Source organism: Chryseobacterium sp. JAH, from assembly GCF_001507335.1.
Taxonomy (GTDB): domain Bacteria; phylum Bacteroidota; class Bacteroidia; order Flavobacteriales; family Weeksellaceae; genus Chryseobacterium.
This window is the reverse complement of sequence record NZ_LMAH01000001.1, coordinates 346,030-461,372: the sequence shown is the minus strand read 5'-3', so window position 1 is coordinate 461,372 and position 115,343 is coordinate 346,030. Positions and strand designations below refer to the sequence as shown.

Below are 115,343 nucleotides of genomic sequence, written 5' to 3'. Positions count from 1 at the left end.
TTCTTCCTGCGGCATTTTGTTTCTAATTTCATCTAAAAAAGGATAGACCTCACAGAATGTTTCTTCAAAAACTCTTTGAAAAGCATATAAAGAAGGGAAAGCTTGAAGCTCAATTAATTGTGGTTCGATTTCTCCGTTTTCATTTCTGCAGACTCCAAAATCGATGGTAAAAAAGTGAGGTTGTTTGGTGTCATTAGGAACTTTGCAGTTTGCTGGAATTGCTTTTTCTAAGGTTCCTTCTGGTAAAGCCTTGATCTGATCAATGATGCTTTCACTCGCATCGATCAATTTATTTTTAAAATCATTTGTAAGAAACATCGGACTTTCAGAAAGTCTGAAGGCGGGCAGCAATCCGCTTTTGTCTTTTAGGATCTCTTTACATGCTTCATATTTTTCCTGACTAAAATCCTGATTAAACTGTTTTCGGTATTTTGCAATCATATTCTTTTTCTTTGTGATTTTAAAAAATCGAGCAGTTTGTACCCGATTTTATTTATTTTAATTTGAAAATTTTTAAAAGCTAACTGCTATCTTTTAAAAACGATCAGTCATTCTGCAGTTGCTTCAATCTGTTTCAAGACGTTTTTTTTTGCTAGTCTTAAAAAACTGGGTAAAATCTGAGCCTGTGTCAACATGATTTTATCTTCATCATCCATTCTGTCTACGGTTTCGAGATATTTTTCCATTCCGAAATTTTCAATCATCGCCTCTTTGTTTTTCTCGTCTTTCAGGTTTTCGATCATCCCGGCCGGATTGGCTTCAGGGTGAAACTGTGTTCCGAAAATTTCATCAGAAAAACGGATTGCCATTACAGCTCTTTCTAAATTGATATGCGGACGGAATTTCTCTATTGCAACGATTTTCATTCCCAATTCTTCGAAACGATCGATATTAGGTTCAATAAACTGATACGCTCTTGAATCTACTGCGTAAAATGGTTCGGGTAAATTGTTTAATAAAATTTCCTGTTCCCCGTCCTCAGTTTTATGAATAGGCATTACTCCGAAAGAATATGATTTTCTCTTGCAGATATTTCCCAGATCAAAGTGAATACTCGCCAGCTGAAATGAATGACAAATCAAAAACAAGAACTTCTTTGCTTCATTTTCTTTATTGTGCTGATAAATTTTATCTAAAAAATTTGCAAATTTATCCTCCCATTCGAATCCTTCACGGTGTGGATTACCCGGACCACCAGATGAAATGAAGATGTCAAAATCTTCTATATTCGGAATTTCATTTTTAAAACGGACATCAAAAACTTTAATACTAATGCTTTCTTCAGACTGCTGCTTGAAGGTCTCAGAGATTTCTTTGATATTTTTAAATCCCTGATTGACATGATTATTATTCATGTCGAGCAAAGCAATTCTTACATCTCTCATAACTTCATATTTTATGTAAAGTTATTAAAAATATTATGATGCAGTTTCACCGTGTGTAATGCCATATTCTGTTTCAGAGATCATATAGTCCACTACTTTCTTCAGATCTCCAGTCTCTTTATATACTGCAAGCTGTCTGTCGGCACCGGTTCCGTTCTCTACAATTTTCCAAGCGTATTCTACTTCTTTTCTGCATCCCAAGTCGTCGACAACATCATCAATGAATTCAAGTAATTCTTTCAATAAAGCAGGATAAGGAACAGATTCTTCTTTTCCAAAATCAATTAGCTGAGAATGAATTCCGTCTCTTGAAGCTCGCCATTTATTTTCATTGAGTAATAATCTCCTGTAGCTTCTGAAACTTAAATTCTGTTGATGCAGTTTATAAATCTTGGCCACTAAACTTTGCATAATAGCAGCCAAACAAACCGTTTCATCAATTCTCAGTGGCATGTCACAAATTCTGAATTCAATGGTAGGGTAGAATGGGTGAACACGCAAATCCCACCAGATTTTTTTCGCATTATCTATTGTTCCTGTTTTTACCAAAAGGTCAACATAGCTGTCGAATTCAGCTAAAGAATTGAAATAACTGGGGATTCCTGTTCTTGGAAATTTAACGAAAATTTCCTGTCTATATGATCTGAAACCAGTATTTCTGCCAATCCAAAATGGTGAATTTACGGATAGCGCGTACACATGTGGAAGAAAATAACGCATTACATTCTGAATTCTTACTCCTTCTTCGCGGTTCGGAATCCCAATGTGAACATGCAGACCGAAAATAAGATTCCCACGGGCAACGTCACCCATGTCATCCACAATTTTGTTGTAACGCTCACCGTTGGTTATCGTGTTATGTTCCCAATTGGAGAACGGATGGGTTCCGCCACCAGAAACACGAAGTCCCTGCTCGTGTGCTGTTTTGATAAGATGTCTTCTCAGATTTGTCAATTCTGCCTGAGCTTCCTGAATGTTTTGACAGATTCCGGTTTCCATCTCAATCATAGATTCGTGCATTTCATGCTTTAAGTTTTCGCTTAAAACCGCTTTGCCTCCTTCGATTATTTTTGAAACATGAGAAACTAAATCTCTGCTTTCTAAATCGATAATCTGATACTCTTCTTCAATGCCAATTGTAAACTGATGCATTTTTTTCTGTGTTTTGGTGTAACTTATTTCACTGAATCCTTCACAAAAGTTCCCCAAGAGATATTGTGTTTCCCCGGAACATATTCTTTTGCTTTTTCGATTGCCAATTTTGCAGAGTGCTCTACAATCCACGCAAAGTTTTCTTCACCTACAGAGTTTCTGTCTGCATCAGGTGCAGGATTACAAAAGTCGATAGCGTAGGGAATTCCATCTCTCACGGCAAATTCTACGGTGTTGAAATCATATCCTAGAGCTTCATTCATTTTGATGGTATAATCATGAATCACCTTTAATAATTTTTCTAAATCTTTTCCTTCTGTTTGATGGGTTGTAGCATATCTCAAGTGATGTGGATTTCTCGGTTCATAGGGCATAATATGAACATATTTTTTACCCAAACAGTATACTCTGTAATAATCCTGGAATACGATTTCTTCCTGAACCATCATCACCAGCTGCTCGGTTTCAGATAATTTATCCCAAAGATCTTCCGGGCTTTCTACTCTGTAAACACTTTTCCAACCACCACCGTCGTGAGGTTTCATGTAAGCCGGAAATCCAACATATTTGAAAATGTAATCCCAGTCATGAGGGAATTTCAAGTTTCTGAATGAAGTTTCTGAAGTGTCGGTAGGTCTTTCATATGAAGGTAATAAAACTGTATTGGGTAATGGAATCCCAAGTTTAGACATCAATGCATTATTGAAAAATTTTTCGTCAGCGCTCCACCAAAATGGGTTATTGATCACATAGGTTCCGTTCAATGCAGCATTTTTAAGATAAGCTCTGTAAAAAGGGACATCCTGAGAAATTCTGTCGATAATCACGGCATAACCATAATCTGCGCCTTGCTCCAACTTATCAATCGTTACTGCTTCAGCAACAATTTCGCCTTTTCCCAATTCATTTACTTTGTCGATAAATGCCCAAGGAAATGTGTCTTCCATACCAAATAAAATTCCTACTTTTTTTGCCATAATTTGTCTTTTTTAATGATTTACTACTGCTATTTGAATTGTTTAAATTTTTAAGAAAAGAATGTTCCGATAAAGGTTGGAAAAGCCATTCTCCAAAGCGGCCAGTCGTGATTAATCCACCTTTTTTCGTCGTACCAGAAATCGATTCCTTTTGCGCGGAGAATACCGGCCATTTCTACATTTTTGTCTTTACAAATATCTTCATCCGACGTACTCAGAACGATGTGCATATGTTTGTATCTCCACGCTTCATCATTCTTTACAAACTCTCTCGGACAGTTGAAGTAAACCAACTCATCAGAGTAGCCGTCCATAAAATTTCTAATACTAAACGCCCCGGAGAGACAGAAGAGATGAGAAACGACATCAGGAAATCTGAATGCGAAATTGGCAGCATGATACCCTCCGAAACTTGCTCCGGCAACTGCTACCCGGTGAGTGCCGTGAAGTTTTTGGATGTAAGGGATAAATTCCTGAATCAAAAACTGTACATATTTTTCGTAGTTTCTGATTCTCTGCTGTGGCGAAATACTTTCATCATAAAAGCTCCATGCGTCAATCGTCTGAATGTTGTATAGTTTCACTTTTCCCTGTTCTACAAACCAATTAATGCTGCTGTTCAGATGGAAATCGTGATTCTGGGTGTACTGCCCTTGCGATGTTGGAAACATGATTATCGGGTAACCGAAATGCCCAGTAATTTCAACTTTAAGGCTTGTACCTAGTATATGTGAGTAATAATCTGTGTGTTCTATATGTGGCATGTACTATAGATTTTTAGTTTTTTGTGTCTCAATTTTTTAAAACCGAATTATATCTTACCGAATGATTACTCAAGCTCTAAATTAATTCATTAAAAATTAATAACTTTCTGAATTTCAATTAATTTAATGATAAATAATCGTTACGCAGTGGGTTTTTCTTTTGGGGGAATGATATTGAGTAAATGAGAGTGAATTTTCTCTGCCGCACGGTCTAGTCTTTCGACAACTTTGTCAGAATCATTGGATTTATAAACAATTCCTACATGATAATCAATCGGAAGGAATTTCACGACTTCTTCGCATTCAAACTGTTCATAATCAGGCTGGATGTCTTTAATGAGAGCAATAATTAATCCTGAGTAGTAACCGGTAGGTTTAGAAACTTCATAATTTTTTCCCCTTAAAAGCGCATCTTCAATTTTCGCCCATTCACGCCAGATATTGATGTTGCTTGAGGCTTCTACCAAATCAGGAATATGCGCACCGCCAACTCGTGAAGATGTTTCAAGGAAATACCATTTTCCATCTTCTTTCCCTCGGATAAATTCAGTATGAGTCGCACCATTGAGCAGACCAAAGTTCTTTAGAACCTTAGAATTAGCATCACATAGTGCAATAAACTCTTCCGAGTATCGTCCTAGGGTTTTAGTTCTAAAAACGCCACCTTCATGAGAAACTTCCATTGGGGGAGCAAGGTATTTTGAGGCAGAAGTAAAAACAATTTCTTTGTTGAATGTCAAACTGTCAACATGGTAAACATCACCTGGCTTGAAGCTTTCTAAAAGAAATAGATGACGTTCTTCACCCAGCTTTTCTAAAGCATTCCAAAGTTCTTCTTTAGTCTGTAATTTTTTAATTCCGGATGCTGATGCTTCAGATCTCGGCTTTAGAACCCATGGTGCAGGAATTTTATCGGTAAAGCTGTTAATTTCATGATCATTAAATACGGCGGTGAATTCTGGAACATTAATTCCTGAATCTTTTGCTTTTTGGCGCATGGCCAGCTTGTCTCTGAAATAACGATGCGTCGTCTGACCCATTCCGGGAATACGGAATGTTTCACGAATCAAAGCAGCTTTTTCTACATCATAATCGTCTAAAGCAATTACGGCATCCACTTTTCGGGTTTTCATTAGATGTGAAAATCCCTGTACTAAATGATCCAGATTCCAGACAGAAGGTTTTATTTCGGGCATATAAAAAACCTCGTCAATGGCATGCCATGGCCATTTTTTTTCTTTAAGGTTTTCGGAAGTTATAAGAATTACTTTATTACCGAGTTTCTTCATCTCATCGATAAAATCATACCCCTTGTAATAGCACGAAATACATACAATTGTTTTCTCCTCCATACAATTTTTTTTAAATTTTAATGAATATTCAAAAATGAAAGCTATTTTTTATTGATATTTTAATGGTAAAAATCAATAATCAATACGTATTTGAGAAACACTAATCAATTATACAGAGAAATTTCGAAATAAACTAATTTTTAATGATAATTTTCAATTAAATCGACGAGTAATTGTACACCGTAACCCGTTGCTGCCTTATCTTTTGCATAACCTACATTTCCAAAGGCAACACCAGCAATGTCTAAGTGCGCCCAGTTTTTGTGTCCTTCGATAAATTCCTCCAAAAATTTTGCAGCTATAATACAATCGCCAATAGGTTTCATTGAAATATTTTTAAAATCAGCAACGTCAGATTTGAAGTCATCTTTCCAGATATTCCAAAGAGGCAGATTCCATAATCTCTGGTTGGTTTTATCACCTGTCTTTATCAGTAGATTTTTTAAATCCTCATTATTTGAAAACATAGCTCCGCAGGTGTCACCAAACATTCTTACTGAACTCCCTGTGAGTGTAGCCAAATCAATTAAGACATCAGTTTTGTAGTTTTTTGACATGTAGGAAAGGCCGTCTGCTAAAGTCATTCTTCCTTCCGCATCGGTGTTTAGAACTTCTATTGTTTTGCCGTTATAAGCGGTGATCACATCACTAGGTAAATAGGCATTTTCGGAAACAGTATTGTCTGTAATCGGTAAAATAGCCGTAATGTTGATAGGTAATTTCATCTGTGAAGCATAAATTAATGCTCCGATTACGGCTGTGGCGCCACCCATATCCGATTTCATGTAATGCATATTGTCAGATCCTTTGATGGAAATTCCTCCGGTGTCAAACAGTACGCATTTACCTACTAATCCAAATGTCTTTGCACTTTTCACCGTCGTTTTATATTCTAAAATAGTAAATGCTGCGTCATAAGCACTTCCTTGATTAACTGAAAGGAATGCTCCCAAACCTAATTCTTTGCATTTTTTTCTGTTAAATACAGTGTATTTTAGCTGATTTTTTTTAGCTAAATTTTTCAGGTAGGTATTAACTGCATCTGGTTTTTTTAAGTTTGCAGGCTTGTTGAGCCAATCCTGACAGGCAGTCTGTCCTTCGCAAATTGCATCAGCTCTGCTCAGGATATTGTCTAATTTTTTCTGACTTAAATTCCCAAAGTGAAATTCAAATTTCTCATTCCAGAAGGGGTGGTTTTTCTCAAACGGATAATTATACGTTCCAAGGAAAAGTCCTTTGACGAATTCTTCAAACTGTTTTTCTATAATGAAATCTGCTAAAATCAAAGTAGGAACCGCTTGGAAATTTTTCTTGTAACCTTGCGAGAATTTTGTCGCTACCTGTTGGAATTCGAAGTTCTGCAGGTCAGATTTTCCAAATCCTATAAAATAAGTTATGCTTTCCTCTTTTGCATCGATGAAAACTTCATTTTTCTTCCCTGAAAAAATGACAGATATATTTTTATTGTAATTTTTTTTGTTTTCCAGCCACGATTCTTCTGTGAACAATTCTAGGATCTGGATGTAATTTTTATTTCTTTTATTTAGTAGTTTCATAATTATTTAGTTTTCTATTGTATCCTGATGTGGAGTTACTTCCACGGGGTTTTCGGTGTTGTTATAAAATAACCATTCGATCGCTCTGGGGAATTCTTGAGACCAGTAAAATTCGTTGTGAGAACCTTGAGCGTTAATGCTGGTTTTAAATTCAAAATCAAAAAGATTTTTCTTTTCCCATCTTTTGAGATAATTTTCAAAAACCTGTATTCTTTTTACCATTTTTGAACCTTCCTGCTCACCACCGTATAGATAAATTTTAGTCTTAAATGGAACTCTGAAGCTCATCATCGGAAAGTTATTATTCGGTTCAACCCAAAGTGAAGGAGAAAAAATTAATAATTTAGAATAAACTTCAGGATACAAAAATCCGCTGTAAATGCTGATTAATGCACCAAGTGAGCTTCCCCCAATTCCAGTGTTCTCACGGTCTTTTTTTGTGCGGTAATGCTCATCCACAAATGGTTTTAAAGTGTCTGTAATAAAACGGATATATTTCTTGCCCTCAGAACCATTAGCAACATTGTCATTATCAAAAATATATTCTTTAATTCGGTCATCGCTACCGTGCTCAATGGCGATGATAATGACATCACCTCTCCCATATTCTGCAAGGATTGACAGTTTTTTGTCGATTTCCCAATTACCATATAGGCTTCCTTCATTGAATAAATTTTGGGCATCCTGAAGATAGAGGACCGGGTAGTTTTTATCTGAAACATAGTAGTCGAAAGGTAAAAGTGCCCATACCTTGCGATGTCTATCAAGCTGAGGAATATAAAATTCTTCTGAAATAATTTCAACAATCGGAAAAAATTCCGGTTTAAATGGTCCCCAATTATATCTCCATTTTTCAACTCTGAAGGAAACCTCATTATCAGATTTAAATACTTTCTTATTTGGAGTAATATTTCCATATTGGTCGAGCTCTACGTTTTCCCAGCCACCTTTTGTGAATTTAAATTCTACAACGTCGGGAAGAAACTCATTAAATATTTCTATAAAATAATTGTTGGAGTCTATTTGTGTTAGTTGATATCGAACATCCTTAGGATTCCAAATGTTAAAATTTCCGGTTATAAATATAGGCCTATCGTCGGCTTCACTTGTGTAAAGTGTAAACTTCATATTTATGTTTAAATAGTAAGAGAGTATATTAAACTCATAAAAGTAGAAAAAATCTTTTTTATATAGGTTAATTAAAATTAATAAAAAACAGTCATTAACAAAGGAAATATTTATATATTTGATAGTCATCGATACTTACAAATAAGCTGTTAAACATAAAATCTTTTTCGATTTTTTATAATTACTGCTCATGACCATTATGACGGAAATAACACTATGATGAATTCGGTAAAAACCTACACACTTTTCACAGACCATGATATTTACCTTTTCAAAGAAGGCAAACACTACAGGTTGTATGAAAAATTCGGAGCACATTCTGTTGAAAAAGATGGAGTGAAGGGGGTTTACTTTTCAGTCTGGGCTCCTAATGCCAAAAAAGTTTCCGTGATAGGTAATTTTAATAACTGGACTCACACAGATCATCTGCTTTTCCCTAGATGGGATGGTTCGGGAATTTGGGAAGGCTTTATTGCCGAGCTTACGTGGGGTACGCTCTATAAATATGCAATCGAAAGTTTAGGCAAAATCTTAGAAAAAAGCGATCCTTACGCGTTAAGCTGGGAACAGAATCTTCAGGCTGCTTCTCTTGTCTCTACAACATGGTATGAATGGGACGATAAAGAATGGCTTGCCGACCGCTGGAAAAAAAACAGTTTAGAAGCTCCGCTGTCTGTTTACGAACTGCATTTAGGATCATGGTTTAGACATGCGGAATCACCTGAAAAATTTTTAAATTACAGAGAAATTGCAGGTAAATTGGTTTCCTACATACAATATATGGGTTTTACGCATGTAGAATTGATGCCTGTCATGGAATATCCATACGATCCAAGTTGGGGGTATCAGATTACCGGATTTTTCGCGGCAACTTCGCGTTTTGGTTCGCCACAGGATTTAATGTTTTTAATCAACGAACTTCATAAAAATGATATTGGCGTAATCCTAGACTGGGTTCCTTCACATTTCCCTGGAGACGCAAATGGTCTGCATCGTTTTGACGGAAGCTATCTTTATGAGCACGAAGATCCCAGAAAAGGTTTTCATCCAGACTGGAAGTCTTATATTTTCAATTATGGAAGGAATGAGGTTAAATCTTTTCTGATTTCTAATGCTATGTTTTGGTTCGACCGTTATCATGTTGACGGTTTGCGGGTGGATGCAGTGACCTCAATGCTGCATCTCGATTATTCGAGAAATGAAGGTGAATGGGAACCTAATATTTACGGTGGAAATGTAAATCTCGAGGCAAAAGCTTTTCTCCAGGAATTTAATACGGCAGTTTACAAAGAATACGGTAACAGTATTATGACAATTGCAGAAGAAAGTTCAGATTTTCCTCTACTGACAAAACCTGTCCATGACGGTGGGGTAGGTTTCGGAATGAAATGGATGATGGGCTGGATGCATGATACATTAGATTATTTCAAAGAAGAATACGACAACAGAAAACATACACATCATAAGTTGACTTTTGCGTCGATGTATATGTATAATGAAAACTATATGATGCCTTTATCTCACGATGAAGTGGTGCACGGAAAAGCAAGTCTTATTTATAAAATGAAGGGTGATGAATGGCAGAAGTTTGCCAATCTCAGAGCGTTATTCGTGTATATGTTTACGCATCCAGGAGCAAAATTGCTTTTTATGGGAGATGAATTTGCACAGACCGGCGAATGGAATTTTAAGCAGAGCTTAGACTGGCATTTGCTCGACTTTCCTATACATAAAGGTTTGCAAAATTTGGTTAAAGATTTAAATCATTTATATAAAAGTGAAACGGCATTCTATGAAAATCAGTTCAGTCCTGATGGTTTTGAATGGGTAGAAGCTGATGACACCGATAATTCTGTTCTGATCTACTTAAGAAAAGGAAAGAAGAAAGATGATGTTATGATGGTTGTACTAAATCTGACTCCAAAAGTTTTTGATTATAAAATTGGTGTCAATGCCGGTACTCATTGGGAAGTAATTTTCAATTCTGATGACAAAAAATACAATGGAAGCGGAGTGGAATCAACCATTTTCAAAGAAGAAAAGGAAGAGTGGATGAGCCATCCAAAATCTATTTCCCTGAAACTGCCGCCGCTTGCAGGACTCGTTTTGAAAATGAAAGAAGATAAAAAGTATAAGATTCAAAGAATAAAACAACACAAAAAATAAAGATGACAATTTATCACCTTAGCACAGAATGTTATCCCGTTGCCAAAGTAGGAGGTTTGGCAGATGTTGTGGGAGCATTACCGAAGTATCAGAACAAAATAAAAGATGTCGACGCCAAAGTGGTAATGCCTTGGTACAATAAATCTTTTGTCTATGATTATGAGTTTGAAGTGGTTTTTGACGGCTTTATTCATCAGGGGCAGAATATGTTTCAGGTTCAGGTTATGAAAGAGAAAACAAATACGTTGGGCTTTGAATTGTTTATGGTGAAAATTCCAGGACTTTTAGACCGTGAAAATCCTTACGGATATCAGGATGAAAGTTTTCAGTTTTTGGCCTTTCAGCATGGTGTTCTGCATTGGCTGAATGCAATGAAGATTCGGCCGGATGTTCTGCATTGTCATGATTATCATACAGGATTAGTTCCTTTTATGGTAGAAAACTGCCCTGAGTTTAGCTTTTTAAAAGGTGTTAAGACTATTGGAACTATTCACAATGGTGAATATCAGGGATTAATGCGTTGGGATATGATTCAGTATATGCCTTCATTTGATCATCACAGATGGGGACTTCTAGACTGGAACGGCTTTATTAATCCTTTAGCGAGCATGATCAAATGTGCAAATGCTTTCACAACAGTTTCTGAAGGATATCTAGAGGAGCTTTTTGTAAGTTTCAAAGGTTTGGAAAGTTTGGTTCGTGACGAGTTCGGAAAAGCGTATGGTATTATCAACGGTATTGATGCCGATGTGTGGAATCCTGAAACAGACCCTATGCTTGATTTTAATTTCAATAAAAAAAATGTTCTCAAAATTAAAAATAAAAATAAGCAGAAGCTTTGCAAAGAGTACGGTTTGAATCCGGATTTGCCACTTTTCGCTTTTATTGGAAGGTTTGCAACTGAAAAAGGAGCTGACTTACTTCCGGAAGTTGTATGGAGAAGTATTAAGCAAACGTATGGCTCACTCAATATTATGGTATTGGGTTCAGGGAATTCTTATATTGAAGATAAATTGAGAGAATTGAACTATGTTTATGCCAATTTTGCGACAGATATTGGATATAAAGAACATTTGTCTCACAAAATCTACGCTTCGGCAGATTTTTTGTTGATGCCATCTAGGGTAGAGCCTTGCGGTCTTAATCAGATGTATGCGATGAGGTACGGAACAGTTCCTGTAGTTAGCTATACCGGCGGTTTACGAGATACAGTAAAAGATATTTCTACAGGAGGCTCGGGCTTAAATTTTACCTATCCCGGAGTTGATGATATTATTCATGCTATGGTTCGAGGACTAGCCATCTATAATCAGGAAAAAGTGATGGATGATTTGATACTTTCAAATATGAATTTTGATTTCGCATGGGAGAAATCTGCAGAAAAGTACATAGCTTTATATAAGAAATAAATTTTTGCGATTGATCAATAGTACATTTTTTTTGTCCGCTGCATATTGATCATATTAGGATGTAGTTTTGCTTAAAATAGTTATCAATCAATGAACAGCTTAATGTAGACGTAACATTAGGAAATGTCTGCAGCAAATGAATCCTTAAGATTTCGTACTGATATCAGTAAGCTTGAAGATGGATATCAGCTTCATAGAGTATTAAATAAAAATATAGAATCACATAATATACTAATAATAAGATAAACCACAGATAAATTTATGAATCCAAATGTTATTTCAATCGTTTTGGGAGGAGGTAGAGGTACAAGGCTCTTTCCATTAACTTATTCAAGATCAAAACCCGCTGTCCCGATTGCCGGAAAGTACAGATTGGTTGATATTCCTATTTCTAATTGTTTAAATTCGGGTTTAAATAAAATATTGGTTTTAACGCAGTTTAATTCGGCGTCACTTAACGCACATATTAAAAATTCTTATCACTTTGATATTTTCAGCAAAGGTTTTGTAGACATTTTAGCGGCAGAACAGAACGTGGAAAACGAAAGCTGGTTTCAAGGTACTGCTGATGCTGTACGTCAATCAATGAAGCATTTGGAAAAATATGATTATGAATATATCTTGATTCTTTCCGGAGATCAGCTTTATCAGATGGATTTTAATGCAATGCTTGATTTTCATATCGAAAATGGTGGTGATGTTACGATTGCAACAATTCCTGTGAATGCCAAAGATGCTACAGGTTTTGGAATTTTAAAGTCTGATGACGAAGGAAATATCACTTCATTTATTGAAAAACCAAGCTATGACCTTCTCAACGGTTTGCAGTCTGAAGTTTCAGATAAAAATAAAATGGAAGGCAAAGAATATCTAGCTTCGATGGGAATTTATATTTTCACAAAATCTATTTTAAAGAAAATGTTTGAAGATGGAGCAGGAGATGATTTCGGAAAAGACATTATCCCAAGTTCGATCGGTAAATACAGTACGCTGAGTTATCAATATGAAGGCTATTGGACAGACATTGGAACCATCGAGTCTTTCTACGAAGCCAACTTGGATCTTTGTCAGGATTTCCCTCAGTTTAATCTTTTTTCATCTTCTCCAATTTACACCAGAGCTAGAATGCTTCCGCCGTCAAAAATTAACGGCTCTTACGTAAGCAAAGCTGTTTTTGGTGACGGATGTATTATTTTGGCAGATAAGATTGAAAATTCAGTGATTGGAAACAGAACACGAATAGATAAAGGCAGCACTATTGTAAATTCTTACGTAATGGGTGCTGATTTTTACCAGAATACAGCAGAAATTGTAATGAATGACAGACTTGGCCATCCAAATATGGGAATAGGAAAGTACTGTTATATCGAGAAAGCAATTTTGGACAAAAACTGTTATATCGGCGACAATGTAAGAATTATCGGTGGTAAACATATGGAAGACGGAGATTACGGAACACATTCTGTTCAGGACGGTATTGTTGTAATTAAGAAAGGTGCCGTTCTTCAGCCTGGAACTCATATTGGATGATAATTAAAATACAATAGAAACTGGAGTGATCAATATATTGGTCACTTTTTTTATTTGTATTACTTTTGTGCGATGCGTTTTTTTAAAATTATAGCCGTAATTGTTATTTTTCTGGTAGGAGCTTATGCTGCTTCTATGTATTTCTTTGTAGACGAAAGTAAAAGTTTCAAAGTAGAGAAAGAAGTAGAATATCCTTTAGATAAAGTTTTTAATCAGTTTAATAATCTCCAGAATTTTACAAGATGGAATAATTTCTTTACAAGTTCAAAAACAATTACCATCGATTATTACACACCTTACGAAGGGCAGGGAAGTGCGATTAGCTATAACGATCCTAAAAGTGACGATGGTGGTGAGATGTTTATTCGTTACGAAAATCCCAATAAGACTTTGAGATACCAGCTTTTTGAAGATAAAGATGAAAATCCGACCTTGATCGACGTTAAATTTACAAAGGTTTCTGCTGAAAAGACAAAAATCACATGGTTTGTGCATACTCCCAAATTATCTGTTTTAACGAGAGCTCAGAATTTTTGGACCGAAGATAGATTTACCGACAATATCGATAAAAGTATGATAAATCTTAAAAATGTTTTGGGTAATAAAGTTTCAAAAGACAATCAGCTAGCATCGATAAAGTATGACAGTCTGATGGTTGAAAAAGAAGAAGCGAGAATGCTGTTGGGAATAAGTGTCAGTACATCAAACAAAAAAGATGCATTGTACAGAAATATTGTGATGAATTACAATAAGGTCTACAATTTTGTTACGATGGATTTAGGCAAAAAAGATGACGAATTTGGTTATCCAATTTTGATTACGGATGCCGATAATTTTAAAGACAACGAAGTTTCTTATTATTTCGGAATTCCTTTGTCTAAGAAATTTGGGGTGAATGATAATAATTTTAGTTTCAGATCGATCAATGAGACTCAAAATTATGTGATTTATTATAAAGGAAGCTATGCGGGAAGAGTGAAAGCGATTCAACAATTGATGCAGAAGGCCAAAACCGACGAAATGCGTTATGGTGACATTTATCAAACTTTTATTGAGCAGCCTTTGGAGAATCAGAATGTTAATATGAAGCTCTCGTTATCTGTTTATAAATAAATATGATACAAATCATTTCTTTATGTTTTTTTTAATAGTTTGAGGCTGCCCAAAGTCGGTTTTTTTTATTAAATTTGAAGATTAATACGACTAACAAAATTTAATAAATAGACCAACTGTAATAATGGACAGATTTTCATTCCTAAACGCAGCTCATTCTCAGTTAATTGAGGATTTATACCAACAGTACTTAAAATTCCCGGACTCTTTAGAACCATCATGGAAAGCCTTTTTTCAAGGGTTTGATTTTGCGTTAGAGAACTACAGTGACGACGACAGCATTCAGGTTGTACAAAACTCTGTAAATTCTGCACCTGCCGTACAGCAGATTTCTCAGGCCGCAGCCAATGGTGAGGTTCCTGAGCATATTAAGAAAGAATTTAAGGTAGTAAATCTTATCGAAGCTTACAGAACGAGAGGCCACTTGTTTACAAAAACTAATCCTGTCCGAGAAAGAAGACACTATACGCCAACCTTAGATATTGAAAACTTTGGTCTTTCTCAGTCTGATCTGAATACGAAATTCAACTGTGCAACAGAAACAGGGATGAAAGGTCCTGCCACTTTACAGGAATTGATCAGACATCTTGAAACCATCTACTGTGACTCAATTGGTGTAGAATATACTTACATCAATAACGTTGAGGAAAAGGACTTTATCAAGCAGTGGATTCAGGTTAATGAAAACCATCCAAGCCTTAACGCTAACGAAAAAACTGAGATTTTACTTAAATTGAATCAGGCTGTAGCGTTTGAAAATTATCTTCATACAAAATTCGTAGGTCAGAAAAGATTCTCATTAGAAGGTGGTGAAACTTTGATTCCTGCGTTAGACCAATTGATCTCAAGATCTTCTCAATTGGGAGTTGATGAGGTTGTTTTAGGGATGGCACACAGAGGAAGATTAAATGTATTAACCAATATTTTCGGGAAATCTTACAAACAGATTTTCTCAGAATTTGAAGGAAAAGAATTTGAAGAAGATGTATTCTCTGGTGACGTAAAATATCATTTAGGTTCATCTAAAAAAATAAAAACAGCGTCTGGAGAAGAAGTTTCTATTAACTTAACTCCAAACCCTTCACACTTAGAAACTGTTGCTGCTTTGGTAGAAGGCATTTGCCGTGCTAAAGTAGATGATAAATATAAAGATTATTCTAAAGTTTTGCCAATTATCATCCATGGTGATGGTGCATTAGCGGGTCAGGGCATTGCTTACGAAGTAGCTCAGATGATGACTTTGGAAGGTTACAAAACAGGTGGAACTGTACACATTGTTGTGAACAACCAGGTTTCATTTACCACAAACTATGCTGATGCAAGATCTTCTACATACTGTACAGACATTGCAAAAGTGACAGAATCTCCTGTTATGCATGTGAATGCAGATGATGCAGAAGCAGTTGTACATGCCATTCATTTTGCAGCTGATTTCAGAGCGAAGTTTGGTAAAGATGTGTATATCGATTTATTAGGATACAGAAAATATGGTCATAACGAAGGGGATGAGCCAAGATTTACACAGCCTAATTTGTATAAATTAATTTCAAAGCATCCTAATCCAAGAGAGATTTATAAAGATAAACTCTTAAAGGACAGCATTACATCAAACGACGTTATCGCAAAAATGGAAACTGAATTCAAAGCGCTTTTAGATAAAGACTTTGATGCTTCTAAGGAAATCGAGAAAAATGTGATGGATATTTTCATGGCAGATGACTGGACGAATTTCCCGATTGCAAAAAGAGGTGCCGTACAAGATGCTGTTGATACAAAATATGATTTAACAAAACTGAAAGAATTGGCAATAAAAATGTCAACACTTCCAGCTGATAAAAAATTTATCAATAAAATTACAAGACTATTTGATAACAGAATCAAAGCTATTGAGGCAAACTCTCTAGATTGGGCTCTTGGAGAATGGTTAGCGTATGCTACACTTTTGGTAGAGGGGCATAATATCAGAATCTCTGGTGAAGATGTGGAAAGAGGTACGTTCTCTCACAGACACGCTGTTGTAAAAACTGAAGATACAGAAGAAGAATATATCCCTTTAAAAGAAGTTTCAGAAAGCAGATTTGATGTTTTCAATTCTCACCTTTCAGAATACGGAGTTTTAGGATTTGATTACGGATATGCAATGGCATCTCCGAATACTTTGACTATCTGGGAAGCACAGTTCGGAGATTTCGTTAACGGAGCTCAGATTATCGTTGACCAATATTTGGCAGCAGCAGAAGAAAAATGGAAGATTCAGGATGGTTTGGTGATGTTATTGCCTCACGGTTCAGAAGGACAGGGTGCAGAGCACTCTTCAGCCCGATTAGAAAGATTCTTGACGCTTTGTGCGAACGAAAACATGGTGGTAGCAAACATTACTTCTCCTGCTAACTATTTCCACTTGTTGAGAAGACAGTTGAAGTGGGCATTCAGAAAGCCATTGATTGTAATGAGTCCGAAATCATTATTAAGACATCCAAAAGTGGTTTCTCCGCTTGAAGATTTCGCAAACAAAGGATTCCAGCCAATATTAGATGATCCTACTGCAGATGCGGCAAAGGTTGAAAAATTAGTATTGTGTTCAGGTAAATTATACTTCGAATTATTAGCTAAAAAAGAAGAATTAAACGCTGAGAATGTAGCTTTAGTGAGATTCGAGCAGTTATATCCTCTTCAGAATGACGCTATCGAGGCTGTTTTTGCAAAATACGAAAACAAAAAATCAATCGTTTGGGCTCAGGAAGAACCAGAAAATATGGGAGCTTGGTCTTATATCTTAAGAAATTTCAGAGATACAGGAATTCAGGTTGTTTCTCCGGTACCAAGTGGTGCACCGGCTCCTGGAAGTCACAAAATGTTTGAGAAAAACCAAAATGCAGTAATCAACAGAGTTTTTGACAGAGATGATGCTCCGGCTAAAAGACCTGTTACTGCTTAATTAGAATAAATATCCATTAAAAAAATAAAAAATACGATATGTCAATTTTAGAAATGAAAGTTCCTTCACCGGGAGAATCAATTACAGAAGTTGAAATTGCAACTTGGCTTGTAAAAGATGGTGATTATGTACAAAAAGATCAACCAATCGCTGAAGTAGATTCAGACAAGGCAACATTAGAATTACCTGCTGAAGAGAGTGGTGTGATTACTCTTAAGGCAGAGGAAGGAGATGTAGTACAAGTAGGTCAGGTTGTTTGTTTAATTGACAGAGATGCTGCAAAGCCTGAAGGTGCTGCTGCTCCTGCTGCTGAAGCTCCAAAACAGGAAGAAGCACCTAAAGTTGCTGAACCTGCAAAAGTGGAAGCTCCAAAACCGGCTCCTGCTGCTCCTCAATCTTATGCTACAGGTGCTCCATCTCCTGCTGCAAAGAAAATTCTTGACGAAAAAGGAATTGATGCTTCTCAGGTTTCAGGATCTGGAAGGGACGGAAGAATTTCTAAATCTGACGCTGAATTAGCAGCTGTTCCTGCAATGGGAGGAAGCTCTTTAACAGCTACAGGTGCAAGATCTACAACGACAACGAAACTTTCAGTTCTTAGAAGAAAAATCGCTCAAAGATTGGTTTCTGTAAAGAACGAAACAGCAATGTTGACGACTTTCAACGAAGTAGATATGTCTGAAATTTTCAGATTAAGAAAACAATATAAAGAAGAATTTGCTCAGAAACACGGAGTTGGACTTGGTTTCATGTCTTTCTTTACAAAAGCAGTTACAAGAGCATTACAAATGTATCCCGATGTAAATGCATCAATCGACGGAGATTTCAAAACTAACTATGATTTCTGCGATATTTCAATTGCGGTTTCAGGTCCTAAAGGATTGATGGTTCCTGTATTGAGAAATGCTGAAAACATGTCTTTCGCAAACGTGGAAGGAAACATCAAAGATTTGGCAATCAAAGTAAGAGACGGTAAAATTACAGTTGACGAAATGACTGGTGGTACTTTCACCATTACAAACGGTGGTACTTTCGGATCAATGTTATCTACGCCAATCATCAACCCACCTCAATCTGCTATCTTGGGAATGCACAATATCATCCAAAGACCGGTTGCTGTTGATGGACAGGTGGTTATTCGTCCAATGATGTATGTTGCAATGTCTTACGATCACAGAATTATCGACGGTAAAGAGTCTGTAGGATTCTTAGTGGCGGTAAAAGAAGGTATCGACAATCCGGTAGAAATTCTACTAGGGGGTGACGAGAAGAAAGGTCTTGGATTATAATAAATCAATTTTTATAACATCGCATATAATCTCGCCTTCAAAAAAGGCGAGATTTTTGTATCAAACAACAAAACGAACAAAATGTTTTCAAAAATTACTTCGAATATTAAGGTGTCTGTAACTCCTGAATATGATAGCAAAAACTCGTATCCTTCTGAAAACCGCTTTGTTTTTAAGTACAACATTGTGATTGAAAATGGATCAGATTTCCCTATCAAAATTCTCAAAAGAAAATGGCTCATCTTTGATGTAGGATTTGGTTTTACTGAAGTTGTAGGAGATGGAGTCATCGGACTTACTCCTGAGATACAGCCTAACGAACAGTTTGCTTATTTTTCAAACGTTATGCTAAGGTCAGGTGTCGGAAATATGAGTGGTCTGTATTTGGTAAGAAATGAAGAAACTCATGAAAATCTAGAGATTGATATTCCAAAATTCAATTTGCTTTCTGCCATACTTGTCAATTAAATATATTTACAAAACAATATAAATAAGATTGTTCGGCAACAAAGAACTTCGTTTATAAGCATTGATGAAACTATCGCTCAAGTTGGAATGTAATTTTTTAGATAAATCAATAGTATGATACATTATAGATTTTGATTTATAAGGTTATTTGTTGATTGCTTTGTAAGTTATTCTAGGAATCAAAATAGCATTTACAAATCACAACTTCTTAAGCTTAGTCTGAAAATAGTCATGTATCTCATCTGTGCTCGTGATAATAAGCTTCTCAAAACCTAATAATGCTATTCTTGCGCACGCTTCGGCATCATCACCAGCTCTATGGTGATTAAACTTAATCTGATGTTGTTCTGCTAGATGTTTTAAACCATATTTAGGTAGATAATTCCAAGATTTTTTCGCAACCTGAATGCTACATAGATAGTTTAAATTAGGCTTAAATATTCCATAATAATCAAGACAGCTTCTTAAAACTCCCGCATCAAAACTCGCATTGTGAGCTATCATCAGAGTTCCGTACATCATGTCTTGTACTTCGTACCAAATTTCATCAAAAGTGGGAGCATCCTTTACATCATTGGGTACAATACCGTGTACATCAATATTTCGTTGATTAAAATAAGGAAAGCTCGGCGGTTTTATCAACCATGTTTTAGTAGTGACAATTTGTGAATTTTCAACGACGCAAATTCCCAATTCACAAGCAGAATGTCTTTCGTTAGTTGCTGTTTCAAAATCTATTGCGCAGAAATCCATTTGATTTTTTATAATTGATGTGTGATTTTTTAAGTAAAGGCCACAAAAGCTTTAATTACTTTAAATGATTTTCAAAAATTGGGAAAAATAAGTTCTTTACTTTTTACCAAAATTTTTGTAGTTTTTAATTTTTCTGTCGCTTTTGTGGTGAAAATTATTTTTATTTTTTCACACTTTAAGCTTTTTTACTACCCAAAAAATGCTTAAAAATAAGCCATTCCGTTTGGTAGTACTTTTTGATTTGATTTTTCTGTCTTAATTTTAAAGTTCCCGGAACTTGGGCATAGAAACCAAAATGTCCACGTAGAACTGCCCATAGATGTGATAATCCATTTTTATAAGCAAAATAAAACGCAGCTGCTCCGTCAAGAACCATTCTGAAAAACAGAACCCAAATCACGTTTGGAAAAGGAAGGTTTTTCAACATCATTGAGAGATTATTTCTAATGTTGAGAAACGTCTTTTGTGGACTCTGTTTATTTAAAGTTCCCCCACCTACGTGATATACTTTTGATTGTCCGCTGTAGTATATTTTTCTCCCCGAATTTATTAATCTCCAACATAAATCGATTTCTTCCTGATGCGCAAAAAATCTCTCATCAAAGCCATTTTGGTCTCGGAAATCTTTAGATCTGATAAAAAGGCAGCATCCCGAAGCCCAGAAAATTTCAACCTGGTCCTCATATTGGCCTTTATCTTCTTCGACGTCATCAAAAATTCGTCCTCTACAGTATGGATATCCCAAATTATCAATCAGACCACCTGCTGCTCCGGCAAATTCGAAGTAATTTTTACGACTTTGTGATAAAATTTTAGGCTGAATGGCTGCAATTTCAGGATTTTTCTTGAATAAATTTAAAATAGGTTCAATCCAGTTTTCGGTGACTTCTACATCTGAATTTAAGAGACAGTAATATTCCGCATCAATTTTTTTCAAACCTTCATTATACCCACCTGCAAAACCGTAATTTTTGTCATTTATCACAATTTTTACAATTGGAAATTCAGTTTTTAAAAAATTGACAGAATCGTCATCAGAAAAATTATCGATGACATAGATTTCAGCATTCTCAGAATAGGTAACTACGCTCGGAAGAAATTTCTCTAACCAACTTTTACCGTTCCAGTTGAGAATGACAATGGCTAATTTTTCTGACATTGATATTTAAATTTTTTCAGAATCAAAAGTTTTGATAGAATCCTGATATTTCCATTTTCTGTGAGACCAAAGATAATTATCGGGTCTTTTTTTTATGGTGTTTTCTAATAATTGATGAAACTTTTTTACAACTTCATTGTTCACGAATTTTTCTCCTTCAGGTTCCATCCTGTGATAGTTGATTTGATAATGTCCCCGCTTTACTTTTCTCATTTCTGTGTAAATAAAAACGAGATCCATTCTTGTTGCCAATTTATCATAACCAATAAATGCAGGTGTTCTTTGATTAAGAAATTCTAACCCGTAATTAACGTGTGCAACGTGTGGTGTTTGATCAGCAACAAAAAGATAGATAGAATCTCCATCATTTTTATTTCTGAAAATATTAAGAATTACCTCATTGGCTTCCAATGCAACATTTCCAAACTTGCTTCTCACTTTCTTCATCTGGTCTTCCCAGAAATTACTGTTTACTCTTCTGTAGACAGGATGACAGTTGTTTTGTGGAACGATTGTGGCCAAAGTATTCATCCATTCCCAATTGAAAACATGACCTGCAAGAAGAATAATATTTTTCCCTTCTGCCTTTGCTTCATGAAATAAATGCTGATTAATGTGCTGCATTCTTACTTTCGTTTCCGTTTCAGACATGGTAAAAGACTTAATAGTTTCAGCTAAGTAATCTGAGAAATTTAAGTAGAATTTCTTTCTAATCTGAGCAATTTCTTCGTCAGATTTTTCAGGGAAGGAATTTTTGAGATTCTTAGTGATAATCTTCTTTCTATATCCTACAAAGTAATAATTGAGAAAGAAAATAATGTCCGAAAAAATATACAATATTCTTAGCGGCATTTTTGAAATGAGGTAAAGTATTTTTATCAGAAAATTCATAAAGTTTACAAATTTAGTAATAATAAAATTATGGTTTCATTTTTGCTGCAGTTAAGTATTATTTTTTTAATTTTATAGTATGAAAAAGATTTCACAAAATTTAGCAATACTTAGTTTTCTTACATTGGGAAGTTTTGTATTTGCACAAGATATAAAGATTACGCCGGAAGGTAAGAATTCTGATAAGAAAGCTTTAATCGTAAAAACTGATCATCAGGAACTTGAAGCAAAGAAAAAAGCGGCTGAAGAAAAAGCAAAACTTCCGAAGCCTTATGATGCAAAAGCTGATGCAGAAAAAGATATTGAAAATTTGATAGCCAAGGCTAAAAAGGAAAAGAAGAATATTATGATTCAGGCAGGTGGAAACTGGTGCATCTGGTGTTTGAGATTCAATCAGTATGTACAGACAACTCCTGAGTTGAAGAAACTGGTAGATGATAATTATCTGTATTATCATCTCAATTACTCGCCGGAAAATAAAAACGAAAAAGTTTTTTCTAAATACGGAAATCCGGGAGATCAATTCGGTTATCCGGTATTTATTGTTCTAGATCAAAACGGTAAAATGATCCACGTACAGAAAAGTGATGTTCTGGAAGAAGGAAAAGGCTACAGTCTGGAAAAAGTAAAAGAATTTTTCAATACCTGGACAACAAAATCATAACAAAAAACCGAGAATATTCTCGGTTTTTTTATTTTACAAAAGTTTCTTGATCCACTTTATTTTATTTTCAGAGTAGGGTGGATACTTCAAGTCTGGTTCGCCCCAGGTTGCACGGTCTAGAACGGCTTTCTGATGTGAAAAAGTTTCAAAACCAAATTTTCCATGGTAGCTTCCCATTCCCGAGTTTCCTACTCCGCCAAAGGGAAGATTGTCGTTTCCTAAATGCATGACCACATCGTTAATGCAGCCACCTCCGAACGATAATTTCTGAATAAAAAGATTTTTTTCTTCATCATTATTCGTAAAGATGTATGCAGAGAGCGGCTTTTCCATTTCTAAAACTGAATTTAAAACCTGATGAAAATTAATAAAAGAAATTACGGGAAGTAAGGGACCGAAAATTTCTTCTTGCATCACATCATCTTCCCAGTTGATATTGTGTAATATTGTTGGTTCAATATGAAGATTTTGTTCATTAAAATTTCCTCCAAAATATACCTTGTGAGAATTTACTAATTGAGTAATCCTTTCAAAGTTTTTCTTATTGATAATTCTTGTGTATTGCTCGGAGTTTGACTCATATTTAAATTCTGTGATATATTTCCTCAGCATTTCTAAAAATTGTTCTTTCACAGATTCTTCAACTAAAACGTAATCTGGTGCCACACAGGTTTGCCCGGCATTTAAAAACTTCCCCCAAATAATTCTTTTGGCCGCAACCTCTATATTAGCATCTTTAGTAACGATTACAGGCGATTTTCCACCTAATTCTAATGTTACCGGAGTCAAATGTTCTGCTGCGGCTTTATAGACGATTTTTCCGACCTTCGTACTTCCGGTAAAGAATATTTTATCGAATTTTAATTTTAAAATTTCAGTTGTTTCATCAATTCCGCCTTCAAAAACGTGAATATATTCCGGTGGAAAATTCTCATTGATGATTTTCGCCATAGCTCTCATCGTATGCTCAGCAATTTCACTGGGTTTTAAGATACAACAGTTTCCGGCGGCAATAGAAGCAATTAGAGGTGATAAAGAAAGCTGGTAAGGGTAATTCCAGGCTCCGATAACCAAGGTGCAGCCAAGTGGCTCTGGATGAATTTTACTGGTCGCAATTTGATTGGCTAAATTGGTAGTGACTTTTTTTGGTTTCGAGAGAGAGTTTAAATTTTTCAGATAATAATCAATATCTTTTAAAACAAATGAAATCTCGGTAACATATGTTTCAAATTTAGATTTCCCAAAATCTTTATCAATTGCTTCGTACAGCAGATTTTCATTCTGAGTTATTAGATCTCTCAGCTTTTCGAGATACATCTTTCTGAATTTTACATTCTTCGTTTTTTGAGTGTTGAAAAATTCCCTTTGGGTGTGGAGTGTATCTTGGTAATTCATTCTTTATATATTGAAAGTCAATTACGGTAAAAAATATGCCAAAGTATACCCATAAAAAAACCACTCCTTGCGAAGTGGTTATATATTTGAGAAAATCTCTTTAGAATCTTAAGCTTCTTCAGCTGGAGTTTCTTCTACTTTTGCAGCTTTAGGAGCAGCAGGTTTAGGAGCTTCTACCGGAGCATCAGATACTACATCAAACTCGAAGTTGTACTCTACATTTCTGTGAAGTCTTACAACTGCAGTTACTTTACCAGTTCTCTTGATCGTGTTTCCTGGGATTTTGATGTATTTTTTCTCAACTTGTACACCAGCTTTAGCCAATGCTGCAGAAAGATCTGCATTGTTGATAGATCCGAATAATTTGTCACCAGAACCTACTTTTGCAGGAATAGTAACAGAAGTTTTCTTCAATTGATCAACTACCGCGTTTGCAGCAGCGATTAATTTAGCCTCTTCTTCTTTTCTAGCTTCCAACGTAGCTTCCAAAGTCGCTTTGTTTTTAGGTGTAGCTAAAAGAGCGATTCCTTGAGGTAACAAGAAGTTTCTTGCGTAACCTGGTTTTACATTTACTGTATCGAATTCAAGACCTAAATTTTCTACGTCTTTTTTAAGGATAATTTCCATTGTTGTTGTCCGTTTTTTAGTTTTAGAGAAAAGAACAAAGAAAAAAGAAAAAAGACTGTTGTCTTAAAAATTATTTCTTTTCTTCAATCTAAAAATCGTTAGAATTAATTATTTATTCAGCAACTTAAAAAAAGAGAAAAAGATCAAGATCTTTTCTCTTTTCTCTTGTTTCTTTTTGTCTTATTTTAATAAGTCAGCTACGTAAGGCATCATTGCAAGGTGTCTTGCTCTTTTGATAGCCGAAGAAACTTTTCTTTGGTATTTTAGAGAAGTACCAGTGTATCTTCTTGGTAAGATTTTACCTTGTTCGTTAACGAACTGTAATAAGAAATCAGCGTCTTTGTAATCAACGTGCTTGATTCCGAATTTTTTGAATCTACAGTACTTTTTATCAGTTTTTGTATTGATATCAAGTGGAGTAAGGAATTTTACTTCAGATTCACCTCCAGCAGAGGCTTGTTTAGCCATATCATCTATTGCCATGTCTTTGTCTTTTTAAATTTGGGTTAGTAATATTAAGCTCTTGAAGCTTTAAGTTTAGTTCTTCTAGTTACAGCATACTCTACAGCGTGCTTGTCTAGTTTTGTAGTTAAGTAACGAATTACTCTTTCGTCACGTTTGAATGCCAATTCTAAGTCAGCAACTACAGTTCCTTCACCTTTAAACTCGATTAAAGTGTAGAATCCGTTCTTTTTTAATTGAATCGGATAAGCTAATTTCTTCAATCCCCAATTTTCTTTAGTGACAATCTCACAGTTCTTTTCTTTTAAAAGATCTACATACTTGTTCACTGCTTCCTCCACCTGAGCTTCAGATAGAACGGGAGTTAAAATGAAAACAGTTTCGTAATTGTTCATAATGTTAAATGAATTTGTTAATTATTTCGAGGTGCAAAAATATGAATTATATTTGTAATACACAATAAATCAGATATTATATGGTGAAAATAATTTGATGATTTACAAAAATTCTTGCTGGGGTAGAAAAATTTAGACTGTTTCATTTTCTTTGCTTCTGATTTCTGCAAGAAAATTCACCTTCAAAACATCGTACAGAGAATGTCTGCTCACTAAAATAGAAGCAATGGAAGAGACCATTCCTGCCAACATTAAATGAAAAATCAGCGAATGTCTGTCTGTCATTTCCAAAACAATAATAGCAGATGTAAATGGTGCTCTCGTGATACCTGTAAGAAAAGCAACCATTCCGGCAAGAATCACAACGTTGGTCTCATTTGGCGTTAAATGAATGGCGCCTGAAATCACAGAACCGATACTTGCGCCCGCTGTTAAAGCCGGAGCAAAAATTCCACCAGCACCGCCGGACGTAAAGGATAATGCTGGCCCCAACATTCTTAGAATAGGAACATACCAGTCTTCATGTTTGTCCTGAGTGAAAAGTACCCTTTCCATGATTTCTTTTCCTGAACCTAAAATTTCGCGACTTATAAAAAAAGAGATACAAGCGATTAGTAAAGCACAACCCACGAGAAATAAAACGTTGGCTTTATCGGTTTTTAATTTTCTCTTTTTCCAGTCATTCATTTTAAGCATGGTTACAGAAAGCTGACTTGCTAAAATTCCTGCCACACCACCAACAAGAATAATCGGAAACATGACCATTAATGAAACATCATTGGTTTTTGGATATCCTAAATATAAATATGAACCTGCTAAAGTCTGTGCCGTTAAACCCGCAATAATCACAGCCGTAAACAGGGCTGTTTTAAAGTAGTTGATATGTGTTTTTGATAGTTCCTCTACTGCAAAAACAATGCCGCCGAGAGGTGTATTAAAAGCAGCTGCCAATCCTGCTGCTGCACCTGTCATGATCATGTTTTTCTTTGAAATTTTTGGCCACCATTGTGGTAAGTATTCATTCACTTTTCTGAAAACTGATCCTGCAATCTGAATCGTTGGACCTTCACGACCTACAGCACCACCTCCGATAACCAAAACAACGGATGAGATAATTTTAAAAACAATGATTTTTAAACTTAAAAGACTTCTTATTTTCTTGTGTTCTTTTGGATTGGCTAATTCAACGGCTGCCATCACTTGCGGAATTCCACTGCCCTTTGCGTATGGTGCAAATTCTTTGACCAGCCACCAGGAAAGGACAAAGCCGACTGGAGCGATAAAAAAAATCATCCAGTCGTGCCAGTTGAGGATAAAATGAAGGAGATTTTCTCCCCAAGCAAATATTTTGGCATACATTACCGCAAAAAAACCGGTAATCACCGACCCTATCCAAAAGGGAATTGCCTGAAGCAGGTTATACTTCAGTTGTTCGTTTCGGATGTTATCGAAAGATGTTTTAAGACCTTGGCGGAAGTAGATGAAAATTCTACGCATGCATCAAATCTAAATTATTTTTTACGAATATGAAAATTTTTAATCAAATTTAGATGTGTGAATTTTGAAATTCGTAATGACTGTGCGGTAGAGATCGCTTTAATTTAATCTACACCTCTCACGTATTATATTGGACTTAGATTATTCTGCTATTGTTTAAAACAAAGAATTTCAAATTCAAAAAAAAGCCTCCGAAAAAAAAATCGAAGGCTATATTAAATTGAAGGTAATTATTCATTACCAATTCATTACTTATATCTCAGTGTTCAAATCCCAGTTTTGAAGGTAATCGTGAACATGTTTTAGCATCATTCCACCTAGAGAACCGTCTACTACTCTGTGATCGTAAGAGTGAGACATAAACATCAACTGACGGATTGCGATAACATCACCATCTTTCGTTTCAAGAACTGCAGGTTTTTTAACAATAGCTCCGATGGCCATAATCGCCACCTGAGGCTGAGGAATAATAGGTGTTCCCATTAGATTTCCAAAGCTTCCTACGTTAGAAATGGTGTATGTCGCACCCTGAGTATCTTCAGGTCTTAATTTTTTATTTCTTGCTCTGTACGCTAAATCGTTGATGGCTTTTGCTAAACCTGACAATGACAGCTGATCTGCATTTTTGATGACAGGAACAATAAGATTTCCGTCTGGCAAAGCAGTTGCCATACCGATATTGATATTTTTCTTCTTAATGATATTATCACCATTAATAGAAACATTGATCATTGGGAAATCCTGGATTGCCTTTACAATTGCTTTTACAAAAATCGGCATGAACGTCAGTTTTTCACCTTCACGTTTTTCGAACATATCTTTGTTCTTTGCTCTCCATTTTACAACGTTAGTTACGTCGGTTTCGATGAAAGAAGTGACGTGTGGAGCAATGTGTTTTGCCTTAACCATGTTTTCAGCGATGATTTTTCTCATTCTGTCCATTGGAATGATCTCGTCACCCGCAGCTACAGAAATTGTAGATGCCGGAGCTGAAGTTACTGCTGGTGGAGTAGACACTGTCTGCGTAGGAGCAGTTTGTTGTTGAACTGCCTGTTGAGGCTGGTTTCCTCTGTTGGAAACGTGTGATAGTATATCTTCTTTGGTGATTCTTCCTTCCAAACCACTTCCTTTGATGGTTTTTAGTTCAGATTCAGAAATGTTTTCCTGTTGAGCAATAGATTTTACAAGTGGAGAAAGGTAAAGATCTCCTGAAAATTCTACATGAGAAGTAGCGGTTGGATTTAAAGGCTCTTCAATTGCTTTAATTGTTTCTGCATCAGGAGTTGGGGTTTCAGTTTTTACTTCTTCTGAAGCTGTACTTCCGCCTTCTCCTTCAATTTCTAAAATAGCGATGGCTTCACCTACTTTTGCAACTTCGTCTTTTTGTTTTAAAATCTTTATGATTTTCCCCGAAACTGGTGTCGGAACATCCGAATCTACCTTGTCTGTTGCAATTTCAACTACCGAATCATCTTCTTTTACCTGATCACCTTCATTGAATAACCAAGTGATCACCGTAGCTTCCATCACGCCTTCACCCATAGAAGGAAGCAATAATTTGTATTCTGCCATTTTCTAATTTTAGATTTTGACAAATATATAAAAAAAATCGGTTTTTTTATGAAATAGATAATTTTAGAAAAATTCGATGTAAATATTTTCACCAACATTTAATCCGAAAAGAGTTTTGGCACCGTTCTTTTTACTGCCTTTGTAAATAGTTAATTCGAGCTGTTGGCTATCGTTAAAAATGGCTGCTGATTGCCCATGGTATTCAGTTTCTCTGTCCCAATCGGTGACCACCTCAGTATGACTTGAGTAGATTTTTGATAAACTTAAATTTCTGAACTTTATAGTGAATTTTTCGAAACCTTTCGCTAATGTTTCAAAGAATTCCTTACTGATATTTGATATTATGTTTCCGAAATTATCAATGTACATTACTTCGCCGATAATCATCTTTTCTGTCTCATTATAAACCGGTTTGGGGAATAAAAGCTGTTTAACATCTTCGATTTTTCTTCCGATAACTTCGGGAAGTCCACCGTTGGCCAGATGTACTGCAACAGGAACGAAAACATCCGTCGAGGTGAAATTAACAACATCATCAAATCTGTTGTTGAGTGTGATTTCATATATCGCTTCAGGCTTAATATCAAAAAAAATCAAACTCAGTAAGCCGTTGTCTGCTGCTAAAAAGTATGATCCGTCAGCTTTGTATAAAATATTTCTTCTAGATTTATGAAAAAAACTATCAACAGCGATAATATGAATGGTTTTTTTTGGGAAATATCTGTAGGCATTTCTTACGATGTAAGAGGTCTGAATCAGGTTATACGCCTGGATATCATGACTGATATCAACACTATTGACTTTAGGATTTAAAGACAGAATTTTTCCTTTCATAGCCGAAACTCTGTAATCTAAACGTCCGAAATCTGAGGTGAGGGTAATGATTGACATGGATAAATCTGATAGAACTGCAAATTTATCTAAAATAAAAGGAAAGAAATAATTAATGTGGATAAGAATTTGATTTAAATCTGAAAAAAAACTTTTAAATTTAAAAATCTAAACAATAAAAAAATTTGCATGTTCGAATTAACGTACGATCTAGAAGATATTGATGCAAAAAACTTTTACGGAGTTAATAACCAATATTTCAATTTAATAAAATCCAGCTTTCCAACACTTAAAATCACGGGCAGAGATCATCATATTTTCGCGATGGGAAATCAGGAAGCCCTTGATATATTTAAACAAAAACTTGATGATATTGTCAGTTTTATTTCAAAAAACAATTCTATAAGTCTCAAAGACATTGAAAATTTTCTTAATCTCAAAGATGAAAATGAAAAACATTTGGTTTTTGATCAGGATATCATTGTAAAAGGGGTTAACGGAAAAATTATCAAAGCGAAAACCACCAATTTAAAACGGCTTGTAAAAGAAACCGAGAAAAAAGATATGGTTTTTGCGATCGGACCTGCAGGAACAGGTAAGACGTATACGAGTGTAGCCTTGGCAGCAAGAGCTTTAAGAGATAAAGAGGTGAAAAGAATTGTACTGACAAGACCTGCCGTAGAAGCAGGGGAGAGTTTAGGATTTTTACCGGGAGATTTGAAGGAGAAACTTGATCCTTATTTACAGCCTTTATATGATGCACTCCGCGATATGATTCCTCATGAGAAATTAGAAGGTTTTATAGAGAAGAAAGTTATTGAAGTTGCTCCTTTGGCTTTTATGAGAGGTAGAACGCTTGATGATGCATTTGTCATTTTGGATGAAGCTCAGAATACTACCCATGCACAAATGAAAATGTTTCTGACAAGAATGGGTATGAATGCCAAATTTATTATAACAGGAGATCCTACACAGATTGACTTACCTCCAAAACAGCATTCAGGTTTAAAGGAGGCGATGAGGATTTTGAAGGATGTAAAAGAAATTGGTTTTGTGTACTTAACGGAGGAAGATGTGGTACGTCATCCAGTGGTGAAAAAAATTATCTTGGCCTACAACGAAGAAGATAAAAAAATGAGGTAATAATAGAATCAGTAAGTTTTTTCAGAAAAGTTTGAAAATATTTTGTGAATCCATAAAAATTGATATATTTGGAATCATAAAATTTGTTAAAAATATAAACTATGAAAAAATTATTATTGGTTGCTTCTGTTGTTTTGATGGGAGTTGCTGTAAAAGCTCAAGAAACAAGATTTGGTGTTAAAGCTGGGTATTCTCTAACCATGTTAAAGGTAGATGGAGATCAGGATGATTTAGAAGAAAGAACAACAGATCCTTCACATACTTTTTATGTTGGTGGGCTTGTAGAGCACAAATTTAGCGATACATTTGGTATACAGGGAGAATTATTGTATTCACCTTTAGGAGGAAAAGAGGATTACAATGTCAGTGAGGGACAGCTTTATTTTAGAGAAAAATCGAAAGTTACATTTGGAACTCTATTAATTCCGGTTTCAGCAAAATATTTTATCACAGAAAATTTATCAGTAGCCCTTGGTGCGAGTTTCGGAGTTATACTTTCTGCAAAACAAAAAACTGTTATTGATGCAGGGATTGGAATTCCAGGTTTAGAACTTGAAGGAGATGATGAAGTGGATATTAAAGATGATGTTAATACTTTAAATATTGCACCGTTTTTAGGTGCTGAATTCATGTTGGAAAATGGGTTGTTTTTTGATGCGAGGTATAATTATGGTATTTCAGACTTATCTAAAAGTGAAGGGAAAATTACGAATAGTTTCTTACAGGTTGGTGTAGGATTTAAATTTGGAGGAAACTAGATTCAAAATGAATTAGATACAATTAGCAGGACAATTTTGTTCTGCTTTTTTTTGTGATGTGGTACCTTGCGGCACTTTTTTTGCTGTAAGGTGAGTCATTAAGTGAATAACAAATTTTAATTAAGTAAAATGAAAAAACTATTATTACTAGGTGCATTTGCGGTATTCGGAGGAGCTGCTCATGCACAGGAAGGTTTTAAATTGGGAGGACACGTGGGTGCTCCGCTAGGAAATGCTGCAGATGCAGCTAGTGTTACCATTGGAATTGATGCAGCTTACATGTGGAATATTACTAAAGGTTTAGATATTGGTGCTACTACAGGGTATTCTCATTTTTTCGGGAAAGATCGAGTTGATGATTTTGGTTTTGTACCCGTTGCTGCTTCAGGAAAATATAAATTTGATAAACTTCCTCTTTTTGTAGCATTAGATTTAGGGGCAGCCATTTCTACGAGAGATTATATAAACAGTGGTTTGTATATTGCACCAAAAGTAGGTTTTCAGATGAGGAATGCAGAATTGTATTTGGGATTCCAAAGTATCAGCAGCAAATATAGAAATCGTGATTATTACTGGAATGGTAATGACCGATTTAATTTCGGTGCAGTCAACTTCGGGGTTAATTTCTATTTAAAATAAAATATCAAAAAACAAAACTATACTAAGCTTCAATTGAACAATTGAAGCTTTTTATTTGAATTCATTGAAAAAAAAATGGCTAATTCTATTTATTGTGTACTTTATGTAAAAAAGTCAATGTTCATGGGTGATTTTTATCATGTTAACAAATTTTAATATTAGATTTCGTCACTATACATTTGCAGTCAGAAAGTATAAAATTATTCAAAATGAAAAAATTATTAATTGCAAGTGCTGTAGCACTTTTCGGTTTATCAAACGCTCAAATCGCTAAAGGAACTGTATATTTATCAGGATCTGTTGGTTACTCTCAGGAAGAGACTAACAATGGAAACTTGAAAACTGAAAACTTCAATGTTCTTCCTACAGCTGGATTTTTCGTAGCTCCTAACTTTGCAGTAGGTTTAGGTGTTGGTTACCAAACAGAAAAAACAACTGCGGTAAGCACTACAACTATCGGAAACATTACTACAGTAAACACTTCAGTTGAAAAATACCCTGCATTTGTTGTAGCTCCTTTCGCTAGAAAATACTGGACATTGTCTGATAAATTATATTTCTTCGGTCAATTGGCAGTACCTATGCAGTTTGGAAAAGCTGAAACTGAAAATTCTTCTGTATCTACAAACGGAACAACTACAGTTTCTACTTCTACATCTACAGAAGCTAAATATACTCAGGTAGGTGTAACTGTTAAGCCAGGTTTAGATTATTTCTTAAACAAAAACTGGACTATCGAAGCTACAATCGGTGAATTTGGTTACAATAACTTCAAACCAAAAGACGGTGATGCTACAAATAACTACAGCTTCGGTTTAAACCTTGCTAACGTAGGTATCGGTGTTAAATATGTATTCGCTAAGTAATTAGACAATCATTTAATTGATATAAATCCTGAGATTTTTTCTCAGGATTTTTTTTGCTTTGAACTGGAATTATTTATCTAAGTTTTAAATAAATAGTCATAAAGATTTTTGACAAGCTCAATCTGACAGACGCCGTACAGTTATACTAAAAGCAATATCAGTTTTAGATTGCTATAGACTTCTAGGTTGAGTTTAAAATAATATTAAGCATAAAAAAACTCCCAGAGAATTCTGAGAGTTGTATGTTTTGAAACTATTGTCCTTATTTTCCAAACATTCCGCCCATTCCAGGCATATTTGGCATTTTGCTCATCATTTGCATCATTTGTTTTCCTTGTGGTCCCTGCATCATTTTCATCATTTTCCCCATTTGGTCAAACTGTTTCATCAAAGCATTTACATCTTCAATTTTTCTTCCTGCACCTTTGGCAATTCTGTTTTTTCTCTGCGTATTGATGATTGAAGGTCTTCTTCTCTCGTCAGGTGTCATCGAATAAATAATCGCTTCAATATGTTTAAATGCATCATCGCTGATTTCAACATCTTTAATGGCTTTACCAACTCCAGGAATCATTCCCATCAAGTCTTTCATATTCCCCATTTTTTTGATCTGGTTGATTTGTTTTAAGAAATCATCAAAACCAAACTCGTTTTTAGCAATTTTCTTGTGAAGTTTTTTTGCTTCCTCCTCGTCAAACTGCTCCTGAGCTCTTTCTACCAAGGAAACAACGTCTCCCATTCCTAAAATTCTGTCAGCCATCCTTTCTGGGTAGAAAAGGTCTAAGGCTTCCATTTTTTCTCCGGTAGAGATAAATTTGATCGGCTTTTCAACTACTGAACGAATCGTAAGAGCAGCTCCACCACGAGTGTCACCGTCTAATTTAGTTAAAACAACTCCGTCAAAATTTAAAGCATCGTTAAATGCTTTCGCTGTGTTAACGGCATCCTGACCTGTCATTGAGTCAACCACAAATAGAGTTTCGTTTGGTTTAATGAAATAATGAACAGATTTAATCTCATTCATCATCTGCTCATCAATCGCCAAACGACCTGCAGTATCGACGATTACTACATCGTGACCGTTAGATTTAGCGAAACTTATTGCATTTTCAGCAATTGTAGAAGGATTGGTAGCACCTTCTTCTGTATAAACCGGAACTCCGATTTGTCCACCAAGAACTTTCAACTGATCGATTGCAGCAGGACGGTAAACATCACACGCAACCAATAAAGGTTTCTTGGATCTTTTAGTTTTTAAATAATTAGCAAGCTTTCCTGAAAAGGTAGTTTTACCAGAGCCCTGAAGACCCGCGATCAAAATTACAGAAGGTTTTCCAGAAAGATTAATTCCTTCCTGAGATCCACCCATTAAATCTACCAATTCATCATGAACAATTTTTGTCATCAATTGTCCAGGTGTAAGAGAAGTAAGTACGTTTTCTCCTAAAGCTTTATCCTGAACTCTTTTGGTTAAATCTTTCGCAACTTTATAGTTAACATCGGCATCTACCAATGCTCTACGAATCTCTTTTACGGTTTCCGCAACGTTGATTTCGGTAATTTTTCCACGTCCGGAAAGATTGTGAAGTGCTTTGTCTAATTTATCCTGTAAACTATTGAACATATTGATTGTAAATTATAGATTGCAAAAATAAGGAATTTCAGTCAGCTACAAAAGAGCTATTGAATGTTTTTGGTTTGCAATATTTTAGATTCATTTTTAGAGTCCAAATTCTTCTTTTAAAATTTTTCTTTTATAGTTTTTGCTGTAAGCCAAAATGATGTGCATCATAAAGCGGAAAGAAGAAATGTAAAGTGGGGAAGAGGTTCATCATCTGCCTCTTGTACAGCAAAGCTTGTGGATTGTTTATTTATAACTATCGATGCATTTAAATTCATTTTAGGTTTCTTTATATACATTATCTGCAGTTAAGTAAGAATATAGAAAGAAAAAAGAGTAGAGTTTTGTGTTTTCTCGGAGTTGCTGTAAATTTCATTTGTTTTTTATTTAAATGTATCAAAATTTCATAAATTTATCCCATAATAATGAAAAATGGATACACTCCCTCAACCATGTATGAAGAAGAAATTTTTGTTTCTTTTAATTTTGTTCTTTCCTTTATCGTTATTCAGTAATATGGCAAGTCCTTATATTGATGGATCTCTTCCTTCCTCCATGTATTCTATAAAAGACTGCAGGGTTTCGAAAGAAAAGATTGTGGTAAAAATTTTGAAAGGGGATGAAGGATATTATGCACATTACCATGTGATCTACCAAATTATTTCGGATGTGGAGAAAGAAGTTCCGTTGGTTTTTGTAGGGAGACAGCTTTATGCAAATCAAAAGATATTGGTAAACAACGTTACCGTAGATCAGATTGATATTGATAAAAAGTCAAAATCTTTTATTCAAAAAAATCTCAATCGATTTGAATTAAAATTTGTTGAACATGAAAGTTATGAAGTTCAGCCGGATGAACTTATTTATTTCAAGGCAAAATTAAGGAAGGGTGAAAATCTGATTATTATTGACTATGATGCAGAACTAGCTCAAAACCGCTTTGGTTTCGAGAGAAAATTTACTTTAGAATATTCTTTATATCCGTCAAAATTCTGGAAATCATTTGAGAATGTAGAGTTTTTGCTGGAACCGTCAGATGAAATTAATGTTGAATCTAGCAATGCAGGAGGTTTTACAAAAATTGACAATGCGTACGTCTGGAAAATTAAAAATTTTGACAACGATCTTAAAATTGAATTTACTCCTCAATACAATTGGTTTCAAACGATGCTTTTAACATTGCAACCGATGGGAATTGCTTTAATCTTTGCTTTTATTTCTGGTTTTATTCACTGGAAGCTGCTTAAAAATCGAAGAGAAAGATATCCTAAAAAATACAATTGGCTCGTTCCGTTAGGAATTTTAGTGGTGGCGATTTTATTTTATACAGTTTTCTTTTTATCGTATGATCTTATCGATTGGGTATTGAACCAAAAAAGCAAACACGGCTATTATTTTTTATTGATAATTATAACAATTCCTTTTTTCTTGCTTATTTACGGATTTCTGACTTGGTTTGCTGATGTGCAGATTAATAAAAGAGTTAATCGATTGAATGAGCAGAAATGAAGGTAGACTTTTGAAATATACTAAAATTTAAGATTCAAAATCAGTAGTAGATATTCTAGTGAAATATTTCCGAAAAAGATTATTTTTGCAAAAAACAAAAATTATACTTCGTTTTTAAATTGTGAAAACGAAAATAAAATCTGCACATGAAATCTAATCCTAACATTCTTGTTGTTATAATTTTCTTTTTAACATTTCTGATTCATTTTTCTCTGTGGAAATTTGTTTTTCATCTTGACGAAATAATCATTGTTAAATTTTATCTTTTTTTAAGCGTAATGTTTATGATGATGATTACGATGATTATTTTAATTAATCGAGTAGTGCCTGAGTTTTTGGGTTTGGCGGTTATCGGTTTAATCCTTTTAAAATTCGGTTTGATGTATTTAATAAGGAATAAACTTCATTTTGAAACAATTCCTGGATATAAATTCCATTTTGTCGTACCTTATTTTGTATTAACGACTCTGCTTACGTATTATGCAATTAGGTTGATTAATCATGACAAAAAACAGTAAAAATATTTATTGAAACTAGAAAAAAAAATCTATTTTTGCACAACGAAAAAAACCTATCAATGTTAAAGAAATTTGCAGTTTTATTCTACAGTATTTTTATGTTAAGTCTAGTGTCTGCTCAGCATGGTGAGGCTACTGCTGTAGAGACTCCGGGTCAAGAGCTTTCAGAAAAAGACAAAGTAAGTAAAGAAAACAAAGAGTTTATCGATCATCACTTATTAGATGCTCACGATTTCACATTGATGGTTGACAAAGAAGGTCACCACATTGGTTTTCCTCTTCCTGTTATTTTTTATGATAACGGAATCCACTCTTTTATGAGTAACAAAGAAGGTTTCATGCACGGTGATGTTGTAGAAAGCAACGGTTCTTATTATAAGCTTCATCACGAGAAAATTTTCAAAACGGATCCGGCAGGAACTTTAACAATGGGTGAAGATCATCACCCAACCAACGAAAAGCCAATTGATTTATCTATTACCAAAAGTGTATTGATGATTCTTTTAGTGTCTATCTTTATGTTGGTGTTATTTGGAGGAATGGCAAAATCTTATAAAAAGTCAGAAATACCTACTGGTGCTGCAAGATTCTTAGAGCCGTTGGTGATTTTTGTGAGAGACGAAGTTGCTATTCCAAATATTGGTCACAAGTACAAAAGATTTATGGGGTATCTTTTAACGGTATTCTTCTTTATATTATTCTTAAACGTATTAGGTTTAATGCCTTTCGGAATCAATGTTACAGGTAATATTACCATGACATTCTTCTTAGCAATCCTTACGTATTTAATTACAACATTTTCTGCAAACAAAGACTATTGGAAACACATCTTCTGGATGCCGGGAGTTCCTGTTCCAATGAAATTGATCATGTTGCCAATTGAATTATTAGGTACCATCACTAAGCCATTTGCATTGATGATTCGTCTTTTTGCAAACATGACTGCAGGACACATCGTTGTAATGAGTTTGATTGGTTTGATCTATGTGTTTAAAAATGTGATTGCCGGAGTTGCTTTCCCTTTCCTTACCTTAGTAATTTATTTACTGGAAGTATTGGTAGCGTTCTTACAGGCATATATTTTCACGATGTTGTCAGCATTATTTATCGGTATGGCTGTTCAGGATCATGATCATGAGCATGCTCATTAAGAAATAGAATTTAGTTTAAAACAATTTTTTAAAATTATATATTATGGAAATTCCTAAAATTGTAGGTGCTGGTATCGTTGTACTAGGTGTTGGTATTGGTCTTGGTAAAATCGGAGCTGCTGCTCTTGAGGCTATCGCTAGACAACCAGAGCAGTCTGGAAAAATTCAAACAGCTATGCTTATCGCTGCTGCACTTGTTGAAGGTGTTGCGTTTGCTGCTCTATTTGCAGTAAACTAATCAAACTAGGCCATTCCCGTAACGGTTGGTTGCGGGACATGGTTTTTTTTAAGAAATAGTAATAATTATTTATACATTATATAATGGAATTAATTCATCAGTTTTCATCAGGATTATTTATTATCCAAACGGTTATTTTTCTGGCGCTTTTGTTTTTGCTAGGTAAATTTGCGTGGAAGCCTATTCTAAAGTCTATTAATGACAGAGAAACTTCTATCGTTGATGCTTTGAATCAGGCTAAATTGGCTAAAAAAGAAATGGAAGATCTTAAATCTGATAACGAAAGAATTATTCGTGAAGCTAAAATTGAAAGAGATTCTATCCTTAAAGAAGCTAGAGAAATTAAAGAAAGAATTGTAGGTGAAGCTAAAGATGTTGCTAAAGCTGAAGGAGATAAAATGATCGAAGCTGCTAAGCAAACCATCCAGACTGAGAAAAATGCTGCAATGTCAGAAATCAGAACTCAGATCGGTGCTTTATCTGTAAATATCGCAGAATCTATCTTGCAGAAAAATTTAGAGAAAACTGAAGCTCAGGACGAGTTGGTTCAAAATTATTTAAACAAATCTAATCTTAACTAAGAATGCTTAGATCTAAAGTAGCTAAAAGATACGCACAAGGTTTGCTGGATTTCACAAACGAATCCGGACAGACTAATGCCGTATTTTCTGAAATGAAAGATGTTAAGAAACTGATGTCTGAATCTGAGGATTTAAACAAATTTTTCAAGACGCCTTACATTGATGCAAAAAAGAAAGAGGACGTTGCTAAAGAGATTTTTAAAAGTTTTTCACCGGTTTCTCAGAATTTGATTACTTTGGTAATCAGACAGGGGCGTGAAAATCATTTGAGAAATATCGCTCAGGAATTCATCAATAAAGTGGAGGATATCAATGGTGTACAGAGAATTACTCTTACTACTGCGACTCAGCTTTCTAAAGAAAACGTTGACCAGATTTTAAAATCTACAGATTTAGTTAAGGAAGGTTCAAACTTTGACTTAAATCTTACCATCAATCCTGATATTTTGGGAGGATATATTTTAAGAGTTGGAGATCAGCAGATCGATGCATCTGTAAAATCTAAGCTTAATAATATCAAAAAAGATTTTCATTTAAATTAAGAAAAAACAACCATATAATGGCAGAAATAAATCCGGCAGAAGTATCTGCGATCTTAAAACAACAGTTGGCCAACTTCGACACTCAATCTAATGTTGAGGAAGTAGGTACAGTTTTGACCATCGGTGATGGTATTGCTCGTGTATACGGGTTAGAAAATGTACAGTACGGTGAGTTGGTAAAATTTGCTAGCGATGTAGAAGGTATCGTACTAAACTTAGAAGAAGACAACGTAGGTGTGGCTCTTTTAGGTGAAAGTAAATTGGTAAGAGAAGGAGATACAGTAAGAAGAACAAACAGAATCTCTTCTATTAAAGTAGGAGAAGGAATGTTAGGTAGAGTAGTTGATACTCTAGGTAACCCAATCGATGGTAAAGGACCTATCGAAGGTGAGTTGTACGAAATGCCATTGGAAAGAAAAGCTCCAGGTGTTATCTACAGACAGCCGGTAACTGAGCCTTTACAAACTGGTATCGTTGCAATTGATTCAATGATTCCTGTAGGAAGAGGTCAGAGAGAGTTGATCATTGGTGACAGACAGACAGGTAAAACTACTGTTGCTATTGATACAATCATCAACCAAAGAGAATTTTTTGATGCAGGAAATCCTGTATATTGTATATATGTTGCGATTGGGCAAAAAGCTTCTACAGTAGCTCAAATTGTTAAAACTCTTTCTGATAAAGGAGCTTTAGCATATACTGTAATTGTTGCAGCTAACGCATCAGATCCAGTTCCAATGCAGGTATATTCTGCTATGGCTGGTGCATCTATCGGTGAGTTCTTCAGAGACACTGGTAGACCTGCCTTAATCATTTATGATGATTTATCTAAACAGGCTGTTGCTTACCGTGAGCTTTCTCTACTATTGAGAAGACCACCGGGCCGTGAAGCTTACCCTGGAGACGTTTTCTATCTTCACTCAAGATTATTGGAAAGAGCTGCAAAAGTAATCGCTGACGATACTATTGCTAGCCAGATGAATGACTTACCAGACTCATTGAAGCCAATCGTAAAAGGTGGTGGTTCATTAACTGCACTTCCAATTATCGAAACTCAGGCGGGTGACGTTTCTGCATATATTCCAACCAACGTAATCTCGATTACTGATGGACAGATTTTCTTGGAGTCTGACTTGTTCAACTCAGGGGTTCGTCCTGCAATCAACGTGGGGATCTCTGTATCTAGAGTAGGTGGTAATGCTCAGATCAAATCAATGAAGAAAGTTTCTGGTACTCTTAAATTAGACCAGGCTCAGTATAAAGAATTGGAAGCGTTTGCTAAATTCGGTTCTGACCTTGATGCTTCTACTTTAGCAGTAATCTCTAAAGGAGAAAGAAACGTTGAATTGTTGAAGCAGCCGGTAAACTCTCCGCTTCCTGTTGATAGCCAAGTTGCTATGATCTATGCAGGTACAGAGAACTTATTGAGAAACGTTCCGATCAACAAAGTAAAAGAATTCCAAATTGAGTACATCTCTTTCCTAAGATCTAAGCACCCTGAAACAATGGCTGCAATCAAAGCTGGGAAAATCGATAACGATATCACAGGTGTTCTTAAGCAGGCTGCTAATGATTTAGCTTCTAAATATAACTAAAATCAATTCAAAATTCCGAATTCAAAGTCTCAGAATTTTGAATTCGGAATATTAAATTCTTGAATCCGTACAATGGCAAACTTAAAAGAAATACGAGGAAGAATCAGTTCAATTTCATCTACGATGCAAATCACCCGTGCTATGAAAATGGTTTCGGCAGCGAAACTAAAGAAAGCACAAGATGCCATCGTAATGTTGAGACCGTATTCTGAAAAATTGCAGGAGATCATCCAGAATGTAAATTCTAGCTCAGATCCTGATCAGGTTTCTATTTATGCTCAAAAAAGAGAGGTTAAAAAAGTACTTTTCATCGCTGTTACTTCAAACAGAGGTTTGGCAGGTGCATTTAACTCAAATATTGTGAAAGAACTGAATGTTCAGTTTCAGAATAATTCTCAGTACGAAATTGAAGTTCTTACCATTGGTAAAAAAGCTTATGATGCGGTAAGAAGAAGCCGTACAGTGTTTTCTAATGAAAGCAGTGTTTTTGATAAGCTAAGTTTTGATGTAGTTTCAAACGTTACTGAAACGGTAATGAGCAACTATAGAGAAGGTAAATTTGACGAAGTATATGTTATTTATAATAAATTCGTCAATGCAGCTACTCAGGAAGTAATTACTGAGAAAGTTCTTCCGATTTCTATGTCAGAAGTTGATGCTAAAGATACTCAGGTAGAAACAGATTATATTTTCGAGCCAAATAAAGCAGAGATTTTAGATAATTTGATTCCTAAATCAATTAAAACTCAGGTTTTCAAAGCTGTGTTAGATTCAGTAGCTTCAGAGCACGGTGCCAGAATGACAGCGATGCACAAAGCAACAGACAATGCACAGGAGTTGAAAAATGACTTGGTTATTTTCTACAACAAAGCAAGACAGGCTGCGATTACAAACGAAATCTTAGAGATCGTTTCAGGAGCAGAAGCTTTGAAAAATTCATAAGAATATATTCATAAAATAATTAAGCATCGGTTTTTCCGGTGCTTTTTTTTTGAAGTACAGGTTATTATGGTGCTTGATAATAGTTAGATAATATCAAATAATTTGTTGTAAAAATACAGCTGCCTTTCATTTTCCTAATCCTGTTACATTCATCATCCAACATTTAACTTGTAACAGTTCAATATATTTTGTATATCTTTGTACAATAAATTATAATTTCTAAATGGACTCTGACATAGTCAGGCTTTTACTAGCCTTGTTTCTTGTTTTATTAAATGGCTTTTTCGTAGCCGCTGAATTTTCAATTGTTAAAGTTCGTTATTCTCAGATTCAGATCAAAGCTGCTGAAGGTGATTCGATGGCTAAGCAGGCTGAGCACATTATCAAGCATCTTGATGAGTATCTCTCCGCAACGCAGTTGGGAATTACATTAGCTTCACTAGCTTTAGGTTGGGTAGGCGAAAGTGCCATGCATCATGTGATCGACAACTTGTTTCATTCCCTAAATATAAATTTTAGTGAATCAACAGTGACTACAATTTCTGTCGTAATCAGTTTCTTGATTATTACCGTAATGCATATTGTTTTTGGTGAATTGATACCGAAATCTATTGCAATAAGGAAAGCAGAAGCTACGACAATGGCAACTGCCGTTCCGTTGAGAGTTTTTTATACAGTTTTTAAACCGTTTATTTGGTTGATGAACCTGATGTCAAACGGAGTTTTAAGATTAATGAAAATTCACCCGGCATCAGAGCAGGAAATACACTCTACAGAAGAGCTTCAGCTTTTGGTGAAACAAAGTGCCGACAGCGGAGAAATTGAAGAAGAAAACTACGAGATTATTAAAAATGCATTTGATTTTACAGACCACTCTGCGAAACAAATCATGGTTCCGAGACAAAATATTACGTCAATTGATTTTGCAGATGATTTAAATGAAATCATTAATAAAATCATGGATAGTGGATATTCGAGAATTCCGGTCTACGAAAACTCAATTGATAATATTATCGGGGTTTTTTATACAAAAGAAATCATCAGAGAATTCGTTAAAAGAAAAGGAGTTTTGAGTCATGAAGATTTGAGCGAATTGATGCGCGAATCATTCTTTGTGGTTGGAAGTAAGAAAATTTCAGATTTGTTGAAAATTTTTCAGCAGAAGAAACAGCATTTAGCCATTGTAATTGATGAATTTGGTGGTACTGAAGGTATTATTACATTAGAAGATATTTTAGAAGAATTGGTAGGTGAAATTCAAGATGAAGAGGATGATGAAGAGAAATTGGTTGATAAAGTAGGTCCTAACACGTTTTGGGTAAAAGCGACACAGCCTTTAGATGAAATCAATGAATCTTTACCAAAGAAACTGACCGTTTCTGAAGAAAGTGAATACAATACTTTGGCCGGATTTATTCTCCATGCCTTAGAAGACATTCCTGAAGAAAACCAGGAATTTGACTTGGAAAATTATCATTTCAAAATCTTAAAAATGAATAACAAGAGTGTTGAAATGGTAGAATTGATTTATAATGAACCTAATAATATCGTGGATGATATTATAGAAAAATTAGGAGAAGATTAAAATTATTTAGACAATGATTTTTTATAATAGCATAAAAGATTACGAGAATCCAAAACGTCAGTACGAAGAAGAAGTTCTGGTTTTGGACGAAACAGATGAAGTGTATAAGCTAATTTTACATAACGACGACATTCATACTTTTGATGATGTCATTGAAGCTTTAATAGAAATTTGCAAACATGATCTTATACAAGCCGAACAATGTACCATGCTTGTACATTACAAAGGCAAATGCACAGTGAAAACAGGCTCTTTGGATGTTTTAAAACCTATGCACGAAAAATTAATTTCAAGAAGCTTAACCAGCGAAATCGTATAATACAAACTCCGGCAATCGTCGGAGTTTCTTTTTTGATTAAAATATTTTGAATGAATATTGTAATCTTTCAATTCTATAATCTCTTAATTGTTTTATATTTGTACAAACTATATTAGAATGCTTGTAATAGGAATTGCGGGAGGAACAGGATCCGGCAAAACTACCGTTGTTGATAAGATTATTCAGCAGCTTGATATTGAAGGGATGAATATTTTATCTCAGGACAATTATTATCATGATAATCACAATCTCACACTTACAGAAAGAGAAGCGTTGAATTATGATCATCCGAAGTCGATAGATTTTGAATTGATGCTGAAACATGTGAAAGCATTGAAAAATAATGAAGCGATTGAGCAACCTGTTTACAGTTTTGTAACCCATTCAAGAACCGGTGATCACGTTACCGTGGAGCCGAAAAATGTATTGGTTGTAGAAGGAATTTTAGTTTTGACCAATAAAGAATTATTGAAAGAATTTGATCTAAAAGTCTTTGTACATGCTGATTCAGATGAAAGATTGATCAGAAGAATCAGGAGAGATACACAGGAGAGAGGAAGAGATCTGAACGAGGTTTTGCACCGTTATCAGACAACCTTGAAGCCAATGCATCAGGAATTTATTGAGCCGTCAAAAAACGATGCCGATTTAATTATTCCAAACATGAAGCAAAATTCTGTGGCGATAGATTTTTTAACGACTGTTATTAGAAATTCACTGAGAAAACATTAGATAATGGCTGAAAAAGAATTAATTAAAGAGATCCAACCCAAATCGGAGGCACTGAAATTTCTTCAGCATTATGTATTGAATAAATACGTGATTGCAATATGTCTTTTCTTGGTTTGGATGGTATTTTTCGACAAAACTTCGTTTTTGGTAATCAATGAGTTGAACGGAGAAATCAATAAATACGAAGAGCAACTTGATTATTATAAGACAGAGTACGAAAAGAATGATCAATTCTATAAAAAGCTCATGAATAATAAATCTGAAAAAGAGAAATACGCCAGAGAAAATTACTTCATGAAAAAGCCAAATGAAGAAATATTCATTCTGGTCGTAGACAGCACAAATATCGCTAAGAAATAATTTAAAGTGAACTGTGAATAATTGATGGCTTTTCAGCAATTTAAAACGAGTCTGCCAATCACGATTATTCATTATCCATTACTTATTACTCATCATTTATGTCAAATACTGAAACCTTTTCCAATTGGGAAAATCTTGTTAAAAAACAACTTAAAACCGAAGATATTTATACCGTTCTGAAAAAAGAAAATTTGGAAGGAATTGAGGTAAAACCTTTTTACGATGTTGTTGAGAAACCTTTGGTCAACCTTCCGAAAGTGGAAGAAAGTACGCATTTGGTAGCAACGTATCACGACACTTTGGAGGAAGATGTTTTTGCTTTTTTATTAAATGAAAATGTAGAAAATCTGATTGAGAAAACTATTTTCATCAATAATAGAGATTTAGCAGAACATATCAGTCCCGAAGATAATGATCAATATTTTTCTTTGATTGATGTTTTTGATGAAAAAAGCGGGTCAATTAATGATCAACTGGTCAAAGAATTATTGGCAAAAAGTTTCAAAAGAAATATATGCATAGATGTTTCATTTCATCAAAATGCGGGCGCTTCTATTGTTCAACAGTTGGGAACTGCATTGGCAAAGACAAAAGAGCTCATAGAAATTTACGGAGCCGAAATCTTAAATAAAATACTGTTCAGATTGGCTGTCGGAGGAAACTATTTCTTTGAAGTGGCTAAAATTAGAGCTTTTAAATTGGTTTTTAACCAACTTTCAAAAGAATACGGTTTAGACGATATTCCTTATATTTTTGCTGAGACTTCTTTGAGAAATAAATCAATTTCTGACAGCGAAAACAACTTGATTCGTTCTACATTAGAGTTGGCTTCTGCAATGATTGGAGGAGCAGATGCAGTTTTCAGTACCAATTATCAAATTGGAAACAATACCGAAAATTCTGAGGAAATATCATTTAAACAACAGATTGTTTTGGCGTATGAAAGCATCATTAATGTATTTGAAGATGCCTCAAACGGGAGCTATTACATTGAAGATATCACTCAGCAAATTGCGGAAAAATCTTGGCAGTTCTTTTTAGAAATTGAAGAAACTGGAGGCTATTTAGAAAGTCTAAAACAAGGAATTCTTCAGAGAAAAATCTACAATCAGGCTGTAGAAGAGCAAAAATGGGTTGAGGCAGGGAAAATAAAGCTGATTGGCGTGAATTTATATCCAAAATTAGACGTTAAAAAGTCTGAAGGAGAGCTTTATGATGAAAAAGAAATTAAAGCGGTTCGTTGGGCTGAAATGTTTGAGTAATGAATAAAAAGCTGATTGACTTATTTGAATATACCTATCATTTCAACAACGAAATGATTAGAATTATTTCGGAAAATATTTTTAAAGTTGACGAGAAAATAATCAGCTTAATCAATCATACCTTAAATGCTCAGCAAGTGTGGACTTCAAGAATTTTAAATGAAAAATCTTTTGAAGTTTGGCAAATCAATCCTTTCGAAAGTTTGAGTGAAATCAATCATGAAAACTATTTGAAAAGTATTGAAATTATTGAGAGCTCAGATTTAGACCGAAGAATTGAATATCAAAATTCAAAAGGAATTAAGTTTGAAAATACTATTTTCGAAATACTTTTTCATGCCGTCAATCATTCGACTTACCACAGAGGTCAGATCAATTCGTTATTGAAACAAAATGGTATTGAACCAATATCAACAGATTATATTTTCTATAAAAGATAAGCTCTTTGGAAATTTCAATTTTAAATAAAGAAATTCAAAATTATATTGATGTAAATCTAAACACAGATCTGCATTCTCTTCTATTAAAAAAATCTCCATTTCCTGAAGTTTCTATGCAGGAAATTGTTCAGCAGATCAAAGGAAAACAGGTTGCTCAGAAAAAATTTCCTTTTCTATTAAAGGATGGCGTCGTTTTCCCTCCACAGCTGAGTTTAGAGCAGTCTTCTTCTGACAAAACAGCAGTTTATAAAGCTCAACTTCTACAAGGAAAGAAATTTATCGATCTCACAAGCGGTTTCGGGATTGATGCCTACTATCTGTCCGCAAATTTTGAGGAAGTCACCCTGGTCGAACAAAATCCTGAACTTGTAAAAATTGTAGAACATAATTGGACTACTTTAGGTAAAAAAGCAAAGTTTATCAATCAAAAACTAGAAGACTTTCTCACTCACAATACTGAAATTTTTGATGTAATTTATCTCGATCCGGCCAGAAGAGACCATCAGAAGAATAAAGTTTTCTTGTTAGAAGATTTGTCTCCCAATATTCTTGAGATTCAGGATAAGCTGCTGTCGATTTCTAAACAGGTGGTCATTAAACTCTCCCCTTTGATTGATTTAAAATACCTTGTTTCTGTTTTAAAAAATATCTCCAGAATAGATATCATTGCGGTGAAAAATGATGTGAAAGAGATTGTGGTTTTTCTTTCTTGTGAGCATTCTGAAGCTCTTCATTGCCATTGCATTAATCTGGAAAGCGAAGAATCTGACTTCGAATTTGTGTTTGGCGACGAAGAAAATGCGTCCGCAGAATATGCTGAACCAGAAAAATTTATTTATATACCAAACAACACATTATTAAAAGCGGGAATTTTTAGTCTGATTTCAACGAGATTTAATCTTAAAAAGCTGCATCCCAATTCACATATTTATAGTTCTGACACTAAAATTGAAAATTTTCCAGGACGAATATTTGAAATGGAAGTGATTGATGGTAAGAGAATTAAAAAGAAAGATCAGTATAATATTATTTCCAAAAATTTTCCCTTGAAGCCTGAAGAAATTAAGAAAAAATATGGATTAAAAGATGGCGGAAATGACTATCTTATTTTTACACAATCCAAAAAAGGAAAATTAATATTAAAATCAGTCTGAAAATGTTGCCGAAAAATGCAATATTTCTTACTTTTGGGCAATCAAAAATTTTGGTACAGATTCGCAGTGCTTGTTACTCAAAGAGATTAAGCTACTGCAAATGACCTTTTAAAGAAAATAAATAAATCATATGAAAAAACTAATTATATGTTTGGCTATCGCAACTGTAGCAGTAAGCTGTAAAAAGATTCAGGCTGGCGGTAACAAGAATACTTTGAAACTGGAAGAAGGTGTAGAAAGATATTCTGACGATCACCAAGGCGGTCACGACGGCCACAGTGCTGAGCCTGCTCACGCAACTCCGGCACATGGCACTCACGAAACAGAGGCTCCTAAAACGGACAGTGCAACAGCAAAACATACAGATTCGGCAAAAGCAGAACATTAATTTGTTCTCAAAAATATACATCAATCCTGCACTTGTGTGGGATTTTTTGTTTTGAAACTGGCCTGAAAGATAAAAGCCTCTTTTTTGTTTGTTCAGGCAGTCCAATTTTTTTAAATTTATCCAAATTAAAATTAACAATGCAAGAGACATTAAATTACATCAACGAAAACAAACTTCGTTTCGTAGATGAATTGTTTGAATTATTGAGAATCGCTTCCATTTCTGCTGACCCAGCTTACAAAAATGAAGTTTTGTTGTGTGCTGATAAAGTTGCAGAACATCTTAAAAATGCAGGTGCAGACGACGTAGAAGTTTGCCAAACTAAAGGTTATCCAATTGTTTTCGGACAAAAATTGATTGATAAAAATCTACCCACTGTATTAGTATATGGTCATTACGATGTACAACCTCCAGATCCTTTAGAATTGTGGAGAAAGCCACCTTTCGAACCTTATATTGAGAAAACTGAACTGCATCCTGACGGTGCCATCTTCGCAAGAGGTTCTGCTGATGACAAAGGGCAGTTTTTTATGCAAATCAAAGCTTTTGAAGCAATGATGAAAACCAATTCTCTTCCATGCAACATTAAATTTATTTTTGAAGGGGAAGAAGAAGTAGGATCTGTAAGTTTAGGTGATTTTGTGAATGAGTTTAAAGAAAAACTGTCTTGCGATTGTATATTAATCTCTGATACTCATATTTACAGCAACGAACAACCAACTGTCACTACCGGTTTGAGAGGTTTGAGCTATGTTGAAGTTGAAGTGGAGGGACCTAACAGAGATCTGCACTCAGGTCTTTATGGTGGAGCCGTACCCAATCCGATTCATGTGCTTTCAAGAATGATTGCGAAATTGATTGATGAAGACGGACAAATTACTATTGACGGATTCTATGACAATGTAGAAGATGTTTCTGATGCCGATAGAGCTGATATGAACAAGTTGAAAGATAATCCTGAAGAATTCAAAAAATCAATTGGCTTAAATGGAGTGGAAGGTGAAGTGGGCTACACGACTTTAGAAAGAACATCTATTCGTCCTACATTAGACTGCAACGGAATTTGGGGTGGTTACACAGGTGAAGGAGCAAAAACTGTAATTCCTTCAAAAGCTTTTGCGAAAATTTCTATGCGTTTAGTTCCTTATCAGACTCCTGAAGAAATTACAGAAAAATTCACTAAATATTTTGAAAAGATAGCTCCTGATAATGTAAGAGTAAAAGTAACGCCGCATCATGGTGGAATGCCTTACGTTTTGCCAACTGATACCAAAGAATACTTAGCTGCTAAAAATGCAATGGAAACTGCTTTTGCAAAAGAAGTTCTCCCTTACAGAGGTGGAGGAAGTATTCCTATCACCTCAATGTTTGAGCAGGTTTTGGGAGCAAAGTCAGTATTGATGGGCTTTGGCTTAGATTCTGATGCAATACATTCACCCAATGAACATTACGGTTTGTTTAATTTCTATAAAGGAATCGAGAGTATACCTTTATTCTTCGAAAACTATTCAAAATAAAAATTATAAGTCCTCAAGAAGTTTTTCTTGAGGATTTTTTTTGTTTATATAGAAAAAACATCACGGAAGTGTCTAATTTTATTATATTTACATTAAAATAATTAAAAATTAATTTAATGAAAAAAATTCTATCTTCTTTCTTGATAACTTCTGCAACAGTAATGATGTTTGGGCAGGTTATTGATACACAAAATTTCAATTCATTAACTGCAGGAAATGTGGGAACAAACTTTACTGGAGCAACATCAGGACAGGGAGGGTATTATTTAGTTAACGGAGTAGCATCAGATTACCAAATTACTACTATTGATGCAGCACATGCAAATTCACTTAAAGTGACTGCCGGTTCAGGGTTTGTAGCGACGAGTGATCCAAATAATCATTCAGCAGTAAAACTTGTAGGGGTTAATGCAACTACAGGTAATAATATTATTAAAGCTACTTACAGTTTTTATACCGGCACAGCTAATGGTACGGGTTCTATTTATTTTACAATGATTGATGACGAAACTACTCCGGGGGTCATTGCTGGTGTCACTTATAATGTGGTTACTAAGACACTTTCAGCTGTAGGTGCACGTCTTAATAATGGGGTTAGGCAATTTGCATTATTTAAAACTTTAAATGGAACATATCCTGCTAATACCTGGGTATTTATAGGTATTTCGTATAATATGACTACAGGTGCATATACATTTTATACTCCTCAAGAAACATACACATACGATGCGCCGTTATCACCGTATGCGCTTATACCGGGACTAGATATAGGACAATATCGTACTTATAATTTTAATGCGACTGGAAATACTGTTGCTTATAGCTGGGCAATTGATGACGTTAATGTGTCTTATTCTAATAATGCTGTTTTATCAACTAATGATATTACTACAAAATCAAATAATACTGCGATATTTCCTAATCCAACTGCAGATATTTTAAACATTAGAACAGATTCGAAAATAAATAATGTTTCTGTAGTAGATATAATGGGTAGAAAAGTAAATGTAAAATTAGATGGTGACAAAGTTGATGTAAAAGATCTTCCTGCGGGTACTTACTTAATCAATGTAGAAACTAAAGATGGTATTTCTACTGAGAAATTTATTAAAAAATAAATAAAAAACTAGTTATCAACATAAAACGCTCCGTTCGGAGCGTTTTATGTTGATAACTAGTTTTTTATGATTTATTATTTTGTTAAATAATTTGGAGTATTGAATTAATTATTATATTTTTATAATAAAAATAGTTATGAGAAAAATTTTACTTTTAAGTGCATTATTTGGTTTAAGCTTGTTTAATGCACAAGTTGTGTATAGTTACGGCTTTGATACTGCATTTCCTGCAGATTGGATCACCACCAACCAAAGCAGCCCGGCAGGAGCCAGCACCTGGACTAAAGCAACGTACACTACACCACTTTCGAATGCTATTTTCGGAAGCGGAAATACTACCACAGTTCCTGTAGGGCAGTCTGGAGGAAATAATTCGTTTGCACTTGTTAACTTTAACAGTACTACAGGAGCAGGAATTATTAGTAACTGGCTGCTGACTCCAGTTGTGAATGTAAAGGATGGAGATGTAATCAGTTTCTACACCCGTAAAGGAACAGATGGTACACAAGATTATCCTGACCGTCTTGAACTCCGTTACAGTACAGCTGCAACTACTGTTAACCCGTCAGGAGGTTCTTCCGGTTTGGGGAGCTTTACAAATCTTGGTGTATCAGTTAATCCTACTTTAGTTACAGGTTTTGTTTATCCGAAGGTGTGGACAAAATATCAGTTTACAATTACAGGTGTAGGCTCAACTGCAGTTCCTGTCAAATTTGGATTTAGGTATTTCGTTACCGACGGAGGTCCATCTGGAAATAATTCTGACCTTATTGGTTTAGATACTTTCTCAGTAGACAGACCAGCTCTGAGTATGTCAGAAGCTGAAGCAAAAAGTATAGTAGTTAAAGTCTATCCAAACCCAACTTCAGATTTTATCAATTTTAAAACTGATGCTAAAATTATTAAAACTGAATTGTTTGATTTAGCCGGTAAGAATATAACTGTTCCATTAAAAAACAATCAGTTGGACGTACGAAATCTTCCGTCTGGTCAATACTTAATAAATGTAGAAACATCGGAAGGGAAATTTACAGAGAAATTCATCAAAAAATAAGTACTGATAAATCTTAGTATATTAAAAACGCTCCAATCGGAGCGTTTTTTGTTATTTTAGTAGAAATAAATTTCAAAAAATTATGATTGAAAATAAAGTGGCCTACATTACAGGTGGTACAAAAGGAATTGGCTTTGGAATTGCTGAAACTTTACTGAAAAATGGAGCCTCTGTCGCATTTTCCGGAAGAAGAAAAGAAGATGTTATAGAAGCGGAAAAACAATTGCAAAAGTATTCTGACAAGGTTTTGGGAATCGTTTCTGATGTCAGAAGTTTTGATCATGAAGAAAAAGCTGTTGAAAATATAATTGATAAATTCGGGAGATTAGATTTTATCATTGCCAACGCAGGTTTAGGCATTTTTAAACCGGTTGACGAATTGACTTCGGAAGAATGGAATTCGATGATTGAAACCAATCTGACGGGAGTTTTTCACACTTTAAAAGCATCTGTTGAGGAACTAAAGAAGACGGAAGGATATTACATCACTATTTCAAGTTTAGCTGGAGCCAACTTCTTTGAGAACGGAACAGGCTATAATGCTTCCAAATTTGGTGTTGTTGGTTTTACACAGGCTGCGATGATCGATTTAAGAAAATATAATATCAAATCTACTGTCATTATGCCCGGTTCAGTAGCTACCCATTTTAATGGAAATCAACCTTCTGAGAAAGATAACTGGAAAATCCAACCGGAAGATATGGGAAATTTGATCTTAGATATATTAAAAATGAATCCAAGGGTTTTACCGAGTAAGATAGAGTTTAGAGCAACAAAACCAAAGAGTTAGGAACATATAATGCGCTGAATAATAATTAAATAAGTATTATGCATGCATAATATATTTTTTATTTATATTTACAAAACTTAACAAACATAATTGCTTCTCGGATTTTATGAGTTGAAGCAAAAAGAAAAATATATTATAGATATGAAAATATTAGTTTGTATTAGCAGTGTTCCTGACACTACTTCTAAAATTAACTTTACCGCAGATAAATCTGCTTTCGACAAAAACGGAATCCAGTGGGTCATCAATCCGCTTGACGAATTTGCTTTAACAAAAGCGATTAAATTACAAGAATCTCAGGGAGCAACGGTTACAGTAATTAATGTAGGAGATGCTACCACCGAGCCTGTAATCAGAAAAGCATTGGCAATCGGTGCTAATGACGCTGTTAGGGTAAATCTTGACCCGAAAGACAGTTATTCTACAGCAAAAGAAATTGCTTCTGTAGCTCAGAATGGAGGATATGATCTAGTACTTTGCGGAAAGGAATCTATCGATTATAATGGAGGTTCTGTTCCCGGAATGGTTGCTCAATTATTGGGTCAGCCTTTCGTGAATGCGTCTGTAGGTTTAGATGTGAACGGTAGTGAAGCAACTGCTGTTAGAGAAATTGAAGGTGGTAAAGAAACTATTTCAGTTAAATTACCTGCTGTAATTGCAGGTCAGAAAGGTTTAGTTGATGAGAAAGACTTGATTATTCCAAATATGAGAGGAATTATGTCTGCAAGAACAAAACCTTTACAGGTGGTTGAACCTACTTCTTCTGAAGTGAAAGTTCAGGGCGTTTCTTATGACTCTGTTCCGCCAAGAGCAGCCGTGAAAATTGTTTCTCCTGATAATTTAGATGAATTGGTAAGGCTTCTTCACGAGGAGGCTAAAGTTATTTAATCTTTTAATTATTAAATTTTTTAATCTTAAATTCAAGAAAAATGGCAGTATTCGTATACGCAGAAAATATAAACGGAGTTTACAAAAAAGCAGCTTTTGAGGCAGTATCTTATGCTAAAGCAGTTGCAGATCAGGCTGGTGAAACGGTAACAGCTATCTCTGTAAACCCAACAGATTCTTCAGATTTATTGTATAAATATGGAGCAACTAATGTAATCAATATCAAAGACGAGGGTCTTAAAAATTTCTCAGCAAAAGCTTATGCTCAAGCAGTAAGTGAAGTGGCTGACGGAAATATTCTTGTTTTTCCTCACACTACAGATGCTTCTTCAGTAGCACCAATGTTGGCGGTGATGAAGAATTTTTCTTTAATTACCAATGTTTTGGAAGCACCGGAAAGCCAGTCTCCATTCCAGGTGAAAAGAAAAGCGTTCTCAGGAAAAGGATTTATGCATGCAAAAGCTGAAGCAACAGGAGTAATTCTTACTGTTTCTCAAAATGCTTTTGGTGTTAAAGAAAATGCTGTTTCCGGTTCTGAAGAAGTGAAAAATCTTTCAGTAGCTAATGAAGATACTAAGGTGATTTCTCATGAGCAAAGTTCAGGGAAATTAGACCTTAAAGAAGCTGAAGTGGTAGTTTCTGCCGGTAGAGGTATGAAAGGTCCTGAAAACTGGGGAATGGTAGAGGAATTGGCAAACGTTTTAGGAGCAGCAACTGCTTGTTCAAAACCGGTTTCAGATATTGGTTGGAGACCTCACACAGAACACGTTGGGCAAACAGGTAAAGCAATTTCTCCAAATTTATACATCGCAATCGGTATTTCCGGAGCTATTCAGCATTTGGCTGGAGTCAACTCTTCTAAAACGATTGTTGTCATCAACAGTGATGCAGAAGCTCCGTTCTTCAAATCAGCTGATTATGGTGTAGTGGGAGATGCATTCCAAATTATTCCTGCATTGACAGAAAAAATTAAAGCACTTAAAGGATAAAATAAAAAAGTGAATTGGCAATAGTCAATGTACTTTGCTTGTCTGTTTAAAAATTCACTTGCGAAGCACAATTAACAACTCAGTTAATTCACAATTCACCTATAAAAGCTCGGTATCCGAGCTTTTATTTTTGTCTAAAAAGTAAAACCTACAATAAAAAATTAATTTATATTTGTAGTCATGGATTATAAACAGCTAATCATTCGCGGAATATCGTATAGCCAGACCCAATCGGGGGCGTACGCTTTGTTATTGGAACATGAGGAAACACACATTAAATTACCTGTTGTTATAGGGAATTTTGAGGCACAATCCATTTCATTAGGCCTTGAAAAAGACATTCATCCACCACGTCCGCTTACTCACGATTTATTTACAAAATTTATAGTTTCTGCACAATTTGAATTGGTTTCAGTGATCATTTATCAGATTGTTGACGGAGTTTTCTTTTCAAATATCAATTTTAAAAATAAACTTACAGAAGAAGAATTAATCTTGGATGCAAGGACTTCTGATGCTGTTGCAATGGCAGTAAGATTTGACGCACCTATTTTCACAACTCAGCAGGTTTTGAGTGAGGCGGGAATTCTTCTTGAGCTGGAAGAAACAGCGAAAGAAGAAGATGTATTCTCTGAAACCATGCAGGATGAAGACAGTCTGAAAAATATTTCTATGGAAGAATTGCAGAAATTGTTGGATGATGCTGTGAAAGAGGAGGATTTTGATACCGCTCTTGAAATTCAGGAGGAAATCAAAAGAAGAAAAAAGAAAATCGATTAAGGATATTATAGATACAAAATGAATTTAAAATTACGATTGACCATTCTGAGCTTTCTCCAATTTGGAGTTTGGGGAGCTTATCTTACTTCCATGGGAAACTATCTTGGCTCGGTAGGATTGGGATCTAAAATTGGACTGTTCTATGCCATGCAGGGGATTGTATCGATTTTTATGCCTGCGATAATGGGCATTATTGCAGACCGATGGATTCAGGCACAGAAGCTTCTCGGAATTTGTCATTTTCTGGCTGCTGTTTTCCTGATCTGGGCAGGTTACTATGGGATGTCAGCAGGAGATAACGTTGAATTTTCGAGGCTTTTTCTACTTTATAGTTTAAGTGTAACGTTTTATATGCCGACGATTGCGCTTTCCAATTCTGTAGCATACACAGTTTTGGTCAATAATAATTACGACACCATTAAATCTTTTCCACCTATTCGTACATTAGGAACTGTAGGTTTTATCTGTGCGATGTTATTTGTTAACTTTGCAGGAATTCAGGACGGAAGTATAACTTTTAATTTTTCAAATCAATCTGATTTTCCAAGTTTTCAGAATAGCTACAGCCAATTTTTTGTTTCAGGTATCTTAGGAATTGTATTATTCATTTATTCTTTTACTTTGCCAAATTGCGAAGTCAATAAGAGTACCGAAAAAAGAACTTTGTCTGATGCATTGGGTCTTAAAGCTTTTGCTCTGTTTAAAGAGAAGAAAATGGCGATTTTCTTTATATTCTCAATGTTTTTGGGTGTTTCATTACAAATTACGAACGGTTACGCAAATCCATTTATTACAAGTTTTAAATCAATTCCTGAGTATGCAGATACTTGGGGTTCAAATAATGCGAATGCGCTTATATCATTATCGCAGGTTTCAGAAACCTTGTGTATTCTATTAATTCCATTCTTCTTAAAGAGATATGGAATCAAAAAAGTAATGCTAATGGCGATGTTTGCGTGGTTTTTAAGATTCGGATTATTTGGTCTCGGAAATCCTGGCGGAGGAGTTTGGATGTTTGTTTTATCAATGATCGTTTACGGAATTGCTTTTGATTTTTTCAATGTTTCTGGTTCACTGTTCGTTGATAAAGAAACGGATAAAAGTATTCGCTCAAGTGCACAGGGAGTTTTTATGATGATGACTAATGGCTTTGGAGCTACGATAGGGATGTTGGGCGCTCAGGAAGTTGTTAATCATTATGTCTTTTCGCAGACAGATCCAGCGTTACAGCTTGTAGGATGGCAAACTTCATGGTATATTTTCGCAGGTTATGCGCTTGTAGTCACTATTCTCTTTGCAATTGTTTTTAAGCATAAACATGATCCAACAAAAGTAAGCGAAATAAAACATTAGAGTATTTATTGAAATATCTTCTGTATTTTTCATTTTTTGTTGAATTATTACGTGGTTTTATAAGTTTTTGTTAAAAATTAATTATTTTTTTTTAAAAAAGATATATTGTGTTTATATAAAATTTTTATATTTGTTAAGTAATCGTTGTTTTGTTGTATAAAACAAAATAATTATACCTAATTAATATGAAAATACTATGAAAAAGACTTTTTTTATGTTAGGGATAGCGGCTGCTATTCTAGCAGGTTGCGAATCTGATGATAAATTAGAAAATCAGTCAGAAAACAAAATTGAAAGCGCAAATTCACATCGAGGCTGTGCGTCTGACGAAGTTTTAAAAGATCAAATGGCAAACGATCCAGCATTGGCGATGAAAATTGCACAAATTGAAGCTTTTACCCAAACAAAGTTGAGTGAAAACTTTCAGTCGAGGCTTGTGAATGGCGTGATTGAAATTCCGGTTGTTGTAAATGTACTTTATAAAACTGCTGCAGAAAATATTTCACAAGCGCAGATTCAGTCGCAAATAGATATACTGAATAAGGATTTCAATGCTACAAATACCGATTATAATGATGTTCCCGCTGCATTTTCTAATGTTAAAGCTAATGTAGGTATACGTTTCGTGTTAGATCAAGTTGTCAGAAAATCTACTAAGAAAACTTCATGGGGTACCCGTGATGCCATGAAGAAATCTGCACAAGGAGGATTAAGTCCTCTTTCTCCGACCACGAAACTTAATTTATGGGTTTGTACTATCGGTGGTGGCATTTTAGGATATGCTCAGTTTCCTGGAGGTGCTAGTGCAACAGATGGTGTGGTTGTAGATTCTAAATATTTTGGAAGTACAGGAACCGCTACATATCCTTTCAATCTGGGAAGGACCGCAACCCATGAAGTTGGTCACTGGATGAATCTTCGCCACATTTGGGGAGATGCTACATGCGGAAACGATCTGGTCGCGGATACACCGTCGCACAACACTGCAAATTATGGTGCACCAGCTTTTCCTCATTACAGTACTTGCGCAGGAAACCCTGTAGAAATGACGATGAACTATATGGATTATGTGGATGACAGAGCGATGTACATGTTTTCTTCAGACCAGAAAAGCAGAATGTTGGCAGTTTTCCAATCAGGAGGACCAAGATATTCTTTCGCACAATAAGTTTTAAACAAAAATCTAAATATAAATTGCACTTTTGAAAGAAAGTGCAATTTTTTTATTTTCGGGCAACCATTTCAAACGTTTGTCGTCTTATAGATAGAAACTGATACATGAAGAATTTAGAAGAGAATTTTAAACTTGCCAAAAAACAGGATCGGAGAGCCCAAAAAGCTCTTTACGAGTTGTTTTCAGCTAAAATGCTGGCGATTGCAAATTCTTACACAAATAACATTCATGATGCTGAAGATATCCTGTTAAATGCTTTTCTGAAATGTTTTAATAAAATTGGTGATTGCAAGGAATGGAAAAGTTTTCCGTTTTGGCTGAGAAAAATTGTTGTGAATGACTCCATAACCTTTGTCAGGAAAAATAAAAATATTCTCTACGCAGATATTGAGATTGCTGATCATTATATGGATGATGAGATCGATGAAAGACTAACTGAAATTAATCTCGGAGAAATTTTTTCACAAATGCCACCAGGTTATCGATTGATCTTCAATCTCTACGTTTTTGAAGACAGAAAGCATCAGGAAATCGCTGAAATCATGAATATTTCAGAAGGTACAAGTAAAAGCCAGTTAAGCAAAGCCAAAAAATGGATTGCTGATTATTTAAAAGCAAAAGAAAATGGACAAAAAAATACTGAAACAATTAAAATCTGAGTACGAAGAGTTGGAAATAAGCCCTTCTTTAGATTTTTGGTCTAAAATTAATACCGGATTAGATGTGGAGGTAAATGTTCCTCAAAAAAGCACTTTGTATTGGTGGAAATATGCTGCTGTAGTGCTTCTTTTTATTTCTTTCGGAGCTATTTTCTACTTTGATAAAGTGGATAATGATAGAAAGGAATTTACGAAAGCTTTTATTAAAGATAAAGATGAAAAATTAGATATTGATAAGAATGAATCTCTTCCCGAAGCTGAAAATTTAGTAAAAATAGAAACTTCTAATGTGGATTCTAAAATAAATTCAATCAAAAAAGAAGAAAATCTAAAACAAACAATTTCAGCAAACCCAACAAGTATTTCTGAACATATTTTTGTTGAGGAAAAAGTGAAGGAAAAAGAAAATCCTCAGATTCCAGTCGTTAAAGAAGCAGATAATTTTTTAAATCAAAAACCAACCATTGCCGAACGCAAAAAGGTAAATTATACCAATGCAGAACAGCTTTTACTTGGAAGAGAATTGGATAAAACTAGGGAAGAAAACCTGAAAAATCATAAACAGTTTGGTGTTTTAGATGCTTCAAAAATCAAATTTAAACGGCCTAGTTCCTTAGAAATATTTGGTTTCAAAGTCTTTTCAGATTCTATCTCAATAGAATAATCATAAACAAATTCATAATAAAAATAGACTGTTTAAAACTAATCAGAAATACTGTTGTACCTAAAAATAAGCTTGATATGAAAACAAAAATTACCTTATTTACTGCTTTTTTACTTTCCATTTGCGTCTACGCTCAGGATAATAAAAATGTTTCTTCGGAGATGGACAAATACACGAAAAAAATTGATAGTATCGTTCAATCTGAAAAAACTAATATGAATATTGAACTTGATAAGCTTGATGAAAGATTGAAAGGAAATAATGCTTCGGTTACTGAAGAAAAATCGAAACGCAGAAAAGAAATTGCCGAAAAATACGAGCAAATTATCAATGAAAAAATAGAAAATGAAAAATCTGAACTAGAAACTGCGACGAAGGAACTAGTGAAATTTACAGTTTTAAATCCTAATAAAAAATACAGCTTGACTGTTGATTCTTACCCTGGGGGGGTATTGTTCAGGAAAAAAAGAGTGATGCTTCCTAAAGATTATTTGCATTCTGTAAAGCTTTCTGTTGGCTTTTTGGGAACAAGTTTAGTGACCAAGAATGAGCCTTTGGGCTTTTTTAATGGAGATTCTGAAATAAAAAATGGATTTAATTCATCATACTTAGCTTTAAGATACGAAAATCAGTTAGGAAGTTTTAAAAGCCCATTTTTTTACAGGTTCGGAGTAGGTTATCGTTCGGATAGATTTGTGCCAAAACAAGATAAAGTTTTTTCTCAAAATGAAGATTATCTATATTTACATGACTTTACAAAAGGTGCTTTTAAAAAAACGGGTTTATATAATTGTTATATTACTATTCCCTTGGAGGTAAAATGGGTACTGAATCCTAAATATGTTGACCATGAAAACGTGAAATACATAGATAATAGAAAAACGCAAATGTATATCGTTGCAGGGTTATATGGTGGTGTAAGAGTGACTAGTTTTATTTATAATAAATTTTCAACCGATTATTCTAAAAGAATTGTAGAGCGAGAAACGGTAAGTAATGGAGTCAATAACTTTCTTGTAGGTGGAAAATTTGGAATTGGTTATGGAGGTGTTGGATTATTTATTCAAAAAGATTTTACTCCAACTTTTAATAATGATGCCCTTCTTTTATCAAAATATGGTCTGCAGGTCGGATTAGAATTGGCAAGTATCAATTTCTAATTATTCATCTAAATTTTATTTTTATTAATAATTCATTAAATTTTCTTTAAATATTTTGTTAATAGTAATTGCTAAAATTCAAATATTTGATTTCAAAACACACCTATTTAAAGTGTGTTTTTTTTTGTACTTTGGCTTTCTCAGAATCTTATAAAAAGATGAAAAATATACAGTTAGTTGGATTGATTTTAGTAGTGGTTGGAAGCTTCCTGCCGCTCGTACACGTTCCGATTATCGGAAATTGGAACTACTGGGAAGTTGATCATTATTTAGCCATTGTCTGCTGGGTTTTCTCGGCTATTGCATTGTTTGGAATACTCAATAACAGTCCGAAAATCGTAAGAACGTTCAGTGTTTTATTAATTATCTTGTTTCTCTTCACAATTTTTGCGACAAAATATCAGGCATTCAGCTATTTCAGTTTTCTTCCTTTTAAATCTTGGACAGAGACTTTAGCTTCAACGGTGAAGTTAAAATGGGGCTGGGCTGCGGAGTTTTTAGGTGCTATCATCATGTTATTTGCTACAAAGAAAAAACTATGAGAATATATTCATTTTTATTCATCATATTCATTTTTTTCTCTTCAGAAGTAAAATCCCAGGAACATTTTTTATTACCAGATTCGCCTGCAAAATGCCATCTTATGAAAGTAGGGAAATTCATCAAAGAAGGTGAATCTGCAAAAAAATGGAATATCGTCATTAAAAAAGATTCTCAGCGAGAATATACCAACAACGGAAAAGATTACATCAAATATAAAGTTGAATTTCTTGATGACTGTACATATAAAACCATAGTAACAGGGAAATCGGACGGTAAAAACCCAATCAGAATAGGGGATGTTATCACTAACAAAATTATAGAAACAGATCATCAGTTTATCAAAATTTCATCACAGTATTTTAATAAAACCGATGAAATTATTCTTGAAAAAATAGAATAAGATGCTTTATTCAGTTGGTTTGCTATTGGCTTGAGTGATAATCATTTTTTAAAATTTTAAAATAAATAGTAAGTATACTTAAACAAAAATTAAATAGATAAATATATGAAAGAAGTATTCATCGTTTCCGCGGTAAGAACCCCAATGGGAAGTTTTATGGGAAGCTTATCAACAGTACCTGCTACAAAATTGGGAGCAGCAGCAGTGAAAGGAGCATTAGATAAAATCAATCTTGACCCAAAAAATGTTCAGGAAATATATATGGGTAACGTTTTGCAGGCAGGTGAAGGTCAGGCGCCAGCTCGTCAGGTTGCATTAGGTGCAGGACTTTCAAACGAAACACCGTCTACAACGATCAACAAAGTTTGTGCTTCAGGAATGAAAGCTGTTACGATGGCTGCGCAGGCAATCAAAGCAGGTGATGCAGATGTTATTGTTGCTGGTGGGATGGAAAATATGTCTTCAGTTCCACATTATTATAATGCAAGAAACGCAACCAAATTAGGTGATGTGAAAATGCAGGATGGAATGGTTTTAGACGGTCTTACAGACGTTTACAACAAAGTTCACATGGGTGTTTGCGCAGAAAAATGTGCTACAGATTACCATTTTACAAGAGAAGATCAGGATAATTTTGCCATTGAATCTTACAAAAGATCTGCAAAAGCTTGGAGCGAAGGGAAATTTGCTGAAGAAGTAGTACCTGTTTCAATTCCACAAAGAAAAGGAGATCCCATCATTTTTTCAGAAGACGAGGAATATAAAGCGGTTAATTTTGACAGACTTCCTACACTTCCTACTGTTTTCAAAAAAGAAGATGGAACCGTTACAGCTGCTAACGCATCTACTTTAAATGACGGTGCTTCTGCTTTAATCCTTGTTTCTAAAGAGAAAATGGAAGAATTAGGATTGAAACCATTAGCAAAAATCGTCTCTTACGCAGACGCAGCTCATGAGCCTGAAAACTTTACTACTGCGCCATCAAAAGCATTACCTATCGCTCTGAAAAAGGCAGGTTTAGAGATTTCAGATATCGACTTTTTTGAATTCAATGAAGCATTTTCTGTAGTAGGTTTGGCGAACAATAAAATTTTAGGATTAGATGCTGCCAAAGTAAATGTAAACGGTGGAGCAGTAGCTTTAGGACATCCACTGGGTAGTTCGGGTTCAAGAATCATTGTAACTTTAATCAATGTTTTAAAGCAAAACAACGGAAAATACGGTGCTGCAGCGATCTGTAACGGTGGTGGTGGAGCTTCTGCTATTGTTATTGAGAATTTGTAAGATAATTCTTATGAAAGCTAAATATGCCATATTTGTATTTTTAGCAGGCTTTGTATTAAATATAGTTGGAGCTTGGCTAAAAATTACTCACATCTCATTTGGAGCAATGAGTGGAACTTATGCATAACCATAGGATCCATTCTTTAGGGTATCGGTATTGTATTAATTATTTTTAAAGTTGTCAAATATCCAAAATTCAAGGATTTCTTAAACAGATAAATTTTTAAATAAATAAAGACCAAAAGCAATAGTGTTTTTGGTCTTTTTGTTTAAGGCTAACAGGCGAGCTTCACTAGAATAGGTTTTTACTTTCCATTAAAAATATTTTAAAGGCATATTTAATTTAAACCAAACAATAATATTTCCCTGAAACAAAATAAAAATCACCGAATATTCAGCGGTTTTTCTATTTTTGTGCAACTAATACATTTTAAAATGTCTGAAACCGAAATTCAACCTTCACAAAACATAAAGAATAACCCAAAAATCATGAAAGCATGGGCTGTCTATGATTGGGCAAATTCCGTCTATTCTTTGGTGATTACCTCTGCGATATTTCCTATTTACTACACTATTCTGACCACTGCTTACAACAAAAAAGAATATGTAGCCGCAGCGAATGAAGTGCAGGAAATTCCGGTGAGAAATATGATTAAAGTTTTCGGCGAAACTTACGAGCCAGATGCGGTTTTGAGTTTCTCTTACGCAATATCTTTCTTTTTAGTAGTTCTTTTGTCTCCTTTTTTATCTTCATTGGCAGATACCATTGGAAATAAAAAGTCATTCTTACAGTTTTTCTGTTATCTGGGAGCAACTTCTTGTATGGGATTGGCGATGTTTACCGGAATGGAAAATGTGTTCCTCGGATTACTATTCAGTATCACGGCAAGTGTAGGCTTCTGGGGAAGTTTAGTATTTTATAACTCATTTTTACCCGATATAGCCACGCCCGAAAAGCAGGATGCACTTTCTGCAAAAGGCTATATTTATGGATATTTAGGTTCGGTCGTTTTATTGATTATCTGTTTGGTTTTAATTCAGGTAGTTGCGAAAGGTCCTGAACAGACAAATATCTATATCAGAGTAAGCTTTTTATTAACGGGAGCTTGGTGGTTTGGTTTTTCACAGTACACGTTCAAACATTTACCTCAGTTTGGTGATGTGAAAGAAAAATTACCGAAAGATTTGGTTTTATTAAATTATAAAAATATTTTCAAAAGACACGAAGAGCAAGGCGGATTTTTTGAGGTTTTAAAAGACAATATCAGCTTCTATAAAGATATCGCTAAAGAAAGTTTCAGAGAACTGTTCAGAGTAGGAAGTAAACTGTTTGCTGATAAAAATTTGAAATTCTTTTTATTAAGCTTCTTCTTTTACAGCGTCGGGATGCAAACGATTTTCCTGATGGCAGTACCTTTCGGTAGTACAGATATTTTCCCTAAACAGGCAGATAAGTACAAATTAATCATTACCATTTTGGTAATTCAGATTATTGCAATCTTCGGAGCTTTCTTGTTCTCAAGACTCTCAAAAAAGATTGGGAATAAAAACGTGATTACTATCGCCGTTATCATTTGGATTGTTTGTTGTATTTCTGCATTCTCTTTAAACAAAGAAAATCCTAATCTTCAGCTGCAGTTCTATGCTTTAGCAGGACTTATAGGTTTGGTAATGGGAGGTTTACAGGCGATGTCACGATCAACATACTCAAAGCTTTTACCTGAAAACTCAATGGAAAATACCACGTATTTCAGCTTTTATGATGTACTTGAAAAGATTGCGATAATCTGTGGAATGCTTATTTTCAGTGTGATCATTCAGAAATTCGGAAATATGCAGTATGCATTTATTGCTATGTCTACATTTTTCGCTGCCGGAGCAATCACGATCAGGTTTTTGAAATCTAAGGTTTAAAATGCGATTGGCTTAAAATTTGTTAATATTCAGCAGAATACGTTAACTTTGCACAAAAGATTTATTACACAATGACGAACCCTTTGTTTTACGCTAAAATTCTTCTCTTCGGAGAATACGGAATCATTGAAGATTCTCAGGGTTTAACACTCCCGTACAGCTTTTATAAAGGGACTTTAAAGTTCTCATCTTTAGACTCGGAATTTGAAAAGAAGTCTAATGGTCATTTAATCAAATATGCAGAATACTTACACAATTTGGACCTTCCAGAAGGTTTTGAATTAAATGTTTCTGAATTTCAAAAGGAAATTTCAAAAGGTTTATTTTTCGACAGCAACATTCCTCAGGGATATGGTGTTGGGAGTTCAGGAGCCTTGGTAGCTGCCATTTTCGAAAGATACTCTATCACCAAATATATTCCGGATAACATTTCTAAAGACGAACTTAAGAATCTGAAAAAGGTTTTTGGCTTGATGGAAAGTTATTTTCATGGAAGAAGTTCAGGGATCGATCCTTTAATCTGCTACATGAATCTGCCAATTCTTATAGAAAATAAAGAAAGTGTAGACAAAGTTTCAATTCCCAAAAGTGAGGAAGGAAAAGGTGCAATTTTTCTGATTGATTCGGGAAGTATTGGTGAAACCGGACCCATGGTTCAGATTTTCTTTGAAAAAATGAAGACCGAAGGTTTTCGTAAGACCTTGAAAGAAGAATTTATCCGTTACAACAATGCGTGTATCGATTCTTTCCTGAAAAAAGATATGAATCCGTTCTTTAGAAATCTGAAAAAACTTTCTCACTGGGCATACGAACATTTCCGTCCTATGATTCCTGAAAGTATTTTTAATGTCTGGAAAAAAGGTTTGGATTCTAATGCTTACTACTTAAAACTTTGCGGAAGCGGAGGTGGAGGTTATATTTTGGGTTTTACCAAAGACTACGAAAAAGCTGAAAAGATGCTTGACGGTTTTCATAAAGAAGTGATTTACAGATTCTAAAAATACCGGAATGAATTCTGAAAAAGAAACTTTCCAGGAAAAGAATTTTATTTCTAAATCTGTGTTTTACAGACTTTCACAATTCGTAGGTTTCCTTTTAGGTGCAAGGTTTTTTGTTGCTGTTTTATTAACCTTCGCATTATACGTTTCTACATTTTTCCTATTTAATCAGGATGAATCTTTCAGAAGTTTTGTTTTCGACTTTAAAGTTCATGGTATCATTTTCTGTACCGTTCTTTCCATACTTTCCGGCGGAATTATCAATCAATTTTATGATTTTGAAAAAGATCATATCGTAAAACCTTTCAGAACAAGGATTCAAAGCTTTATTAAGCAAAGATATTTCCTGTATGCTTATCTTGCTCTCACGGTAATTTCTTTGGGAGTTGCAAGTTTCATTTCTTACAGAGTTCTTATTTTTTTTATCATTTACCAGTTTTTTATGTGGTTTTATAGTCATAAGCTGAGTAGAATTTTAATTTTAAATAATCTCACATTTGTAAGTCTAACCTTATATCCATTCTTCGGAATGATGGTGTATTACGAGACTTTTTCAAAGAAAGTTTTGCTGATGGCAATCTTTTTATTTTTGATCCTTTTATGCATCGATATTGTAAAAGATACTCTGACAAAGAGTGTTGACAAAACTTTTGGCTATGTAACGATTCCTAATTATTTTAAAAGTGAAACCACGAAGATAATTATTATCACTCTTCTGATGGTTACCATGCTGGTCTCAATGAAGCTCATTTTAAAAACAGGAATTTCTGGTTTTATGGCCTATTATTTTGCTTCAGGATTATTCATCATGATTTTATGTATTTATTTATTCTTGAATTCCTCGAAAAAGTCTAAGTTTTTCACACTCAATATATTACGGTTTTGGGTCTTTGTAGGAATTATTTCAATGTTGCTCAACGGAATCGAGGGTAAATTGTAGAAAATTTATTTTAAAAACATTCAGGTTATTCTTACATTTGCCAAAATAAAATTTACAAAAAGGAATGCCCATTTTTAACGATACTAAAGTCGCATTTGCTGATAAAACAGATGCTCAATTGAGAAAAGCGTATTGGATGTTTAAAATGATTGAACAGCCGGCTTTGACCAATATCGGAACTTCTCTGCTTAATTTCACAGTTCACAATAACTTTCCATTCGTCAACGGAATTGTAAAAAATACTTTGTTTGAGCAGTTTGTAGGTGGTGAAACGCGTGAAGAAAGTATGAAGGCGGTGAAGCAGCTTTTCAAAAGAGGTGTTGGAAGTATTTTCGACTATTCCATTGAAGGGAAAGAAGATGAGGAAACTTTTGATGCGGTGTGTCAGGAGATTAAAGATATCATTAAATTTTCTGTGGGAAACCCTGCGATTCCTTTTATCGTATTTAAACCCACAGCTTTCGGAAGAATTGATTTATATGAAGCAGTAGGAAAAAATGCCGAACTGACTTCAAGCCAGAAAGAAGAATGGGCGAGAGTTGTTAAAAGGTTTGATGAAGTATGCAAACTTTGCCACGAGCATGAGAAAAAAGTCATGATTGATGCCGAAGAATCCTGGATGCAGGATGCTGCTGATCAGCTTTGCGAAGAGATGATGGAAAAGTACAATCAGGAAAAACCGATTGTATGGAATACCATTCAAATGTACAGAACACATCGTTTGGAATATATGGAAGCCAATCTTCAGCGCGCAAGAGAAAGGAATTATTTCATAGGTTATAAAATTGTTCGTGGTGCTTACATGGAGAAGGAAAGAGCGAGAGCTGCAGAGAAAGGTTATGCAGATCCAATTCAGCCAACTAAAGATGCTTCAGACAAAAATTACAATGCAGGAATTGATTTTATTTTAAATCATTTGGATAAAGTTTCGGCTTTCTTTGGAACCCATAACGAAATATCCTCTGAATTGGTGATGGATAAAATGAAAGCAAAAAGTTTGGAAAATAACGATCCCCATATCTATTTCGGGCAGCTTTACGGAATGAGTGATAACATTAGCTTCTACTTGTCTGATAAAGGATATAACGTGGCTAAATATCTTCCCTACGGACCTGTGAAAGATGTTGTACCATATCTTACACGGAGAGCGAGAGAAAACACTTCAGTTGCGGGACAAACCGGAAGAGAATTAGGTCTAATTAAAAAAGAGCTTGATAGAAGAAAGAAATAATCTTATTTTGATATAATAGAGAAAACTTCGTTAAATACGAAGTTTTCTCTATTATATGAGTTTTTATTTTTTGTAAATTTAAAATAGATTATTGATTTTTTTAATAATATTTCATTTATGTGTATTTTTTAGTGTTGATAATTGATCTTTGTTGTAAATTAGTTACGCATTTTAAAATCTACATTATGAATAAAAATTTACTTTTGGCTACAGTTATGTTAGCAAACTTCTCATTTGCACAAACATTAAATAACGGAGGTTTAAGTACAGGTGCTACTTCTAAAAGCGGAGTAGCTGCACCTACAGGATATACATGGTCTGAGCTTCAGAATAACACGGGAAATACTACAGAATCTAATACTAGTTTAGGTTTAGGAGGAACCTACAGTTCTACTACAGCAAACTTCTTTCTTGCTGATGATTTTACTGTTCCACTTGGCTTTCAATGGCAGATTACCAGCATTGATTTCTTTGCTTATCAGACCAGCTATGCGGGGACTACCTCACCATTTAATACAGTAAGGGTTCGTATTTATAGTTCAGACCCTTCTGTTTCTGGAGCTGTAAGTGTTTTTGGGGATGATACCACCAATAGATTTGCTGCAAGTGTTGATGGAAATATGTATAGAGTGGGAAATAGTACAGTACCTACAGCTGTAACTCCTGTTACAAACAGAAAAATTTGGAAAACGACAGCAAACACTGCAGTTACATTAGGATCTGGAACATATTGGATAAAATATCAGTTACAAAACGTAACTGTAGCTAATGCTGGGTTCTTGCCTCCAGTCACAATTGTTGGAAGTAGAGGATTACCAACTTTTAATGCCAAACAACTTGATGCAGTAGCAGGAACTTGGGCACCAATTATAGATGCAGGGAACCCAGCTTCAGCACCAGACGTCCCTGTAGATATGCCTTTTGTTATTACCTATACTTCATTATCATTGGGAACACAGGAGGTTATGCAATATGATAATAGAATACAAGTTTATCCTAATCCGGTAAAAGATATGTTCAAGATTAATAATCCAGGACAACTTCAGATTAGTTCAGTTGAAATAATAGATGGATCTGGAAGGGTTGTTAAAACTTTAAAAGGTGCAGAAGAATATAATATATCAGATCTTCCGAAAGGGAACTATATTATAAAAATTAAAAATAATGAAACTCCTAAAATAACAAAACTTATAAAAATGTAATCTCCATTTTTTAAATTTCTCTAAGCCTGATTACTGATCAGGCTTTATTATGGCTCAAAACTTTCGAATTTTCCATTTTCGTAGAACAAAACTATACGTTTAATCTTATTCGATTGATTTTCAATAACTTGATTTATTATTTCCTCACTTGGTCTTTCTAATGGCTGAGAATCGGATATTTTCTCCCGACCTTTACTTTGATGTGGAATAATGGATTCTCGCAAGGCCTCAATTTCTTCAGGTTTTTCTTCTGCAATTCCAAAATCTTCATCTTCATTTATCATGGTAAATAAATCGGGCAGGGAAGTTGGTTTTAATTTTTCTTCATCGATTAATATTGATGTATCTGGAAGATCAGATTTTAGCATTTCTCCGTCACCTGTCACCAACCAATCCCAAAGAATCTCAGGGAACCTTGATTTTATTTTGATAATAAATTCTAATGAAGGTTTATTTCTTCCGGACGTAATATGCGAAATCGAAGACCGCTGCACATCAATTTCGTCTGCAAACTCCGAAGAGCTCAGATTAGAATATTCGATAACTTTTGAAATTCTCTCATTTAAACTCATAAAAACAAGCTTTTAATCTTATTACAAATGTAAATATAAAATTTACATTTGCAAAATACAAAAGTAAACAATCTCAATCAGTGAAAGTATACAAAAGTAAATAGATTTAAAGTATTGTTATTCAGTTGATTAATTTTCTATTTGACTTCCGCAATCATTTTATCCACAAAATTTACAATACGAATATCTCAGTATGTATTTTACTTAAAGTATAACTCGAGATGATATTTCTAATGTAAAATCGAAAAGAGAATTTTTGATTTTAAAATACGTAAAATAACTGTAACAGCCTTACTGCGGGTATTTCAGGAGGTAAAACCATGTTGTAGAGTGGGAGAGAGGTTATATGCCTGGTTTTGTAGTGAATTAGGGTGCTTCATATTATATAACTGTAATTTAATTACGCTAAAAACCTTTATGGGACTAAATTTTAACAAAATATTAAGAGGTAAAAACAGAATTGCGAATGATAGTAAAGTACTCACCTTAAGTTAGCCATCTCAAGCAATTTTGAATTCAGCAATTTTGTGGATAAATAAATAAATTAGGGGAATTTACATTTGTATATTTGAATGAATTCACCACTTAATCCACATTGTGCATGTTTAGTATAATTGCACTCAAATGGGTTAAAATAAGCCTACCCACACTTAAAGCAGATATGAACTAGTTATTGAGTTGATTTATTTAATTAATTGATATTTAATGAATTAAATGAGTTTATTTAAATTATTAGCAATCCACAATTTAACTAACAGACTTTTTGGCAATTTACATTGTTTAATACTGTTACAAATGTAAATAATGTTTTTTCCTAAAAAATCGTTATTTTTGACTCATGTAAATTTCTTTAGAATGAATTTTGAACATTTGTATATCCAAAATCCCGTTTTCCAAAATCGTTATATTTCCCCAGAAAAATTATTTTCTTACCTACAGACCAATCTCAGCGATTACATCCAGGAGATAGGCAGATCTTATTTACATAAGCCTATTTACAAATTGAGCATAGGAAATGGTAAAACAAGTGTTGTAGCCTGGTCGCAGATGCACGGCAATGAATCGAATGCAACACATGCGATGCTGGATCTTTTAACCACACTGAAGAAAGCTCCCGAAATGAGAGATCAGCTTTTCAGTCAGATAAGTTTAGACTTTATCTTTATGCTCAATCCTGACGGCTCTGAAAGATGGACGAGACTTAATGCTGCAGAAATTGATCTGAACAGAGATTTTCATAATGAGGCAAGCACGGAGCTTAAATTTTTAAAAAAAATGGTTTCATCAAAGAAGTATGATTACGCTTTGAATCTTCATGAGCAACGCACCATTTTCACAACTGATGGAGTACATCCGGCAACACTATCCTTTTTGGCACCCTCAGAAAACGAAGAACGGACAGTTACTGAAAACAGAAAGAAATGTATGGCGGTCATTGGTAAAATTTATGAGAGCTTAAAACATTTAATACCTAATCAGATCGGAAGATATACAGATGAGTTCTATCCTACTTCTACTGGCGATAATTTTATTAAAGCAGGAATGCCTACGATTCTGTTTGAAGGTGGACATTTCATCGATGACTATACCAGAAAAGAAACCAGAAAATATTATACAATTGCACTTTATTATGCGTTAAAAGCAATTAGCGAATTAAGATCCGATACAACAGGCTGGGAAAATTATCTTGAAATTCCCGAAAATCAGGAGACTCATTACGATATTGTCTATAGAAATGTCAAGTTGAATACAGACCATGAATGCATTCTCGATATTGCAGTTCAGTACAGAGAAATTTTTGAAGAAGGACAGGACGAGATATTGTTTGTCCCTTTTGTTGTAGAAGCAGGAGAGGTGAAGAAAAGAAAAGGATGGCTGGAAATTGACTGTACCGGAAAAAGGTTTGTAAGCGACACAAAATATCCGAAACTGGATGCAGAAGTCAGTTTCAAAATAGAAGAATAAAAAAAGCGGAACAAATTAATTTGTTCCGCTTCTCTTTTAAGTTGTATTGAGTATTAGTTAACGACTTTTATTCCGTTCGCTACAAATCTTATTTCCTCTTTAGGTTTGGTAATTGCATCAATTTCAGATTGAGGCTTCTTAGCATCTTCTGCATAATGCTTCTGCTCGTCGATAGAAGTTACTTTTCGTTCGGCATTACCTTCCAATACTACATTTTTACCCTTTAACGCTGTTGGTACGAAAAATCCGTAATCTTTCATTTTTACAAAAAACTGAGTATCGTCTTCAGTTTGAATGGTTAACCAACAACCTTTTTTATCGCAAACGTCAACCACTTTTCCTTTGATGGCAACATTTTCTACTTTTTTATTGTCTTTTTTCAACTTTTTAGCCAGTTTATCAACGCTGATTGCTTTAGACTCCGCTGAAGTTACTGCTGATCCGTAAGTATCACCTACGATAGCGTTTCCTGCCGGTGGACCAGATTTTTTCTCTTCCTGTGCAAATGCTAATGTTGACAAACCTAGTGCTGCCAAAAATAATATGGATTTTAATTTCATTTTAAATATTTTGACCAAAATTAATAATAAAATTTGAATTTAGAATCATTATAAACTTGATAAATAGTAGTTTATTTATGAAGTCAAAACAAATAACCAAAACAATTGCATATTTATCTATATTTGAAGGGAATATTTGAATATGCAAAAAAAACTAAAACTTTGGGACGCTACTATGCTCGTAATGGGCTCGATGATTGGTAGCGGAATTTTTATCGTAAGCGCAGACATGATGCGAAATCTTGGCTCAGGATACTGGATGATCGTAGTTTGGATTATCACTGGAATCATGACAGTGGCAGCCGCAATCAGTTATGGGGAACTTTCTGCACTGTTTCCTAAAGCGGGTGGACAATATACTTACCTCACGGAAATTTTCGGAAAAAAAATGGGCTTCCTTTACGGTTGGGGACTATTTACCGTAATTCAGACGGGAACAATTGCTGCTGTCGCAATGGCGTTCGGGAAGTTCGCAGCCTATCTTATTCCTTCGCTGAACGATGCAGCTCCTATTTTCCAAAGCGGAGAATTTCAAATTACATGGATTCAAATTTTAGCCATAGCCATCATTCTTTTGCTTACCTACATCAATACCAGAGGCGTTGAAAGCGGAAAAATTCTTCAAAATGTCTTCACAGGTTCAAAAATATTAGCTTTACTAGGTCTTATTGCTGCAGGTTTTATCTTCGTTGATTTCTCGCATTTGGCAGAAAATTTCAGCTTCGGAACGAATGCATTCAATAATATAAATAAAGATGCAACAGGAAATTTCCTGAAAACAGGCTGGGAATCGATTGACGGAATGACTTTAATGGGGGGAATTGCCGCAGCAATGGTTGGTTCAGTTTTCAGTTCTGTTGCATGGGAAAGTGTGACTTTTGTTTCAGGTGAAATTGAAAATCCAAAGAAAAATGTCGTTAAGGCAATGATCTTAGGAACTTCTGCGGTGATGCTTTTATATATTGCAGTGAATTTCGTGTATTTAAATGCTATAGACCGTGACTCGATAGCATTTGCTGCCAATGATCGAGTAGCTGTTGCCGCTTCACAGAATATTTTCGGAAGTGCCGGAACGGTTATTATTGCGGTTCTTGTCATGGTTTCTACGTTTGGTTGTAACAACGGATTGATTTTAGCGGGAGCAAGAGTTTTCCAAACCATGGCAAAAGACGGTTTATTTTTCAAATCGGCAATCGACAACAATAAAAATGAGGTTCCGTCAAACGCTCTTTGGATGCAGGGAGTTTGGGCTTCGGTGCTGTGTTTGAGCGGACAGTATGGAAATCTTTTAGATATGATTTCGTTCGTTATTGTATTATTTTACATGATTACCGTTTTCGGAGTAATTTACCTAAGATTTAAGCAACCCAATCTTGAAAGACCGTACAAAACTTGGTTATATCCGGTAACACCGATTATTTATCTGGTGATTGGAACGGTTTTTTGCGTTCTTCTATTGATTTATAAACAACAATACACTTGGCCGGGGTTTTTGATTGTGCTAATAGGACTTCCTGTTTATTATATCATCAATCGAAATAAAAATACAGATTCATAATTTTTTTTAGGAGCTTCTTCCCGCTTTCACTACTCGCTTTTTCAGATTTTGGGCGGCGGCCATGCCGCCGCCCAAAATCTGAAAAGAGCTCAAACAGACCGTTCAATCTGGGCTAGAACTCTTGGTGTCAAATCAAAGATAGTCATTGCGAGGAATGCAGCGGCGAATCAATCTTTAAATAAACTAAAGAGCATTGTAAATAGAATATCACTTCTTCAAACTAAACTATTTTTAGCAATGAAAACTTTGTGAGCTTAGTCTTTAAAATGATTACAGCTTTAAATTCAACAAAAGTTTCGAAAGATTATCATCCATTATTTCCCGAAAATTATTAATTTGGTATTTCATTTTAAGTAATGACACCAAAAAAATTAAATAGAGGACACCAATCTATGGATACACCAAATTACAGAATGCCTTTTGTGCCGTCAATTCTGATGTCTGAAGGGGGAAGTATAGACACCTGCGATATGGGTGAAAGTATTGCCCACAACATTATGCTTCTGATTACCACAAAAAAAGGCGAAAACAGATATGATGACAATTATGGCAACGACGTTTGGAATCTGGAATTTGATAACGGAGTTACATCAGCCGTATGGGAAAATGTTTTTATCAAAAGTCTCAAAAGACAGATTCAGGAGTTTGAACCGAGAATCATTCAGCCACAGGTCGACGCCCATGTAGAAATCGTAGAGCACAACTACGACACCAAAGAACATACAGAAATCAAGAAAAAAGTAAGAATTGCTATCAATGCAAAAATGGAGGCCACCGGAGAACGCTTCAGCTTTTCTACTGAACTGTTTCTGAGCCCGATGTCAATCGATTAATCACCACCTTATCACAAATATGAATTTAGATCAGAATATTTATTCAAAAGAATCTGTAAAAGCACGAATGCTGCAAAACGCAACCAAAGTCTGGGGTTTGAAGAGTCCGCAGTCACTGGATCCTTTTGTTAAGCTGTTAATCGATGCTTTCAGTACAGAAGTTTTTAAAGCAAATAATGAAATTCAGACTGTTAATGCGAGAATTTTAGAAAAGCTTGCGAAACTTTTAACACCCTCAATTTATACTCATCCGATTCCAGCACATGCAGTTGCCTATACGGCTCCTTTTGAATCTTCAGAGGTTTTGCTTGAGCATACAGAATTTTTCTTCAGAAAGCAGATGAATTCAACTGTAAAATCAGAATCAGATAAGCAACTGAATATTCCATTCACGCCCATCGGAAGTATCAGAACGAACAAAGCACAGACAGCCATTATGTTCGTCGGCAATACTTGCTACAGCATTGATGACCGTTTAAATAAAATCCCGATTTCAAGATTTCAGGGAAGACCGTCAGATTATAGAAAGGTTACGATAGGAATCGATGTATCAAAGTATACCAATGAAAAATTCCCAAGAGCTTTAGGTTTATACTGTTCAAATCCTGCATTTGAGCATTTAGATTTTGTGTATAAATTACTTCCTTACATCACGGTTTCAAGCAACGGAAATCCTTTGTTTGTAAAAGAAGGTTTAACATATCTTAAAAAAGAACAGGCTGAAGGTTATGAACAGCTTTTCCATGAGCAGTCGATTCAGACGAAAATTATTCAGGATATCAAAAGCATTTACCATCATAAATTCATTGAAGTTACGGGACTGTCAAGAGATCTGTTTTCAGAAGCGGGAACATTGCCTCAGGATTTAGATTTCTTAAACGGAAGAGAAGAAATTCAGAAATACATTGACGGCAAAAACTTCCTGTGGCTCACTTTTGAGTTCCCACCGCAGTTTTCGGCTGAGATTTTAGATAATTTCACTTTCGTTCTGAATGCTTTCCCCATTTACAACCGTGGCTGGAAAAAGACAGAATACAGTTTGGATATTATGGGAAACAATATTCCTTTGATTACTGAGGAAGGCGAGCATTTCTTATACGTGGATGAAGTGCAGGATGGTGAAGGTAGAAAGTATACCGAAATTCCATTCACTCCTTCAGATGATCTGAAAAAAGGTCTGTACACGGTAAGAAAAGGCGGAATGGAAAGATTCAACAACAGAAATGCGGTGGATATGATTTCTAATGTTCTTGAACTTACCCGAGATGAAATTGCTGCGTTTTCATTGTTAAATCGTGATAACGTCAAAGGTATGCTGAGCGAAATGTCTGACAAGATGAAATCGATGGTGCAGAAGGTAAACAATGCCAAAAGAAGTATCAAGCAGGAACTCAACTACGTCATTATGGAACCCGTTGAGAAAACCGATCATACTTACGCATCTTTTTGGATAACACACTGTACTTTTGCTAACCACATGCGTCCCGGGACAGAGCTTTCAAACCAATTAAAATCTCAGTCACTGATACTGCTTACCGAAACCATCGGCGGTGCAGAAGAACAAAAAGGTTCAGACAGTATTCAGGCTTATAAATATGCATTGACGACCAGAGATAAAATTATTTCTCTCGAAGATGTGAAAAATTATGTGAGAATGGTGTTGAAGGATGAATTGAAAGATGTCCGCGTAAAAAGAGGAACCATGATCAGTAACAAACCGAAGGAAGGTTTTGTACGTACGGTTGAAGTCGAGGTTATTCCGCAAAATTATTCTTTCTACGGAAGAGTGTATTGGGAAAATATGGCTAATATTCTGAGAAATCAGATCATTTCAAAGGCCATCGACGGAATAGAATATCGGGTCACGATTACCAATGAGGATGTAGAATTTTTTGAAAATTAATCTCACCTGATAAATCATAATAAAATTCCGAAAAGCGTTAAATAAAACTAAGGCTTTTCGGAATTTTAAATTAAATAATTTGATTCATCAGAATAACCTCTCTGTTTTCAAGGAGAGGAATGATCTGCTTCACAACGAGACTCTGATAATGTTCAGAATTACGGTGAAATTCCAGTGCAGATTCACTTTCATAACCTTCAAATAAAATCAGTGTATTCTCATCGGATTTATTTTGATGAAGTTTGTAAAACAAATTTCCTTTTTCTTCGGAACTTTTTTGGGCAGCTTCTTTCATAATTTCTAGTACTGCATTGAGTTTTCCTTCTTTTATCTGCCATTGGGCATAAACGTAAATAGCTTGCTCGCTCATCTTTTTAGATTTCAATTTAAATTATGAATTTTTAGATTCCATTATGGCAACGATTTTTTCGCCAACACCTTTTGCAGACGCTGGGTTTTGTCCGGTTACCAAATTTCCATCAGCGATACTGTTGGCGGACCATGCTTCAGCAGCATGGAAAATCGCACCTTGTTCAGTCAATGCAGCCTGCAGATCGAAAGGAACATCAGTTCTTGCATAGTTGTCTTCTTCTTCGGTGGTGAAAGAAGCAATATTTTTACCATTAACAAGATAAGTTCCGTTACTTAATTTTGCATTGAGCAAAGAAACCGGACCGTGACAAACAGCTCCTATAATAGCATTTCTTTCATAAGCTTCCACAATTACCTTTTTTAGTTCGGTATTTTCCGGCATATCGACCATCGGAGCCAAACCTCCTGGAATGAAAACTACGTCGTAATTATTGACATCAACATCTGAAAGTTTTGCAGCTTTGTGCATGTCTTCCCAACCTTTTCCGGTTAGAAATTTCAGATTGTCAGAATCATCAGCTAGATTTAATGCATCTAAAAATGGTGACTCGCCCGTTAAACTTGCAAAATCAATTTGATAATCTGCTTTTTCAAATTCTGCGTAAGGATGGGCAACTTCTGATAAGAAAGTTCCTGTTCTTCTCTTATTAGGCCCGATTGCGTTCGCATTGGATACAATGATTAATACTTTTGCTTTCATAGTTGTAAATTTTAATTAATTATTTTTTTAAATTTCTACAGCAAATGTATGGCGGTTGCAAGGCGAGAGAGAAGGAGGGAAATCACAAAAAAAGTGTGACCGAAATCACACTAAATCTTTTCAATATTTAAATTCTTTTAATAAACTATTTTGCATTTGAATAAAGTCTGCTTAAAGTTTCTCTGCTCACTCCAAGATATTCAGCAACGTATTTTTTAGGAATTTGCAGGATAAGGTCAGGGTATAGTTTTGAGAACTCTTCGTAACGTTGTTGAGGTGTACTTGATAACAGAAGTCGTATTCTATCCTGTAAAGCGACATAACCGTTGGTCAGTTTTATTCTGAAAAAATGTTCCATGGTATGAAATTCTGCTGCCAGCTTTTCTCTTCCTTCCAAAGTGAGGCACAAAACTTCTCCGTCTGAAAGACATTCTACAAACATCGTCGATTTTCTCTGTTTAAAATAACTATTGTAATCGGTCATCCACCAATTTCGTTTGGCGAACTGTACAATGTGTTCTTTTCCGTTTTCGTCCAGATAATAAACTTTATAAATTCCATCCAAAACCAAAAACTCAAATGATACTTCATCACCTTCATGAAGAAGAAACTGATTTTTACGAACGTTTTTTTGTGTGAAAAATGTTCTGATAGATTCAAATTCCTCGTCCGTAATGGGACTTATTTCTTCAATATGCTGCCGTAATCTTTTCATGAATTTTTTTAATACGATGTAAATTTAAATAAAATTCATCAAGATAGAAGATAATGGTTAATTAGGATTTAGATTTAAAATTCATAAAAATGACAGAGCAGTTCAATTAAAATCGAAACTATTTTTAACTTAAAAAATTCCATAAAATTCCGTAATTTTGCCAATCGTGATTTTCATGTAAGATCACCCCACATTATGAGTGAATCAAAAGAATATATAGAAGTTTACGGAGCTAGAGAACACAATCTTAAAAACATTGATGTCAAAATTCCGCGTAATGAACTGGTGGTCATCACCGGACTTTCCGGAAGCGGAAAATCGTCATTGGCTTTTGATACAATTTTTGCAGAGGGACAACGTCGTTATATAGAAACATTTTCAGCGTATGCACGTCAGTTTCTCGGCGGTTTGGAACGTCCCGATGTTGATAAAATCGAAGGATTGTCTCCCGTAATTGCGATTGAGCAGAAAACAACGAATAAAAACCCACGTTCTACGGTTGGAACGGTAACAGAGCTTTACGATTATCTACGTCTTTTATTTGCGAGAGTTTCTGATGCTTATTCTCAGACGACAGGTAAGAAGTTGGTCAGCTATACCGAAGATCAGATTCTTGATACCATCAAAGAAAATTACAAAGGCGAAAAACTGATGTTGATGGCGCCCGTTGTGCGTTCTAGAAAAGGTCATTATCACGAACTTTTTGTTCAGATGGCAAAAAAAGGCTACGGGCAGGCAAGAATTGATGGAGAGCTTCAGGATATCGAATATGATTTAAAACTCGACCGTTACAAAACCCACGATATCGACATCGTGATCGACCGTTGGATCATCGGTGAATCTGCTTCTGAAACCAGAATGGAGAAATCATTGAGAACGGCCATGGAAATGGGTGAGGGCGTTATCGGGATTCAAAAACTGGGAAGTACAGACATCGAATATTTCTCTAAAAATTTAATGGATGCTGAAACCGGACATTCATTGGCTTTACCTGAGCCAAATACGTTTTCTTTCAACTCTCCGAAGGGAAGTTGCCCAAGCTGTAAAGGTTTAGGGACTATCAAAAAAATCAACACCGATTATTTTGTTGAAAATCCTAAATTATCAATTAACCAGGGAGGTTTACTGCCTTTGGAAGATATTAAATCGAATAAGTGGATTCTAGCACAAATCAAAAATATTCTTGAAATTTTCGGTTTGGGATTGACGACTCCTTTTAAAGATATTCCTGCAGAAGCGTTGGATTATATGTACAACGGATGTCACAAAGAATTTAATAAAGACCTGAAGTATGCAGGAATTACCAAAAAAATAAAAATCAGTTTCGACGGTTTGATTCCTTTTATGGAAGAAATCATCGACGAAAAGGAGTCTTATGAAGGTGTTTTACTAGAAAGACATTTTACTACAGAAGAGACATGTCCTGAATGTAAAGGAACTCGCCTTCAGCCTGGAAGTTTGAGCTTTAAAATCGACGGAAAAAATATCGCTGAAATTAACGGTCTGAGTTTATCGGATTTAAAAGATTGGCTGAGAGATGTAAAAAATAAATTTTCACCGAAAAATGCGATTATTGCTCATGAAATTTTAAAGGAAATCGAAACCAGACTTCAGTTTTTATTGGATGTCGGTTTAGAATATTTAAGTCTGAGCAGAAGTTCAAAAACGCTCTCCGGTGGTGAATCTCAGAGAATCCGTTTGGCGACGCAGATTGGTTCGCAGTTGGTAAATGTTCTGTATATTTTGGATGAACCAAGTATCGGTCTGCACCAGAGAGACAACGAAAGGCTGATCAAATCACTAAAGAATCTCCGTGACATCGGAAACTCTGTTTTGGTGGTAGAGCACGACAAAGATATGATCATGGAAGCTGATGAGGTTTTGGACATTGGTCCGAGAGCAGGAAAATTTGGTGGAGAAATTCTTTGGCAGGGAAAACCGGCAGATCTACTGAAAGCTGATACCATCACTGCAGATTATATTAACGGAAAAAGAAAAATTGCCATTCCTGAAGTGAGAAGAGAAGGAAATGGGAAAAGTATTGTCTTAAAAGGTGCTACAGGAAACAATCTTAAAAATGTAACACTTGATGTTCCGTTAGGAAAATTGGTGGTTGTGACAGGAATTTCAGGAAGCGGAAAATCTTCTCTGATCAATGGAACTTTATATCCGATCCTTAACAAACATTTCTACAGAGCCGTTCAGGAACCTTTGCCATACAAAAAAGTAGAAGGTCTTGATAATATCGATAAAATTGTTGACGTTGACCAGACTCCGATTGGAAGAACGCCACGTTCAAATCCCGCGACGTACACAGGAATGTTCACCGATATCAGAAATTTATTTTCTGAATTACCTGAATCTAAAATCCGTGGCTACAAACCGGGAAGATTCTCTTTCAACGTAAAAGGAGGAAGATGTGAAACCTGTCAGGGAGGCGGATTGAAAGTCATTGAAATGAACTTCTTACCCGATGTTTACGTTCATTGCGAAACCTGCAACGGAAAACGTTTCAACAGAGAAACGCTGGAAGTGCGCTACAAAGGAAAATCGATTTCCGATGTTTTGGATATGACGATTGATGAAGCAGTAGATTTCTTCCAGCCGATTCCAAAGATTTTTGCAAGAGTAAAAACTTTGCAGGATGTTGGTTTGGGATATATCACAATGGGACAGCAATCAACAACACTTTCGGGTGGTGAAGCGCAGCGTATCAAACTGGCAACAGAATTAGCAAAAAGACAGACAGGAAATACTTTATATATTCTTGACGAACCAACGACCGGACTTCATTTTGAAGACGTTAAAATTCTGATGGATGCGATCAATAAGTTAGTGGAATTAGGAAATTCATTCATCATTATCGAACATAATATGGATGTGATCAAATTGGCAGATCATATTATAGACGTTGGTCCTGAAGGTGGAAAATACGGCGGTGAGATTATTGCAAAAGGAACTCCGGAAGAGATTATTAAATCGAAGAAAAGTTTGACAGGGAAGTATTTGAAGAAAGAGATGTAAAAAGTAAATCAATTTAGATAGAAAAAGAGAATCTGTGAAAGCAGATTCTTTTTTATTTTTATAAGCTTTAACTTTATACAGGAAATGAAAAAACTGATTATTTTCAATTTCACTTTCTTTACTACTAACTACTCTCACAATTTTTAAATTTAGTAAACCTTCTTGATGTTGAAAGTATCAATTTTTAATTATATAATAGTCTTAATTGTAGAGCTCCAATGTTAACAATTGAATTATTTTTATATTTCAATTTACTGATTTTCAATGTTTTGAGTTGTAATGTTAACTCAATGTTAACTCAATGTGAAATTTGTATGAATATTTTTTTATATCTTTGAATTAGAAATCAAAACAAGTTTAATATATAATTTAAAATCAAAGACTTATGAAAAATAAAATCCAAATATTTGTTGCTTCTCTTTTCGCATTAGGATTAACTGCAATTGCAGGAAATGTAAAAGCTCAAACGACTTCTAGCAATACGATTCAGGAAGTCCAGTTAAATAAAAATGATGCATTTAATGAAATCAGAAATCTGTTAATTGCAAATTTTGATTTTACAAATTCTGACTACAAGCAGGGAATCGTCAATTCTGAAGTAAAATTTGATATCGCTGACAATGGAAAAATCGTGAATGTACGTTCAAAAGGAGACTGTAAAAATGTAAGTAAAGAAATTGAAAAAGTGTTGAGCCATCTTCAGTACAAAATAGATCCAAGCAAACTAAATCAAAACATGATTGCTTCATCTTTTGTAATGCCGGTAAGAGTAGATATCAACAACAGATAATCAGAAATAATTGATTAAACAAACTATATAGAATTCCAAAAAACTGCTTGAAAAAGCAGTTTTTTTATTTCTGCTAATTGCATACATTTGATTTTAAATTTTTCATACAGTGAATCCCATTCTTGATGTTGTTGTCCGCTCCGTATGTGTTTATCTTTTTATGGTGATCGCCATCCGTCTATTTGGGAAAAACCAGCTGTCGCAACTCAATGCGGGAGATGTTGTGCTGCTACTTCTGATTTCAAATGCTGTACAGAATGCGATGGTGGGAGAAAATACATCCTTAGAGGGGGGAATTGTTGCTGCATTGGTTTTGTTTGCAGCGAATTTCACTTTAAAAGATTGATGTTTTCGAATCGGTCATTTGCGAGTTTTATGGAAGCCGATCCGGTAATTTTAGTGAGAGATGGCGTCATAGATCATGTGGCTTTGCGAAAAGTGAAAATTACTGTAGACGAACTCAATGAATCTATCAGAGAACACGGTATTGAGAGTATTGCAAATGTAAAACTTTCGATTTTGGAAGTCGATGGAAATATCAGTGTGATTTCAGAAGATGAAAAAGATAAACAGACCCATTATTCAAGAATAAAAAGAAAAAACAAAAGAAAATATCATTAAAAATGAACTACGAAATAAGAGAAATGCTTCCCAATGACGAAACGAGGGTGATGGAAATTTTTCAACAGGGTATAGACAGCGGAATTGCTACTTTCGATACTGAACTTCCCAATGTCGAGGTTTGGAATACCAGTTTCATCAATGAATGCCGCTGGGTTTTGGAAGATGAAAGCAATACAGTAATTGGCTGGTGCGCTCTAAAACCTGTAAGTAAAAGAGAATGCTTTAAAGGTGTCGCTGAGGTTAGTATTTATTTTGATCATAATTATGTTGGGAAAGGTTTAGGTACAGTTTTATTGAAAAAGCTGATTATCGATAGCGAAAACCATGGATTTTGGACTTTACAGTCGAATATTTTCCCTGAAAATGAAGCGTCCATAAAATTTCACCTAAAAAATGGTTTCCGAAGTGTCGGAATACGCGAGAAAGTAGGAAAGCTTCACGGCGAATGGAAAGATTTGGTAATGCTTGAAAAAAGAAGTGAAAATATTCTCTAATTATTCTCTAATTATTCTCTAATTATTCTCTCATGATATTTGTATAATGTTTTTTTGGCATTTTGATTGTATCATTCATTTAATTCAATTAAAATTAAAAAATATGAGACTTCTAAAAAATACGATCGCAGCATTATTGTTAGCTGGTTTTTTTTCGTCGTGTCTTCCACATCCGAGCCGAAGACCAATGCCACCGGGACATGACAAAAAAGTTGAAAAATTAAAGGAAGCACATCCTAGCAACAGGAACAAGTAGCTTTTACAGTAATTCGACTACTTAGATTAACTATTTTTTTTCCTTAACTCAATTTTGGCATTATCATTGTAGGTGTGCTTAATGGAAAATTAAAGTGAAAGTTATGAAAGGATTAGTGAAAATAATCAGTATGGTCGGTGTAGTGAGCATGATGCTTGTGTCGTGTGTTGTTCATGATCATCACGGGCGAAGACCGATGCCTCCAGGACATGCTAAGAAAGTATATGGTGGAGGAAGTGCAAAACATTATGCACCCGGTCAAGTAAAAAAAAGAGGTCATCACAGAGGAAGACATTAAATAAAAAAAGCCCCAATTTGGGGCTTTTTGTTATTTGATTTTAAACTTGTAATTTTTTTGAATCCTATTGAAAGTTTTAAACCCTCAAAAACAATAAGATAGAATTAGCAAATCAAAAAAAATAACAACACCTGAAGACTGGATATATTATTTTTAGAATTTTTCCGTTATTCCATGGTAATCCTTCTCAATTTTGGCATTAGTATTGTAATTTTTTGAGAACCTAACTAGAAATTTAATATCATTATGAAGTTTTTATCTAAAGTAATTGGAGTGTGTTTGTTTGTTTTCGCAATTACATTTTATCAGGCAGAGCCTACCCAGCGTCATCATCCTAGATCATACAAAAATCATCATCGTGGCCACCATAAGATGAAGTATAAAAGAGTAGCCTATCATAAAGCTCCAAGGCATTATTACAAGAAACACTATTACAGACCGGCAAGACCTTACAGGTATTATACCCACAAAAGATACAGACAGCCCCGTGTTTATCATAGCAGGCCAGTTATCATTGTCAATTTATAAAAATAGGGCTGTCTCAGAAATGGGACAGCCTTATTTTTCTTTGAGCTTGCAAAGACTTTATCTAAATTTCAATTAGATTTTCTTTTTCTTCGGATTTAAAAAAGTATTAAATATCATCACTTCCTGTCCGAACTTTTTTTCGATTCTTTCAGAGATGTTTAATAATTCACTTTCCATAAATTCAGTTCTCTTTTCTTCATCATCAAAAATCAAAAGAAGATTATAGTTTTTTCCATCTTCAATGAAGTCGCTGTGTACCTCAGAGAGGATATATTTTTCGACATCCAAAAGATTTTCCGTCATCAAAACCAAAGTGTCGTCCACGTAATTTTCCCATTCTTCTATATTGTCTTTCGTACAATGGAAAGTAATGCTCAGTACGCTCATATTTTAAGAATTTTTAAGATTATTTGAATAAATAGTTCGGCAAAAATCGGTAAAAATTTCGTAAATTAGCACGTTATTAAATATTCAAAATAAATAGTTTTCAGGTTGTTTTTTAAACATCTGATTATCATTACAATAAAAGTTATATATGCAAAGAGAAGGAGAAAGATTGATTCCTATCAACATCGTTGATGAAATGAAGTCATCTTACATTGATTATTCAATGTCCGTTATTGTTTCAAGAGCTTTACCGGATGTAAGAGATGGCTTGAAACCTGTTCATAGAAGAGTACTTTACGGTATGTATGGATTAGGGGTTTTTTCAAACAGAAAGTACTTAAAATCTGCAAGAATTGTAGGAGATGTTTTAGGTAAATATCATCCACACGGAGATTCTTCTGTCTACGATGCAATGGTTAGAATGGCTCAGCCGTGGAGTTTGCGTTATCCACAAGTAGACGGGCAGGGTAACTTTGGTTCAATGGATGGGGATCCGCCTGCAGCAATGCGTTATACCGAAGCAAGATTAAAGAAAATTTCAGACGAAATATTATCTGATCTTGATAAGGAAACGGTTGACTTTCAAAATAACTTTGATGACAGCTTGACGGAACCAAGCGTAATGCCTACAAAAATCCCAAATCTTTTGGTAAACGGTACTTCAGGTATCGCTGTAGGGATGGCGACTAATATGGCGCCTCACAACTTATCGGAAGCAGTAGATGCAATTACAGCGTATATTGATAACAGAGAAATTACCATTGACGAACTGATGCAGCACATTGTTGCTCCGGATTTTCCAACGGGTGGAATTATCTATGGTTACGATGGTGTAAGAGACGCATTTCATACCGGAAGAGGGAGAGTAGTTCTTAGAGCTAAAGTGAGCTTTGAAGAAGTACACAACAGAAATGCAATTATTGTAACGGAGATTCCTTATCAGGTTAATAAGGCGGAAATGATTGCCAGAACAGCTGAGCTCGTGAAAGATGAGAAAATTCCTGGTATCTACGAAATCAGAGATGAGTCAGACAGAAACGGGATGCGTATTGTATATGAATTGAAAAACGATGCGATTCCTAATGTTGTTCTTAACTTATTATATAAATATACTTCACTTCAGACATCTTTCAGTGTCAACAATATTGCTTTGGTACACGGAAGACCAGAGCAGTTGAACTTAAAAGATATTATTCATCACTTCGTAGAGCACAGACACGTTATTATCGTAAGAAGAACGGAGTATGAGCTTAGAAAAGCGAGAGAAAGAGCACACATTCTTGAAGGTTTCATGAAGGTGATCGGAACGCAGGATTCTTTAGATAAAGCGATTTCTATTATCCGTCACAGTGCGACTCCACAAGCGGCAAAAGAAGGAATTATTCAGGAGTTTGATTTGTCTGAACTTCAGGCTCAGGCTATTCTAGACCTTCGTTTGGCTCGTTTGACAGGAATGGAGCTTGACAAAATCCGTGATGAGTATGAGGCTATTATGAAAGAGATTAATAATTTGGAAGATATTTTGGCAAATGAACCAAGAAGATTCCAAATCATTAAGGATGAATTAGTTGAAATTAAAGAAAAATACGGTGACGAAAGAAGAACTGAGATAGATTATTCAGGAGGTGAAATGTCTATTGAAGATATTATCCCGAATGAAGCGGTAGTTCTTACGATTTCTCACGCAGGATATGTGAAGAGAACGTTGCTTTCAGAATACAAAATTCAGAGCAGAGGGGGTGTCGGTAATAAAGCGGCAACGACAAGAGATTCAGATTTCTTAGAGTATATCGTTTCTGCGACCAATCACCAATATATGTTGTTCTTTACCGAAAAAGGGAAGTGTTATTGGTTAAGAGTATTTGAAATTCCTGAAGGTTCTAAAACTGCAAAAGGAAGAGCGGTACAAAACCTAATCAACATCGAACCGGATGACAAGATTAAAGCGTATATCAGAACCAACAACTTAAAAGATGCTGAATATGTCAACCAAATGAGCGTAGTAATGGTCACCAAAAATGGTACGATTAAGAAAACATCATTGGAAGCTTATTCTCGTCCAAGAGTAAATGGAGTAAATGCGATTGAAATTAGAGATAATGATATGTTGTTGGGGGCTTACTTGACGAACGGTACATCACAAATTATGATTGCTACGAAGAACGGTAAGTGTATCCGTTTCCCTGAAGAAAAAGTAAGAGAAGTAGGTAGAGGTTCTATCGGAGTTCGAGGGATCAGCATGGAAGATAATGATGAGGCAATTGGTATGATTGTTGTCAACGACTTGGAAAATGATACGGTTCTTGTAGTATCTGAAAAAGGTTATGGTAAGAGAACGGCGGTAGAGGATTACAGAATTACCAACAGAGGTGGAAAAGGTGTTATCACTCTAAATATTACTGAAAAAACAGGTAATCTTATTGCAATTCAGAATGTAACTGACGACGATGGATTGATGATCATCAATAAATCGGGTGTTGCTATCAGAATGAACATGAATGAAATGCGTGTAATGGGTAGAAATACTCAGGGTGTGAAAATGATCAATCTGAAAAAGAATGACGAAATTGCAGCCATCGCAAAAGTTGAAATGGATAAAGATGTTGTAGAGGAAGATGAACTTTTAGAAGGTGAGGAAGGAGTAATTCTTCCGGCAGAAGAAGGTAACGCTCCGGAAATAGAAAACAATTCAGAAGACGAAAATTCAGAAGATACAGCTGAAGACAATTCTGAAGAATAATTAATATAAAAATAAAATTGTTATTATGAAAAAGCTAATTTTAGGTATAGCTATCGTTTCATCAGCATTTGTTTTCGGACAGAAAGATGCAAAGGATGTAAATGCGCAATTACAAGCTTCTAATAAAGCGGCAATGGATGCTTATCAGGCGAAGAATTATGCAGTTGCAGCACCAAAGTTTTTAGAGGTTTATAACTTAATGAAAACGAGTGGGCAGGATGATAAAGTATATATGTATTATGCAGGTCTTAGCTATGCTCTTGCTAATAATGTGGATGAATCTATCAAAATTTATACTGATTTAATTAATTCAGGATATACAGGTGTTCAGACTAATTATACTGCGAAAGCAGTAAAGACAGGTGAAGTTACTACACTTGATAAAAACACTTGGGATTTGCTTAAAAAATCATCAAAAGATTATACAGATTTTAAAACTGAGCAGACAAAAAGTGTAGAGCCGGATTTGTATGAAACTTTATCAACTCTGCTTTTAAATGCTAAAAAGAACGACGAAGCTTTAGCTTTGATTGAAAAAGGTTTGGCTAAATTTCCGAATAATGCTAAATTAAAAGAATATCAGGGTTCTGCTTTGTATGCTACAGGAAATACAGATAAATTCTTAACAAATCTGAAAGAGCAATTAGCCAAAAATCCTAACGATGCAACCAATTGGTATAACTTAGGAGTTCTACAGGCGAAAACTCCGGCAACTGAAGCTGAGGCAATTGTAGCATTCCAAAAGTCTATTGAACTTGCAGGAACTAATACGACGTTGCTAAATAATGCTTACCAGAATTTAGTATTTACATCAATAGGAGATGATCCAAAAGCTGTTGAAACCATTAATGCAGTGAGAAAATCCAATCCTGACGAAGCAACAAAGTTAATTGATGCTAGAAAGGAGAGATTCAACAAAGCATTACCTTTTGCAGAAAAGTGGTATCAAAGCAATCCTGAAAGTCTAGATGCAGTTACTACGTTAAGAGAAATTTACAGTATTACAAAAAATCAGGCAAAAGCTACTGAAATGAAAGCTAAACAAGCTGAACTTGAGGCCAAACAGCCAAAATAATATTCAGGTATCTGAATTGAATATAAAACCGGAGCATTTTGCTTCGGTTTTTTTTGATATTTTAATTTAAATGAAGAGAGAAATCTATAACTAGACATATTTCGAGCGTTTAGAATGATTGGTTACTTTTAGAATTATACAAGTATTTCAATGAATTATCCTTAAAATTCAATGTTAAATTTCTCTCTAATTCCGTATCTTTGAGAAAAATTTTTACAGAATGATCGAGTGGAAAACCGTAAAGGAATACGAAGATATTACTTATAAAAAATGCAACGGTGTAGCAAGGATTGCCTTCAACAGACCAGAAATCCGTAATGCATTCAGACCTAAGACAACTTCAGAATTGTATGATGCTTTTTACGATGCATCAGAAGATCCTTCCATTGGCGTAGTATTGCTTTCAGGAGAAGGGCCAAGTTCGAAAGACGGTGTTTGGGCTTTCTGTAGCGGTGGAGACCAAAAAGCGAGAGGTCAGCAAGGGTACGTAGGTGAAGACGGAAGACACCGTTTGAATATTCTTGAAGTTCAGCGTTTAATCCGTTTTATGCCAAAAGCTGTGATTGCAGTTGTTCCAGGTTGGGCTGTAGGTGGCGGTCACTCGCTTCATGTGGTTTGTGATTTGACCTTAGCGAGTAAAGAACACGCTATTTTTAAACAGACTGATGCGGATGTAACGAGTTTTGATGGTGGTTACGGTTCAGCGTACTTAGCTAAAATGGTCGGACAGAAAAAAGCACGTGAAATTTTCTTTCTAGGAAGAAATTATTCTGCGCAGGAAGCCTTCGATATGGGAATGGTGAATGCTGTAATTCCTCATGACGAATTGGAAGATACTGCTTACGAATGGGCTCAGGAAATTTTAGCTAAATCTCCAACGTCCATCAGAATGCTGAAGTTTGCTATGAATCTTACCGACGACGGAATGGTTGGGCAACAGGTTTTCGCAGGTGAGGCAACCCGTTTGGCTTACATGACAGAAGAAGCAAAAGAAGGAAGAAATGCCTTCCTTGAAAAAAGAAAACCGGATTTCGGAAAAGATCAGTGGATTTCTTAAAATATAAATAATGGGTGATAGGTAATGGGTAATTTCCATTACCTATTATTTTGTAATTTTAGTGAAGTTCTAAAAATAAAAGAAATGAGAAAGCATAAAAAAATACATTATGTTGCCGGAATGATCAGTGCGCTTTTAATTCCTCTTTTGTTTCTTTATTATGCAACTCCTGTTTACTATCAAATGAGCATGAGAGTATTAGATATTGGACTTCCATATAAAGCTAAAAAAGGAGAAAAGATTCCGGAGTATACACACATTCCGAAAGAAGGATGGAATTATAAAACAATCAAGGTAAAGCCGGGTTTTGATAAAAAAAATGAAGAGAATTTCATCAAAGAAATCAATCAATTAACTTTAAACAATATTGATAAAACCGGAATACGCTTTCAGCTTTCTGATAAAAATGTTTATGCTGATTTAATTGGTTTGATTAATATGATGCTTAAAACCAAACAGGAAATGTACGGTCTTGATATGGAAGAAACCAACAGTTTCTACGTTCTTTACGAAAGACTTGAAAAAGAACCTAATATTTTTGGTTGTAGTGGAGGTGAAATGTCTTACCTTAATCTGGATCAGTATAATTATGCACATTCTAATTTCTGGAACAAACTCATTCATTATTCTCCAAAAGGATCTTACTATTTAATTTTTGGTTTTCTGATGCTAATTTACTGTGCTATGCTTAGACCTAAACTGAGTTTCAATATTTAATTTAATGGAGCAAAACTTTCAAAACCCTCAGATTTTCGACCTTGAAATACCTGATTTCAGTGATTTGAAACTGATATCGGTGTCTTCCAAATATCTCAACATTATTTTATTAAATCTCACATTGTTTTCGATTTTTTTAATCGGAGCATTTGGTGTGGCTTTTTATTTTTTTTATTTCAATTTAACAAAATTACAGATTTTAACAATTGTTACAGGAATTTTCCTGATCATTGTTTTTCTGTTTTTAAATGCAATCATTGGTTTTAAATTCAGGAAATATGCTGTTCGTGAAAAAGATTTGATCTACCAATACGGTTGGCTGAAAAGAAGCGTCATTATAGTTCCGTTTAAAAGAATTCAGCACATCAAAGTAGAGCAGGGCTGGTTTTCTAAAATTTTGAATTTGAAGTCAATATCAGCATACACTGCAGGAGTAAGCGGAGGTGACGTTACCATTAATGGCTTGCCGGAAGATATTGCGGAAGGGATCAACCAATTAATCCGTCACAGTATTTCTGAGGAAAAGAAAGAAGATGGAGGACAAGCATAATTCTTTTTTTCAGCCTCAACGTCAGTCCAAAACAGGAATTGCACTACTTTTCCTGTATAATGTGGGATTGGTTGTCAAGAACTTATGGGTTTTTATTATATTTTATTTCGTAAAAAAAGATAAAGTAGAGCCCTGGATTATTATTCTTGCCACCATCGCTTTACTCACAATCTTGATTGTTTCCTCTGTTTTGCAATACTATCATTTTAAATATTACATCGATGCTGAAAATGATGAATTTGTGATTCATGAAGGAATTATAAATACTTCGGTAATTAAAATTAAAAAAGAAAATATTCAGGAAGTCAATATCTCACAACCTTTTATTCATCGATTTTTTAATATTTATAAACTTGAAATTGATACCCCGGGAAGCTCTGAAAAAGAAGTGAAGATTTCAGCATTGACAAAACAAAATGCGATTGATCTAAAAAAATATCTTTTAACGGAGAAGAAAACAGAAAACAGTACCGAATACCTTGACGAAGCTTTAAATAATGAACAGACCCAAGAACTTCGTTCAATCAATATTTCAACACTCAGTATTTTAAAATACGGAATTACCGCCAATTATATCCAAAGTTTTTTTGCTTTGTTAAGTTTAATATTTTATGGTTTTTCTGAACTTACCAATTTGCTTAAAAAAGCAGAATTTGATACAGATTTAGACTATGATACCGTAGAATCTCAGTTTTTAGCGTTTTCTATTCCTGTCATTCTTGGGATTGTTTTGGTTGTCATTATTGTCGGAATTCTTATCAATACTGTTCGGACGTTGATTAAATTTTTCAATTTTAAAATTACTGAAAACAATCAGAGTTTCTCTTTTGAATACGGATTGTTTAATACCAGAAATTCGATTGTCAACAAATCGAAAGTGCAGGTAGTCACAGAGACGCAAAACTGGATTCAGAAAAAAATGAAGATCTCTCATGTGAAATTTCTTCAGATTGGTAAGAATGAGGAGGAGGATGAAAAAAATGTCGCTGCTGTTCCGGGAATTAATGATCATGAAAAAATAAAACTGATCTCAGCAATTTGGAATGAGATTCCTGTTTTTAAAAATTATTTAAAACCTAATTTCAGATTAATCATTGTTCATACTTTTCAGTGGATTGTGATTCCTCTGCTTTTAGTTTCCATTATTGAAAGAGAAATATGGATAAACTACTGGTTTTTAGCGGTCATTTATGTTGTTTTAGCGGAATTGTTAATTTTAATTTCGTTTCTAAATTTAAAATTATTTTACAACGAAAAATTTATCAGACTAAAATCAGGAATTTGGGATATCGATAACCGAACTTTTGAGGTCGAAAAACTTCAAACTGTGAAAATTTCTCAGTATTTTTGGCAAAGAAAAACAAACTTAGGAACAATCACTTTTTATACTTCCGCAGGACGCTTTAAAATAGCTGCTTTAAACTATTTAAAACTCAAAAAACTGCTGAATTACTGTATCTACAAAATTGAAAATTCTAAGAATAATTAAATAAGAATTTAATGTCAGATTGGATAAAAGCTGCAAGGCTTAGAACGTTACCGCTCTCTCTGAGCGGAATTATCATGGGGTCATTCATTGCAAAATGGAGACTTTGGGGACAAGGCGGTACCTGGGACTGGAAAATATTTGCTTTGGCACTTTTAGTGACGTTACTGTACCAGGTTTTATCAAACTATGCCAATGATTATGGTGATGGTATTAAAGGTACTGATGCAAAGAGAATCGGCGAAGCAGAGGCAAGAGCAGTAGCTTCAGGTAAGATTACTGCTAAGCAAATGAAAAATGCAGTGATTCTTTTTTCTGTTTTATCATTTGTAGCAACAGTTGCGCTTTTATATTTGGCTTTCATTCCAGATTTTATGAATGAATTTTACATCTTCATCGGTTTGGGTGTGGCGAGTATTTTGGCGGCAATTGGTTACACCGTTGGTAAAAAACCTTATGGTTATATGGGATTGGGAGACGTTTTTGTTTTCATTTTCTTTGGTTTAGTTTCAGTTTGTGGAAGTTATTTTTTATTTACAAAAACATTTTCTTGGGATATTCTTTTACCGGGCGCAGCTGTAGGAATGATGAGTATGGCGGTTTTGAACCTTAATAATATGCGTGATATTGAAAGTGACAGGTTGTCAGGCAAAAACAGTCTTGCGTTGAGAATGGGTTTCAGAAACGCAATGATTTATGAAATGGTTCTGCTGCAGTTTCCTTTGATTTTAATTCTAATATTTTTAGGAATCAACGGCTTTATTCAATCGCAGCAATATTATGTGTTCATTGTGATGATTCTTTTACTGCCATTGGCAAAACTGAGAAGAAAAATAATGGAAGTGAAAGAACCAAAAGAACTTGATCCGTTTTTAAAGCAAGTTGGAATTATCACCTTTATGATGGCTGTTCTTACCGCTTTCGGACTGAATTTTTTTAAATAAATAATTTCTATACCATGAGTCAAAATGCGTACGTTGAAGCTCAGATGCTGATCAGAAAACCTATCGAAGAAGTTTTTGAAGCATTTATTGATCCCGAGATCACTACCAATTTTTGGTTTACAAAATCTTCCGGAAAACTTGAAGAGGGAAAAACGATTGTTTGGGAATGGGAAATGTATAGTGTGAGAAATGAAGTTTCTGTACATCAGATCATCCCGAATCAATTGATTAAAACGGCGTGGGGAAACCCCTCTACAAAAGTTGATTACGAATTCAAAAAAATGGAAAAAGGAACCCTTATTGTTATAAAAAGTTACGGCTTTTCTCAGGATGGAGAAGATTTGTTAAAAGTAATTAATGATAATACAGGCGGTTTTACAACTGTGCTAGATGGGTGTAAAGCGTATCTTGAGCATGGAATTAATCTTAGATTGATAGAAGATAAGTTTCCCAATAAATAATACAGAATGATGAATATTGCTTTCAAGGTAATTTCTTATTTATCGATTATTTTAGCTTTAGTTCTTACTTATAATTTACTTATCGAGTTAAGTGAAATCGAAACAATTTTTGAAATTGAATTAATTCCAATCTTGATTTTTTTAATTGTTGTTTCTAACGGTGTGTTAGGTTTTTATTTTCTGTACAGAAAAGTAAAACCAAGAAAATATTTATTAATCCTCCAGACGTTAATCATAATACCGACATGTTTATTGTTGTATCAGATCTTTTTTAATTCGACAATTTCGTGTTATTAGTTCAAAAATAAAATTTAAAATGAAAATACAATACTTGGGACAAAACTGTTTTTTGTTCACCTATAATGAAATAACAATTCTTTGTGACCCTTTTTACAATTACAAAAAAGCAGAATCTGGATTTGATATTTCGGCTCAGAAAATCGATTATATTTTGATCACCCACGCACATGGCGATCACATTGCTGATGTAGGAGAGGTTTTACAGCATTATCCTGAAGCTACCATTATCGGACAGCCAGAAATCTGTGCGTACTTCAAAGATGCTAAAAACAAAGATGATGTCAACTTGGGTGGATCTGCAAAAATTGGAGATCTTAAAATTTCTATGGTTCCTGCTCATCACACAAGTTCATTCCCTGACGGAAGTTATGGTGGAGTGCCTGCGGGTTATATTTTCAGGCTTGCTGAAGGTAAAAATGTATATTTAGCTGGCGACACAGGAGTAATGGCGGATATGCAGTTGTTTCCTGCCCTGTATGGTCATTTAGATCTTTCAATCCTTCCGATAGGAGGTCATTACACTATGTGTTCAAGAAAAGCGGCTTTTGCAGCAGCAGAATTATTGAAAACTCCAAAAGTAATCGGATGTCATTTTGATACCTTTCCTGCAATTGAGATTGATCATGAGAATGCTGTGAAAAATTTCAGTGAAAAAAATGTTGAATTGATTCTTCCAAAACTTGGCGAAAGTTTCGATATATAACAAAAAAAAATTAAGAGATTAAGTAATTTAAATAAAATCATCTTAATCTCTTAATTTATAAAAATAAAAAATGGCAAGCTACCTAAATCACACCGCTACGACCAATTACCTTTGCTGCGTTCCCACCCTGGAGGGTTCTCAGGAGCTGGTTGTTTAGGACTTGCCGTTGCAAAGATAGGAATTTATTATAAACTTAAAAATATTATTACAGAAAAAATCTTAGATAATCCCTTTATTAAAGCTAATGCGCTGAAATTTAGATGGATATTTTTTAAGAATTTTTCCAAAAATTAGAATTATGACGAAAAGTCCAGTAACCTTAGGAATTTTACTTTATGCAGCTACAATGTTGATCTTTTTTGTAGTTTATTTTCTCTTTTCCGGTGTTGAGTATTTTGATACTTCATTGAAAGTCAATGCTTTCGTTCTGCCGATATTTTATGCTTTAACAGCATTTTGGTCTGTAAAGTCTCGTTGGAATAAGTATAGAATGGGCTTCAGAGAAGCATTTAAAAGAGCTTTTGTTCCGATGTTTGTAGGTGGAATTTTATCCATTGTAAGCATTTTTACCTTTTTAAATTTCGTTGATACGGATGCAAAAGACCTTCTGAATTATCAGTATGTACAGAGACAAAAATCAGAATTAGGCAAAGAATATTTGTCAGCAAAAAAGATTTTGAAACATCAGAAAGACATTGACGAGCTGGAGCAAAAATATCAGGAAGGTCTTCAGAGATTTGATCCTAAAACAGTTAAAGGAAAAGATATGTTGACGGCTAGTCATTTTTCAGGATATTTTGCCGCAATTCTTATATTTTACGTAGTTTTGTCAGTATTTTTCGGGGCGTTTTTCAGAAAGAAAACAATGCCTGAAGAAATCATTGAAGAATAATTTTTTATTAAAATTAAATGAATTTATCTATAGTTATTCCGTTGCTGAACGAGGAGGAATCTCTCGAAGAGCTTTTTACAAGAATTGATAACGTTTGCAAAACCAGTAAATTATCTTACGAAGTTTGGTTTATCGACGACGGAAGTACAGATTTGTCTTGGAGCATTATTGAGAATTTAAAAGTTCAGCATCCGCAGATTCACGGAATAAAATTTTCCAAAAATTACGGAAAATCTCAGGCTTTACACTCTGCTTTTGCAAGAACAAATGGCGATGTCATCATTACCATGGATGCCGATTTACAAGATTTTCCGGAAGAAATTCCTGAGCTGTATAGAATGGTAATTGAAGACAATTACGACATCGTTTCCGGTTGGAAAAAGAAGCGTTTTGACAATGTGATGACAAAAAATGTACCTTCAAAACTGTTCAATGCTGCGGCAAGAAAAGTTTCTGGAGTGTATTTGCATGACTTCAACTGTGGTCTGAAAGCGTATAAAAAACAGGTTGTAAAATCAATCGATGTGTATGGAGATATGCACCGTTATATACCGGTTTTGGCTGCTAATGCAGGTTTCAGAAGAATTACAGAAAAAGAAGTACCACATCAGGCTAGACCTTACGGAACATCAAAATTTGGAACTGAAAGATTCGTTCGAGGGTTCTTAGATTTAGTAACACTTTGGTTTGTAAGCCGTTTCGGGGGAAGACCTATGCATTTCTTCGGAGCAGTGGGGACATTGATGTTTATCATAGGATTTCTTTCTGCACTTTGGCTGGGAATTTCAAAACTGATTGATGTCGCAAGAGGAATTTACGGACATTTAATTACCAACAATCCTTGGTTTTTTATTGCATTAACAATGATGCTGATGGGAACTTTGCTTTTCATTGCAGGCTTCTTGGGCGAAATGATTATCCGAACGAACAGAGAGCATAAGAATTATAATATTGATGAAGTGATATAAATAGAATGAAGTTTTGCCTTATTATTTTTAGTTTCTTTTTGTTTTCATGTACAGAAATGAAAACCAATAAACAGATAACTGCCAAATGGCAATTTATAAGTATTAATGATGGAAAAAGGAGAATAGTCGACGATAAAATGCTGAATAATTTCAAAAAGGAATACGGAACAGGTACATTAGAGTTCAAAAATGATTTGTCTTTTTCATCGTTGGGAAGCAAAAATAATAATGGTGGTACTTATTCTTTAAAAGATAGTACTGTAATCATGCAATATTCTGATCTTTCCGAGTCAATTAAATTTAATTATTCAATAGTTGAAAATAAATATCTGCTTCTAACGAATAACGAAGGTAAGCCTCATACTTGGCTTTATAAAAAAAGTAACTAATGAAAAAAATTACTTGTATAATCCTTTTTTCCACTGCTGTAGTTTCTTGCGGAAAAATATCTCCAAAAGGGAATTTAGAGAAAAAAGAAATTGATGTTGAAGAATTTGTCAATTTAGATTTAGACGGAAAATTCCGTGTATTTTATGCAAGAGGTCCAAAGAATTTTGTTGAGATAGAAACCTATCCGAATATTGCTGATAATCTGGATGTTGACGTAGATGAAAAAACACTTTCTATCAAAGAAGGCAGAGGAACAAAGGGTGTAGATTTCTACAATGTGACGATTTATTCTAAATACAATTTGGAAAAAGTCTCGCTTTCAGATTCTGTTGAAATGAACATTTCGAGCGAAATTAAAACCGATAATTTTAGACTCAATTTAAAAAATAATGCTACTTTTATGGGTTCGGTGAACACAAGAAGGGCAGAAGTGGAAATGCTGAACAGAAGCCGTGCTAATTTTTTAGGCGAAACAAAGGACGCAGTGATAAAGATCTCTGATACAGCAAGTTTAATAGCTCCGTATTGGAAAATCGTGAATTTAAATATTGATTCTAAAAACGGAAATTATGCAGAAGTTAATGTAAAAGATACCTTAAAAGGAAACATAAAAAATACTGCGAAGTTTTTGTATTATAATGATCCGATTAGAGCTTTTAAAGTTGATAAGACGACCAGAGTTGAGAACAAAAAGTTGCAATAATATATGTACTCACCTTCAACATGAATTTCATAACTTATAAAATAAAAATGACTAGATTTTTATCCGTTTTAATTTTTATGGCAATTTGTTTAATATCTTGTGTATCAACAAAAGTGAGCTCAAAAAATAATTATGATTATTCAGTTTTAAACGAAAGTACAAATTATATCGTTGAAACAAAGACCGGAGAGAAAATTAGACACTTCCAATTCAACAGTCAGAATGATGATTTAATTATCGGGAAACAGGGTGAGAAGGAAATTCAAATTAAGAAAATTACGATAGATAATATTAAAAGACCAAGCACAGGAAAAACCATTGGTCTCGTTGCAGGTTTAATTGCACTAGGTGCAGTTGGAGGTACAATACCTGCAGCAGTAAGCAATAATTAAACTATAAAAGTTACAAATACAAATATGACAACACTAGAAAAAGCACAACTTTGGTTAAGTGATACCTTCGATAAAGAAACGAAAGATGCTGTTCAAACATTAATCGACAGTAATTCTCCCGATCTTGAAGACTCTTTTTACAGAGAATTGGAGTTTGGAACAGGAGGAATGCGTGGAATTATGGGTGTTGGAACTAACCGTTTAAATAAATATACGTTAGGTCAAGCTACACAGGGACTTGCGAATTATATGTTACAGCAATTTCCAGGTGAGGAAATTAGTGTTGCGATAGCTTATGATGTTCGTCACAACTCAAAAGAATTCGGAAAATTGGTTGCAGATGTTTTAACAGCAAACGGAATTAAAGTTCTTTTATTTAAAAACCACAGACCAACTCCGGAATTGTCTTTCACAGTTCGTGACAGAAAATGTAACGGAGGAATTGTGTTGACGGCTTCTCACAATCCACCGGAATACAACGGCTACAAAGTATATTGGAATGACGGTGCACAGATCGTTCCGCCTCATGATGAAGCAATTATCAATGAAGTATATTCTGTAAAATTTGAGGAAATTAAATTTGACGGAAATGATGATTTAATCGAGTGGATCGGAGAGGAGCAGGACGAAGTATATATCGATGCATGTATTGAAAATTCAACCTATCAGGATGTTGGAAAAGGTAATCTGAATATCGTCTTCACATCAATCCACGGAACAACATATACCACAGTCCCTCAGGCTTTGGAAAAAGCAGGTTTTAAGAAAATCGATTTGGTTAAAGAACAGATGATCCCGAGTGGAAATTTCCCGACGGTAGATTCTCCTAATCCGGAAGAGCCTGCAGCATTGGAAATGGCAATGGACTTAGCGAAGATCACCAATGCAGACATCGTTATCGGAACAGATCCGGACGGCGACAGATTGGGAATTGCTGTGAGAAATCTGGAAGGAGAAATCCAGTTATTGAATGGAAATCAGTGTAATTCCATTTTAACCTACTACATTTTAGACCAATGGAAAAAGCAGGGTAAAATTACTGGAAAAGAATTCGTAGGATCTACGATTGTAACTTCAGATATCTTCTTTGACATTGCTGAAAAATTCGGTGTTGACTGTAAAGTTGGATTGACTGGTTTCAAATGGATCGGGAAAATGATCCGTGATTTTGAAGGTCAGGAAAAATTCATTTGCGGTGGAGAAGAAAGTTTCGGGTTTATGACCGGAGATTTCGTCCGAGATAAAGATTCTTGTGGAAGTATTGTTTTAGCTTGCGAAATCGCAGCTTGGTGCAAAGCCAACGGAAGAACGATGTATGAATATTTGATTGAAATCTATCAGGAAACAGGAATGTATTATGAAGGTTTGATCAACATTACTAAAAAAGGCAGAGACGGAGCGGAAGAAATTCAGAATATGATGAAAAATTTCCGTGAAAATCCTCCAAAATCATTGGCTGGTTCAGCGGTTGAAGAAGTAAAAGATTTCAAAGAACAAACGAATTTGGTAGTTTCTGAAAACCGAAAAACTGTGATGGATGATATTCCAAAATCAAATGTTTTGATTTACTATACACAGGACGGAACGAAAGTTTGTGTAAGGCCTTCAGGCACAGAACCTAAAATTAAATTTTATGTTTCTGTAAAACAAAATTTAGACACAAAAGAAGATTTTGAATCAACTTTAAAATCTTTAGAACAAAAAATAGAGGAAGTAAGAAAAGATCTTCAGTTAAATTAAAATAACTGGATGTTAGATTTCAACTTTTAAATCTAACATCCAGTATCTAGTATATAATATCTAACAATAATAAAAAGTGAAAGTTTCAAAATTAGCGGCGAACCTGATTGGTTCTGAAATCGTAAAAATTGGTAATGAAGTAAACGATTTGAAGGCAAAAGGAGCAGAAATAGCCAACCTTACCATTGGCGACCTGAATTCTAACCTGTATCCGATTCCGGCACAGTTGAAGGAAGAAATTCAGAAAGCGTATCAGAATAATTTGACAAATTATCCGCCTGCGAACGGACTTTTATCTTTAAGAAAAGAGGTTTCTAAAGATCTTAAAAGAAGATGGAATCTTGACTATAATGTCAATGATGTATTAATCACGGCTGGTTCTAGACCGTTGATTTATGCAGTTTACAAGGTGATTGTTGACGAAGGTGATAAAGTGATTTACCCAACGCCATCTTGGAATAACAATCATTATGCATATTTGACTTCTGCTGACGCAATTGAAGTTAAAACCACACCGGAAAATAATTTCCTTCCTACAGCAGATGAATTAAGACCTCATTTGAATGGAGCAGTTTTATTGGCACTTTGTTCGCCTCTCAATCCTACGGGAACAATGTTTACGGAAGCTCAATTGAGAGAAGTCTGCGAAATGGTTTTGGAAGAAAATAAAAAAAGAGGTGCAGATGAGAAGCCATTGTATTTAATGTACGATCAGATTTATTCTAATCTTACATTTGGTGCAAAACACGTTGATCCTGTATCGCTTTTCCCGGAAATGAGAGAATTTACAATCTACATTGATGGAATTTCTAAATGTTTAGCAGCAACCGGAGTACGTGTTGGCTGGGGCTTTGGTCCTTCACACATCATCGATAAGATGAAAGCACTTCTTACACACGTTGGAGCTTGGGCACCAAAACCAGAGCAGGAAGCTACGGCTAAATATTATGAAAATGCTGAGAATGTTGATACATTCGTGGAAGAATTTAAAGGAAAACTTGAAGCAAGTTTAAAAGTTCTGCACAATGGAATTCAGGAATTAAAAGGCAAAGGGTTGGCAGTAGAAAGCATCGAACCAATGGGTGCATTGTACCTGACCATCAAAATCGATTACATTGGAAAAACAAAGCCTGACGGAACAGTTATTGAAAATTCTTCTGATTTGGTATTTTATTTAATCAATGATGCAGGAGTTGCTTTGGTTCCGTTCTCCGCATTTGGTGAAGCAAAATCAGAGCCTTGGTTCAGAGCTTCTGTAGGAGGTTTAGACATCAGCGAAATCGAAGCAATGATGCCGAAGCTTGAAAATTCTTTAAATAAACTGAAATAGTTTAAAAATATTTTCTAAATTTATAAATGTTGATTCTATTAGAATCAACATTTTTTTTTAACCAAAACTTGACACAAAATGAACGATGAAAAAAACGAAACCAACGATCAGTTGGATGAAAATTCAAAACAGGAAATTAATTCTCCTTCTGATGATTTTTCAGAAAAGCAAAATTCTCAGTCAGAAAATATAATTTCTGAAAATGACTCCAGTTTTATTCAAGAAGAACCTGAAGGGCAGCGACCAAAAGAAAGCTTGCCTGTGACCGAGACAACGAAAAGAAATCCATATAAAATTGCGTTTTTCAGCTTAGGTGGAATTATTCTGGTAGGCGGAGCTTCTTATTTCGGATACCAATATTACAAAGATCATCAGGTTGAACCAGTTGTCGAAAATGTGTGTTTAGATACCGACACCAAGATCTATGATACCTATAAAGATGCGGTGGTCATGGTGAAACACCGTTATGCTTTTGTTGCAAAAATTAAAGGAAAAGAAGTTCTGCTAAATATTCCTGAAGCTTCTGAAGAAACTCTTTTCGGGACGGCTTTTTTTGTTGATAAAATGGGAAATATGATTTCCAACAGCCATGTTCTTCAACCCTGGAATTCTCCGGAAATGCTTGATAAAATCAATACTGATGCGGGAAATATTCGCAGAAAAATTGCCTCAATTTTAACCACAGATATTTCTGAAGACGGTTACGAAACTTTTATTGCATCAAATTGGGGAAGCGCATCTTCTGAGTATTCTAATGATGGTGAAGGTGAATATCATGATGAAAGTGATGCAGATAATAAGGGGAGGAATTCATTAGCTCAAATGAATCAACAGTAGATTCAACCTCTGCAGCTGTTGATATTGCTGCCTCAATTCCTCAAAAAGATTACGTTTCTGAAGATGAGATCGAAGTGTATATGAAAACGGTTGATATTTCTGTGGCAGTGCACAATTCAGCTGAAGAATGGCTGCCTTCAACCATTGAGAAAATCTCTGAAGACCCATCGGTTGATTTGGGTGTTTTGCAATTAACAAGTAAAGAAACACCGAATACAGTGGTTAATATCATCGATCTGCAAAATGCAGTTACTGATGATAAGACTTTACGTCCTGGTGAAAAGGCGGTGATGATTGGATATCCCTTAGGAGAAGATTTGGCGCAAACCATTTCAGGAATTAAAGTACAGTTGTACAATGGGCAGATTAGTAAAGAATCTGACGGTACAAAAATTCAGTACAGTGTCACTTCAACACATGGCGCAAGCGGTTCCCCGATTTTTAACAATTGCGGACAATTGATTGCTGTAAATTTCAGCGGTGTTGAACAGGTGCAGGGCTATAATTTCGGGATTATTGCCAAACAGATTAATTCTGTATATCCATTTTTAGCTTCAGAAATAACAGTTGTAAGTCCTAATTAAGAATCATAAACACAATCTAATATGAATAAAATTTTTAATCTATGCGCATTAATGGTTTTTGGAACCTTTTTTTCGCAAATTCCGACATTGGAAATTGGCAATGAAAAAAAACATCCCGTTATTCTTCAGGAAGCTAAATTTGACACCAAAATTTTAGGAAATCTAGCAACGACCATAGCAACTTACACATTTTATAATCCGAGTAACAGAATTTTAGAAGGGATACTTACTTTTCCGCTTCCGGAAGGTGTTTCTGTGAGTGGTTATGCTTTAGATATTAATGGAAAACTGAGAAATGCAGTTCCCGTTCTGAAGGAAAGAGCAAAAGAAGTTTTTGAAAGTATCGAAAAAAGAAATGTTGACCCCGGAATCATAGAAAAAGTGGAAGGAAATAATTTCAGAACCAGGATTTATCCTTTGCCTGAAAAAGGCAGCAGAACCATTCAGGTTACTTATCATCAGGAGTTGAAAAACGTTGCTTCTGATTATCAGTATTTTTTAAGCTTTGCGAATGCAACGACGATTCCGAAATTTAATCTGAGAGTGTGGATCAGTGAAACAGCAAACGTTCCTAAAATCTTAGAAAATCCTGATGGAAGTTTTGCTTTTCAGAAACAGGGAAACCAGTGGATCGCTGAAATTAATAAAACTGATTTTAGACCTAATGAAAGTCTAAAAGTAACGATTCCTAAAAATCAAAATTCATCCAATGTCGTTTTACAGAAAGCCTCAGGTGACAAATTCTATTTTGCTGCAAATATTGAGTTGGATTTTCCGGTAAAAGAAAAACCAAAATCTCAGAAAATTGCGATTATCTGGGATAATTCTTTCAGCGGTACAAAACGAAACCGAGATAAGGAATTACAGTTTTTGGATGCATATTTCGCAGACAATAAAAATGTATTCGTTTCTTTTTCTTTGCTGAATAATACTTTTGAAAATGCTCAGGAATTCACTGTGTCACAGGGAAACTGGAGCGAATTGAAAAATAGAATTCTCAATCTAAAATATGATGGTGGAACAGATTTTGGAGCTTTAAAAGAAATCAATGGAGTAGAGGAATATCTTTTATTCTCGGACGGAATTTCCAATTTTGGAGATTTAACGATGAAATTTAAAAAGCCATTAAACAGTATTACAAGTATGCCGACTTCAGATTTTAATCTGCTTAAATTATTGGCCAATCAATCGGGTGGAAATTTTATTAATTTAAATGAACTGGATACTCAGGCTGCTTTAAAAACGTATAAAAGATTGCCCGTTCGTTTTTTAGGATTCAAAGAGAACCCCAATATGCAGGAGCTATTTCCCAATATTGGTTCGGTCATCAGTGAGCCGGTTAATATTTTTGGAATTTCATCAGGAAATGCAGGAAAATTAACTGTGATTTTTTCAGTCGGAAATGAAAAATTTGAAACACCTGTCGATTTTTCAAATGCTCAACAGTTAGAAAATTGGCAGATTGCTCAGTTTTGGGCACAGAGAAAAATAAATGAATTGGAATTGAATTCTACCCAAAACCGTCAGGAAATTAAAAATATCAGCGAACAATTTGGGGTTGTAAGTAAAAATACGAGCTTGATTGTTTTGGATGATATTAACGATTACGTACGCTACAAAATTACGCCGCCACAGGAGTTATTGGCTGATTATCAAAAAATTGTTTCTCAGAATAAAGGAAGAGTTTTAGAAGAAAGGAAAAATCTTTTATCTAAAGCTTTCGATAAAACCAGAGAATTAAAAACCTGGTGGAATACTGATTTTAAACCCGCAGAAAAGAAAAAATATCCTAGAATTTCAAATCAATCAGATGTAATTAATGTAATACCCTCACCTAGTCGTGCACCTCAAGTCGATAGAGTTATGAATATGGAAAGTTCAAGTTCGGCAAAAATGGAAGAAAGAGAATCCCAGCCAAAAGGAAAAATCACTCTAGTCGATGTTGAAAGCACCGCAGAATACATGAAGGATTTTCAGAATTTGCAGTCTGCGGATGTGATTTATCAGAAATATCTGGAAAACCGCTCAAAACATGAGAAGCAGGTTTCTTATTATTTTGACATTTCTAAATTGCTTTTCAAAAAAGGAAACAAAGAATTGTCTTTAAAAGTATTAAGTACTTTGGCTGAACTGGATTTGGAAAATGAAGAATTGTACAAAACCATTTATTATCTTTTAAAACAGAGAGGTCATTACAATAAGGAATTGTGGATTACGCAAAAAATTCTTGAATGGCGACCTTTTGATGTACAAAGTCACCGAGATCATGCTTTGGCATTAATTGACAACAAAAGACCTCAGGAAGCCTTAAATATTTACAAATCACTATTGTATCAGGAATTTACAGATGAAATTTCGATGCGGGACAACGGAATTGAAGAAATCCTGATTATGGAAATCAACAATATTCTGAAGCAAAATAAAAATGTTGACGGAAGCAAAATCGATGACCGTCTGAAAGCAGATTTGCCTGTAGATATTCGTGTGGTGATCAACTGGAATAAAGACAACACCGATATCGATCTCTGGGTGACCGATCCGAAAGGAGAAGACTGCTCGTATCAACACAAGTCTACGGCAATCGGTGGGAGACTGAGCAACGATTTCACTCAGGGTTTTGGGCCAGAACAGTTTTTGCTGAAAAAAGCAGTTAAAGGAAAATATAAAATCAAAACCAATTTTTTTGGTGAAAGACAAAATATTCTTTCGGGGCCGACGACCGTCATGGCTGAAGTGTATTTGTATTATTCAGACGGAAGACAGGAAAGAAAAATTGCCGTTTTCCAAAGTCAAAAGGAAAATAAAAGGGAGAGTGACAGCCAAATTCTGATTGGAGAATTTGAATTTTAATTAAAATCATACTAAATTGCCGAAAGTTTTTACTTCGGCAATTTTTATTTCTATTCACTATTTTGAATAGAATTATTTTGGGCAGCTATTTCCGCCTTCCGCTCCCGCTTTTTTGCCTTCTCGATGTTCGGCAAAAATAGCTCCGCTCAAGTCGGGCTGCGTGAGATTCGACGTTGAACAACCAAAATTAATTAGAAAAAAAAGAAATTAATACAATGAAAATTATCGCTGTCATTCCTGCGCGCTATGAAGCCAGCCGTTTTCCCGGAAAGCTGATGCAGATTTTGGGTGAAAAAACAGTCATTACAACGACCTACCAAAATGTTGTGGAAACCGGACTTTTTGATGAAGTTTTTGTAGCAACAGATTCTGAACTGATCTTTAATGAAATTCAAAATCATGGCGGAAAAGCAGTAATGACAGGACAACACGAAACCGGAAGCGACCGAATAGCAGAAGCTGTGCAGAATATTGATTGTGATATTGTGATTAACGTTCAGGGTGACGAACCGTTTTTAAAATTAGAACCTTTAAAGCAATTGATTCAGGTTTTTAAAGAAGATGATAATCAGGAAATTTCTTTAGCTTCACTAAAAATAAAACTTCACGAAAAAGAAGAAATTGAGAATCCGAATAATGTAAAAGTGATTACCGATAATAATGGTTTTGCTTTGTATTTTAGTCGTTCTGTAATTCCCTTTCACCGAGAAATTACTTATGGTGTAGATTATTTTAAACATATCGGTGTTTATGCTTTCAGAAAACATGCGTTGCTTCAATTTTCAAAATTGGAAATGAAACCTTTGGAAATTTCAGAAAAAATAGAGTGCATCCGTTATCTGGAGTATGGTATGAAAATCAAGCTGATCGAAACCAATTTTATTGGAGTTGGAATTGATACACCGGAGGATTTGGAGAAGGCGAAAAAGTTGATTTAAAAATTTGGTGATTAGATAATTTGTAAATATTATGTGCAGGCTCCCATTTTCAAATTGCCTCATTTTAAAATTTTCAAATTAAAAAAACCTTATATTTGACTTGATAAAATTGATTGAATGAAGAAATTACTTACAGTATTCGTCCTTATATTTTCGCAACTATCTTTTGCTCAGACTGCTAAAGAAATCATTGATAAAAACATCGAATTATCCGGAGGATTGACAGGTTGGAAGCTTCTGAATTCAGTTTTACTTCAAGGGAAGGTAATCTTGGGAATTAAAGATGAATATCCAATTAAAATTTATCAACAAAGACCCAATTTAACGAAAACGGTTCTGACCATCAACGGAAAAGATACTGCAATCGAAGGATACGACGGAAATAAAGGATATGCAATGAATTATGCAACCAATAAACTTCAGGTTTATCCGGAGTATATTTCAGAAAGTTTTGATAATGATTTTATCGATTGGGAGAACAAAGGTTTTGAGGCAAAATATTTAGGCAAAGAAAAAGTAGGAGATATTTACTGCCACAAAGTGGAATTAACTAAAAATGTAAATAAAAATTACTATTATTTTGATACCAAGTCTTTTATGCTTCTGAAAGAAATCAAAAAAGAAGAAAGTTTAACCTATTCAGATTATAAAAAAGTAGGTAATTTAGTAATGCCTTTCAGAATAGAATCTTCAAGTGCAAAAAAAGATGGCGACTATGTGATCCTATTGAATAAAGTGGAGATCAATAAAGTATTTCCTGCCCATATTTTTAAGTTTTAATAATTAAATGAAAATAGCAGCAGAGCTGTAAAATAAATGAAAAAGATCTTTTTAATATTACTTTCTTGCGTAGCATTCTTCAACAGCTGTGCTCCGAAAAAGACAGATGTTTCTAAAGCTAAAAGTAAAGAACTTATGGGAAAAACAATATACGATTACAAGGTAGAAGCGCTTGAAGAAGGGAAAGAAATCAATTTTGCCGACTTCAGGGGAAAGAAAATTCTTATTGTGAATACAGCGTCAGAATGTGGTTTTACACCACAATATGCTGACCTTGAAAAATTATCAAACGAATATAAAGACAAATTGGTTGTGATAGGATTTCCTGCCAACAATTTTGGAGGGCAGGAGCCTGGTTCAAACGTTGAAATCGGAGCATTTTGTCAGAAGAATTTTGGTGTAACATTTCCTTTAGCAGCAAAAGTTTCTGTAAAAGGTGATGACACGGCACCGATTTTCAAATATCTGACTGAAAAAGAACTCAACGGAGTAAAAAACACTAGCATCCTTTGGAATTTCACTAAATTTTTGGTGGATGAAAATGGTAAGTTAGTAGATTCATTTATCAGTACTACTAAACCTACTGATGAGGCGATTACGAAATATTTGAAGTAGATCTAAAATAATTGATTACATTTATAAAGTGGATTTTTTAATCCACTTTTTTATTTTTAAATATGAAAAAACTACTGACCATTTTGTTTTTTGTCTTTTCTGTGAGTGCTTTTTCGCAGGATCCTTATTTTTTAGGAAAGACAAATTATTGCACTCCAAAGAAAGCGGAATCTAAAAAACAGTTTGATGCGGCAATTTTAGCCTTGCAGTTTCCGAAATATTATGCGGGTGCAACAAAGATGCTGATGAAAACTATTGAAGAAGACAAGGAATACTGTGATGCCTATTTTATGGCAGGATATCTTTTCAGACTTCAGGATATGCAGAAGGAAGCGGTCACGATGTACTACATGGCAGACAGTTTAGCGCAGAACAAAGCACCAATTTTCAAAATGAATTTAGCTGTTTCTGCATTTCGGTTGGGCGCTGTGGATTTATCGCGTAAAAAATACCAGCAGATGATAACCCATTTTCCTGAAAACCCAGAAGGTTATTATGGAATTGCAAATACGGCGATCGTCATTGGTGATTTTGATAACGGACTCAGCAACTTGAAGACCGCAGAAAAATTGTATCAGAATCAAGGTGGTGTTAAAACCGATGTTAAATATCTCTTCGGAATTTTGTATACTTTTAAAGAAGAGTATAAGACAGCATTGCCTTACTTAGATGATGTTTTCTCAACGTATAAAAAAGATGAGGGTTATTTAGCAACCTATGTTTTGACGCAGATGAAAGTTGCAGTAGAAACCAATGATGAAAAGTTAAAAAATAAAGCTAAAAAGAATTACGATAAAATAAAAAATAAAAATACGATTCCTGACGATTTGAAAAATAAACTAAAAGAATATTTTTCATAATAATATTTTAAAATTCATTGACAGACCGTGCCCAACAAAGATTGCCGGCAAAGGACTTGTTTTACAGCAATCTGAACTTACGAATCTTTTTACCGGGTTTACCGCTTAACTATTCATTAGTTTTCTCCGCAAAACCAAAAATATTCCCCAGTTTAATACTCGAGTAACCGTTACTTTTTATTTTGCTTGAATTAATCATTGCTTTCGCTAAAATATCTGTAGGCAAAGGTTTTTGGCTTTCGAAAAGACCAAGTTTGTTGGCAAATTTGATGATTCTGCTTCCCAAAACTTCACCTGATCTTTCAGAATCTTTTCTTTCGAGCATTCCAGGTTTGAAAATGGTGATTTTATTAAAATGAAGTTTTCTCACGGCATCCTCCAGCTCACCCTTCATTTTAGAATAGAAAATTTTAGACTGCGGATTAGCTCCGTAAGCCGAGACTAAAATATAATCTTCAACATTGTTCTCTTTGGCCACTTTTGCAAACTGAAATTGATAATCGTAATCAACTTTTCTTTGGGCTTCTTTGCTTCCCGCATCTTTTAAGGTCGTTCCTAGACATGAAAAAGCAACGTCACCTTTTACAGCATCTTTCCAGTCTTCAGGTCTCTCGAAATCGACCACATGAGTATTTAATTTTTTGTTTTCTATGTTTAACGGTTTTCTTACAAAAACGTCTACCTGCTCAAAGTCTTTGTCATTTAATAACTGTTTAACCAAATCTTTTCCTGTAGCGCCTGTTGCACCGATGACCAAAGCTTTCATAATAATTTTGATTTGATGATGTGAGATATATAATTTTCTCCATTAAATTTACTAATTTTAGACCAAAGGTTAAAAAATTATTAATTAATCATTACCAATCATTTTTTACTCAATTATTCATGGATGCGAACGAAATTTTAGACTATTGCCTGGCTCAAAAAGGCGTGACAGAAACATTCCCTTTTGACAAGGAAACGTTGGTCATGAAAGTGGGAGCAAAAATGTTTCTGCTTATGTCATTAGACAAACAGCCTTTAACGATTGCGGTAAAAACTGATCCAGAATGGAGTGCAGAACTTCGTGAACAGCATCCGCAAATCACGGGAGCTTACCACATGAACAAAACTCATTGGAATTCTGTTTCTCTGGATGGTCTGAAAAAAGAACTCATTCTTCAACTTATTGATGATTCTTATGATCTTGTTTTTAAATCTCTAACCAAGAAAATTCAAAATGCCATCATTAATTCTTAAAAAGAAATATAAAATATGAGGAAAATATTTATTTCTGCAGTCTTCTTTCTGTCTGTGAATGCATTTGCGCAGACCAAAGAGCAGACGAAAACCTGGGAACTTCTACTCGAAAATAAGAGATTGGATGCCAGAAATTTTTACGACAAAAATCTGAAGAAAGATCAGCTTAAAGATTTTGAAAACCTTTTTCTGGACGCCGTTATCGATGAAGAAATGGGGGAAATTGTGTTTGATGATTCATTTATAAAAAACCTTATCACACTCAATCCAGAAGAAGCGTATTTTTATCCGATTTCGCACAGAAAATTTGTTTTTGGTGAAAGTGATGCGTCTTTCGATGACTATTCTTATTCTCGCACGGATCTTCTTGCAGATGCACCTGTTTACAGTGATATGACAACGGTTTTAGAAGTAAAAGCTACATTAGACAGGATACGCAACAGGTACGAAAAAGCTGATAACAGCATCAAAAAAATTGGACGAATTGATAAATGGCAATTTGCCGGTGTTTTTGAAAACCTGAATGGCAGCGGACTTTATAATGAGTACGAACCTGAGCGTTATGCCAAAAACGATAAACTTTTCAATGCAGACAGTTTTGGAAATGTAGGCTGGTACAACAGAAAATTCCCATCCAATGACGGTTTTGAATTCTTTATGAACGAGCTGGAATATGGAAGAGGAATTGTTTACTCACAATCCTTTATCGAAAATCCTGTAGAAAGAAGAATGTTTCTGGAAGTGGATACAAACTCTGAGTTCAGATTGTTCTTAAATGATACAGAAATTTTATCGAGTACCAGCGAAGGGTATACCAACCTTGGATCACATATTGTAGAAGTCAATCTGCCCAAGGGAATGAACAGGCTTCTGTTTAAATTTGATGCAAAGGATACCAAGAATGCATTTATGGTCGTTCCAATGAATAGTCAGTATCAGAAAATTTCAGATCTGAAATATTTTGATGTTTATCAAGATTATCAAAAGTCAACATTGAGCCAGCTTCAACCCAAAGAATTACCATTGCGTTTTGAAGCTTTTCTTAAGGATGAAATAAAAGCGAATCCTAAAAGCTTCTTTTATAAATATCTTTTAGCTTCAGGATATTTAAACAACTCTCAAAACGAACAGGCTAAAGAGCTGATCGACGGTTTTGTAAAAACATACCCCAAATCTTCATTTGTTCAAGGGTTGCTCATAAGGTATTACGATAATCTCGATGATTCTGAAAAAGTAGCAGAAATATTCAAAAATATTGAACTTGATGATGCTGAGTATTTCCTTATTCCTTTCCTGAAAATGATGGATCGTGATATGTATGAAAATACACCGATTCAGGATATTGAAAAATATAAAGGCATTCTTAGTAAAACCAAGGCTAAAAGCATGGCCGAGTTTTTTGATGTGGTTATCGCCATGAGAAATCGAGATATGGTGACCGCACAGAAACATATCACAAATCTTAAAAAGAGTTTTGCCAATAACGAAAAACTTTTTTCAGTATTTACTGTACTTGAAGATTCTGAGAAAAAAGATCAAAGTTCTACTATTAAAAAATTCGAAGATGCTTTAGCTGTAAAAAACAGTCCCGAAGTGATGAATATGCTGTATGCCTATTATGAAAAAGCAAACAGAATTGAAGATCAAAAAAAACTACTTAAAAAGTATCTGGAGCTTTATCCATCTATTAATTCTTTGAGAAGCCAATATGTTGCTCTGATTGATGATGACGTACAAAATCCAGAAGTAATGCAGGAATTAGATAATGCATTAGGAAATTTCCCATACTCATATACTTTGCTGGCTGCAAAGGCAGAAATTCTTGCGAAGCAAAATAAAAAAGCTGAAGCTATAAAATTTGCAAAGTTGTCTCTTTCGCACAACACACAAAATGATCAGATGCACCAGTTGATACGCGATCTCGACAATACGCCGGACGCCATTGATCAGGTCGCCATTAAAGATTTATATAAATTGGTTGCGGAGCGTAGAAACAAAGGTGGAAAAGGTAAAAAAGGAGTTACCACTTTACTTGACGAATATATTGTGGATGTTTACCCGGAAGGAGGAATCAAGAAAAGAAGTACCTATGTGTATGAAATTACTTCTGATAAAGGTATTGAGGAGATAAAAGAATATTACATCAATTATTACGACAAAGTTCTGAAATCTGAAATCATTAAATCAAACGGAAGTATCATTCCTGGGGAAAAGTCTGAAGATCAAATTGTCTTTACCAATCTTGCGGTTGGTGACGTCGTGCTTATTCAGAAAGAAAATATAGAGCGTAATAATGGGAGATTTAATAAAGATTTTAATGTGAGCTCCTATTTCAACTCAGAATATCCGGTAACAGAATCAATATTTACCGTTATCACCCCGGAGAATATGGATTATCAGGTAAAAAGTCTGAACCGAGAAGTAGTATCAACAAAGAAAAAAGTAGGAAACAAAGTATCTCAGACCTGGAAGCTTAATGATTTAGCAGAAATTAATCTTGATGAAAACTATGGACCAAGCTATTATGATGCTACAATTTCTGTAACTGCGAACTCCATAAAAACTTGGAACGAAATTTCAAACTGGTATGCCGATGTTGCCAGAAAAAGTATGGTCTCCGATAAAATAGTGGATAAAGCTTTCAAAGAAATTTTCCCTAATGGCTTTGCCAGCATGAATGAAACAGAAAAAGCTGAAAAGATCTATAACTATATTGAAAAAAATGTAACATACAGTTCGCTGGATTTCCGTCAGAGTGGTCAGATTCCTCAGAAGCCTTCCAAAACTTTGGTTACTAAACTGGGAGATTGCAAAGATTTATCTACGCTTTTTGTTATTTTAGGAAATCAGGCTGGCTTGAAATCTAATTTGGTTCTTGTACAAACCAATAACAACTCACCGCAAAGACTGCTTCTTCCGAACCTGAGCTTCAATCACTGCATCGTAAAAGTGAAGCTCGACGGAAAAGAAAGTTATCTGGAAATGACAGATAAATATTTACCTTTCAATTCTGCAGTATTAACCAATTATAAGGCAAAAGCACTTCTTGTAGACATTGAAAAGTCTGGAGCGAGTCATAAAGATTTAATTGAAATTTCTACAGAAAACAATACCAAAAACCTATTTAAAACCGTCAGCGAAGTGAATATCAATGGTGATGATCAGAATTTTTTCACGAAACAGTATGTGATGGGGGAAACCAAGAGTTATTACAACAATTTCTTTCAGGATGAGCAGACGGATGATTACAGAAAGAAAAATGTAGAGGAAGAATTTGGGTCTATTCTAGATAAAGTCATCAATGTAAAATCGGTGAAATTAATTGAAGGAAAAGATCTTTCTGCCAAACCACTTGCGTACGAAGTTCAGTTTAATATTAACGATAAACCGCAATCTGTAGGAAGCTTGAAAATCATGAAAATTCCTTTTGTGACGAAGCCTTTCACCAAAAGTATTGTTGCTACCGAGAATCGAAATACTGACATTCTGTATACGAAATATGAGAAACAGAATGAATATAATGAAGAAGTATATCTGAATATTCCGGAAACTATGAAGTTTATTGAGATTCCTGAGAATAAAACGCTGGCTTATCAAAACTTCAGATATACCATTAATTATGATTTGCAGAAAAATAATAAGTTAAAAATTACCAGAACTGCGAACACTCCTTGGGATAATATTAAAAAAGAACAGTATCCTGAATTTAAGAAGTTTGTGGAAGACGCAATTAATTCAGAAAATCAAATATTAGGTTACAAATAAAACGAAAATGCTTACAGAATCTGTAAGCATTTTTTTATTTTCTAAAACTGAAATTCTTCAGTTAATCTTTTATCTTCATCCAGTTTTTCAACGAGTTTTTCTAAACCTTCAAATTTAATTTCCTCATGCAGAAAATCTCTGAATTTCACAGTAATTGTTTCATCGTAAAGATCTCCGTTAAAATCGAGAATATAAACTTCAACAGTTAGTTTTTCTCCGTTCACTGTAGGATTGGTTCCCACACTCAACATTCCTTTGTACTGCTGATCTTTTACAAAAACTTCAACAATGTAGGCTCCTTTTTTGGGTAGCAGCTTGATTGAATCAGTTGAAATATTAGCCGTTGGATAACCAATCGTTCTGCCTAGTTTCTTCCCATGAACCACCGTTCCGGAAATCGAGTAGGAGTAACCCAGCATTTCGTTGGCTTCTTTTATATTTCCGGCTAAAAGGGCATTTCTGATCTTTGTAGAACTGATATTATTCTCGTGAATGTTGATCGCTTCCATTTGTTCGACCTCAAAATCAAGCTCTGTTGAGAGTTTTTGAAGCAATTCAAAATTTCCGCTTTTATTTTTACCGAATGAATGGTCATAACCGATAATTAAATATTTTACATTTAATTTCTCAACTAAAATCTGACGGACGAATTCTTCTCCGGTAAGGTTTCTGAATTCATCATCAAATTCTTTTACAAATAAATTGTGGATACTGTATTTTTCCATCCGAAATTTCTTTTCCTCAATGGTATTGAGAAGTTTTAAATCTTCATTTGGATTAAAAACAAACCTCGGATGCGGCCAAAAAGTAAGGATTGCCGTTTCTAGATTATTCTCAGAACCCACCTTCTTCAGCTCGTCGATAATATATTTATGGCCAAGATGAACTCCGTCAAACATGCCTAGAGACAATGCTAAAGGCTTTTCTGAGTGGTAATCTTTAAAATTTTTGAAAATATTCAAAACGGAAAAATTTTGAGTGCAAATATAAGTATAATGTAACATTATTAATGTAACAATTTATCAATGTAATAATTTAGCATTAAAATTACTGATTTTAAGGAGTCATTATTGGTAAGTTGGTAGATTGTTGTATTGCTACATTGTTTAAAAAAGCATGATAAAAATCTTTTTTTTAGCAATTGCAGGTTTGTGAAGATTCATTATATTTGCACCAAGAAAAAATTTAGCAATGGCAAACCAAATTAAAGGAAAAATTTCTCAAATTATTGGTCCTGTAATCGACGTAGTTTTTAATAATGTGGAAGCAATTCCAAGTATTTATGATGCGTTAGAGATTATCAAAGGGAACGGTGAAAAAGTAGTCTTAGAGGTAGAACAACATATTGGTGAAGATACAGTAAGATGTATCGCAATGGATGCTACAGACGGTCTTCAAAGAGGGCAGGAAGTTATAGGATATGGTAATCCTATTATGATGCCGATCGGTGAAGCTGTAAACGGAAGACTATTCAACGTTGTTGGGGATGCTATCGATGGGCTTCAAAATATTTCTAAAGAAGGTGGTCTTCCAATTCACAGACCAGCTCCGAAATTTGATCAACTTTCAACTTCTGCAGAAGTTTTATTCACAGGTATTAAAGTAATCGACTTAGTTGAGCCTTACGCAAAGGGAGGTAAAATTGGATTGTTCGGTGGTGCTGGTGTAGGTAAAACAGTATTGATTCAGGAGTTGATTAACAATATTGCAAAAGGGCACGGTGGTCTTTCTGTTTTTGCCGGAGTAGGTGAAAGAACGAGAGAAGGAAATGACCTTTTGAGAGAGATGTTAGAATCAGGTATTATTAAATACGGTGATGACTTTATGCACTCTATGGAAAACGGTGGTTGGGATCTTTCTAAAGTTGACCTAGAGGTTATGAAAGATTCAAAAGCTGCATTCGTTTTTGGACAGATGAATGAGCCGCCAGGAGCAAGAGCTAGAGTAGCACTTTCTGGTCTTACATTAGCTGAGTACTACAGAGACGGTGGTGAAAGCGGACAAGGTAGAGATGTATTGTTTTTCGTAGACAACATCTTCCGTTTTACACAGGCTGGTTCTGAGGTATCTGCACTATTAGGTCGTATGCCTTCTGCGGTAGGTTACCAACCAACATTGGCATCTGAAATGGGTGCGATGCAGGAAAGAATTACTTCAACTAAAAATGGTTCAATTACTTCAGTACAGGCGGTTTACGTACCTGCGGATGATTTAACTGACCCGGCTCCTGCTACAACGTTTGCTCACTTAGATGCAACAACTGTACTAGACAGAAAAATTGCTTCATTAGGTATTTACCCGGCAGTAGATCCGTTGGCTTCTACGTCAAGAATCTTGGCTCCGGAAATTATCGGTGAAGAACATTATAACTGTG

The 115,343-nt window shown here is 34.8% G+C and carries 110 protein-coding genes, 1 other RNA gene and 1 pseudogene (2 of these 112 only partly in view); 84 read left to right on the top strand and 28 right to left on the bottom strand.

Going from position 1 to position 115,343, the window contains the following annotated elements; translation table 11 throughout:
• From AR685_RS02195 to AR685_RS02160, 8 genes are all read right to left on the bottom strand, one after another.
• Positions 1-441, bottom strand: partial view of a hypothetical protein gene (locus AR685_RS02195; RefSeq protein WP_059123578.1) — the start only. Its footprint begins 741 nt before the window's first position; the window shows 441 of its 1,182 coding nt (coding positions 1-441); its start codon is at positions 439-441; the stop codon falls past the left edge of the window.
• Between the two features lie 107 nt (positions 442-548).
• Positions 549-1,385 carry a type 1 glutamine amidotransferase gene (locus AR685_RS02190; RefSeq protein ID WP_047444221.1) on the bottom strand — a complete coding sequence of 279 codons (837 nt, stop codon included), beginning with the start codon at positions 1,383-1,385 and terminating at the stop codon, positions 549-551.
• 33 nt (positions 1,386-1,418) lie between these two features.
• Positions 1,419-2,537 (bottom strand): carboxylate-amine ligase, encoded by a 1,119-nt coding sequence (locus AR685_RS02185; RefSeq protein ID WP_047444220.1) that lies wholly within the window; start codon positions 2,535-2,537, stop codon positions 1,419-1,421.
• 23 nt (positions 2,538-2,560) lie between these two features.
• Positions 2,561-3,514 carry a RimK family alpha-L-glutamate ligase gene (locus AR685_RS02180; protein ID WP_047444219.1) on the bottom strand — a complete coding sequence of 318 codons (954 nt, stop codon included), beginning with the start codon at positions 3,512-3,514 and terminating at the stop codon, positions 2,561-2,563.
• A gap of 50 nt (positions 3,515-3,564) precedes the next feature.
• Entirely contained in the window at positions 3,565-4,278 is a 714-nt protein-coding gene (locus AR685_RS02175; RefSeq protein ID WP_059123577.1) for an alpha/beta hydrolase-fold protein, read from the bottom strand.
• Positions 4,279-4,418: 140 nt separating this feature from the next.
• Complete coding sequence (locus AR685_RS02170) at positions 4,419-5,630, bottom strand: acetyl-CoA carboxylase biotin carboxylase subunit family protein (protein ID WP_059123576.1); 1,212 nt, start codon at positions 5,628-5,630, stop codon at positions 4,419-4,421.
• Positions 5,631-5,770: 140 nt separating this feature from the next.
• Positions 5,771-7,186, bottom strand: coding sequence for a M17 family metallopeptidase (locus AR685_RS02165; protein ID WP_059123575.1), 1,416 nt, complete (start codon positions 7,184-7,186; stop codon positions 5,771-5,773).
• 6 nt (positions 7,187-7,192) lie between these two features.
• The gene (locus AR685_RS02160; protein ID WP_059123574.1) at positions 7,193-8,314 is read right to left on the bottom strand and encodes an alpha/beta hydrolase; all 1,122 of its coding nucleotides are present in this window, start codon (positions 8,312-8,314) and stop codon (positions 7,193-7,195) included.
• Positions 8,315-8,533: 219 nt separating this feature from the next.
• Between AR685_RS02160 and glgB the strand changes: the two genes are divergently transcribed.
• From glgB to apaG, 7 genes are all read left to right on the top strand, one after another.
• Entirely contained in the window at positions 8,534-10,480 is a 1,947-nt protein-coding gene (gene glgB, locus AR685_RS02155) for a 1,4-alpha-glucan branching protein GlgB (RefSeq protein WP_185113233.1), read from the top strand.
• 2 nt (positions 10,481-10,482) lie between these two features.
• Complete coding sequence (locus AR685_RS02150; protein ID WP_047444213.1) at positions 10,483-11,889, top strand: glycogen synthase; 1,407 nt, start codon at positions 10,483-10,485, stop codon at positions 11,887-11,889.
• 261 nt (positions 11,890-12,150) lie between these two features.
• Complete coding sequence (locus AR685_RS02145) at positions 12,151-13,419, top strand: glucose-1-phosphate adenylyltransferase (protein ID WP_047444212.1); 1,269 nt, start codon at positions 12,151-12,153, stop codon at positions 13,417-13,419.
• A gap of 72 nt (positions 13,420-13,491) precedes the next feature.
• Positions 13,492-14,532: a polyketide cyclase gene (locus AR685_RS02140; protein WP_047444211.1), complete on the top strand. Its 1,041-nt coding sequence runs from the start codon at positions 13,492-13,494 to the stop codon at positions 14,530-14,532.
• A 124-nt stretch (positions 14,533-14,656) separates the two neighbouring features.
• A complete protein-coding gene (locus AR685_RS02135) occupies positions 14,657-17,470 on the top strand; it encodes a 2-oxoglutarate dehydrogenase E1 component (RefSeq protein ID WP_047444210.1) in 2,814 nt (937 codons plus the stop codon).
• Between the two features lie 38 nt (positions 17,471-17,508).
• Positions 17,509-18,759, top strand: a complete 1,251-nt coding sequence (gene odhB, locus AR685_RS02130) for a 2-oxoglutarate dehydrogenase complex dihydrolipoyllysine-residue succinyltransferase (RefSeq protein ID WP_047444209.1) — start codon at positions 17,509-17,511, stop codon at positions 18,757-18,759.
• A gap of 81 nt (positions 18,760-18,840) precedes the next feature.
• Complete coding sequence (apaG, locus tag AR685_RS02125) at positions 18,841-19,227, top strand: Co2+/Mg2+ efflux protein ApaG (protein ID WP_047444208.1); 387 nt, start codon at positions 18,841-18,843, stop codon at positions 19,225-19,227.
• A gap of 198 nt (positions 19,228-19,425) precedes the next feature.
• Here apaG and AR685_RS02120 read toward each other — a convergent pair whose 3' ends face one another.
• From AR685_RS02120 to AR685_RS02110, 3 genes are all read right to left on the bottom strand, one after another.
• Complete coding sequence (locus AR685_RS02120; RefSeq protein WP_059123572.1) at positions 19,426-19,980, bottom strand: 3'-5' exonuclease; 555 nt, start codon at positions 19,978-19,980, stop codon at positions 19,426-19,428.
• 175 nt (positions 19,981-20,155) lie between these two features.
• The gene (locus tag AR685_RS02115) at positions 20,156-21,139 is read right to left on the bottom strand and encodes a glycosyltransferase family 2 protein (protein ID WP_059123571.1); all 984 of its coding nucleotides are present in this window, start codon (positions 21,137-21,139) and stop codon (positions 20,156-20,158) included.
• Between the two features lie 6 nt (positions 21,140-21,145).
• On the bottom strand, positions 21,146-22,030 hold the full coding sequence (locus tag AR685_RS02110) for a lysophospholipid acyltransferase family protein (protein ID WP_047444205.1): 885 nt from the start codon (positions 22,028-22,030) through the stop codon (positions 21,146-21,148).
• 79 nt (positions 22,031-22,109) lie between these two features.
• On the opposite strand from AR685_RS02110, the gene AR685_RS02105 reads away from it, so the two are divergent.
• Positions 22,110-22,694 carry a thioredoxin family protein gene (locus AR685_RS02105; protein WP_059123570.1) on the top strand — a complete coding sequence of 195 codons (585 nt, stop codon included), beginning with the start codon at positions 22,110-22,112 and terminating at the stop codon, positions 22,692-22,694.
• Between the two features lie 33 nt (positions 22,695-22,727).
• On the opposite strand, the gene AR685_RS02100 is transcribed toward AR685_RS02105, so the two are convergent.
• The 7 genes from AR685_RS02100 to AR685_RS02070 form a co-directional block, all read right to left on the bottom strand.
• Entirely contained in the window at positions 22,728-24,089 is a 1,362-nt protein-coding gene (locus AR685_RS02100) for an aldehyde dehydrogenase (protein ID WP_059123569.1), read from the bottom strand.
• 108 nt (positions 24,090-24,197) lie between these two features.
• Positions 24,198-24,716 (bottom strand): 50S ribosomal protein L9, encoded by a 519-nt coding sequence (gene rplI, locus AR685_RS02095; RefSeq protein ID WP_047444203.1) that lies wholly within the window; start codon positions 24,714-24,716, stop codon positions 24,198-24,200.
• 180 nt (positions 24,717-24,896) lie between these two features.
• Positions 24,897-25,199, bottom strand: coding sequence for a 30S ribosomal protein S18 (gene rpsR / locus AR685_RS02090; RefSeq protein WP_034757623.1), 303 nt, complete (start codon positions 25,197-25,199; stop codon positions 24,897-24,899).
• A gap of 32 nt (positions 25,200-25,231) precedes the next feature.
• Positions 25,232-25,573: a 30S ribosomal protein S6 gene (rpsF, locus tag AR685_RS02085; RefSeq protein WP_047444202.1), complete on the bottom strand. Its 342-nt coding sequence runs from the start codon at positions 25,571-25,573 to the stop codon at positions 25,232-25,234.
• 132 nt (positions 25,574-25,705) lie between these two features.
• Positions 25,706-27,070 carry a chloride channel protein gene (locus AR685_RS02080; protein ID WP_047444201.1) on the bottom strand — a complete coding sequence of 455 codons (1,365 nt, stop codon included), beginning with the start codon at positions 27,068-27,070 and terminating at the stop codon, positions 25,706-25,708.
• A 252-nt stretch (positions 27,071-27,322) separates the two neighbouring features.
• Complete coding sequence (locus AR685_RS02075) at positions 27,323-28,642, bottom strand: dihydrolipoamide acetyltransferase family protein (protein WP_059123568.1); 1,320 nt, start codon at positions 28,640-28,642, stop codon at positions 27,323-27,325.
• 63 nt (positions 28,643-28,705) lie between these two features.
• Positions 28,706-29,533: an S-adenosyl-l-methionine hydroxide adenosyltransferase family protein gene (locus AR685_RS02070; protein WP_047444199.1), complete on the bottom strand. Its 828-nt coding sequence runs from the start codon at positions 29,531-29,533 to the stop codon at positions 28,706-28,708.
• A 129-nt stretch (positions 29,534-29,662) separates the two neighbouring features.
• Between AR685_RS02070 and AR685_RS02065 the strand changes: the two genes are divergently transcribed.
• From AR685_RS02065 to AR685_RS02050, 4 genes are all read left to right on the top strand, one after another.
• Positions 29,663-30,616, top strand: a complete 954-nt coding sequence (locus AR685_RS02065; RefSeq protein ID WP_059123567.1) for a PhoH family protein — start codon at positions 29,663-29,665, stop codon at positions 30,614-30,616.
• Between the two features lie 101 nt (positions 30,617-30,717).
• Positions 30,718-31,374 carry a porin family protein gene (locus AR685_RS02060; protein WP_047444197.1) on the top strand — a complete coding sequence of 219 codons (657 nt, stop codon included), beginning with the start codon at positions 30,718-30,720 and terminating at the stop codon, positions 31,372-31,374.
• 129 nt (positions 31,375-31,503) lie between these two features.
• Positions 31,504-32,013 (top strand): hypothetical protein, encoded by a 510-nt coding sequence (locus AR685_RS02055; protein WP_047444196.1) that lies wholly within the window; start codon positions 31,504-31,506, stop codon positions 32,011-32,013.
• A 209-nt stretch (positions 32,014-32,222) separates the two neighbouring features.
• A complete protein-coding gene (locus AR685_RS02050; RefSeq protein WP_047444195.1) occupies positions 32,223-32,879 on the top strand; it encodes an outer membrane beta-barrel protein in 657 nt (218 codons plus the stop codon).
• A 262-nt stretch (positions 32,880-33,141) separates the two neighbouring features.
• On the opposite strand, the gene ffh is transcribed toward AR685_RS02050, so the two are convergent.
• Positions 33,142-34,503: a signal recognition particle protein gene (ffh, locus tag AR685_RS02045; protein ID WP_047444194.1), complete on the bottom strand. Its 1,362-nt coding sequence runs from the start codon at positions 34,501-34,503 to the stop codon at positions 33,142-33,144.
• Positions 34,504-34,932: 429 nt separating this feature from the next.
• On the opposite strand from ffh, the gene AR685_RS02040 reads away from it, so the two are divergent.
• The 35 genes from AR685_RS02040 to AR685_RS01865 all read left to right on the top strand — a co-directional run bounded on the left by AR685_RS02040 (position 34,933) and on the right by AR685_RS01865 (position 68,474).
• Positions 34,933-36,009 carry a hypothetical protein gene (locus AR685_RS02040; RefSeq protein ID WP_131777586.1) on the top strand — a complete coding sequence of 359 codons (1,077 nt, stop codon included), beginning with the start codon at positions 34,933-34,935 and terminating at the stop codon, positions 36,007-36,009.
• Between the two features lie 577 nt (positions 36,010-36,586).
• Entirely contained in the window at positions 36,587-37,678 is a 1,092-nt protein-coding gene (atpB, locus tag AR685_RS02030; protein ID WP_059123566.1) for a F0F1 ATP synthase subunit A, read from the top strand.
• Between the two features lie 43 nt (positions 37,679-37,721).
• A complete protein-coding gene (gene atpE, locus AR685_RS02025) occupies positions 37,722-37,916 on the top strand; it encodes an ATP synthase F0 subunit C (RefSeq protein ID WP_002979108.1) in 195 nt (64 codons plus the stop codon).
• A gap of 83 nt (positions 37,917-37,999) precedes the next feature.
• The gene (locus tag AR685_RS02020) at positions 38,000-38,497 is read left to right on the top strand and encodes a F0F1 ATP synthase subunit B (RefSeq protein ID WP_047444189.1); all 498 of its coding nucleotides are present in this window, start codon (positions 38,000-38,002) and stop codon (positions 38,495-38,497) included.
• A gap of 2 nt (positions 38,498-38,499) precedes the next feature.
• A complete protein-coding gene (gene atpH, locus AR685_RS02015) occupies positions 38,500-39,039 on the top strand; it encodes an ATP synthase F1 subunit delta (protein WP_059123565.1) in 540 nt (179 codons plus the stop codon).
• Positions 39,040-39,056: 17 nt separating this feature from the next.
• Positions 39,057-40,634: a F0F1 ATP synthase subunit alpha gene (gene atpA, locus AR685_RS02010; protein WP_047444187.1), complete on the top strand. Its 1,578-nt coding sequence runs from the start codon at positions 39,057-39,059 to the stop codon at positions 40,632-40,634.
• 72 nt (positions 40,635-40,706) lie between these two features.
• Positions 40,707-41,576, top strand: a complete 870-nt coding sequence (gene atpG / locus AR685_RS02005) for an ATP synthase F1 subunit gamma (protein ID WP_047444186.1) — start codon at positions 40,707-40,709, stop codon at positions 41,574-41,576.
• 223 nt (positions 41,577-41,799) lie between these two features.
• Positions 41,800-43,161 carry a hemolysin family protein gene (locus AR685_RS02000; protein WP_047444185.1) on the top strand — a complete coding sequence of 454 codons (1,362 nt, stop codon included), beginning with the start codon at positions 41,800-41,802 and terminating at the stop codon, positions 43,159-43,161.
• Positions 43,162-43,174: 13 nt separating this feature from the next.
• Positions 43,175-43,480, top strand: a complete 306-nt coding sequence (locus tag AR685_RS01995) for an ATP-dependent Clp protease adaptor ClpS (protein WP_047444184.1) — start codon at positions 43,175-43,177, stop codon at positions 43,478-43,480.
• Between the two features lie 117 nt (positions 43,481-43,597).
• Complete coding sequence (gene udk / locus AR685_RS01990) at positions 43,598-44,212, top strand: uridine kinase (protein ID WP_047444183.1); 615 nt, start codon at positions 43,598-43,600, stop codon at positions 44,210-44,212.
• A 3-nt stretch (positions 44,213-44,215) separates the two neighbouring features.
• A complete protein-coding gene (locus tag AR685_RS01985) occupies positions 44,216-44,572 on the top strand; it encodes an FtsB family cell division protein (protein WP_047444182.1) in 357 nt (118 codons plus the stop codon).
• Between the two features lie 98 nt (positions 44,573-44,670).
• Positions 44,671-45,834 (top strand): methylmalonyl-CoA mutase family protein, encoded by a 1,164-nt coding sequence (locus AR685_RS01980; protein ID WP_059123564.1) that lies wholly within the window; start codon positions 44,671-44,673, stop codon positions 45,832-45,834.
• Entirely contained in the window at positions 45,834-46,274 is a 441-nt protein-coding gene (locus tag AR685_RS01975; RefSeq protein WP_047444180.1) for a DinB family protein, read from the top strand. Before AR685_RS01980 ends, AR685_RS01975 begins: the two co-directional genes overlap by 1 nt.
• Positions 46,275-46,279: 5 nt before the next feature.
• Positions 46,280-47,428 (top strand): class I SAM-dependent methyltransferase, encoded by a 1,149-nt coding sequence (locus AR685_RS01970; protein ID WP_059123563.1) that lies wholly within the window; start codon positions 46,280-46,282, stop codon positions 47,426-47,428.
• Positions 47,429-47,558: 130 nt separating this feature from the next.
• The gene (locus AR685_RS01965; RefSeq protein WP_059123562.1) at positions 47,559-47,816 is read left to right on the top strand and encodes a hypothetical protein; all 258 of its coding nucleotides are present in this window, start codon (positions 47,559-47,561) and stop codon (positions 47,814-47,816) included.
• 137 nt (positions 47,817-47,953) lie between these two features.
• Positions 47,954-49,333 (top strand): dipeptidase, encoded by a 1,380-nt coding sequence (locus tag AR685_RS01960; RefSeq protein ID WP_059123561.1) that lies wholly within the window; start codon positions 47,954-47,956, stop codon positions 49,331-49,333.
• 116 nt (positions 49,334-49,449) lie between these two features.
• The gene (locus AR685_RS01955; RefSeq protein WP_059123560.1) at positions 49,450-50,451 is read left to right on the top strand and encodes a T9SS type A sorting domain-containing protein; all 1,002 of its coding nucleotides are present in this window, start codon (positions 49,450-49,452) and stop codon (positions 50,449-50,451) included.
• A 136-nt stretch (positions 50,452-50,587) separates the two neighbouring features.
• A complete protein-coding gene (locus AR685_RS01950; protein WP_059123559.1) occupies positions 50,588-51,505 on the top strand; it encodes a T9SS-dependent choice-of-anchor J family protein in 918 nt (305 codons plus the stop codon).
• A gap of 82 nt (positions 51,506-51,587) precedes the next feature.
• Positions 51,588-52,295, top strand: coding sequence for an SDR family oxidoreductase (locus tag AR685_RS01945; RefSeq protein WP_059123558.1), 708 nt, complete (start codon positions 51,588-51,590; stop codon positions 52,293-52,295).
• Between the two features lie 141 nt (positions 52,296-52,436).
• A complete protein-coding gene (locus AR685_RS01940; RefSeq protein WP_059123767.1) occupies positions 52,437-53,183 on the top strand; it encodes an electron transfer flavoprotein subunit beta/FixA family protein in 747 nt (248 codons plus the stop codon).
• Between the two features lie 41 nt (positions 53,184-53,224).
• Positions 53,225-54,172, top strand: a complete 948-nt coding sequence (locus AR685_RS01935) for an electron transfer flavoprotein subunit alpha/FixB family protein (RefSeq protein ID WP_047444174.1) — start codon at positions 53,225-53,227, stop codon at positions 54,170-54,172.
• 180 nt (positions 54,173-54,352) lie between these two features.
• On the top strand, positions 54,353-54,952 hold the full coding sequence (locus AR685_RS01930; protein WP_047444173.1) for a bifunctional nuclease family protein: 600 nt from the start codon (positions 54,353-54,355) through the stop codon (positions 54,950-54,952).
• A gap of 18 nt (positions 54,953-54,970) precedes the next feature.
• Positions 54,971-56,305, top strand: coding sequence for an MFS transporter (locus AR685_RS01925; RefSeq protein WP_059123557.1), 1,335 nt, complete (start codon positions 54,971-54,973; stop codon positions 56,303-56,305).
• A gap of 196 nt (positions 56,306-56,501) precedes the next feature.
• Positions 56,502-57,473, top strand: coding sequence for a zinc metalloprotease (locus AR685_RS01920; protein ID WP_059123556.1), 972 nt, complete (start codon positions 56,502-56,504; stop codon positions 57,471-57,473).
• Positions 57,474-57,583: 110 nt separating this feature from the next.
• On the top strand, positions 57,584-58,138 hold the full coding sequence (locus AR685_RS01915; protein ID WP_047444170.1) for an RNA polymerase sigma factor: 555 nt from the start codon (positions 57,584-57,586) through the stop codon (positions 58,136-58,138).
• Positions 58,104-58,802: a hypothetical protein gene (locus AR685_RS01910; RefSeq protein WP_059123555.1), complete on the top strand. Its 699-nt coding sequence runs from the start codon at positions 58,104-58,106 to the stop codon at positions 58,800-58,802. The genes AR685_RS01915 and AR685_RS01910 overlap by 35 nt, the downstream gene beginning before the upstream one ends.
• A gap of 77 nt (positions 58,803-58,879) precedes the next feature.
• A complete protein-coding gene (locus AR685_RS01905) occupies positions 58,880-59,962 on the top strand; it encodes an OmpH family outer membrane protein (RefSeq protein WP_059123554.1) in 1,083 nt (360 codons plus the stop codon).
• A gap of 158 nt (positions 59,963-60,120) precedes the next feature.
• Entirely contained in the window at positions 60,121-60,504 is a 384-nt protein-coding gene (locus AR685_RS01900; protein ID WP_059123553.1) for a hypothetical protein, read from the top strand.
• A gap of 101 nt (positions 60,505-60,605) precedes the next feature.
• Positions 60,606-60,905, top strand: a complete 300-nt coding sequence (locus AR685_RS01895) for a hypothetical protein (RefSeq protein WP_131777585.1) — start codon at positions 60,606-60,608, stop codon at positions 60,903-60,905.
• Positions 60,906-61,010: 105 nt separating this feature from the next.
• Positions 61,011-62,189: an acetyl-CoA C-acyltransferase gene (locus tag AR685_RS01890; RefSeq protein ID WP_047444165.1), complete on the top strand. Its 1,179-nt coding sequence runs from the start codon at positions 61,011-61,013 to the stop codon at positions 62,187-62,189.
• Between the two features lie 435 nt (positions 62,190-62,624).
• On the top strand, positions 62,625-64,103 hold the full coding sequence (locus AR685_RS01885; protein WP_047444163.1) for an MFS transporter: 1,479 nt from the start codon (positions 62,625-62,627) through the stop codon (positions 64,101-64,103).
• Between the two features lie 71 nt (positions 64,104-64,174).
• On the top strand, positions 64,175-65,101 hold the full coding sequence (locus AR685_RS01880) for a mevalonate kinase (RefSeq protein WP_059123551.1): 927 nt from the start codon (positions 64,175-64,177) through the stop codon (positions 65,099-65,101).
• A gap of 10 nt (positions 65,102-65,111) precedes the next feature.
• Positions 65,112-66,041: a UbiA family prenyltransferase gene (locus AR685_RS01875; protein ID WP_059123550.1), complete on the top strand. Its 930-nt coding sequence runs from the start codon at positions 65,112-65,114 to the stop codon at positions 66,039-66,041.
• A 64-nt stretch (positions 66,042-66,105) separates the two neighbouring features.
• Positions 66,106-67,272: a proline dehydrogenase family protein gene (locus AR685_RS01870; RefSeq protein ID WP_047444161.1), complete on the top strand. Its 1,167-nt coding sequence runs from the start codon at positions 66,106-66,108 to the stop codon at positions 67,270-67,272.
• A gap of 203 nt (positions 67,273-67,475) precedes the next feature.
• Positions 67,476-68,474, top strand: coding sequence for a T9SS type A sorting domain-containing protein (locus tag AR685_RS01865; protein WP_165592791.1), 999 nt, complete (start codon positions 67,476-67,478; stop codon positions 68,472-68,474).
• Between the two features lie 47 nt (positions 68,475-68,521).
• Here AR685_RS01865 and AR685_RS01860 read toward each other — a convergent pair whose 3' ends face one another.
• On the bottom strand, positions 68,522-69,046 hold the full coding sequence (locus AR685_RS01860) for a helix-turn-helix domain-containing protein (RefSeq protein WP_047444159.1): 525 nt from the start codon (positions 69,044-69,046) through the stop codon (positions 68,522-68,524).
• An 855-nt stretch (positions 69,047-69,901) separates the two neighbouring features.
• Here AR685_RS01860 and AR685_RS01855 point away from each other — a divergent pair.
• Positions 69,902-71,011, top strand: a complete 1,110-nt coding sequence (locus AR685_RS01855) for a M14 family zinc carboxypeptidase (RefSeq protein WP_059123766.1) — start codon at positions 69,902-69,904, stop codon at positions 71,009-71,011.
• Between the two features lie 53 nt (positions 71,012-71,064).
• On the opposite strand, the gene AR685_RS01850 is transcribed toward AR685_RS01855, so the two are convergent.
• Complete coding sequence (locus tag AR685_RS01850) at positions 71,065-71,571, bottom strand: DUF4920 domain-containing protein (protein ID WP_047444157.1); 507 nt, start codon at positions 71,569-71,571, stop codon at positions 71,065-71,067.
• Positions 71,572-71,713: 142 nt separating this feature from the next.
• Here AR685_RS01850 and AR685_RS01845 point away from each other — a divergent pair, with 142 nt between their 5' ends.
• The 3 genes from AR685_RS01845 to AR685_RS01830 all read left to right on the top strand — a co-directional run bounded on the left by AR685_RS01845 (position 71,714) and on the right by AR685_RS01830 (position 75,865).
• Positions 71,714-73,129 (top strand): APC family permease, encoded by a 1,416-nt coding sequence (locus AR685_RS01845; RefSeq protein WP_059123548.1) that lies wholly within the window; start codon positions 71,714-71,716, stop codon positions 73,127-73,129.
• A gap of 392 nt (positions 73,130-73,521) precedes the next feature.
• Complete coding sequence (locus AR685_RS01835) at positions 73,522-73,962, top strand: GPW/gp25 family protein (RefSeq protein WP_047444387.1); 441 nt, start codon at positions 73,522-73,524, stop codon at positions 73,960-73,962.
• A gap of 19 nt (positions 73,963-73,981) precedes the next feature.
• A complete protein-coding gene (locus AR685_RS01830; RefSeq protein ID WP_059123547.1) occupies positions 73,982-75,865 on the top strand; it encodes a type VI secretion system baseplate subunit TssF in 1,884 nt (627 codons plus the stop codon).
• Positions 75,866-75,935: 70 nt separating this feature from the next.
• Here AR685_RS01830 and AR685_RS01825 read toward each other — a convergent pair whose 3' ends face one another.
• The 3 genes from AR685_RS01825 to AR685_RS01815 all read right to left on the bottom strand — a co-directional run bounded on the left by AR685_RS01825 (position 75,936) and on the right by AR685_RS01815 (position 77,652).
• On the bottom strand, positions 75,936-76,235 hold the full coding sequence (locus AR685_RS01825; protein ID WP_047444153.1) for a putative quinol monooxygenase: 300 nt from the start codon (positions 76,233-76,235) through the stop codon (positions 75,936-75,938).
• A 21-nt stretch (positions 76,236-76,256) separates the two neighbouring features.
• Entirely contained in the window at positions 76,257-76,937 is a 681-nt protein-coding gene (locus AR685_RS01820; RefSeq protein WP_059123546.1) for a type 1 glutamine amidotransferase domain-containing protein, read from the bottom strand.
• 145 nt (positions 76,938-77,082) lie between these two features.
• On the bottom strand, positions 77,083-77,652 hold the full coding sequence (locus AR685_RS01815; RefSeq protein ID WP_047444151.1) for a Crp/Fnr family transcriptional regulator: 570 nt from the start codon (positions 77,650-77,652) through the stop codon (positions 77,083-77,085).
• 195 nt (positions 77,653-77,847) lie between these two features.
• On the opposite strand from AR685_RS01815, the gene uvrA reads away from it, so the two are divergent.
• From uvrA to AR685_RS17990, 7 genes and pseudogenes are all read left to right on the top strand, one after another.
• Positions 77,848-80,676, top strand: a complete 2,829-nt coding sequence (gene uvrA, locus AR685_RS01810) for an excinuclease ABC subunit UvrA (RefSeq protein ID WP_047444150.1) — start codon at positions 77,848-77,850, stop codon at positions 80,674-80,676.
• 385 nt (positions 80,677-81,061) lie between these two features.
• Positions 81,062-81,466 (top strand): hypothetical protein, encoded by a 405-nt coding sequence (locus tag AR685_RS01805; protein ID WP_047444149.1) that lies wholly within the window; start codon positions 81,062-81,064, stop codon positions 81,464-81,466.
• A 109-nt stretch (positions 81,467-81,575) separates the two neighbouring features.
• A pseudogene (locus AR685_RS18380) lies at positions 81,576-82,087 on the top strand (DUF421 domain-containing protein).
• A gap of 2 nt (positions 82,088-82,089) precedes the next feature.
• Positions 82,090-82,584 (top strand): GNAT family N-acetyltransferase, encoded by a 495-nt coding sequence (locus AR685_RS01795; RefSeq protein ID WP_047444147.1) that lies wholly within the window; start codon positions 82,090-82,092, stop codon positions 82,582-82,584.
• A gap of 103 nt (positions 82,585-82,687) precedes the next feature.
• The gene (locus AR685_RS18045) at positions 82,688-82,840 is read left to right on the top strand and encodes a hypothetical protein (RefSeq protein WP_156122505.1); all 153 of its coding nucleotides are present in this window, start codon (positions 82,688-82,690) and stop codon (positions 82,838-82,840) included.
• Between the two features lie 103 nt (positions 82,841-82,943).
• A complete protein-coding gene (locus tag AR685_RS01785) occupies positions 82,944-83,138 on the top strand; it encodes a hypothetical protein (protein ID WP_047444145.1) in 195 nt (64 codons plus the stop codon).
• A 246-nt stretch (positions 83,139-83,384) separates the two neighbouring features.
• Positions 83,385-83,666, top strand: a complete 282-nt coding sequence (locus AR685_RS17990; protein ID WP_131777584.1) for a hypothetical protein — start codon at positions 83,385-83,387, stop codon at positions 83,664-83,666.
• A gap of 72 nt (positions 83,667-83,738) precedes the next feature.
• Here AR685_RS17990 and AR685_RS01780 read toward each other — a convergent pair whose 3' ends face one another.
• The gene (locus AR685_RS01780) at positions 83,739-84,053 is read right to left on the bottom strand and encodes a DUF4286 family protein (RefSeq protein ID WP_047444144.1); all 315 of its coding nucleotides are present in this window, start codon (positions 84,051-84,053) and stop codon (positions 83,739-83,741) included.
• A 148-nt stretch (positions 84,054-84,201) separates the two neighbouring features.
• On the opposite strand from AR685_RS01780, the gene gyrA reads away from it, so the two are divergent.
• The 9 genes from gyrA (at position 84,202) to AR685_RS01730 (ending at position 94,086) form a co-directional block, all read left to right on the top strand.
• Positions 84,202-86,793 (top strand): DNA gyrase subunit A, encoded by a 2,592-nt coding sequence (gyrA, locus tag AR685_RS01775; protein ID WP_047444143.1) that lies wholly within the window; start codon positions 84,202-84,204, stop codon positions 86,791-86,793.
• A 25-nt stretch (positions 86,794-86,818) separates the two neighbouring features.
• A complete protein-coding gene (locus tag AR685_RS01770) occupies positions 86,819-87,868 on the top strand; it encodes a tetratricopeptide repeat protein (RefSeq protein ID WP_047444142.1) in 1,050 nt (349 codons plus the stop codon).
• Positions 87,869-88,088: 220 nt separating this feature from the next.
• On the top strand, positions 88,089-88,925 hold the full coding sequence (locus tag AR685_RS01765; protein WP_034676149.1) for a 1,4-dihydroxy-2-naphthoyl-CoA synthase: 837 nt from the start codon (positions 88,089-88,091) through the stop codon (positions 88,923-88,925).
• An 84-nt stretch (positions 88,926-89,009) separates the two neighbouring features.
• Positions 89,010-89,642 carry a hypothetical protein gene (locus AR685_RS01760; RefSeq protein ID WP_052187876.1) on the top strand — a complete coding sequence of 211 codons (633 nt, stop codon included), beginning with the start codon at positions 89,010-89,012 and terminating at the stop codon, positions 89,640-89,642.
• A gap of 4 nt (positions 89,643-89,646) precedes the next feature.
• Positions 89,647-90,192: a PH domain-containing protein gene (locus tag AR685_RS01755; RefSeq protein WP_052187874.1), complete on the top strand. Its 546-nt coding sequence runs from the start codon at positions 89,647-89,649 to the stop codon at positions 90,190-90,192.
• Complete coding sequence (locus tag AR685_RS01750; protein ID WP_059123545.1) at positions 90,176-91,681, top strand: PH domain-containing protein; 1,506 nt, start codon at positions 90,176-90,178, stop codon at positions 91,679-91,681. Before AR685_RS01755 ends, AR685_RS01750 begins: the two co-directional genes overlap by 17 nt.
• 11 nt (positions 91,682-91,692) lie before the next feature.
• Complete coding sequence (gene menA, locus AR685_RS01745; protein WP_047444140.1) at positions 91,693-92,622, top strand: 1,4-dihydroxy-2-naphthoate octaprenyltransferase; 930 nt, start codon at positions 91,693-91,695, stop codon at positions 92,620-92,622.
• A 14-nt stretch (positions 92,623-92,636) separates the two neighbouring features.
• Positions 92,637-93,083 (top strand): SRPBCC family protein, encoded by a 447-nt coding sequence (locus tag AR685_RS01740; protein ID WP_047444139.1) that lies wholly within the window; start codon positions 92,637-92,639, stop codon positions 93,081-93,083.
• Positions 93,084-93,399: 316 nt separating this feature from the next.
• The gene (locus AR685_RS01730; RefSeq protein WP_059123544.1) at positions 93,400-94,086 is read left to right on the top strand and encodes a metal-dependent hydrolase; all 687 of its coding nucleotides are present in this window, start codon (positions 93,400-93,402) and stop codon (positions 94,084-94,086) included.
• A 68-nt stretch (positions 94,087-94,154) separates the two neighbouring features.
• Here AR685_RS01730 and ffs read toward each other — a convergent pair.
• Positions 94,155-94,252, bottom strand: an RNA gene (ffs, locus tag AR685_RS01725) — signal recognition particle sRNA small type.
• Between the two features lie 132 nt (positions 94,253-94,384).
• On the opposite strand from ffs, the gene AR685_RS01720 reads away from it, so the two are divergent.
• The 14 genes from AR685_RS01720 to AR685_RS01655 all read left to right on the top strand — a co-directional run bounded on the left by AR685_RS01720 (position 94,385) and on the right by AR685_RS01655 (position 107,965).
• Complete coding sequence (locus AR685_RS01720) at positions 94,385-94,978, top strand: DUF4199 domain-containing protein (RefSeq protein WP_059123543.1); 594 nt, start codon at positions 94,385-94,387, stop codon at positions 94,976-94,978.
• A gap of 17 nt (positions 94,979-94,995) precedes the next feature.
• Positions 94,996-95,946, top strand: coding sequence for a glycosyltransferase family 2 protein (locus AR685_RS01715; RefSeq protein WP_059123542.1), 951 nt, complete (start codon positions 94,996-94,998; stop codon positions 95,944-95,946).
• Positions 95,947-96,002: 56 nt separating this feature from the next.
• On the top strand, positions 96,003-96,335 hold the full coding sequence (locus tag AR685_RS01710; protein ID WP_059123541.1) for a hypothetical protein: 333 nt from the start codon (positions 96,003-96,005) through the stop codon (positions 96,333-96,335).
• The gene (locus tag AR685_RS01705; protein WP_059123540.1) at positions 96,335-97,039 is read left to right on the top strand and encodes a GIN domain-containing protein; all 705 of its coding nucleotides are present in this window, start codon (positions 96,335-96,337) and stop codon (positions 97,037-97,039) included. The genes AR685_RS01710 and AR685_RS01705 overlap by 1 nt, the downstream gene beginning before the upstream one ends.
• Positions 97,040-97,152: 113 nt before the next feature.
• Positions 97,153-97,431 (top strand): hypothetical protein, encoded by a 279-nt coding sequence (locus AR685_RS01700; protein ID WP_131777583.1) that lies wholly within the window; start codon positions 97,153-97,155, stop codon positions 97,429-97,431.
• Between the two features lie 24 nt (positions 97,432-97,455).
• Positions 97,456-99,171, top strand: coding sequence for a phospho-sugar mutase (locus AR685_RS01695; protein WP_059123539.1), 1,716 nt, complete (start codon positions 97,456-97,458; stop codon positions 99,169-99,171).
• Positions 99,172-99,247: 76 nt separating this feature from the next.
• A complete protein-coding gene (locus AR685_RS01690) occupies positions 99,248-100,501 on the top strand; it encodes a pyridoxal phosphate-dependent aminotransferase (protein ID WP_059123538.1) in 1,254 nt (417 codons plus the stop codon).
• 78 nt (positions 100,502-100,579) lie between these two features.
• Positions 100,580-101,338 (top strand): hypothetical protein, encoded by a 759-nt coding sequence (locus tag AR685_RS01685; protein WP_059123537.1) that lies wholly within the window; start codon positions 100,580-100,582, stop codon positions 101,336-101,338.
• Between the two features lie 80 nt (positions 101,339-101,418).
• Positions 101,419-101,922, top strand: coding sequence for a serine protease (locus AR685_RS01680; protein WP_059123536.1), 504 nt, complete (start codon positions 101,419-101,421; stop codon positions 101,920-101,922).
• A gap of 21 nt (positions 101,923-101,943) precedes the next feature.
• Positions 101,944-104,772, top strand: a complete 2,829-nt coding sequence (locus tag AR685_RS01675; RefSeq protein ID WP_082671875.1) for a VIT domain-containing protein — start codon at positions 101,944-101,946, stop codon at positions 104,770-104,772.
• Between the two features lie 215 nt (positions 104,773-104,987).
• Complete coding sequence (kdsB, locus tag AR685_RS01670; protein ID WP_059123534.1) at positions 104,988-105,710, top strand: 3-deoxy-manno-octulosonate cytidylyltransferase; 723 nt, start codon at positions 104,988-104,990, stop codon at positions 105,708-105,710.
• Between the two features lie 117 nt (positions 105,711-105,827).
• Positions 105,828-106,490, top strand: coding sequence for a histidine kinase (locus AR685_RS01665; RefSeq protein ID WP_047444126.1), 663 nt, complete (start codon positions 105,828-105,830; stop codon positions 106,488-106,490).
• Between the two features lie 36 nt (positions 106,491-106,526).
• Complete coding sequence (locus AR685_RS01660; protein WP_059123533.1) at positions 106,527-107,105, top strand: glutathione peroxidase; 579 nt, start codon at positions 106,527-106,529, stop codon at positions 107,103-107,105.
• Between the two features lie 62 nt (positions 107,106-107,167).
• Positions 107,168-107,965, top strand: coding sequence for a tetratricopeptide repeat protein (locus AR685_RS01655; RefSeq protein ID WP_059123532.1), 798 nt, complete (start codon positions 107,168-107,170; stop codon positions 107,963-107,965).
• Positions 107,966-108,074: 109 nt separating this feature from the next.
• Here the strand turns inward: AR685_RS01655 and AR685_RS01650 are convergent, their stop codons facing one another.
• A complete protein-coding gene (locus tag AR685_RS01650; RefSeq protein WP_059123531.1) occupies positions 108,075-108,731 on the bottom strand; it encodes an NAD(P)H-binding protein in 657 nt (218 codons plus the stop codon).
• A gap of 119 nt (positions 108,732-108,850) precedes the next feature.
• Here AR685_RS01650 and AR685_RS01645 point away from each other — a divergent pair, with 119 nt between their 5' ends.
• Both AR685_RS01645 and AR685_RS01640 read left to right on the top strand, forming a co-directional pair.
• Positions 108,851-109,204, top strand: a complete 354-nt coding sequence (locus tag AR685_RS01645; RefSeq protein WP_059123530.1) for an MmcQ/YjbR family DNA-binding protein — start codon at positions 108,851-108,853, stop codon at positions 109,202-109,204.
• Positions 109,205-109,219: 15 nt separating this feature from the next.
• Positions 109,220-112,969, top strand: coding sequence for a transglutaminase domain-containing protein (locus tag AR685_RS01640; RefSeq protein WP_059123529.1), 3,750 nt, complete (start codon positions 109,220-109,222; stop codon positions 112,967-112,969).
• 41 nt (positions 112,970-113,010) lie between these two features.
• Here AR685_RS01640 and AR685_RS01635 read toward each other — a convergent pair whose 3' ends face one another.
• The gene (locus tag AR685_RS01635) at positions 113,011-113,931 is read right to left on the bottom strand and encodes a bifunctional riboflavin kinase/FAD synthetase (RefSeq protein WP_059123528.1); all 921 of its coding nucleotides are present in this window, start codon (positions 113,929-113,931) and stop codon (positions 113,011-113,013) included.
• Positions 113,932-114,160: 229 nt separating this feature from the next.
• Here AR685_RS01635 and atpD point away from each other — a divergent pair, with 229 nt between their 5' ends.
• On the top strand, positions 114,161-115,343 hold the 5' portion of the coding sequence (gene atpD / locus AR685_RS01630; RefSeq protein WP_047444119.1) for a F0F1 ATP synthase subunit beta. Its footprint extends 326 nt past the window's final position; only the first 1,183 of its 1,509 coding nucleotides appear in the window; it begins with the start codon at positions 114,161-114,163; its stop codon lies beyond the right edge, outside the window.

What these genes read in the sequence shown, in the direction of transcription:
- AR685_RS02190 (WP_047444221.1), bottom strand. Translation starts at nt 1,385, where the DNA reads ATGAGAGATGTAAGAATTGCTTTGCTCGACATGAATAATAATCATGTC.
- AR685_RS02185 (WP_047444220.1), bottom strand. Translation starts at nt 2,537, where the DNA reads ATGCATCAGTTTACAATTGGCATTGAAGAAGAGTATCAGATTATCGAT.
- AR685_RS02180 (WP_047444219.1), bottom strand. Translation starts at nt 3,514, where the DNA reads ATGGCAAAAAAAGTAGGAATTTTATTTGGTATGGAAGACACATTTCCT.
- AR685_RS02175 (WP_059123577.1), bottom strand. Translation starts at nt 4,278, where the DNA reads ATGCCACATATAGAACACACAGATTATTACTCACATATACTAGGTACA.
- AR685_RS02170 (WP_059123576.1), bottom strand. Translation starts at nt 5,630, where the DNA reads ATGGAGGAGAAAACAATTGTATGTATTTCGTGCTATTACAAGGGGTAT.
- AR685_RS02165 (WP_059123575.1), bottom strand. Translation starts at nt 7,186, where the DNA reads ATGAAACTACTAAATAAAAGAAATAAAAATTACATCCAGATCCTAGAA.
- AR685_RS02160 (WP_059123574.1), bottom strand. Translation starts at nt 8,314, where the DNA reads ATGAAGTTTACACTTTACACAAGTGAAGCCGACGATAGGCCTATATTT.
- glgB (WP_185113233.1), top strand. Translation starts at nt 8,534, where the DNA reads ATGAATTCGGTAAAAACCTACACACTTTTCACAGACCATGATATTTAC.
- AR685_RS02150 (WP_047444213.1), top strand. Translation starts at nt 10,483, where the DNA reads ATGACAATTTATCACCTTAGCACAGAATGTTATCCCGTTGCCAAAGTA.
- AR685_RS02145 (WP_047444212.1), top strand. Translation starts at nt 12,151, where the DNA reads ATGAATCCAAATGTTATTTCAATCGTTTTGGGAGGAGGTAGAGGTACA.
- AR685_RS02140 (WP_047444211.1), top strand. Translation starts at nt 13,492, where the DNA reads ATGCGTTTTTTTAAAATTATAGCCGTAATTGTTATTTTTCTGGTAGGA.
- AR685_RS02135 (WP_047444210.1), top strand. Translation starts at nt 14,657, where the DNA reads ATGGACAGATTTTCATTCCTAAACGCAGCTCATTCTCAGTTAATTGAG.
- odhB (WP_047444209.1), top strand. Translation starts at nt 17,509, where the DNA reads ATGTCAATTTTAGAAATGAAAGTTCCTTCACCGGGAGAATCAATTACA.
- apaG (WP_047444208.1), top strand. Translation starts at nt 18,841, where the DNA reads ATGTTTTCAAAAATTACTTCGAATATTAAGGTGTCTGTAACTCCTGAA.
- AR685_RS02120 (WP_059123572.1), bottom strand. Translation starts at nt 19,980, where the DNA reads ATGGATTTCTGCGCAATAGATTTTGAAACAGCAACTAACGAAAGACAT.
- AR685_RS02115 (WP_059123571.1), bottom strand. Translation starts at nt 21,139, where the DNA reads ATGTCAGAAAAATTAGCCATTGTCATTCTCAACTGGAACGGTAAAAGT.
- AR685_RS02110 (WP_047444205.1), bottom strand. Translation starts at nt 22,030, where the DNA reads ATGAATTTTCTGATAAAAATACTTTACCTCATTTCAAAAATGCCGCTA.
- AR685_RS02105 (WP_059123570.1), top strand. Translation starts at nt 22,110, where the DNA reads ATGAAAAAGATTTCACAAAATTTAGCAATACTTAGTTTTCTTACATTG.
- AR685_RS02100 (WP_059123569.1), bottom strand. Translation starts at nt 24,089, where the DNA reads ATGAATTACCAAGATACACTCCACACCCAAAGGGAATTTTTCAACACT.
- rplI (WP_047444203.1), bottom strand. Translation starts at nt 24,716, where the DNA reads ATGGAAATTATCCTTAAAAAAGACGTAGAAAATTTAGGTCTTGAATTC.
- rpsR (WP_034757623.1), bottom strand. Translation starts at nt 25,199, where the DNA reads ATGGCAATAGATGATATGGCTAAACAAGCCTCTGCTGGAGGTGAATCT.
- rpsF (WP_047444202.1), bottom strand. Translation starts at nt 25,573, where the DNA reads ATGAACAATTACGAAACTGTTTTCATTTTAACTCCCGTTCTATCTGAA.
- AR685_RS02080 (WP_047444201.1), bottom strand. Translation starts at nt 27,070, where the DNA reads ATGCGTAGAATTTTCATCTACTTCCGCCAAGGTCTTAAAACATCTTTC.
- AR685_RS02075 (WP_059123568.1), bottom strand. Translation starts at nt 28,642, where the DNA reads ATGGCAGAATACAAATTATTGCTTCCTTCTATGGGTGAAGGCGTGATG.
- AR685_RS02070 (WP_047444199.1), bottom strand. Translation starts at nt 29,533, where the DNA reads ATGTCAATCATTACCCTCACCTCAGATTTCGGACGTTTAGATTACAGA.
- AR685_RS02065 (WP_059123567.1), top strand. Translation starts at nt 29,663, where the DNA reads ATGTTCGAATTAACGTACGATCTAGAAGATATTGATGCAAAAAACTTT.
- AR685_RS02060 (WP_047444197.1), top strand. Translation starts at nt 30,718, where the DNA reads ATGAAAAAATTATTATTGGTTGCTTCTGTTGTTTTGATGGGAGTTGCT.
- AR685_RS02055 (WP_047444196.1), top strand. Translation starts at nt 31,504, where the DNA reads ATGAAAAAACTATTATTACTAGGTGCATTTGCGGTATTCGGAGGAGCT.
- AR685_RS02050 (WP_047444195.1), top strand. Translation starts at nt 32,223, where the DNA reads ATGAAAAAATTATTAATTGCAAGTGCTGTAGCACTTTTCGGTTTATCA.
- ffh (WP_047444194.1), bottom strand. Translation starts at nt 34,503, where the DNA reads ATGTTCAATAGTTTACAGGATAAATTAGACAAAGCACTTCACAATCTT.
- AR685_RS02040 (WP_131777586.1), top strand. Translation starts at nt 34,933, where the DNA reads ATGGATACACTCCCTCAACCATGTATGAAGAAGAAATTTTTGTTTCTT.
- atpB (WP_059123566.1), top strand. Translation starts at nt 36,587, where the DNA reads ATGTTAAAGAAATTTGCAGTTTTATTCTACAGTATTTTTATGTTAAGT.
- atpE (WP_002979108.1), top strand. Translation starts at nt 37,722, where the DNA reads ATGGAAATTCCTAAAATTGTAGGTGCTGGTATCGTTGTACTAGGTGTT.
- AR685_RS02020 (WP_047444189.1), top strand. Translation starts at nt 38,000, where the DNA reads ATGGAATTAATTCATCAGTTTTCATCAGGATTATTTATTATCCAAACG.
- atpH (WP_059123565.1), top strand. Translation starts at nt 38,500, where the DNA reads ATGCTTAGATCTAAAGTAGCTAAAAGATACGCACAAGGTTTGCTGGAT.
- atpA (WP_047444187.1), top strand. Translation starts at nt 39,057, where the DNA reads ATGGCAGAAATAAATCCGGCAGAAGTATCTGCGATCTTAAAACAACAG.
- atpG (WP_047444186.1), top strand. Translation starts at nt 40,707, where the DNA reads ATGGCAAACTTAAAAGAAATACGAGGAAGAATCAGTTCAATTTCATCT.
- AR685_RS02000 (WP_047444185.1), top strand. Translation starts at nt 41,800, where the DNA reads ATGGACTCTGACATAGTCAGGCTTTTACTAGCCTTGTTTCTTGTTTTA.
- AR685_RS01995 (WP_047444184.1), top strand. Translation starts at nt 43,175, where the DNA reads ATGATTTTTTATAATAGCATAAAAGATTACGAGAATCCAAAACGTCAG.
- udk (WP_047444183.1), top strand. Translation starts at nt 43,598, where the DNA reads ATGCTTGTAATAGGAATTGCGGGAGGAACAGGATCCGGCAAAACTACC.
- AR685_RS01985 (WP_047444182.1), top strand. Translation starts at nt 44,216, where the DNA reads ATGGCTGAAAAAGAATTAATTAAAGAGATCCAACCCAAATCGGAGGCA.
- AR685_RS01980 (WP_059123564.1), top strand. Translation starts at nt 44,671, where the DNA reads ATGTCAAATACTGAAACCTTTTCCAATTGGGAAAATCTTGTTAAAAAA.
- AR685_RS01975 (WP_047444180.1), top strand. Translation starts at nt 45,834, where the DNA reads ATGAATAAAAAGCTGATTGACTTATTTGAATATACCTATCATTTCAAC.
- AR685_RS01965 (WP_059123562.1), top strand. Translation starts at nt 47,559, where the DNA reads ATGAAAAAACTAATTATATGTTTGGCTATCGCAACTGTAGCAGTAAGC.
- AR685_RS01960 (WP_059123561.1), top strand. Translation starts at nt 47,954, where the DNA reads ATGCAAGAGACATTAAATTACATCAACGAAAACAAACTTCGTTTCGTA.
- AR685_RS01955 (WP_059123560.1), top strand. Translation starts at nt 49,450, where the DNA reads ATGAAAAAAATTCTATCTTCTTTCTTGATAACTTCTGCAACAGTAATG.
- AR685_RS01950 (WP_059123559.1), top strand. Translation starts at nt 50,588, where the DNA reads ATGAGAAAAATTTTACTTTTAAGTGCATTATTTGGTTTAAGCTTGTTT.
- AR685_RS01945 (WP_059123558.1), top strand. Translation starts at nt 51,588, where the DNA reads ATGATTGAAAATAAAGTGGCCTACATTACAGGTGGTACAAAAGGAATT.
- AR685_RS01940 (WP_059123767.1), top strand. Translation starts at nt 52,437, where the DNA reads ATGAAAATATTAGTTTGTATTAGCAGTGTTCCTGACACTACTTCTAAA.
- AR685_RS01935 (WP_047444174.1), top strand. Translation starts at nt 53,225, where the DNA reads ATGGCAGTATTCGTATACGCAGAAAATATAAACGGAGTTTACAAAAAA.
- AR685_RS01930 (WP_047444173.1), top strand. Translation starts at nt 54,353, where the DNA reads ATGGATTATAAACAGCTAATCATTCGCGGAATATCGTATAGCCAGACC.
- AR685_RS01925 (WP_059123557.1), top strand. Translation starts at nt 54,971, where the DNA reads ATGAATTTAAAATTACGATTGACCATTCTGAGCTTTCTCCAATTTGGA.
- AR685_RS01920 (WP_059123556.1), top strand. Translation starts at nt 56,502, where the DNA reads ATGAAAAAGACTTTTTTTATGTTAGGGATAGCGGCTGCTATTCTAGCA.
- AR685_RS01915 (WP_047444170.1), top strand. Translation starts at nt 57,584, where the DNA reads ATGAAGAATTTAGAAGAGAATTTTAAACTTGCCAAAAAACAGGATCGG.
- AR685_RS01910 (WP_059123555.1), top strand. Translation starts at nt 58,104, where the DNA reads ATGGACAAAAAAATACTGAAACAATTAAAATCTGAGTACGAAGAGTTG.
- AR685_RS01905 (WP_059123554.1), top strand. Translation starts at nt 58,880, where the DNA reads ATGAAAACAAAAATTACCTTATTTACTGCTTTTTTACTTTCCATTTGC.
- AR685_RS01900 (WP_059123553.1), top strand. Translation starts at nt 60,121, where the DNA reads ATGAAAAATATACAGTTAGTTGGATTGATTTTAGTAGTGGTTGGAAGC.
- AR685_RS01895 (WP_131777585.1), top strand. Translation starts at nt 60,606, where the DNA reads ATGAAAGTAGGGAAATTCATCAAAGAAGGTGAATCTGCAAAAAAATGG.
- AR685_RS01890 (WP_047444165.1), top strand. Translation starts at nt 61,011, where the DNA reads ATGAAAGAAGTATTCATCGTTTCCGCGGTAAGAACCCCAATGGGAAGT.
- AR685_RS01885 (WP_047444163.1), top strand. Translation starts at nt 62,625, where the DNA reads ATGTCTGAAACCGAAATTCAACCTTCACAAAACATAAAGAATAACCCA.
- AR685_RS01880 (WP_059123551.1), top strand. Translation starts at nt 64,175, where the DNA reads ATGACGAACCCTTTGTTTTACGCTAAAATTCTTCTCTTCGGAGAATAC.
- AR685_RS01875 (WP_059123550.1), top strand. Translation starts at nt 65,112, where the DNA reads ATGAATTCTGAAAAAGAAACTTTCCAGGAAAAGAATTTTATTTCTAAA.
- AR685_RS01870 (WP_047444161.1), top strand. Translation starts at nt 66,106, where the DNA reads ATGCCCATTTTTAACGATACTAAAGTCGCATTTGCTGATAAAACAGAT.
- AR685_RS01860 (WP_047444159.1), bottom strand. Translation starts at nt 69,046, where the DNA reads ATGAGTTTAAATGAGAGAATTTCAAAAGTTATCGAATATTCTAATCTG.
- AR685_RS01855 (WP_059123766.1), top strand. Translation starts at nt 69,902, where the DNA reads ATGAATTTTGAACATTTGTATATCCAAAATCCCGTTTTCCAAAATCGT.
- AR685_RS01850 (WP_047444157.1), bottom strand. Translation starts at nt 71,571, where the DNA reads ATGAAATTAAAATCCATATTATTTTTGGCAGCACTAGGTTTGTCAACA.
- AR685_RS01845 (WP_059123548.1), top strand. Translation starts at nt 71,714, where the DNA reads ATGCAAAAAAAACTAAAACTTTGGGACGCTACTATGCTCGTAATGGGC.
- AR685_RS01835 (WP_047444387.1), top strand. Translation starts at nt 73,522, where the DNA reads ATGGATACACCAAATTACAGAATGCCTTTTGTGCCGTCAATTCTGATG.
- AR685_RS01830 (WP_059123547.1), top strand. Translation starts at nt 73,982, where the DNA reads ATGAATTTAGATCAGAATATTTATTCAAAAGAATCTGTAAAAGCACGA.
- AR685_RS01825 (WP_047444153.1), bottom strand. Translation starts at nt 76,235, where the DNA reads ATGAGCGAGCAAGCTATTTACGTTTATGCCCAATGGCAGATAAAAGAA.
- AR685_RS01820 (WP_059123546.1), bottom strand. Translation starts at nt 76,937, where the DNA reads ATGAAAGCAAAAGTATTAATCATTGTATCCAATGCGAACGCAATCGGG.
- AR685_RS01815 (WP_047444151.1), bottom strand. Translation starts at nt 77,652, where the DNA reads ATGAAAAGATTACGGCAGCATATTGAAGAAATAAGTCCCATTACGGAC.
- uvrA (WP_047444150.1), top strand. Translation starts at nt 77,848, where the DNA reads ATGAGTGAATCAAAAGAATATATAGAAGTTTACGGAGCTAGAGAACAC.
- AR685_RS01805 (WP_047444149.1), top strand. Translation starts at nt 81,062, where the DNA reads ATGAAAAATAAAATCCAAATATTTGTTGCTTCTCTTTTCGCATTAGGA.
- AR685_RS01795 (WP_047444147.1), top strand. Translation starts at nt 82,090, where the DNA reads ATGAACTACGAAATAAGAGAAATGCTTCCCAATGACGAAACGAGGGTG.
- AR685_RS18045 (WP_156122505.1), top strand. Translation starts at nt 82,688, where the DNA reads ATGAGACTTCTAAAAAATACGATCGCAGCATTATTGTTAGCTGGTTTT.
- AR685_RS01785 (WP_047444145.1), top strand. Translation starts at nt 82,944, where the DNA reads ATGAAAGGATTAGTGAAAATAATCAGTATGGTCGGTGTAGTGAGCATG.
- AR685_RS17990 (WP_131777584.1), top strand. Translation starts at nt 83,385, where the DNA reads ATGAAGTTTTTATCTAAAGTAATTGGAGTGTGTTTGTTTGTTTTCGCA.
- AR685_RS01780 (WP_047444144.1), bottom strand. Translation starts at nt 84,053, where the DNA reads ATGAGCGTACTGAGCATTACTTTCCATTGTACGAAAGACAATATAGAA.
- gyrA (WP_047444143.1), top strand. Translation starts at nt 84,202, where the DNA reads ATGCAAAGAGAAGGAGAAAGATTGATTCCTATCAACATCGTTGATGAA.
- AR685_RS01770 (WP_047444142.1), top strand. Translation starts at nt 86,819, where the DNA reads ATGAAAAAGCTAATTTTAGGTATAGCTATCGTTTCATCAGCATTTGTT.
- AR685_RS01765 (WP_034676149.1), top strand. Translation starts at nt 88,089, where the DNA reads ATGATCGAGTGGAAAACCGTAAAGGAATACGAAGATATTACTTATAAA.
- AR685_RS01760 (WP_052187876.1), top strand. Translation starts at nt 89,010, where the DNA reads ATGAGAAAGCATAAAAAAATACATTATGTTGCCGGAATGATCAGTGCG.
- AR685_RS01755 (WP_052187874.1), top strand. Translation starts at nt 89,647, where the DNA reads ATGGAGCAAAACTTTCAAAACCCTCAGATTTTCGACCTTGAAATACCT.
- AR685_RS01750 (WP_059123545.1), top strand. Translation starts at nt 90,176, where the DNA reads ATGGAGGACAAGCATAATTCTTTTTTTCAGCCTCAACGTCAGTCCAAA.
- menA (WP_047444140.1), top strand. Translation starts at nt 91,693, where the DNA reads ATGTCAGATTGGATAAAAGCTGCAAGGCTTAGAACGTTACCGCTCTCT.
- AR685_RS01740 (WP_047444139.1), top strand. Translation starts at nt 92,637, where the DNA reads ATGAGTCAAAATGCGTACGTTGAAGCTCAGATGCTGATCAGAAAACCT.
- AR685_RS01730 (WP_059123544.1), top strand. Translation starts at nt 93,400, where the DNA reads ATGAAAATACAATACTTGGGACAAAACTGTTTTTTGTTCACCTATAAT.
- AR685_RS01720 (WP_059123543.1), top strand. Translation starts at nt 94,385, where the DNA reads ATGACGAAAAGTCCAGTAACCTTAGGAATTTTACTTTATGCAGCTACA.
- AR685_RS01715 (WP_059123542.1), top strand. Translation starts at nt 94,996, where the DNA reads ATGAATTTATCTATAGTTATTCCGTTGCTGAACGAGGAGGAATCTCTC.
- AR685_RS01710 (WP_059123541.1), top strand. Translation starts at nt 96,003, where the DNA reads ATGAAAACCAATAAACAGATAACTGCCAAATGGCAATTTATAAGTATT.
- AR685_RS01705 (WP_059123540.1), top strand. Translation starts at nt 96,335, where the DNA reads ATGAAAAAAATTACTTGTATAATCCTTTTTTCCACTGCTGTAGTTTCT.
- AR685_RS01695 (WP_059123539.1), top strand. Translation starts at nt 97,456, where the DNA reads ATGACAACACTAGAAAAAGCACAACTTTGGTTAAGTGATACCTTCGAT.
- AR685_RS01685 (WP_059123537.1), top strand. Translation starts at nt 100,580, where the DNA reads ATGAACGATGAAAAAAACGAAACCAACGATCAGTTGGATGAAAATTCA.
- AR685_RS01680 (WP_059123536.1), top strand. Translation starts at nt 101,419, where the DNA reads ATGAAAACGGTTGATATTTCTGTGGCAGTGCACAATTCAGCTGAAGAA.
- AR685_RS01675 (WP_082671875.1), top strand. Translation starts at nt 101,944, where the DNA reads ATGAATAAAATTTTTAATCTATGCGCATTAATGGTTTTTGGAACCTTT.
- kdsB (WP_059123534.1), top strand. Translation starts at nt 104,988, where the DNA reads ATGAAAATTATCGCTGTCATTCCTGCGCGCTATGAAGCCAGCCGTTTT.
- AR685_RS01665 (WP_047444126.1), top strand. Translation starts at nt 105,828, where the DNA reads ATGAAGAAATTACTTACAGTATTCGTCCTTATATTTTCGCAACTATCT.
- AR685_RS01660 (WP_059123533.1), top strand. Translation starts at nt 106,527, where the DNA reads ATGAAAAAGATCTTTTTAATATTACTTTCTTGCGTAGCATTCTTCAAC.
- AR685_RS01655 (WP_059123532.1), top strand. Translation starts at nt 107,168, where the DNA reads ATGAAAAAACTACTGACCATTTTGTTTTTTGTCTTTTCTGTGAGTGCT.
- AR685_RS01650 (WP_059123531.1), bottom strand. Translation starts at nt 108,731, where the DNA reads ATGAAAGCTTTGGTCATCGGTGCAACAGGCGCTACAGGAAAAGATTTG.
- AR685_RS01645 (WP_059123530.1), top strand. Translation starts at nt 108,851, where the DNA reads ATGGATGCGAACGAAATTTTAGACTATTGCCTGGCTCAAAAAGGCGTG.
- AR685_RS01640 (WP_059123529.1), top strand. Translation starts at nt 109,220, where the DNA reads ATGAGGAAAATATTTATTTCTGCAGTCTTCTTTCTGTCTGTGAATGCA.